This window comes from Pseudalkalibacillus sp. Hm43, assembly GCF_051842935.1.
GTDB lineage: Bacteria > Bacillota > Bacilli > Bacillales > Fictibacillaceae > Pseudalkalibacillus.
On record NZ_JBPXRR010000002.1, the window covers coordinates 112,362 to 227,704 of the forward strand.

The 115,343-nt window shown below is 45.0% G+C and carries 103 protein-coding genes and 1 riboswitch (2 of these 104 cut by a window edge); of the genes, 29 read left to right on the forward strand and 74 right to left on the reverse strand.

Annotation, left to right across the window (positions count from 1 at the left end; all coding sequences use genetic code 11):
• The 3 genes from ACSVDE_RS16955 to ACSVDE_RS16965 all read left to right on the forward strand — a co-directional run.
• A protein-coding gene (locus ACSVDE_RS16955; protein WP_439302153.1) for a cytochrome P450 crosses the window boundary here: on the forward strand, positions 1 to 556 show its 3' portion. Its footprint begins 686 nt before the window's first position; the window shows 556 of its 1,242 coding nt (coding positions 687-1,242); its start codon lies beyond the left edge, outside the window; it ends in the stop codon at positions 554 to 556.
• 53 nt (positions 557 to 609) lie between these two features.
• Positions 610 to 1,533, forward strand: coding sequence for a ketopantoate reductase family protein (locus ACSVDE_RS16960; RefSeq protein WP_439302154.1), 924 nt, complete (start codon positions 610 to 612; stop codon positions 1,531 to 1,533).
• A gap of 92 nt (positions 1,534 to 1,625) precedes the next feature.
• Positions 1,626 to 2,204 (forward strand): MEDS domain-containing protein, encoded by a 579-nt coding sequence (locus ACSVDE_RS16965; RefSeq protein WP_439302155.1) that lies wholly within the window; start codon positions 1,626 to 1,628, stop codon positions 2,202 to 2,204.
• Positions 2,205 to 2,320: 116 nt separating this feature from the next.
• Here ACSVDE_RS16965 and ACSVDE_RS16970 read toward each other — a convergent pair whose 3' ends face one another.
• Positions 2,321 to 2,452, reverse strand: a complete 132-nt coding sequence (locus tag ACSVDE_RS16970; protein WP_318290009.1) for a hypothetical protein — start codon at positions 2,450 to 2,452, stop codon at positions 2,321 to 2,323.
• A 359-nt stretch (positions 2,453 to 2,811) separates the two neighbouring features.
• On the opposite strand from ACSVDE_RS16970, the gene ACSVDE_RS16975 reads away from it, so the two are divergent.
• Positions 2,812 to 4,215, forward strand: a complete 1,404-nt coding sequence (locus tag ACSVDE_RS16975) for an alanine/glycine:cation symporter family protein (protein ID WP_439302262.1) — start codon at positions 2,812 to 2,814, stop codon at positions 4,213 to 4,215.
• A gap of 32 nt (positions 4,216 to 4,247) precedes the next feature.
• Here the strand turns inward: ACSVDE_RS16975 and ACSVDE_RS16980 are convergent, their stop codons facing one another.
• The 8 genes from ACSVDE_RS16980 to ACSVDE_RS17015 all read right to left on the reverse strand — a co-directional run bounded on the left by ACSVDE_RS16980 (position 4,248) and on the right by ACSVDE_RS17015 (position 11,358).
• Positions 4,248 to 4,415, reverse strand: coding sequence for a hypothetical protein (locus ACSVDE_RS16980; RefSeq protein ID WP_439302156.1), 168 nt, complete (start codon positions 4,413 to 4,415; stop codon positions 4,248 to 4,250).
• 65 nt (positions 4,416 to 4,480) lie between these two features.
• On the reverse strand, positions 4,481 to 6,772 hold the full coding sequence (locus ACSVDE_RS16985) for an ATP-dependent DNA helicase (RefSeq protein WP_439302157.1): 2,292 nt from the start codon (positions 6,770 to 6,772) through the stop codon (positions 4,481 to 4,483).
• 292 nt (positions 6,773 to 7,064) lie between these two features.
• Positions 7,065 to 7,262: a hypothetical protein gene (locus ACSVDE_RS16990; protein ID WP_439302158.1), complete on the reverse strand. Its 198-nt coding sequence runs from the start codon at positions 7,260 to 7,262 to the stop codon at positions 7,065 to 7,067.
• 183 nt (positions 7,263 to 7,445) lie between these two features.
• Positions 7,446 to 8,144 carry a Na-translocating system protein MpsC family protein gene (locus tag ACSVDE_RS16995; protein ID WP_439302159.1) on the reverse strand — a complete coding sequence of 233 codons (699 nt, stop codon included), beginning with the start codon at positions 8,142 to 8,144 and terminating at the stop codon, positions 7,446 to 7,448.
• Positions 8,145 to 8,259: 115 nt separating this feature from the next.
• Positions 8,260 to 9,537, reverse strand: coding sequence for an ATP-binding protein (locus tag ACSVDE_RS17000; RefSeq protein WP_439302160.1), 1,278 nt, complete (start codon positions 9,535 to 9,537; stop codon positions 8,260 to 8,262).
• 93 nt (positions 9,538 to 9,630) lie between these two features.
• Positions 9,631 to 10,587, reverse strand: a complete 957-nt coding sequence (locus ACSVDE_RS17005) for a lipase family alpha/beta hydrolase (protein ID WP_439302161.1) — start codon at positions 10,585 to 10,587, stop codon at positions 9,631 to 9,633.
• Positions 10,588 to 10,707: 120 nt separating this feature from the next.
• Positions 10,708 to 11,013, reverse strand: coding sequence for a hypothetical protein (locus tag ACSVDE_RS17010; protein WP_439302162.1), 306 nt, complete (start codon positions 11,011 to 11,013; stop codon positions 10,708 to 10,710).
• Positions 11,014 to 11,106: 93 nt separating this feature from the next.
• A complete protein-coding gene (locus ACSVDE_RS17015; RefSeq protein ID WP_439302163.1) occupies positions 11,107 to 11,358 on the reverse strand; it encodes a hypothetical protein in 252 nt (83 codons plus the stop codon).
• 488 nt (positions 11,359 to 11,846) lie between these two features.
• Here ACSVDE_RS17015 and ACSVDE_RS17020 point away from each other — a divergent pair, with 488 nt between their 5' ends.
• The 5 genes from ACSVDE_RS17020 (at position 11,847) to ACSVDE_RS17040 (ending at position 16,640) form a co-directional block, all read left to right on the forward strand.
• Positions 11,847 to 12,545, forward strand: a complete 699-nt coding sequence (locus ACSVDE_RS17020) for a DUF1287 domain-containing protein (RefSeq protein WP_439302164.1) — start codon at positions 11,847 to 11,849, stop codon at positions 12,543 to 12,545.
• Between the two features lie 187 nt (positions 12,546 to 12,732).
• Positions 12,733 to 13,578 carry an ABC transporter ATP-binding protein gene (locus ACSVDE_RS17025; protein ID WP_439302165.1) on the forward strand — a complete coding sequence of 282 codons (846 nt, stop codon included), beginning with the start codon at positions 12,733 to 12,735 and terminating at the stop codon, positions 13,576 to 13,578.
• On the forward strand, positions 13,529 to 14,455 hold the full coding sequence (locus ACSVDE_RS17030; RefSeq protein WP_439302166.1) for an iron-hydroxamate ABC transporter substrate-binding protein: 927 nt from the start codon (positions 13,529 to 13,531) through the stop codon (positions 14,453 to 14,455). Before ACSVDE_RS17025 ends, ACSVDE_RS17030 begins: the two co-directional genes overlap by 50 nt.
• Before the next feature lie 173 nt (positions 14,456 to 14,628).
• Positions 14,629 to 15,636 (forward strand): FecCD family ABC transporter permease, encoded by a 1,008-nt coding sequence (locus tag ACSVDE_RS17035; RefSeq protein ID WP_439302167.1) that lies wholly within the window; start codon positions 14,629 to 14,631, stop codon positions 15,634 to 15,636.
• The gene (locus ACSVDE_RS17040; protein WP_439302168.1) at positions 15,633 to 16,640 is read left to right on the forward strand and encodes a FecCD family ABC transporter permease; all 1,008 of its coding nucleotides are present in this window, start codon (positions 15,633 to 15,635) and stop codon (positions 16,638 to 16,640) included. The genes ACSVDE_RS17035 and ACSVDE_RS17040 overlap by 4 nt, the downstream gene beginning before the upstream one ends.
• A gap of 177 nt (positions 16,641 to 16,817) precedes the next feature.
• Here the strand turns inward: ACSVDE_RS17040 and ACSVDE_RS17045 are convergent, their stop codons facing one another.
• Complete coding sequence (locus tag ACSVDE_RS17045; RefSeq protein ID WP_439302169.1) at positions 16,818 to 19,874, reverse strand: efflux RND transporter permease subunit; 3,057 nt, start codon at positions 19,872 to 19,874, stop codon at positions 16,818 to 16,820.
• Between the two features lie 190 nt (positions 19,875 to 20,064).
• Positions 20,065 to 21,273, reverse strand: a complete 1,209-nt coding sequence (locus ACSVDE_RS17050) for a S8 family peptidase (protein ID WP_439302170.1) — start codon at positions 21,271 to 21,273, stop codon at positions 20,065 to 20,067.
• A 463-nt stretch (positions 21,274 to 21,736) separates the two neighbouring features.
• Here ACSVDE_RS17050 and ACSVDE_RS17055 point away from each other — a divergent pair, with 463 nt between their 5' ends.
• Together ACSVDE_RS17055 and ACSVDE_RS17060 are read left to right on the forward strand one after the other, a co-directional pair.
• Positions 21,737 to 23,269 (forward strand): flavin monoamine oxidase family protein, encoded by a 1,533-nt coding sequence (locus tag ACSVDE_RS17055; protein ID WP_439302171.1) that lies wholly within the window; start codon positions 21,737 to 21,739, stop codon positions 23,267 to 23,269.
• A gap of 135 nt (positions 23,270 to 23,404) precedes the next feature.
• Positions 23,405 to 24,328 carry a zinc-dependent metalloprotease gene (locus tag ACSVDE_RS17060; protein ID WP_439302172.1) on the forward strand — a complete coding sequence of 308 codons (924 nt, stop codon included), beginning with the start codon at positions 23,405 to 23,407 and terminating at the stop codon, positions 24,326 to 24,328.
• Between the two features lie 229 nt (positions 24,329 to 24,557).
• On the opposite strand, the gene ACSVDE_RS17065 is transcribed toward ACSVDE_RS17060, so the two are convergent.
• Together ACSVDE_RS17065 and ACSVDE_RS17070 are read right to left on the reverse strand one after the other, a co-directional pair.
• Positions 24,558 to 25,112: a hypothetical protein gene (locus ACSVDE_RS17065; RefSeq protein ID WP_439302173.1), complete on the reverse strand. Its 555-nt coding sequence runs from the start codon at positions 25,110 to 25,112 to the stop codon at positions 24,558 to 24,560.
• 94 nt (positions 25,113 to 25,206) lie between these two features.
• Positions 25,207 to 26,010, reverse strand: coding sequence for a peptidoglycan-binding protein (locus tag ACSVDE_RS17070; RefSeq protein ID WP_439302174.1), 804 nt, complete (start codon positions 26,008 to 26,010; stop codon positions 25,207 to 25,209).
• 223 nt (positions 26,011 to 26,233) lie between these two features.
• Between ACSVDE_RS17070 and ACSVDE_RS17075 the strand changes: the two genes are divergently transcribed.
• The 3 genes from ACSVDE_RS17075 (at position 26,234) to ACSVDE_RS17085 (ending at position 29,845) form a co-directional block, all read left to right on the forward strand.
• Positions 26,234 to 27,505, forward strand: a complete 1,272-nt coding sequence (locus ACSVDE_RS17075) for an ATP-grasp domain-containing protein (RefSeq protein ID WP_439302175.1) — start codon at positions 26,234 to 26,236, stop codon at positions 27,503 to 27,505.
• 37 nt (positions 27,506 to 27,542) lie between these two features.
• Entirely contained in the window at positions 27,543 to 29,522 is a 1,980-nt protein-coding gene (locus ACSVDE_RS17080; protein ID WP_439302176.1) for a hypothetical protein, read from the forward strand.
• A gap of 134 nt (positions 29,523 to 29,656) precedes the next feature.
• Positions 29,657 to 29,845, forward strand: coding sequence for a hypothetical protein (locus ACSVDE_RS17085; protein WP_439302177.1), 189 nt, complete (start codon positions 29,657 to 29,659; stop codon positions 29,843 to 29,845).
• 275 nt (positions 29,846 to 30,120) lie between these two features.
• Here ACSVDE_RS17085 and ACSVDE_RS17090 read toward each other — a convergent pair whose 3' ends face one another.
• The 6 genes from ACSVDE_RS17090 to ACSVDE_RS17115 form a co-directional block, all read right to left on the reverse strand.
• Positions 30,121 to 30,756, reverse strand: a complete 636-nt coding sequence (locus tag ACSVDE_RS17090) for a YczE/YyaS/YitT family protein (protein WP_439302178.1) — start codon at positions 30,754 to 30,756, stop codon at positions 30,121 to 30,123.
• A gap of 365 nt (positions 30,757 to 31,121) precedes the next feature.
• Complete coding sequence (locus tag ACSVDE_RS17095) at positions 31,122 to 31,892, reverse strand: DUF1385 domain-containing protein (protein ID WP_439302179.1); 771 nt, start codon at positions 31,890 to 31,892, stop codon at positions 31,122 to 31,124.
• 98 nt (positions 31,893 to 31,990) lie between these two features.
• Positions 31,991 to 32,512: a dihydrofolate reductase family protein gene (locus tag ACSVDE_RS17100; RefSeq protein ID WP_439302180.1), complete on the reverse strand. Its 522-nt coding sequence runs from the start codon at positions 32,510 to 32,512 to the stop codon at positions 31,991 to 31,993.
• Between the two features lie 74 nt (positions 32,513 to 32,586).
• Positions 32,587 to 33,687 (reverse strand): threonine aldolase family protein, encoded by a 1,101-nt coding sequence (locus tag ACSVDE_RS17105; RefSeq protein WP_439302181.1) that lies wholly within the window; start codon positions 33,685 to 33,687, stop codon positions 32,587 to 32,589.
• Positions 33,688 to 33,702: 15 nt separating this feature from the next.
• Entirely contained in the window at positions 33,703 to 34,620 is a 918-nt protein-coding gene (locus ACSVDE_RS17110) for an aldo/keto reductase (RefSeq protein ID WP_439302182.1), read from the reverse strand.
• Positions 34,621 to 34,963: 343 nt separating this feature from the next.
• Entirely contained in the window at positions 34,964 to 35,431 is a 468-nt protein-coding gene (locus ACSVDE_RS17115; RefSeq protein WP_439302183.1) for a hypothetical protein, read from the reverse strand.
• Positions 35,432 to 35,591: 160 nt separating this feature from the next.
• Between ACSVDE_RS17115 and ACSVDE_RS17120 the strand changes: the two genes are divergently transcribed.
• Positions 35,592 to 36,026, forward strand: coding sequence for a CHRD domain-containing protein (locus tag ACSVDE_RS17120; RefSeq protein ID WP_439302184.1), 435 nt, complete (start codon positions 35,592 to 35,594; stop codon positions 36,024 to 36,026).
• Positions 36,027 to 36,209: 183 nt separating this feature from the next.
• On the opposite strand, the gene ACSVDE_RS17125 is transcribed toward ACSVDE_RS17120, so the two are convergent.
• The 8 genes from ACSVDE_RS17125 to ACSVDE_RS17160 all read right to left on the reverse strand — a co-directional run bounded on the left by ACSVDE_RS17125 (position 36,210) and on the right by ACSVDE_RS17160 (position 44,190).
• Positions 36,210 to 36,719, reverse strand: a complete 510-nt coding sequence (locus tag ACSVDE_RS17125; RefSeq protein ID WP_439302185.1) for a hypothetical protein — start codon at positions 36,717 to 36,719, stop codon at positions 36,210 to 36,212.
• Positions 36,720 to 36,810: 91 nt separating this feature from the next.
• On the reverse strand, positions 36,811 to 37,971 hold the full coding sequence (locus ACSVDE_RS17130) for an MFS transporter (RefSeq protein ID WP_439302186.1): 1,161 nt from the start codon (positions 37,969 to 37,971) through the stop codon (positions 36,811 to 36,813).
• Between the two features lie 80 nt (positions 37,972 to 38,051).
• Complete coding sequence (locus ACSVDE_RS17135) at positions 38,052 to 38,687, reverse strand: hypothetical protein (protein ID WP_439302187.1); 636 nt, start codon at positions 38,685 to 38,687, stop codon at positions 38,052 to 38,054.
• Between the two features lie 15 nt (positions 38,688 to 38,702).
• Positions 38,703 to 39,926 (reverse strand): YHYH domain-containing protein, encoded by a 1,224-nt coding sequence (locus tag ACSVDE_RS17140; RefSeq protein ID WP_439302188.1) that lies wholly within the window; start codon positions 39,924 to 39,926, stop codon positions 38,703 to 38,705.
• 160 nt (positions 39,927 to 40,086) lie between these two features.
• On the reverse strand, positions 40,087 to 41,559 hold the full coding sequence (locus ACSVDE_RS17145; protein ID WP_439302189.1) for a protein adenylyltransferase SelO: 1,473 nt from the start codon (positions 41,557 to 41,559) through the stop codon (positions 40,087 to 40,089).
• Positions 41,560 to 41,678: 119 nt separating this feature from the next.
• On the reverse strand, positions 41,679 to 42,770 hold the full coding sequence (locus ACSVDE_RS17150; RefSeq protein WP_439302190.1) for an ABC transporter permease: 1,092 nt from the start codon (positions 42,768 to 42,770) through the stop codon (positions 41,679 to 41,681).
• Positions 42,767 to 43,693, reverse strand: coding sequence for an ABC transporter ATP-binding protein (locus ACSVDE_RS17155; RefSeq protein WP_439302191.1), 927 nt, complete (start codon positions 43,691 to 43,693; stop codon positions 42,767 to 42,769). Before ACSVDE_RS17155 ends, ACSVDE_RS17150 begins: the two co-directional genes overlap by 4 nt.
• A 68-nt stretch (positions 43,694 to 43,761) precedes the next feature.
• A complete protein-coding gene (locus ACSVDE_RS17160; protein WP_439302192.1) occupies positions 43,762 to 44,190 on the reverse strand; it encodes a DUF6526 family protein in 429 nt (142 codons plus the stop codon).
• Positions 44,191 to 44,382: 192 nt separating this feature from the next.
• Between ACSVDE_RS17160 and ACSVDE_RS17165 the strand changes: the two genes are divergently transcribed.
• A complete protein-coding gene (locus ACSVDE_RS17165) occupies positions 44,383 to 45,744 on the forward strand; it encodes a sodium-dependent transporter (protein ID WP_439302193.1) in 1,362 nt (453 codons plus the stop codon).
• Positions 45,745 to 45,789: 45 nt separating this feature from the next.
• Here the strand turns inward: ACSVDE_RS17165 and ACSVDE_RS17170 are convergent, their stop codons facing one another.
• The 3 genes from ACSVDE_RS17170 to ACSVDE_RS17180 form a co-directional block, all read right to left on the reverse strand.
• A complete protein-coding gene (locus ACSVDE_RS17170; protein ID WP_439302194.1) occupies positions 45,790 to 46,497 on the reverse strand; it encodes a YwaF family protein in 708 nt (235 codons plus the stop codon).
• Positions 46,498 to 46,617: 120 nt separating this feature from the next.
• A complete protein-coding gene (locus ACSVDE_RS17175; RefSeq protein WP_439302195.1) occupies positions 46,618 to 47,379 on the reverse strand; it encodes an ABC transporter permease in 762 nt (253 codons plus the stop codon).
• Positions 47,376 to 48,296: an ABC transporter ATP-binding protein gene (locus ACSVDE_RS17180; RefSeq protein WP_439302196.1), complete on the reverse strand. Its 921-nt coding sequence runs from the start codon at positions 48,294 to 48,296 to the stop codon at positions 47,376 to 47,378. Before ACSVDE_RS17180 ends, ACSVDE_RS17175 begins: the two co-directional genes overlap by 4 nt.
• Positions 48,297 to 48,414: 118 nt before the next feature.
• Here ACSVDE_RS17180 and ACSVDE_RS17185 point away from each other — a divergent pair, with 118 nt between their 5' ends.
• The gene (locus tag ACSVDE_RS17185) at positions 48,415 to 49,092 is read left to right on the forward strand and encodes a DUF4386 domain-containing protein (protein ID WP_439302197.1); all 678 of its coding nucleotides are present in this window, start codon (positions 48,415 to 48,417) and stop codon (positions 49,090 to 49,092) included.
• Here the strand turns inward: ACSVDE_RS17185 and ACSVDE_RS17190 are convergent.
• A complete protein-coding gene (locus ACSVDE_RS17190) occupies positions 49,089 to 49,670 on the reverse strand; it encodes a Crp/Fnr family transcriptional regulator (protein ID WP_439302198.1) in 582 nt (193 codons plus the stop codon). The two genes, ACSVDE_RS17185 and ACSVDE_RS17190, sit on opposite strands and share 4 nt — an antisense overlap.
• A gap of 123 nt (positions 49,671 to 49,793) precedes the next feature.
• On the opposite strand from ACSVDE_RS17190, the gene ACSVDE_RS17195 reads away from it, so the two are divergent.
• The 3 genes from ACSVDE_RS17195 to katG all read left to right on the forward strand — a co-directional run bounded on the left by ACSVDE_RS17195 (position 49,794) and on the right by katG (position 54,751).
• Entirely contained in the window at positions 49,794 to 50,957 is a 1,164-nt protein-coding gene (locus tag ACSVDE_RS17195) for a DUF4317 domain-containing protein (RefSeq protein WP_439302199.1), read from the forward strand.
• A gap of 36 nt (positions 50,958 to 50,993) precedes the next feature.
• Entirely contained in the window at positions 50,994 to 52,271 is a 1,278-nt protein-coding gene (locus ACSVDE_RS17200; RefSeq protein WP_439302200.1) for a hypothetical protein, read from the forward strand.
• Between the two features lie 242 nt (positions 52,272 to 52,513).
• The gene (gene katG, locus ACSVDE_RS17205) at positions 52,514 to 54,751 is read left to right on the forward strand and encodes a catalase/peroxidase HPI (RefSeq protein ID WP_439302201.1); all 2,238 of its coding nucleotides are present in this window, start codon (positions 52,514 to 52,516) and stop codon (positions 54,749 to 54,751) included.
• Positions 54,752 to 54,869: 118 nt separating this feature from the next.
• Here the strand turns inward: katG and ACSVDE_RS17210 are convergent, their stop codons facing one another.
• The 3 genes from ACSVDE_RS17210 to rlmD all read right to left on the reverse strand — a co-directional run bounded on the left by ACSVDE_RS17210 (position 54,870) and on the right by rlmD (position 59,977).
• Positions 54,870 to 55,625: a DUF2290 domain-containing protein gene (locus ACSVDE_RS17210; RefSeq protein WP_439302202.1), complete on the reverse strand. Its 756-nt coding sequence runs from the start codon at positions 55,623 to 55,625 to the stop codon at positions 54,870 to 54,872.
• The gene (locus tag ACSVDE_RS17215; protein WP_439302203.1) at positions 55,618 to 57,789 is read right to left on the reverse strand and encodes a DEAD/DEAH box helicase; all 2,172 of its coding nucleotides are present in this window, start codon (positions 57,787 to 57,789) and stop codon (positions 55,618 to 55,620) included. The genes ACSVDE_RS17210 and ACSVDE_RS17215 overlap by 8 nt, the downstream gene beginning before the upstream one ends.
• Before the next feature lie 817 nt (positions 57,790 to 58,606).
• Entirely contained in the window at positions 58,607 to 59,977 is a 1,371-nt protein-coding gene (gene rlmD / locus ACSVDE_RS17220) for a 23S rRNA (uracil(1939)-C(5))-methyltransferase RlmD (RefSeq protein ID WP_439302204.1), read from the reverse strand.
• A 118-nt stretch (positions 59,978 to 60,095) separates the two neighbouring features.
• On the opposite strand from rlmD, the gene ACSVDE_RS17225 reads away from it, so the two are divergent.
• The gene (locus tag ACSVDE_RS17225) at positions 60,096 to 60,275 is read left to right on the forward strand and encodes a hypothetical protein (protein WP_226551467.1); all 180 of its coding nucleotides are present in this window, start codon (positions 60,096 to 60,098) and stop codon (positions 60,273 to 60,275) included.
• A gap of 68 nt (positions 60,276 to 60,343) precedes the next feature.
• Here the strand turns inward: ACSVDE_RS17225 and ACSVDE_RS17230 are convergent, their stop codons facing one another.
• The 9 genes from ACSVDE_RS17230 to ACSVDE_RS17270 form a co-directional block, all read right to left on the reverse strand.
• Positions 60,344 to 60,610, reverse strand: coding sequence for a hypothetical protein (locus ACSVDE_RS17230; protein WP_439302205.1), 267 nt, complete (start codon positions 60,608 to 60,610; stop codon positions 60,344 to 60,346).
• 122 nt (positions 60,611 to 60,732) lie between these two features.
• The gene (locus ACSVDE_RS17235; protein WP_439302206.1) at positions 60,733 to 61,143 is read right to left on the reverse strand and encodes a hypothetical protein; all 411 of its coding nucleotides are present in this window, start codon (positions 61,141 to 61,143) and stop codon (positions 60,733 to 60,735) included.
• Positions 61,144 to 61,249: 106 nt separating this feature from the next.
• The gene (locus tag ACSVDE_RS17240; protein WP_439302207.1) at positions 61,250 to 61,834 is read right to left on the reverse strand and encodes a hypothetical protein; all 585 of its coding nucleotides are present in this window, start codon (positions 61,832 to 61,834) and stop codon (positions 61,250 to 61,252) included.
• Between the two features lie 55 nt (positions 61,835 to 61,889).
• Positions 61,890 to 62,720 carry an imm11 family protein gene (locus ACSVDE_RS17245; protein WP_439302208.1) on the reverse strand — a complete coding sequence of 277 codons (831 nt, stop codon included), beginning with the start codon at positions 62,718 to 62,720 and terminating at the stop codon, positions 61,890 to 61,892.
• Between the two features lie 78 nt (positions 62,721 to 62,798).
• On the reverse strand, positions 62,799 to 67,076 hold the full coding sequence (locus ACSVDE_RS17250) for a polymorphic toxin-type HINT domain-containing protein (protein ID WP_439302209.1): 4,278 nt from the start codon (positions 67,074 to 67,076) through the stop codon (positions 62,799 to 62,801).
• Positions 67,077 to 67,078: 2 nt separating this feature from the next.
• Positions 67,079 to 71,758 carry a VWA domain-containing protein gene (locus ACSVDE_RS17255; RefSeq protein ID WP_439302210.1) on the reverse strand — a complete coding sequence of 1,560 codons (4,680 nt, stop codon included), beginning with the start codon at positions 71,756 to 71,758 and terminating at the stop codon, positions 67,079 to 67,081.
• A 352-nt stretch (positions 71,759 to 72,110) separates the two neighbouring features.
• Complete coding sequence (locus ACSVDE_RS17260) at positions 72,111 to 72,605, reverse strand: S4 domain-containing protein (protein WP_439302211.1); 495 nt, start codon at positions 72,603 to 72,605, stop codon at positions 72,111 to 72,113.
• Between the two features lie 136 nt (positions 72,606 to 72,741).
• On the reverse strand, positions 72,742 to 72,888 hold the full coding sequence (locus tag ACSVDE_RS17265) for a hypothetical protein (RefSeq protein ID WP_439302212.1): 147 nt from the start codon (positions 72,886 to 72,888) through the stop codon (positions 72,742 to 72,744).
• Between the two features lie 48 nt (positions 72,889 to 72,936).
• Positions 72,937 to 73,557, reverse strand: a complete 621-nt coding sequence (locus ACSVDE_RS17270) for a flavodoxin family protein (protein ID WP_439302213.1) — start codon at positions 73,555 to 73,557, stop codon at positions 72,937 to 72,939.
• 114 nt (positions 73,558 to 73,671) lie between these two features.
• Between ACSVDE_RS17270 and ACSVDE_RS17275 the strand changes: the two genes are divergently transcribed.
• Positions 73,672 to 74,172 (forward strand): hypothetical protein, encoded by a 501-nt coding sequence (locus ACSVDE_RS17275; RefSeq protein WP_439302214.1) that lies wholly within the window; start codon positions 73,672 to 73,674, stop codon positions 74,170 to 74,172.
• 12 nt (positions 74,173 to 74,184) lie between these two features.
• On the opposite strand, the gene ACSVDE_RS17280 is transcribed toward ACSVDE_RS17275, so the two are convergent.
• A complete protein-coding gene (locus tag ACSVDE_RS17280) occupies positions 74,185 to 74,721 on the reverse strand; it encodes a GrpB family protein (RefSeq protein WP_439302215.1) in 537 nt (178 codons plus the stop codon).
• Positions 74,722 to 74,853: 132 nt separating this feature from the next.
• A riboswitch (purine riboswitch) is annotated at positions 74,854 to 74,955 on the forward strand.
• An 83-nt stretch (positions 74,956 to 75,038) separates the two neighbouring features.
• On the opposite strand from ACSVDE_RS17280, the gene ade reads away from it, so the two are divergent.
• The gene (gene ade / locus ACSVDE_RS17285; protein ID WP_439302216.1) at positions 75,039 to 76,772 is read left to right on the forward strand and encodes an adenine deaminase; all 1,734 of its coding nucleotides are present in this window, start codon (positions 75,039 to 75,041) and stop codon (positions 76,770 to 76,772) included.
• Between the two features lie 118 nt (positions 76,773 to 76,890).
• Here the strand turns inward: ade and ACSVDE_RS17290 are convergent, their stop codons facing one another.
• The 5 genes from ACSVDE_RS17290 to ACSVDE_RS17310 all read right to left on the reverse strand — a co-directional run bounded on the left by ACSVDE_RS17290 (position 76,891) and on the right by ACSVDE_RS17310 (position 81,216).
• Positions 76,891 to 77,232 (reverse strand): PH domain-containing protein, encoded by a 342-nt coding sequence (locus tag ACSVDE_RS17290; protein ID WP_439302217.1) that lies wholly within the window; start codon positions 77,230 to 77,232, stop codon positions 76,891 to 76,893.
• Positions 77,233 to 77,298: 66 nt separating this feature from the next.
• The gene (locus tag ACSVDE_RS17295; RefSeq protein WP_439302218.1) at positions 77,299 to 78,576 is read right to left on the reverse strand and encodes a DUF4179 domain-containing protein; all 1,278 of its coding nucleotides are present in this window, start codon (positions 78,574 to 78,576) and stop codon (positions 77,299 to 77,301) included.
• Positions 78,573 to 79,091 (reverse strand): RNA polymerase sigma factor, encoded by a 519-nt coding sequence (locus ACSVDE_RS17300; protein ID WP_439302219.1) that lies wholly within the window; start codon positions 79,089 to 79,091, stop codon positions 78,573 to 78,575. Before ACSVDE_RS17300 ends, ACSVDE_RS17295 begins: the two co-directional genes overlap by 4 nt.
• 261 nt (positions 79,092 to 79,352) lie before the next feature.
• Positions 79,353 to 80,366, reverse strand: a complete 1,014-nt coding sequence (locus ACSVDE_RS17305) for a C45 family autoproteolytic acyltransferase/hydolase (RefSeq protein ID WP_439302220.1) — start codon at positions 80,364 to 80,366, stop codon at positions 79,353 to 79,355.
• Between the two features lie 163 nt (positions 80,367 to 80,529).
• Positions 80,530 to 81,216 (reverse strand): YetF domain-containing protein, encoded by a 687-nt coding sequence (locus ACSVDE_RS17310; protein ID WP_439302221.1) that lies wholly within the window; start codon positions 81,214 to 81,216, stop codon positions 80,530 to 80,532.
• Positions 81,217 to 81,571: 355 nt separating this feature from the next.
• On the opposite strand from ACSVDE_RS17310, the gene ACSVDE_RS17315 reads away from it, so the two are divergent.
• Complete coding sequence (locus tag ACSVDE_RS17315; RefSeq protein WP_439302222.1) at positions 81,572 to 81,862, forward strand: hypothetical protein; 291 nt, start codon at positions 81,572 to 81,574, stop codon at positions 81,860 to 81,862.
• A 67-nt stretch (positions 81,863 to 81,929) separates the two neighbouring features.
• Here ACSVDE_RS17315 and ACSVDE_RS17320 read toward each other — a convergent pair whose 3' ends face one another.
• The 6 genes from ACSVDE_RS17320 to ACSVDE_RS17345 form a co-directional block, all read right to left on the reverse strand.
• Positions 81,930 to 82,841 carry a diacylglycerol kinase gene (locus ACSVDE_RS17320; RefSeq protein WP_439302223.1) on the reverse strand — a complete coding sequence of 304 codons (912 nt, stop codon included), beginning with the start codon at positions 82,839 to 82,841 and terminating at the stop codon, positions 81,930 to 81,932.
• A 201-nt stretch (positions 82,842 to 83,042) separates the two neighbouring features.
• The gene (gene gatB, locus ACSVDE_RS17325; protein WP_439302224.1) at positions 83,043 to 84,476 is read right to left on the reverse strand and encodes an Asp-tRNA(Asn)/Glu-tRNA(Gln) amidotransferase subunit GatB; all 1,434 of its coding nucleotides are present in this window, start codon (positions 84,474 to 84,476) and stop codon (positions 83,043 to 83,045) included.
• Positions 84,477 to 84,490: 14 nt separating this feature from the next.
• Positions 84,491 to 85,948: an Asp-tRNA(Asn)/Glu-tRNA(Gln) amidotransferase subunit GatA gene (gene gatA, locus ACSVDE_RS17330; protein WP_439302225.1), complete on the reverse strand. Its 1,458-nt coding sequence runs from the start codon at positions 85,946 to 85,948 to the stop codon at positions 84,491 to 84,493.
• 18 nt (positions 85,949 to 85,966) lie between these two features.
• Positions 85,967 to 86,257, reverse strand: coding sequence for an Asp-tRNA(Asn)/Glu-tRNA(Gln) amidotransferase subunit GatC (gatC, locus tag ACSVDE_RS17335; protein ID WP_439302226.1), 291 nt, complete (start codon positions 86,255 to 86,257; stop codon positions 85,967 to 85,969).
• Between the two features lie 140 nt (positions 86,258 to 86,397).
• Complete coding sequence (locus tag ACSVDE_RS17340) at positions 86,398 to 86,616, reverse strand: hypothetical protein (RefSeq protein ID WP_439302227.1); 219 nt, start codon at positions 86,614 to 86,616, stop codon at positions 86,398 to 86,400.
• Positions 86,617 to 86,672: 56 nt separating this feature from the next.
• Positions 86,673 to 88,115: a PLP-dependent aminotransferase family protein gene (locus tag ACSVDE_RS17345; RefSeq protein WP_439302228.1), complete on the reverse strand. Its 1,443-nt coding sequence runs from the start codon at positions 88,113 to 88,115 to the stop codon at positions 86,673 to 86,675.
• Between the two features lie 146 nt (positions 88,116 to 88,261).
• Between ACSVDE_RS17345 and ACSVDE_RS17350 the strand changes: the two genes are divergently transcribed.
• Entirely contained in the window at positions 88,262 to 89,182 is a 921-nt protein-coding gene (locus tag ACSVDE_RS17350; RefSeq protein ID WP_439302229.1) for a DMT family transporter, read from the forward strand.
• 52 nt (positions 89,183 to 89,234) lie between these two features.
• Here ACSVDE_RS17350 and ACSVDE_RS17355 read toward each other — a convergent pair whose 3' ends face one another.
• The 4 genes from ACSVDE_RS17355 to pruA all read right to left on the reverse strand — a co-directional run bounded on the left by ACSVDE_RS17355 (position 89,235) and on the right by pruA (position 94,514).
• Positions 89,235 to 89,864: a YIP1 family protein gene (locus ACSVDE_RS17355; protein ID WP_439302230.1), complete on the reverse strand. Its 630-nt coding sequence runs from the start codon at positions 89,862 to 89,864 to the stop codon at positions 89,235 to 89,237.
• A gap of 207 nt (positions 89,865 to 90,071) precedes the next feature.
• Positions 90,072 to 91,580, reverse strand: coding sequence for a sodium/proline symporter PutP (gene putP, locus ACSVDE_RS17360; protein WP_439302231.1), 1,509 nt, complete (start codon positions 91,578 to 91,580; stop codon positions 90,072 to 90,074).
• 729 nt (positions 91,581 to 92,309) lie between these two features.
• The gene (locus tag ACSVDE_RS17365; protein WP_439302263.1) at positions 92,310 to 92,786 is read right to left on the reverse strand and encodes a DUF2306 domain-containing protein; all 477 of its coding nucleotides are present in this window, start codon (positions 92,784 to 92,786) and stop codon (positions 92,310 to 92,312) included.
• 177 nt (positions 92,787 to 92,963) lie between these two features.
• The gene (pruA, locus tag ACSVDE_RS17370) at positions 92,964 to 94,514 is read right to left on the reverse strand and encodes an L-glutamate gamma-semialdehyde dehydrogenase (RefSeq protein WP_439302232.1); all 1,551 of its coding nucleotides are present in this window, start codon (positions 94,512 to 94,514) and stop codon (positions 92,964 to 92,966) included.
• A 257-nt stretch (positions 94,515 to 94,771) separates the two neighbouring features.
• On the opposite strand from pruA, the gene ACSVDE_RS17375 reads away from it, so the two are divergent.
• Complete coding sequence (locus ACSVDE_RS17375; protein WP_439302233.1) at positions 94,772 to 95,056, forward strand: hypothetical protein; 285 nt, start codon at positions 94,772 to 94,774, stop codon at positions 95,054 to 95,056.
• A 33-nt stretch (positions 95,057 to 95,089) separates the two neighbouring features.
• On the opposite strand, the gene ACSVDE_RS17380 is transcribed toward ACSVDE_RS17375, so the two are convergent.
• The 4 genes from ACSVDE_RS17380 to ACSVDE_RS17395 form a co-directional block, all read right to left on the reverse strand.
• Positions 95,090 to 96,289, reverse strand: a complete 1,200-nt coding sequence (locus ACSVDE_RS17380) for a CamS family sex pheromone protein (RefSeq protein WP_439302234.1) — start codon at positions 96,287 to 96,289, stop codon at positions 95,090 to 95,092.
• A gap of 19 nt (positions 96,290 to 96,308) precedes the next feature.
• Complete coding sequence (gene ligA, locus ACSVDE_RS17385) at positions 96,309 to 98,315, reverse strand: NAD-dependent DNA ligase LigA (protein ID WP_439302235.1); 2,007 nt, start codon at positions 98,313 to 98,315, stop codon at positions 96,309 to 96,311.
• Between the two features lie 267 nt (positions 98,316 to 98,582).
• Complete coding sequence (gene pcrA, locus ACSVDE_RS17390) at positions 98,583 to 100,814, reverse strand: DNA helicase PcrA (protein WP_439302236.1); 2,232 nt, start codon at positions 100,812 to 100,814, stop codon at positions 98,583 to 98,585.
• 69 nt (positions 100,815 to 100,883) lie between these two features.
• Positions 100,884 to 101,570: a heptaprenylglyceryl phosphate synthase gene (locus tag ACSVDE_RS17395; protein ID WP_439302238.1), complete on the reverse strand. Its 687-nt coding sequence runs from the start codon at positions 101,568 to 101,570 to the stop codon at positions 100,884 to 100,886.
• A gap of 196 nt (positions 101,571 to 101,766) precedes the next feature.
• On the opposite strand from ACSVDE_RS17395, the gene ACSVDE_RS17400 reads away from it, so the two are divergent.
• Positions 101,767 to 101,952: a hypothetical protein gene (locus ACSVDE_RS17400; protein ID WP_439302239.1), complete on the forward strand. Its 186-nt coding sequence runs from the start codon at positions 101,767 to 101,769 to the stop codon at positions 101,950 to 101,952.
• Between the two features lie 50 nt (positions 101,953 to 102,002).
• Here the strand turns inward: ACSVDE_RS17400 and ACSVDE_RS17405 are convergent, their stop codons facing one another.
• The 3 genes from ACSVDE_RS17405 to ACSVDE_RS17415 form a co-directional block, all read right to left on the reverse strand.
• On the reverse strand, positions 102,003 to 102,296 hold the full coding sequence (locus tag ACSVDE_RS17405) for a YerC/YecD family TrpR-related protein (protein WP_439302240.1): 294 nt from the start codon (positions 102,294 to 102,296) through the stop codon (positions 102,003 to 102,005).
• A gap of 20 nt (positions 102,297 to 102,316) precedes the next feature.
• Positions 102,317 to 103,375, reverse strand: a complete 1,059-nt coding sequence (locus tag ACSVDE_RS17410; RefSeq protein WP_439302241.1) for a DUF3048 domain-containing protein — start codon at positions 103,373 to 103,375, stop codon at positions 102,317 to 102,319.
• Positions 103,376 to 103,436: 61 nt separating this feature from the next.
• Positions 103,437 to 105,149, reverse strand: coding sequence for an adenine deaminase C-terminal domain-containing protein (locus ACSVDE_RS17415; RefSeq protein WP_439302242.1), 1,713 nt, complete (start codon positions 105,147 to 105,149; stop codon positions 103,437 to 103,439).
• Between the two features lie 131 nt (positions 105,150 to 105,280).
• Between ACSVDE_RS17415 and ACSVDE_RS17420 the strand changes: the two genes are divergently transcribed.
• Complete coding sequence (locus ACSVDE_RS17420) at positions 105,281 to 105,538, forward strand: YgaP family membrane protein (RefSeq protein WP_439302243.1); 258 nt, start codon at positions 105,281 to 105,283, stop codon at positions 105,536 to 105,538.
• 440 nt (positions 105,539 to 105,978) lie between these two features.
• The gene (locus ACSVDE_RS17425; protein ID WP_439302264.1) at positions 105,979 to 106,056 is read left to right on the forward strand and encodes an EYxxD motif small membrane protein; all 78 of its coding nucleotides are present in this window, start codon (positions 105,979 to 105,981) and stop codon (positions 106,054 to 106,056) included.
• On the opposite strand, the gene purD is transcribed toward ACSVDE_RS17425, so the two are convergent.
• The 8 genes from purD to purS form a co-directional block, all read right to left on the reverse strand.
• Entirely contained in the window at positions 106,022 to 107,308 is a 1,287-nt protein-coding gene (gene purD, locus ACSVDE_RS17430; RefSeq protein WP_439302244.1) for a phosphoribosylamine--glycine ligase, read from the reverse strand. The genes ACSVDE_RS17425 and purD overlap by 35 nt on opposite strands.
• Positions 107,309 to 107,323: 15 nt before the next feature.
• Complete coding sequence (gene purH / locus ACSVDE_RS17435; protein WP_439302245.1) at positions 107,324 to 108,850, reverse strand: bifunctional phosphoribosylaminoimidazolecarboxamide formyltransferase/IMP cyclohydrolase; 1,527 nt, start codon at positions 108,848 to 108,850, stop codon at positions 107,324 to 107,326.
• 15 nt (positions 108,851 to 108,865) lie between these two features.
• Complete coding sequence (gene purN / locus ACSVDE_RS17440; RefSeq protein ID WP_439302246.1) at positions 108,866 to 109,450, reverse strand: phosphoribosylglycinamide formyltransferase; 585 nt, start codon at positions 109,448 to 109,450, stop codon at positions 108,866 to 108,868.
• On the reverse strand, positions 109,447 to 110,487 hold the full coding sequence (gene purM, locus ACSVDE_RS17445) for a phosphoribosylformylglycinamidine cyclo-ligase (protein ID WP_439302248.1): 1,041 nt from the start codon (positions 110,485 to 110,487) through the stop codon (positions 109,447 to 109,449). Before purM ends, purN begins: the two co-directional genes overlap by 4 nt.
• A 331-nt stretch (positions 110,488 to 110,818) precedes the next feature.
• Complete coding sequence (purF, locus tag ACSVDE_RS17450) at positions 110,819 to 112,243, reverse strand: amidophosphoribosyltransferase (RefSeq protein ID WP_439302249.1); 1,425 nt, start codon at positions 112,241 to 112,243, stop codon at positions 110,819 to 110,821.
• Positions 112,219 to 114,444, reverse strand: a complete 2,226-nt coding sequence (gene purL, locus ACSVDE_RS17455; protein WP_439302250.1) for a phosphoribosylformylglycinamidine synthase subunit PurL — start codon at positions 114,442 to 114,444, stop codon at positions 112,219 to 112,221. The genes purF and purL overlap by 25 nt, the downstream gene beginning before the upstream one ends.
• Positions 114,428 to 115,111 (reverse strand): phosphoribosylformylglycinamidine synthase subunit PurQ, encoded by a 684-nt coding sequence (gene purQ / locus ACSVDE_RS17460; RefSeq protein WP_439302251.1) that lies wholly within the window; start codon positions 115,109 to 115,111, stop codon positions 114,428 to 114,430. Before purQ ends, purL begins: the two co-directional genes overlap by 17 nt.
• Positions 115,108 to 115,343, reverse strand: the 3' portion of a protein-coding gene (gene purS / locus ACSVDE_RS17465; protein ID WP_349409291.1) for a phosphoribosylformylglycinamidine synthase subunit PurS. Its footprint extends 19 nt past the window's final position; only the last 236 of its 255 coding nucleotides appear in the window; its start codon lies beyond the right edge, outside the window; the stop codon is at positions 115,108 to 115,110. Before purS ends, purQ begins: the two co-directional genes overlap by 4 nt.

Sequence of the window (115,343 nt, forward strand, 5' to 3'; positions counted from 1 at the left end):
GGCGGAAGAAGCTGGCGATTCGTTGAACGAAGACGAAATGGTCGCGACGTGCCTCCTGCTCATGATTGCCGGACATGAAACGACCGTGAACTTGATTTCGAACGGATTTTACCTATTGATGAAGCACCCTGAGCAGCTCGCTTTGTTAAAAGCAGACCCTTCCCTAGTCCCGAATGCTGTTGAAGAAACGCTCAGGTATGAGCCACCGGTCCTCTTCACTTCGCGCATCGCCTCGGATGACATGGAGATGTTCGGCAAAGAGCTGAAGAAATCACAGGAAGTCATGGTTTTGCTTGGCGCAGCCAACCGCGACCCTCGGGTGTTCGAAGAGCCAAACACCTTCGATATCACGCGTAAAAACATCAAGCATCTCTCCTTCGCATCAGGCCCGCACTTCTGCCTGGGCGCACCGCTCGCGCGACTTGAAGGGCAGATAGCATTGGTGAAGCTGGTCACCCGCCTGCAGAACCCGACGCTTTTACAAGAACCGGAGTGGCGGGACAACATTATCTTCCGTGGGTTCAAGACCTTGCACATCAACGCAGGTGTGATCTAAGTTTTCAATGTAAACAAGAGTGGGTACACAGTTAGTAAAAGGAGGGAAAGGATATGAATATCGTCGTACTAGGCGCTGGTGCCATCGGTGCTTATTTCGGAGGAAGATGTCAGGAAGCCGGTCATTCTGTGCAGTATTTGGTCCGCTCCAACCGCGCTGATCAGTTAAGGAAGAACGGCTTAAAGCTATACAGTAAATGTGGAGATTACGAGGTTGAAGACTTACAGATTGCTGAAGACCCGGAGGATATCCACCATGTCGATGTGGTCATCCTCGCTGTGAAAGGTTATCACCTGAATGAAGAATTGATGTCGAACCTGAAGGTATTGGTACGTAAAGGTGCGGCCATCCTCCCGCTATTGAACGGTATTGAACATATCTCTTACCTACAAGATGAACTAGGCGAAGAAAACGTCATTGGCGGTTTATGCTATATCATTTCAACTCTGGATGACAACGGACACGTCGTCCATTCAAGTAATCAGCACGACTTGATCTTCGGTCCTCTTCATCCGTCACAAACGGAACTGTGCAAGGAGCTTGAGGACCTGTTCGACCACGCCAACATGGCTGGTGTATTGAGCAGCAACATCCTGCTCGGTCTATGGAACAAATACATGATCATCACAGCCTTTTCCGGCGTGACGACCGCAGGTGATGTGAATCTCGGTACGCTCCGGGATACGTCGAAAACGATGAAGCTTACTGAAGAAGTGCTGCATGAAGTCAAGCTGCTCGCCATTGCGAACGGCATCAACCTGACGGAAGATCATATTGAAAAAGCGAAAGTGTTACTGAGCGGTTTTCCAGATGAAGCGACATCCTCCATGCACCAAGACAAAAGGAAAGGCATGCAGATCGAGGCGGATCACTTGCTTGGTGGTGCATTGCGTATGGCTGAAAAAGAAGGCTTGAAACTGCCTCACATCGAAACGCTCTACGCACTTCTGAAACCGTACGAATTGGAAATGAAATAACAATTACTTGATGTTTGAAAGTATTTTTAGTGAATTAAAGGATTTTCAAGGTTTCCCCCGAAGTAACTTAGTAAAGGGATTAGGTTAAAGGGGTGATTCACTTGAAAATTATTATGAACGAACTTTTCCGTGAGGAGAAAAGTATCCATGTACTTTATGCGTATCATGGCATGGAAAATTACATCAACATGGTTGTGAAGTTTACCCAGGACGGCATTCGAGATGGAGATTATGTCATACTGATTGAAAATGATCCTCTCTTCCGGAGGATTAAAAAAGTGTTAGAATCAAAACTGACGCAAGAGGAAATGAAATATGTTCACTGGGAGAATAGTTTTGACTTCTATTTCTCGAGCGGCAGCTATCATCCTCCGGCAATCTTGGAATACTTCAATAATATGATTCAACCCTATTTACAGACTCAATCAACATTCCGGACGTGGGCACATGTCGAATGGGCTTCCATGGAAGAACCTCTTCATATCATTGAAGATTTGGAAAGACCAGTAGATGAAGCAGTAAGGCAAATTTCGTTTCCGTTGATTTGTGCTTATCAGGGAGAGCGTATGCCTGATTACCTTAAGAAGATTTTGATGGAAACACACCCATATATTTTGATGGAAGATGACTTCGTCACTTCCGAACAATATAAGAGAACCGTTGAAAAGTAGGAACCTTCTCATGCATGAGAAGGTTTTTCCTTTATTGATTTCACACAAAAAAGCTGTCCCGGAAGAACGATCGCTCTACATCGTTCAGTCCATGGGACAGCTTCTTTATTTCTGTATTATGTTTGCGGCTTTTCCTTTTTCCGTTTCTCTGTGTACTCTTTGGCGAGTTTGACCGTCTTCGAAATGACCTTCTGAACATCAATACCTTTTTTGCGCAGGTTCTCGATATGAATGTCTGTACTTGTCATGCCTCTCAAACACTCCAATCAAAATTTTTAGAAAATTTTCGGCCGTTCAGTTCAAGTCTCCACTTCATGTATACCCTAATTCTGTGTGCTTAACCCTGCTTTTTGATGTTTCATCCAATCTTTACGTTTTTAACTTAAAAAGGTTTCAACATTTTTTATCCATTTCAATTTTATCACAATTGCCTAGCATCTGTGTTTGTCCTTTTCATGGCACTTCTTGCGTGTTGTACACATTTTTCGTACCAATGGACTATTTTGTGGGTCCGTATTTATTCGACTTTTCAACTAGGAGGTTTTTGGGTATGGAATAAAAAGACATTATAGAGATAAAGTTTGAAGGGAGTAAAGTCGTGGATATTATATCTTGGATTGAAACATGGGTAGCCAACGCATCGAACTTTTTATGGACTTATCTTCTTGCATTTTTACTGATTGGAACAGGGATTTTCCTGACCATCAGATTGCGGTTTTTCCAGTTCCGTTTTTTCGGACATGTCCTGAAAAACACAATCGGACAAATCTTCAGAAAGGACAAGCACGAAGGGACGATCACTCCGTTCCAGGCATTCACTTCAGCACTCGCCTCGACCGCTGGTGCGACGAATATCGTCGGGGTTCCTATCGCGATTGCACTCGGTGGACCTGGTGCGCTCTTCTGGATGTGGCTCGTCGCCCTGATCGGGATGGCCACAAAGTATTCCGAAATCATGCTTGGGGTCAAATACCGTGAAAAGAACAAAAAGGGGACTTGGGTCGGAGGACCACAGTATTATATTAAGAAAGCTCTAGGCTGGGATAAAGTCGCCATCGGTTTTGCCTTTTTCCTCATGATTGAAGCGATTCCGAGCTTGATGGTCCAATCCAACTCCATCACCACCCAGGTGGAAGGCGCATTCGGTTGGAGAACCGAAATCACAGGCGCAATCATGTGTGTGCTCGTCGCACTCGTCGTGTTCGGAGGTATCCAACGGATTGCAAAAGTGACCGACAAAATGGTGCCATTCATGGTACTTACATACTTAGCTGTCGCATTGACGGTCATCTTTGCAAATGTTGGTGAGCTTCCAAGCGTGTTCGGCCTCATTTTCACGCACGCGTTCACACCGATTTCAGCAGCAGGCGGTTTTGCCGGAGCAGGTTTTGCCCAAGCACTCCGTTGGGGGATTGCACGTGGCCTATACTCCAACGAAGCCGGGCTTGGTACCGCACCAATCACCCACGCTGCCGCACAAACCGACCACCCTGCGCGCCAAGGACTTTGGGGCATTTTCAGCGTATTCGTCGATACGATCGTCATCTGTACAATCTCTGGTTTCGCCGTGCTCGTCACCGGAACGTGGACCGAAGTGAAACCCGAGAATGCCTCGAACATGATTGGAACAGCATTCGGGACATTGATGGGAGACTCTCTCGGTGGAAGCTTCATCGCTATCTTCCTCTTGTTCTTCGTCATCACGACCGTTGGCGTGCTCATCTACTTTGGTGAAAAACAAGCCGAGTACCTCTTCGGCTACAAGTTTTCCAAAATCATGAGGATCGTCTACATCGGTGCGATCTATGTCGGCGCAATCGGCGGATTGCAGTTCGTCTGGCAGTTCCTTGACCTGTTGCTTGCCTTCGTCCTCGTCTTCAATGTCATTCCGCTCCTCTTCCTGCATAAGGAAATCCGAGCAATGACCGATGACTACATCAATCGTTATTATTACAAGAAAAAAGGCAAACCTTCCGTCCAGTTGTTCTCCGATCAAGATGTAAGTCAATAAGTAAGAGCCTGCTCCGTGCAGGCTCTTTTTCATTACCACTGTTCCTTATTCGAATTCTGCTCCTCTAACAACTCGAGGATCTGTTCGTTCTGTTCCGTCTGTTCAGCGAGCAGTTCTTTAATCTCCTTCATCATCACGAGCATCGAGTAGGCGAAGTACACAGCACCACCCACAATCAGGATTTGAAAGATGTTCAGCATCCATCGCTCCCCCTTCACGCAACCCTTTTACCTATATAGTTTGCCATGGATCGCGAAAACCCTGCCTAACGGATGACTTTATAATCCATCCACTCACTCGGTAAAAGTTTCTGATACTTCGGCGTGAGGAAGCGATCGTCGACGAGCACGATCGTGCCGAAGTCTTCTTCTGTTCGGATGAGCCGGCCACCCGCCTGCAGGACCTTGTTCATCCCTGGAAAAACGTACGCATAATCATAGCCGTTCTTCCCACTTTTCGTGAAGTAGTCTTTGATGATGTTCCGCTCTTCGTTCAATTGAGGCAATCCGACACCGACTACGACGACGCCATTCAACCGGTCCCCTTTCAAGTCAATGCCCTCCGAAAAGATCCCGCCCATGACGGCAAATCCTACGAGCGTTTCCGTCTGCCCTTCGTCAAACTTTGCGAGGAACGCTTCCCGCTCTTCTTCTGTCATTCCCGTGTTTTGAATGAGCAACTCAGACGGTAAATCCGCCTCTTCTGCGGACTCCACCACGAGGTTCATATACGCATACGACGGGAAAAAGATCAGGTAATTCCCGGGTCGCGTTTTGATCAAGTTCTTCAGCATCGACAAAATCGGCTCGACGGATTTGTCCCGATCCCGATACCGGGTCGACAACGGCTGAATGAACACCTCCGCATTCTCTTTTGCAAAAGGAGATGGAATCGAAACAGCATAGTCGTCCTCTTTCGCCCCGAGCATGTCCTTGAAATAACCGAGCGGAGAAAGAGTCGCAGAAAAATACACCTTCGAGCGATAGCCTTTTCCGAACTGTTGCAGCAAATGCGAAGGATCGAGACAGAACAACTTCACCTTCACTTCGCTTTTTTCGTATTCGACATACGTCACATAACGTTCATCATACAGCTCTGTGATACGGACGAAATTTTTTGCGGTAAAATAAGCGTCTAGAAGCTGCTCCTGTTCCTCGCCCGTTTTTTGCTCAAGCAATTCCTTTTCCGCTTCTGTCACAAACGAATCGAGCATGACGACGAAGTCTTCAGGCAGTTCCTCCGCCACGCTGAACCGTGCGTCTCCACACTGCTTTTTCATGGCGAGCAGCTCATCATTGATCGCTTTCGCAGTTTGATAGATTCCCGGATTGGCAGACTTGAACGACCGCTTCAATTGTAAAAAGTCCGACTTGAAGAGCTCTGCTGAAAACATGCCCCGCGCCCGATCGACGAGATTATGCGCTTCGTCGACAAGCAATGCGGTCTGCTTTTTCTGTTCCTCCGCCAACCGTTTCAACGACACCCGAGGATCGAAGATATAATTGTAATCGCCAATCATTGCATCGGCCGTATAGGCGAGATCGAGCGAAAACTCGAATGGACAAAGCTTGTGTTTGTGCGCGTACACCTCGATTGTCTGTCTGTCCATGAGTGTCTCGTTCTCAAGGATATCTAGGATCCCATCATTGAGTCGATCATAATAACCGTGCGCAAATTCACAATAATCCTTCTGACAGATCGTCTTCTCTTTGAAGCACACTTTGTCTTTTGCGGTAATCGTAACAGAGCTCAGCTCGAGGCCTTTTTCCTTCATCAGACGGAGTGTGTCTTCCGCTGCTGTACGGGTGATCGTTTTCGCCGTCAGGTAAAACATCCGCTCCAGGTGCCCTTCCCCAATCGCTTTAATCGCTGGGAATAGCGTCGAAATCGTCTTCCCCGTCCCGGTCGGTGCATTCGCAAACAGGTCAGTTTGATCCGAGATCGCTTTATAGACCGTACCCGCGAATTTTCGCTGCCCGGCGCGGTATGTGGCGAAAGGAAATTCAAGCTGTTTAATGCTCGCATTCCGCTTCTCTTTTTTCTCGAGTAGGAGTGATGCATACGGTGCAAACTGCTCGATGACATCCATGAGGAATGCCTGAAGTTCTTCGAACGTACACTCCTGGACGAACTGTTTCTTCTCTTCTGTTTCCACATGGACGTAGGTAAGCTGCACGCTAATCGATTCGAGGTCATGATCGAGGGCATACATGTACGCATAGCATTTCGCCTGTGCCCAGTGGACAGGATTGGTGTCCTCCTCAATCCCCGACAGATCCCCTCGTGTCGATTTGATTTCATCAATCGTCACTTTTCCATCAGCGTGTAACAAACCGTCACAACGACCTTCGATAATGAATTGAATATCGCGATATTCAATTTCCGTTTTGAGAAAGACTTCTTTTTCGTCCGTCTCCTGGTAGGTTTTTTGTATTTTCTGGTGGGCGATCGTTCCATCTGTCATCGTACTCGCAGATCGGAATCGATTATCAATGCTCCCACTCCGAAACACATACTCTACCAGTGGCCTGACTGACATGCGGATTTGTTTGATCATGCTTTAGCTCCTTACCGAACGACTTCCAATTATCTCTAGTTTACCTGAAAACAAACGTTCGTCCAAATGTTCATTTTTCATAGTAGAAAGGTACCGAATTCCACAAGTTGAGCTAAAAGTTCCACAAGACAAGGCAGAACTTCCACAAGTCGACTCGAAAGTTCCCCAAGTCGACACAAAAGTTCCCCAAGTAACCTAAATGTGATCGACTCAACTTGCTGATTTTGGAGAAAAACTTGCGAAAACATAAAAAAACCAAGTGCATGGCCCCTTTACACGCACTTGGTTTCCGTTATTTCAATGGAAGAGATGGACCGTCATAACAATATTGACAGCGTTTATACCCTTCGTGTATCAAAAACTCGATGTTTTTATCCAATTTCTCACCGGTCCGTTTGTTCAACGGGATCTGAGGGAGATCGCATTTGTCTCCAACAAACGCACTGCGGTGAATCCTTTTATGTTTATGGTCAATTAAATACTTTGCCATAATATCCCCCTTTTCAATTGTGTTGTATTTACCAATGCCTGACCTCATTCATCCGTAGGTTTCTTTTCACAAAACCACTCCTTTCAAGGTCTGATTTCTAAAAAAAACCAAATAAAAAAAGCCGAGAAGTATCAAACCTTCTCCGGCTTATGTCTAGCTCTATTGTCCAGCTCATTTCCACCGCTAATTATTCGGTTTCATTATGAAAATTGTAAAACTTTGATCTTTCTTGAAGTCCCAATCTATGAAGTAATCTTCAATATCGCATTCAATTTTTGAAGAAATTCGTTCAACATTAAGCATCCGCTTCTCGATTTTACCTTTCGACAAGCGTAAAACTTCTTGATGACCATCGTGGATCAGCTGCTTTTCAATTTCAACGAGGAGTCCTTCCCTTACAACAATCAACGTCCTGTCGTTTACTCTTAATGAAAAGATCTTCTCCGGTCTTTTCTCCACTTTTTCACTCATCAGGATTATTTCATCATGAACCGTATCCTGCCCAGAATAAGGCGCATACGTTGCATCCCTTGAAAATGGTCCGACGCCTAAAAATACGCCTGACTGATTTTCGAGTGACCAGTCGTAGTACAGTCGTTGCACATCAATATCGGTGACCGTTTTGATATAGGACTTGATCTCATCACTGATCTTATCCATTACGAATTCGCGGGTCTTTTTCAACGTTTTCTCATGATTCCCGCTGTACAGGACCCTTTCCGTTGCGGACATCAAATCTTTCACATAAATCGTCACGAACGGATCCGAAATTGATACATAAACAGACCCCGGTCCTTTACCGAAGTGATCGCGCAACACCTTTCCGACAAAGCTTGAAATATCCGATTGTTTCGTTTTCAAATCTGAAGACGGAAGCGTCATTTCCTCCATCCTTTCTCTAGTGTAAAGGCTATGTACGATTTTGAAAAGTGGTTCAGCCTTTTTCGAATACTTTTTACTATAAATAACATACCCATATTCCATCCATTGAAAACAATTATTTTACAGATAATGGAACGTTTTCTGAAGGCTTGATCGTCGGTAGAAAGACCGTAACCACTGTACCGACATTCGGTGAGCTCTCATAATTGACCTTACCGTCCATCGACTGGATGATCCGCAGCGAAACGGTCGTACCGAGACCCGTCCCTTTATCTTTCGTCGTGTAAAACAATGTGCCAATCCGATCAAGCTGCTCCTTATTCATCCCTTTTCCAGTGTCTTTGACAGTCAGTTTCGCATAAGTCGAATGCTCGGTCAACTTGATGGATACTGACCCACCATCACCCGTTGCTTCTATGGCATTTTTGACGAAATTGACGATCGCCTGCTTCAGCTGGTTGCGATCCGTCTTAATGACACACCGCGTATCCAGATCGACCTCAAGCTGAACCCCTTGCTTCAAGGCCAGTGGTTCCATTAGAAAGAGCACCTCATAAACGACATCCGACAACTGACATTCTTCAATCTTCTTGAATTCAGGCTTCGCGAAGTTCAGATAGTCGTTGATGATGGCCTCAGCTCGTCCCAATTCACTTAAAACGAGGGGAATATATTGCATGCTTTCCCCTTTATTCTCCTTTTTCATCAGCTGCAGGAATCCTTTTACCACCGTCAAAGGATTACGGACCTCGTGTGCGATGGATGCAGCCAATTCTCCCAACGTATTCAATTTTTCAGAGCGTTGGATTTCTGCCTTCATCAATTTACGCTCGATGACCATCTCATACAATAATGCTGCAAATCCGATCCCAATGATCTGGATCGCGCCGAACAAGAAAATATTGACCCAGATTTCCTGATTCGTACTGAAACCGACGGTGAAGAGATAGGAAACGAGAATACAGAACATGACAACCGCGGGCCAGGCTCCTACAATGAGTGCCATCTGGACCCTCTTTTTCGGTTTGTATTGCATGAATTTCCTTGAAAAAAGAAACGGAACGAAAGCAGCCGCCGTACCGCTGATATAACCGAATACGAGCGCATCTCCACCTAAAATCGTCCGGGTAACAAGGATGGTGATGAAAACGATCGTCCCCGCTACCGGACCACCATACAAACAAGCGAGCACGAGTGGGACATACCTGAAATCCCAAAAAAGACCATAGCTATAATAAGCGAACACCATACATAGACATGCTGCAATACCATGCAAAATTCCATAAATATAGGGCAATTGCCGATCGTTGTGACGTTTTTCGAACAAGACACCATAAATCAAAACAGGAGCGAGGAAAATCAACACATGAAGCAGAAGCTTCTCAGCAAGCATGGGTAAACCTCCAAAACATAATTAGTACATTCAGTATTAAATACGACAATTGTAATGATTTTCCTTTCTGAAAAACCAGGAAAATTATCCTCTTTATTGACGAAGTTTGCTACGTAGAATCGATTCACTTTTATAGAGGGTTTCAATGTGTGTCCCGTTCAAGGTGTGTTGATCTCCATCTAGGAGAAATACGCTATCCATCGCGGCATCACCGTCTCCGAGATTCGTATAAGCCGCACCGGTCACTTTTCCGTCGGACCATTGGATGATTGATTGGGATGGGACCACTTCTAGGTAACGGATCGTCTCCTCGTCCGTCCCTGCAATCAGCGTGACATTGATGTTCCGTTCCTGAATGATGTCCCGCTCAGCATTCAATTGATCGAGCCATGGATTTTGCGCTTTCATGTCTGGATAATCGACAAACATCCTCGAACATCCTTTTTCGTTCATGATCAAATAGTTTCCATAATCCCCACACGGCATGATGTCCTGAAGCCCTTTGAAATGATTATGGATCACTTCGATCTTGTTCGACTTATACCGCTTACTGAGATAGGCGAGGTACATCTTCATATAAAAATGGACGAAATTGAATTGGGTCGGTGCATTGAGAGGCAGCTCCCCTCCCGTCCAATAGCTGTAATTCGGCGGGGATCCCGCATTCGGTGTACATAGGATGATCAGCTGATCGACGTCGTCCTTGTATTCCTTCCCCTGTACGTACGCTCTCGTCACAAGTCCGCCCATGCTATGTGAGATGAGGTTCACCTTGTCTGAACCCGTCACCTGTTTTGCCTGTTCAATCGTCTTTTTCAAATAATGGCTCGCCGAATGCTCGATTCGCTGACTCCAATCGTAAAAACAAACGAATAAATTGTGGTTCCTCCGATATCCCATCGTTTCGAGCATCAAGACGAACGGCTCATAAACCATTCCCGCCAAACCGAAGCCCCAACTCCCTGTTCCGGGGATGATCACATCACTCATAGAACCGAACAATCCTGGCACAAACACGACAGGTGTCTTTTTGAGAGAAAGGTGATTCACATTCAACCTCCTATGAAAAAGTCTTATGTAAAAAGGTATGCCGAATATGTCGGGGAAACGACGTTTAATCTAAAAAAGACTGGCTGAAATCATGCCAGTCCTCGTCCTTTAGAAATGATCCTAAAAATCGTCTTCTGCAAAATAGAAGTCTTCTCTCGTCATCATTTCACCTGCAACATCGTTCCCGTTGCCGTTTCCATTTCCGTTGCCGTTTCCGTTGCCATTTCGTCTTCTACCTGCTGCTGCCGCTGCCGCCGCTGCTGCTGCTGCTGAACCTCTACCAGCTGCTGCCGCTGCTGAAGCTGCTGCTGCTGCGCCACCACCTGCTGCTGCCGCCGCTGCCGCTGCTGCTGCCGCACCTCTTCGTCTATTGTTATTGTTGTTCATCATTTCTCCAGCAACCATACCGTTATTTCGATAACACATACAATCACCTCCTTGCTCTATTATTATATTGAGGTGATGATTAATAGAAACGGCGCTTGTCCAAATCTATTAAAAATGGATGATTTACTAGATTTACGCACGCGGTGCGGCAGTAAGGGTTCTCACGTTCAAGGCGTATTCAGGTCTCATTTCTTGTCTGCCGATTTCGGCCGAAGCTCTTGCTTCTGCATCCGGTCCGATTCCTATGGAAACGGCTGCTGTAATGTCTTCCTCACTCGCGGATCCAGCTGCTACATCCGATCCTTGTTCGATCGAATCCATCGCTGATTCAACAGCCCTATCAATCACTGCTCTCACTTGTTCTCTACGACTCCCAAGACTCATGTTCTTAAGCCTCCTTCATCTATACCAATTACTACTAGTATATTGAGGAGAAGAGGCGAAGGAACGGCAAAAATACTAGTTTAATAGAATTTTTGCTAGACTCTAGTGGAATTTTGGTAGGGAGAGATGTTATCCTGCTCGAAATCTTTTTTTCCTCTCATTTGGAGGAGGATAAGTCCTCTATCCTGCCCGAAATCTCTCCCTCCTCTCATTTGGGGAAGGATAAGCCCTCTATCCTGCCCGAAATCTCTCCCTCCTCTCATTTGGGGAAGGATAAGCCCTTTATCCTGCCCGAAATCTCTCCCTCCTCTCATTTGGGGAAGGATAAGTCCTCTATCCTGCCCGAAATCTCTCCCTCCTCTCATTTGGGGAAGGATAAGCCCTCTATCCTGCTTAAAAATACGATCCATCCCTCATTTTGGGTACGCTATTCCGACCACCATCTAGTATAATAGTAAAAAATGGATATCGGAGTGTGACGTAATCCAATGAAATGGCTGAGGAAATTCACTATAACAATAGTAGTCCTGATTGGCTGCCTTGCCGCTATCACATTGCTTTTCCGTGATGGCATCATTCTGGATTCATTAGGGATCCACCTGGAAAACCCGTTTGCCCAAACGGTCGAAGTGCCACCCCTCTACTCAACGGTCGATAAAAACGAAAACGGCACACCAGATCCAATTGATGTCGTGAATGCGGCACGAATAGAAGTGGATCAGCGGACAACTTACGAGAGTAACTACTATGCGGGCGGTTATCCCCCAGACGATGAAGGGGTTTGTACGGATGTCGTTTGGAGAGGACTGTTCGGTGCAGATATTTCGTTGAAAGATCTGATGGACCAAGACATCGCAGCCAACACCCAACTTTATCCACGTGTGAACGGAAAACCAGACCCGAACATCGACTTCCGCCGTGTCCCCAATCAAAACGTGTACTTCAAGCGGCACGCGCAATCGTTGACGACCGAAGTCATCCCTGGGGACGTAGAGAACCTGAAGCAATGGCAACCTGGTGATATCGTCGTTTTCCTAGACGGATTCCATCATGTCGCGCTCATCTCCGATAAACGAGCGAAAGATGGGACGCCTTATGTCATCCACAACAACCAGCCATTTGCGGCGGAAGTAAAGCTCACTTCCTTCAGGACACCCATTGCGGCGCATTACAGATGGAACTTCTAAACTTGTAAAAGCGAACAAAAGGCAGCTCAACAATCCTGTTGAGTCTGCCTTTTTTATCTGAATTAACTGATTATCATTCTCAATATATGGTTGACACTCGTAATCTATCGGTTTATAGTTAACAAGGTAACGATAGTGATAATCATTATCAACGGTATTTCATTTTTATTAAAACGGAGGTTTCGGCATGGTTCGCTTACATACAAAGGATCTGAACATCGGATACGGTGAGCATCATATCGTCAAAGATCTCAGTGTTGAAATTCCGGATCAGAAGATCACAACCATCATCGGGCCCAACGGTTGTGGAAAATCAACGCTTTTGAAAGCGATCACCCGGATCATTCCCCACCAATCCGGTACGGTTCTACTAGATGGAGAACAGATTTCCAAGCAGAATACGAAGCACCTCGCCAAAAAGATGGCGATTTTGCCTCAAACACCTGAAAGTGCCAGCGGCTTAACGGTCGCCGAGCTCGTCTCTTATGGTCGTTTTCCTTATCAAAAAGGCTTTGGTCGCCTGACGAAAAAGGATTACGAAATGATTGACTGGGCGCTGGAAGCCACCGGGACGATGGAGTATAAATACCGTTCAGTCGACGCCCTTTCCGGCGGACAACGTCAGCGTGTCTGGATTGCGATGGCTCTTGCTCAGGAAACGGAAATCATCTTCCTAGATGAACCGACTACCTATCTCGATATGGCGCATCAGCTTGAAGTACTTGAACTACTCCAAGAGTTGAATGCCAGTGAAAACCGGACCATCATCATGGTCTTGCATGACTTGAACCAAGCCGCACGGTTCGCGGATTACATCATCGCTTTGAAAAATGGTGAAATCGTGAAAGCTGGTGGTTACGAAGAGGTCATCACGCATGATGTCCTGAAGGAAGTTTTTCATATCGATGCGGAAATCGGCCGTGATCCTCGCACCCAAAAACCGATGTGCATCACCTACAATTTACTAAAAGGAGAAAACATACATGAAAAAGCTATTCATCCCGTTCGCACTCTTGCTGCTTCTCATCATTAGTGCCTGCAGCTCTGCATCCTCTGAAAATGGAGAAAACACATCCAAAGAAAACGATGAAAAGAAATCCGGAACGATTACATACGAATCAGAAAACGGTCCTGTAGAGGTGCCGGCAGACCCACAACGCGTCATCGTCCTCTCATCTTTCGCTGGTAATGTCATGGCATTGGATGTCAATCTTGTCGGTGTAGATTCTTGGTCTAAAATGAATCCACGATATGAGGAACTGAAAGATGTAGAAGAAGTTTCCGATGAGAACTTGGAAAAGATCATCGAATTGGATCCTGATCTCATTATTGGTCTCTCTACAATCAAAAACGTCGACAAACTTCAGGAAATTGCGCCAACTGTCACTTACACTTACGGTAAAGTGGATTACCTTGAGCAACATATTGAAATCGGTAAACTATTGAACAAAGAAGAAGAAGCAAAAGCATGGGTTGAAGATTTCGAAAAACGCGCAGCAGCAGCTGGTGAAGAAATCAGAGCAGAAATCGGTGAGGATGCGACCGTTTCTGTCGTCGAAAACTTCGACAAGCAGCTTTACGTATTCGGGGACAACTGGGGACGAGGTACGGAAATCCTTTATCAAGAAATGAACTTGAAAATGCCTGAAAAGGTAAAAGAAAAAGCGCTTGAGCCTGGATACTTTGCATTATCAACTGAAGTCCTTCCTGAATATGCAGGAGACTACATGATCATCAGCAAAAACCCGGATACAGACAACTCTTTCCAAGAGACGGAAACGTATAAGAACATCCCAGCGGTCAAAAACGATCAAGTTTTCGAAGTGAATGCGAAAGAATTCTACTTCAACGACCCGATTACATTGGACTTCCAATTGAACTTCTTTAAAAAAGCGTTTCTTGGCAACTAATACATGATGAATAATGAAGGGTGACCTGAAGGCGATACTGCCCTTTCAAGGTCACCTCTTTCATTTAAGTTTGATGGAATTAGTTGATTCCCGCAGGAGTCTCGTGAATTTGACTTCATCAACTCTTCTAAAAAATTGAATTTAAAAAACTATTGAAGAAAGATGCGATACATATGAATGATCAACCGAAGCGTTTTTCACTTGTTCTCAAGTTCATAATCGGCTTATTCGTCTTGATTGGTTCCTTTTTGATCGCGATGATTCTCGGTGCTGCTGACACGACCGTGAAAGAGGTATGGCTCTCCCTCACCTCTCGCGTCACAACTGACACCATCGTCATGCTCCAGGAGATCCGTCTTCCGCGAGAAATTGCAGCGATTTTCGTAGGCGCAGCGCTTTCTGTTTCCGGCGCAATCATGCAAGGACTCACAAGAAACCCACTCGCAGACCCAGGATTGCTTGGACTTACAGCTGGTGCGAATGCTGCGTTGGCGGTAACACTCGCCTTCATCCCGGCAGCCAATTACTTCGGCATCATGATTGCTTGTTTTGTCGGTGCTGGAGTCGGGGCACTCATGGTCTTCGGAATCGGTATGATGAAAAAAGGCGGCTTCTCTCCACTCCGGATTGTTCTTGCCGGCGCTGCTGTATCCGCTTTTCTGTACGCGTTTTCAGAAGGCATCGGCATCTATTTTAAGATCTCCAAAGATGTTTCCATGTGGACAGCTGGCGGCATCATCGGTACGACTTGGAGTCAGCTTCAGATAATCGTTCCATTCATCGTGGGTGGTATCGTAATTGCTCTGGCGCTTTCTCGGCAATTGACGATCCTAAGCTTGAACGAAGAGGTCGCTGTCGGCCTCGGACAGAAAATCACCCAGATCAAAGCGATCCTATTTGTCGTCATTATATTACTCGCAGGCGCTTCAGTTGCATTGGTCGGAAACCTGGCCTTCATCGGTTTGATGGTGCCTCACATCGTGAGAGCGATCGTCGGTACCGATTACCGAGCGATTTTACCAATGTCGGCTGTCCTAGGGGCCTCGTTCATGCTTATTGCTGATACATTAGGAAGGACAATCAATGCGCCGTATGAAACGCCGGTTGCAGCTATCATCGCGATCATGGGTCTTCCTTTCTTCCTGATTATCGTACGTAAAGGAGGTAAGGCATTCTCATGATTCATCCTTCCATCATTCGAAAACAACGGGTGACCATCACGTTATTGTTCGTGCTGATTGCTGTCACATTCGTCTTCGGAACCGGAATGGGCTATGCCTCCCTTTCTTATGATCGTCTCCTTCCAACGCTTCTCGGTCAAGGAACATTCAAGGAGGAATTCGTGCTCTTTTCCATCCGTCTGCCCCGTATTCTTATTACGATTTTAGCCGGAATGGCACTAGCTGTATCCGGAGCTATCCTGCAGGGCATAACGAGAAACGACCTCGCTGACCCAGGAATTATCGGAATCAACTCAGGCGCTGGTGTCGCCATCGCCTTATTCTTCTTGTACTTTCCGATTGACGAAGGCTCGTTTATCTACTTGCTTCCGGTCGTAGCCTTTATCGGAGCGTTAGTGACAGCGATCTTGATCTATCTGTTTTCTTATCAAAAAAATACTGGGCTACAGCCGGTGAGACTCGTTCTGATCGGTGTCGGTTTTTCGATGGCCTTCTCAGGTGTGATGATCGTACTCATCTCCTCTGCAGAACGGTCGAAGGTCGATTTTATCGCAAAATGGATCGCCGGAAACGTATGGGGGACGGATTGGCCATTCATCCTTGCGCTACTTCCGTGGCTTCTTGTGCTCATTCCATTCACCTTATATAAAGCAAACCGACTGAATCTGTTAGGGATGAATGAGCCCGTCGCGATCGGAGTCGGCGTTTCCATTGAAAAAGAACGCATCACCTTGTTGTTGACCGCGGTCGCACTTGCAGCTGCTGCCGTCTCTGTCACTGGCGGCATCGCGTTCATCGGTCTGATGGCACCGCACATCGCCAAAGCGATCGTCGGTCCACGGAATCAGATGTTCATCCCCGTCGCTATCCTCATCGGGGGCTGGCTCTTGCTTCTAGCTGACACGATCGGACGCAATGTGTTTGAACCGACAGGTATTCCAGCAGGGATCATGGTCGCTCTGATCGGAGCGCCATACTTCATGTACTTGTTATTGAAAAAGTAAAGAAAACTCGACTCAGCCAAGCCTTTTGGCGATGGCTGAGCGTTAGTTGTACTTATACTTTATCCGTAAACTTCTTAACAACGTCGCTTATCGTCTTGCTAAAAAGTTCTTCTCTTTAAATGTGTAAGAAAAGAAAAGCTGGTCGAAACCAAATTCGACCAGCTTTCCTTATGTCTATTAACTCGCTTGTTCAGTCAATTCATCTTGCTTTTTCGCCTTTTTCTTTCTTCTGAAGATTTTCTTGAATCCTCTACCGAAGTCTGCGAACAGCATGTAAACCGCTGGAATCAACACGAGCGTGATCATCGTCGCAAACAATAAGCCCGAGATAACGACGATCGCTAACGGTGCCTGGTAGTTTCCAGATGCTCCGGATGCAAGTGCTAACGGTAGCATCGCTCCTGCTGTCGTCAGCGTCGTCATGAAGATCGGACGCATACGGTTTTTACCGGCTTCAACAAGGGCTCCAGCTGAATCCAATCCTTCGTTTCGAAGCTGTTTCGTACGGTCGATCAACAAGATCGCGTTATTCAGTACAATACCAATCAGCATGATGATCCCCATACCGGACATCGTGCTCAATTCACTTTGCGTGATGAACAACCCTATGATGACACCGACAACCGTCATCGGAATGACCGACATGACGACGAGTGGATGCACAAGGCTGTTGAACTGGATCGCCATTACGACATAAACGAGGAAGATTGCGATGAACAGGATCATCAGCATTTCCTGGATCAGTTCTTGTTGTTGCTCCAGATCACCCGCAGTCGATACGGTATAACCTGCCGGCGCATTATATGAATCGATCACTTTTTGCACGTCACGGTTGATGGAACCGAGGTCACGTCCCTCGATGTCCGCAGAAATCGTGATGTACCGCTCCCCATCTTCATGTGAGATCTGGTTCGGAACTTCGGATTGCTCAAGTTCTACGTATTTGGATAGCTCCACCATGCCATTCGGAGTTGGAATTTCGAGATCCAGCAAATCGTTCTTCGTTGTCAGCTTCTCATTGACACCAATCACGATCGGCATTTTCTCTCCATCTGTCGTCATTTCTCCGACTGGCATCGTCATCGAAAGCTGTTCGATCGATTGCTTGATTTGTTGTGGTGTCAGACCATCTTTTTCAATCGCATCTTCTTTCAATACGATTTGTTGTTCAATCGACTGACGTTCATTCGTACTTGCAACGCCTACGATTCCGTCGATTTCGTTCAATTCATTGGTCAAGTCATTGGAAATTGCTTTAAGCTCCCCGAAGTCTTCCCCTTTTACATTGATTTGTACAGGCGACCCACCGCCCGCTGACATCATGCCGCTGACACTTTTTACAGGGAGGTCTTCCGTCAATGTACGGAGTTCACTCATGATATCTTCGTTCACGACATCTTGCTCTCTCGTGATGTCGTCTCCTTTAGTCATGTTGATCAGGATGAAGAAGAAGTTTCCATTATCAATGACATAATGACTTTCAACATCTTTTACGTTTTCCAACCGTTCGCTTGTCGCATTCACGATTTTCTCACGATCATCCAGCGAGATACCTGGCTCCATGTTCACCATCACTTCGGAATATCGGTTGTACATGTCCGGCATGATCGTCATTGGAATCTTCGTCACTAAGAACAACGAACTGACGAGTATAACGAAGAACAAGCCGAGCATCGCGAAACGGTTCCGTTTCTTTCTTCCCATCCATGCAACGGTTTTCCCATATCCACGCACAAGGAAGTTCTCTTTCTTGCCGATTTTGGATTTCTTTAATCGTAAAAAGTTCTCAGAAAGCGTCGGGATGAGCGTGAACGCAATCAACACGGAGCTGATCAGCGTCACCGCAATGACGACCGACAGGATAATCATGAACTTGCCGACTTCTCCACCCATTAATCCGACTGGCAGGAACACGACAATTGTTGTCAGCATCGATGCGAAGACAGCTGTCGCCACCTCGCGCGTTCCCTCAAGTACGGCCTGCACATTCGCGTATCCTTGTTCTTTTTTACGATAAATGGACTCCAGTATGACGATGGACGAGTCGACCATCATCCCGATTCCAAGTCCAAGAGCGATCAAGCTCAGCATGTTGAAGCTGTAATCCAACAACCACATCGATAAAAACGTAAGCAAGACCGATGTCGGAATGGATAGTCCGATGATGATGGTCGCTCTCAAGTTGCGTAAGAAAATAAGCAAAATCGCAAGTGCAACAATCGCCCCGATGAGGATGTTGTCTGTCACCCCGCTGATTGCATCTTCCACATAGTCAGCTTGAGCAACGACTTCATTCAGCTCAAAGCCTTTAACAAGATTTTCGCTGCGGATCTCTTGCACTTCCGCACGGATCGCTTCCGCCATCTCGATTTGAGTCGCATCGGAAACACGGCCAATCTGTACAAATAGGAATTCATTCGTTCCTTCTTTCCAGACCGAAGTTGTGGTTTCAGCAGCCTGCATCTTGATGTCTGCGAACGTATCAAGCGTTTCCACCCCTTGAGCGGTCGGAACACGCAAGTCTTTCAGATCGTCGATATTGGAAAAAGACGTATCCCAACGAAGCGTCGGTTCATTCTCTTCTTCTGAAAGCGTACCGAGCGTCGCTTCTGCATTTTCATTTTGAATCAACCCGATGATTTGTGCCGGGTCCAACTGGTATTCTAGTAATTTTTCACGGTCGAGTTCAATGAGTACTTCGTTTTTCTCAAGACCCATGAAGTCCACTTCGCGCACTTCAGGCAATGCTTCAAGACGTGGCTTCAGCACGTCTTCCGCAAATGCCGTCATATCTGCCATCGAACCATCCGACAGGTCCATGTAAAATTCAAACGACTGGTTCGTCGACATTTGATATGTAAAAACATCTTCGACTCCAGGTAATTCCGATTTCATTCCTTTGACAGCCGCTTCGACTTCCTTGTAGACGTCATCCCCACTGCCACTTTCAAAAGTTAGATTCATACTCACGCGGCCGATATTCGTTTCGGAGTTGACATCCTCCACCCCATCGATACCGGATAACCTTTGCTCAATTGGATTGGTGATGACTCGCTCGACTTCAGCAGCATTCATTTCACCTGCCATCACGTCGATGAATGCCCCATCAAAATCGATCGGCGGCATCAATTCCTTATCTAGTTTCATCGTTGCGAAGGTTCCTGTAATCAAGACGAATACGAATAACAATCCGACAATGATCTTTCGTTTCAAAAACAACTGCAACAACCTCATCTGATTTCCCCCAAACCTTTTTCAAATTTTTCCATAACCCATTTTCATTGTAATACTTTGGTATTATCCCAACAACCTTAAGTAGTATATTTAAGGGAAAATTAAGATATTCTTTACAAACAAAAAAGTGGCTGAAAGTACAGGAAGTTCCTGCACCCAGCCACTTTTACAAATTGAAAAGGTTGTTAGATTAGTAGTTTACTGCATCGTAAGAGTTGATGCGTCCGTGCTTGAAGTACGTACCAGTGCCGCTTGTCGCGTCTGCAGTGTTTTCGATTGCAGCACGGATCTGTGAAGCACTACGGCCTTGTGCAGCTAGCAATCCTGCTAGTCCTGCAACGTGAGGAGATGCCATTGACGTACCAGACATGTACACATAACGGTTGCTTGGATATGTAGAAGCGATATCCACACCCGGTGCTGCAACGTCTACCCATGAAGCTCCCCAGTTAGAGAAAGATGCAAGTTGATCGTTGCTATCGACAGCAGCAACAGCAATTGCATTCGTGTAAGATGCTGGTTCGAACGTCGTGCTTACGCCATCGTTACCAGCAGCCGCTACGACTACAACGCCTTTGTTCCATGCATAATCAACTGCATTCTTCAAGGTTGTCGTGTTACAGTCACAGCCGAGTGATAGGTTGATGACTTCTGCTCCTGCATCAGCCGCATACTCAATACCATCAGCAATGTCCGCTAGCGAACCACTACCTTGAGCATTCAATACACGAACCGCAAGAATATATGTGTTCGGAGCCATACCTGCGATACCACGAGCGTTGTTCGTTTCAGCAGCAGCTGTACCAGCTACGTGCGTTCCATGACCATTCAAGTCCATCGGATACCAGTCATTATCAACAAAGTCATATCCTCGGATTGTTTTACCATCCAAGTCAGGGTGGTTATAATCGACTCCTGAATCCAGGATCGCGATCTCTTGGTTACTGCTTCCCTTTGTAATATCCCAAGCTAAGTTCGTATCAGTCGTCTTCAACCCGTATTGATATCCACTATAGTAGGTATCATTTGGTGTCCAAGTGGATTGGAACGTATAGTTCGGCTCCGCATACTCGACATTCGGGTTCTTGGAGAGCGCTTTGACAGCAGCTTCCACATTTCCGACTTTCAATACTTTGAACTTCGATTTGACAGCATCATCATCTGCCATTTCTTTTGCTCCTAATGATTTCAGAGCGTTGGATTTGAGTGAGTTGCCAACTCCATCTTTGAATTTGACGATGACTTCACCTTTTACATAGTTCTCTTTGACATCAGAGACATCGAGTGTTGAGACTTTTTTTGGTGCTTCCAGCTGATCGGTGGTTGCAGCCTCACCTACCATTGGAAAAAGTGCCATAGACGCAGCGAGTGACAGTGTAGCTAGTTTTTTGAACTTCATACTATACCTATTCCTCCCTCAAAAAGATTACTTAACCAATTCAGCCATTTTGAGGGAATTCCTGCGTATTGGGTATTGGGAAACTAAAAGTAAAACACGGGGTCAAAAGTCTGATTCGACAAGCCTGTTTTCCCAACCTTGAAAACGTATCTTTCACGTGCTGGATAACTTATACTGGAGGGTTAGGGTTTTGTCTGAATATTCAATTTTTTATTGTGTTATTTCTATAAAATTCTACATGAGGATTGATCTTGTAAGAGTTCGTGACACGAGGTTGTGACAGAAACCGTCAGGAGAGCGACTATAGTCCTCTTTCCAATTTCGACACGGTACCAGGTACAGACAAAGGTTTTTTAGTGTAAAAAATCTCTACAACCTACTATTGGAAACCTCCCCCATCTGGCATATCCTCCTATTCTTTCTAATACTTTGGTTATAGTGAACAAATATGAGGAGGGGTGACATGAGAAGGTATCCTTATGCTCGTAACCCTAAAGGTCCTTACAGACGGCGTGGGGTTCCAATCCGCCCGTTGAAGTATCCGGAAGATATGCTTGCCATCATCCAGGATGGACTTCCTAAAACCGACAACCCACAGGAAGTGATCATCATTGGGGCTGGAATGGCAGGTTTGGTTTCAGGATACTTGCTGAAAATGGCCGGACATGACGTGACCATTTTAGAAGGGAACGATCGGGTCGGTGGACGAGTTTATACATTGCGAGAACCTTTCACTCCAGAAAATTACTTGGACATGGGTGCGATGCGGATCCCTGTCAACCACTACCTCGTCAATGAGTACGTCAACAAATTCAACATCCCTTACAATGAGTTCATCAACGCGACCGAGAATGATGTGATCTATGCCAATGGGGTCAGAACGACACGCAAAGAATATAACCGAAATCCGGATGTGTTGAAGTTTCCGGTCGAACCCGAAGAAAAAGGAAAAACAGCTTCTGAATTGTTGATGAGTGCTGTCCAACCTTTTCTTACCCTCTATAACAACAGCAGCCCTGAACAGAAGAAAATTCTCATGAAGAACTTTGATCGGTATTCGATTGAGAATTATTTGAGGTTCAATCCGATTGGCCCTTCTCTTTCTCCTGAAGCCATCCGTATGGTCAAAGTTTTACTCGGAATAGAAGGCTTTGCCGAACTTTCCTTTACGAACATCCTCTTCGATGTCGTCAATACCGTTTTTAACGAAGAGCTACAGTTTTATGAAATGACCGGCGGAAATGATCAACTCCCCTTGGCTTTCTTTGAAGAATTAAAGCCAAACATCAAATTCAATGAAAAAGTCAATAAAATCACCTCGAAACCTGATGAGGTCATCGTTCAGGCTAAAAATACAATCACCGGACAAAAGACGGATTACACGGGTGATGCGCTAATCGTTGCCATCCCGTTCTCGGTCTTTCAATTTATTGAAGTGGAACCATTTGAAACCTTCTCTTTTGAAAAATGGAAAGCGATCCGCGAGTTGCCTTATGTGGCTGCTGTCAAAATCGGTATTGAATTCAAACGTAAATTCTGGGAAGAGGAAGGATTGGGCGGTGCGAATGTGCTCACGGACTTTCCGAACCGTTTTACGTATACACCGAGTCCAGGAGTCGAAAAACAAACCGGCGTCGTCCTTGCCAGTTACAGCTGGGGGGATAATGCGAAGCTTTGGAACGCCCTGTCCGAGGAGGAGCGAATCCAGCAAGCACTCGAAGATTTGGCGAAGATCCATGGCGATCAGATCTATGAAGATTTCCTGAACGGTGCTTCCTTCAGCTGGAGTCAGAACCCGTTCTCGGCTGGATGCTTCACGCTTTTCAAACCGAATCAGGCTGCGACATTTCCTGAATACATCCGACGTCCGGAAGGCCGGATTCATTTTGCGGGAGAACACGCATCCGACTTCCAAGGCTGGATCGAGGGCGCTGTCCAATCCGGTGTGAGAGCGGCACATGAGGTGAATGCACGTTCCAGATTTTCTCCTATATAAAGCATTCTTTAAGAAAAAGAGGTCTTTCCTCATAGACATAATTCGGGATAAATCGACCCTTAGACCCCCGAGAACTAGGTGACAAGTGTGCTAGATTAGTAGACGCACGAATCAAAAACCTAGGGGGTAAAAGGAATGAAAGGTAAAAAATTTGCAGCATTGACTCTCGCACTATCTCTCACTCTAGCACCAGGATTCACCAGTGCAGAAGGTCATCACGACCATCAAGATCACCATGAACCAACAATGGTAGACTCTCAAGGAAATGAAGTGAGCATCGGTACTCTACCGAAGGCGAAAACAAAAGGGAAAGAAAACTTCGACCAACCAGCTGAAGTTGAAGAAACGACAGTTGCAGAAGTTTTAGATGAAAATAAGAACAAAATCGGTGAAAAGAAATTCGAAAAGAACAGCGATAAAGTGAACAAAAAAGAAAAGAAAAATAAGAAAGAGAAACACAACTCTGAAGGCGAACTCTGCATCCTCTTCTGCGGTGGCGGCGGTGACCCTGGAGACGGTGACGGAGATACTGACCCAGGCGCAGCTCGTGTCGTAACGGTATTCGTTGCAGTTGATGAAGAATATCGCGCAGCGCACAGCGACTGGCAAACACGCACACAAAACATCGTTGAAAATGCAGACAACGGCTTCCAACGGGACCACAACATCGATTTCCAAGTGAAAGCATTCGGTCAATGGTCTTCTCAAGGACGCAACGCTTCTGAGATTTTACAAGACTTAGACCGTGATTGGAACGGTACAGGACATGATTTCCTAGTCGGATTCACTCGTGACTCCAACTTCAACGCAGGTGGAATCGCGTACGTATACAATTCTTCCCCTTACGGAAGCGCAGTATCGGTCAACCTTGATCAAGGTACAACGAACACTTGGCACGCAGCACAACACGAATTCTCTCACAACTACGGTCTTGGACACGATCCTCAAGGTAGCGGCATCAAGTGCATCATGAACTATGACTACTCTTACAGCGTCGACTACTGGGATCAAGACCACGACAATGAAATCCAAGCCCACAAAGCCTGGTACGGAAACTAAGTTCTATATTTGGAAAAAAGAGCGACCTTTTGCGGGTCGCTCTTCCTTATTGTGTTTTGTTTGAGGGATCTAGGTAGATCTTACTGTTTTCAAAGACTGGTGCTGATTTTTCTAAAATGCACCGGTTTTTTTCTAAGACTGAGTGCTATTTTTCTAAAACACGTTACTGTTTTTCTAAGATAAAGTGGTTTTTTTCTAAAACAAGGAGCGCATCCACTATTGAATCGCTCTAAAATAGATCTTCCAGCTCCAATTCTTCGTCATTCTGATCAAACAGTTTCATTTCGTACACATCGTTCCCTGTTTTCGCCGCTTTTTCTTCCATACTAGGCTCTTTTTCATACCAAACGAAGAAATTTTCCCCGGCTACATCAATCTCGAAGACTTCATCATAAAAGGTGAACTCGATATGATCGAGTTTTCCACTCAAATTTTCACCAAATAAGACCGTGTACATCCCTTTATTGGTTTCAACCGATTGATGGGCAACTGTCGTGTTTTCCACGAATGTTCCATAGTACTCGTACCTGTTCAACAGCGGAGTTTTTTGGAACATGGAGAGCTGGATGCGGGACTTCCCTTCAATCGTCCGGATGAACACAAGGTAACGATCGGTTCCTTCTATATGTACAGTTTCAATATGCTCCCCTTGCTCAGCTACCCCACCTGGTCCATTCAATTCTTCTGCAAATGTCTCTATGTCCGTAATCGGATATAAACCATTATAAATGTATACAATCGTCGAAACGACAATCGCAATAAAGATTACCTTTTTATTTTTCATGAACCCTCCCCCTCTATTTCCATTATATAGAAGGAGGATTAAATAAGTAATAGAAACTCCCACAACCTCATAACAGCTGTGGGAGTCCCATCTATTATTCTACGATTGTCACTTTGACGCTTTTGCGTCCCCATTGCATCGCTTTGTCATGGTTCGCAATGAATACATCGATTTCTTTTCCATTCACACCGCCACCGATGTCAGCAGCGATTGCACGTCCATAGCCTTCAACATCAACGATTGATCCCAATGGAATGACGCTCGGATCCACCGCAATCACTTTTGCGTCCGAATATTTTTTCAGATTGATGCCCATTTTCGTCGTACCTGAACAGCCTTCACAATTCGCTGTATATGCTGTACTTTCTACTGTAAAAGATTGACCTGCTTCGACGGAACGTTTAGAAGCTTTGCTGTCCAACGCGCTTCTCGTGTTAGGACCAGCGATTCCATCCGCCTTCAATCCTTGAGAACGCTGGAAGCTTTTAATCGCGTCCACTGTTCCATTTCCATAGATTCCATCTACACTTGAGCCGTAGTGCCCTACTCGTTTCAATTGGCTCTGAATATGTATGACTTGCTTTCCGATGTCACCATAACGCAATACTTGAATCGCATGGTTCGTGTTCGGACCTGCAACTCCGTCTTGCTTCAAGTTACGGGAAGCTTGGAAATCCTTCACCGCTTCTTCTGTTATCGGACCATAATATCCTGTTGACGTATGGTAAGGGAATACACCCTTTGTCATCAAGTAATCTTGTAATTCCACAACATCTTGACCACGATCGCCTTCACTCAATGTACGATCGCCCAGTGCTGCTGATGCGAAGGATGGTGTAGCGATCAGCACAACAGTTGCGACAAATACCATCATCAACGCTTTCATTTTATGATTCATCTTTATTCCTCCCCTAAGTATGACTCTTTGGAAAGGTTTCGGGAGGAAGTGACGTTATTCGTGGATAACGTTTGAAATCACAACGTTTTAACCACTATTCGACCATATAATGGTTTTTGTACTAGGACTCGCACTAGTTCTCATTTGAATTTTCTGAAAAATGCTGTGATAATAGAAACGATGAGTAGTTTTTTCCTTAAACTACTAAAATTGTAAAGGAGAGATGACAGTGGAATTGGAACAAATGGATCTTCCAGGTACAATGCGAGAAGATGGACAAGACGAAACAAAACCTTATTTGACGGCCTTGATCGGTTGGAGTTTACCGGCAATCGAAGCATGCACCAAATTGGAGAAGCCTTTTGTTGTCGTTGGACCGCCTGATTTCGAGCATTTTGCCGAAAAGAATGACATCCGTTTCATCGGGTGGGATTTCGACCGACTGAACGAGGGATCGGACAAGCTTTTCAAACAGTTGAAAGCACTTGGGGCTGAAGTAGCTGTTCCTCTCTATGAAGAATGTGTCGAATGGGCAGGAGCGCTTAACTCCCGCTTCCGAAACGAGCCCCGCGTATTCAACCGCTCTCTTTTACTACGTGACAAAGGGATGATGAAGCGAAAGGCACAGATCGCAGGCATCAAAGTCGGTGTGTTTGAAGAAGCGCATACGAAGGACGACGTCAGACGCTTCCTGAAGCGCGTGAACGAAGCGCTCTTGAAAGTCGAAGGCGACAAGAACGACCCGATTCATGTAAAACCGCTTGATAAAGCTGGATCCGTCGGTCACCGTGCGATCGATGACCCTGAAGAAATCGATGCTTTGAGCGAAAATGATTTCCCGCTATTAATGGAAAGCCATCTAGATGGACAGGAATTTTCATGTGAAGTGTTCGTCCATAAAGGTGAAATCCAATTCTTGAATATTACGGAATACGTCAAACTTGGCTATTCCAATTTTGTACCCGCCTCTCCATCCTTAGAGGAGAAACGACCACAAATCCGTCAAGCGATTGAACAATTGATCAATGCGTTCGAAATCGAATACGGTGTCATCCACCCAGAATATTTCATCACCTCAGACGGTACACTCCACTTCGGTGAAGTCGCAGCCCGCGTTCCAGGCGGACATATCTTCGACTTGATCGAACGTGCACACGGCTTCAACGCTTACCAGGCCCAAATCCTTTGCAGTGATCCAAACACGACCCAAGAAGAATTACGCGACTTTTTCCCAGGAGAAAATGAAGCAGAAGGCTTTGCAGGCTGCTTGATGGTGCACCCTCACCGCCCATACATCCAAGGACTCGACGTACCGGACGAACTTGAAGACCACCCGTACTTTGAAAAACACGACATGTTCACACCTGACCAAGGGAAGGTATCCGAGCGCATCGGCTTCGGAAACCATTATGGAACGATCTTCTTCTATGGAGAGGATAGCGAAAATATGCGCGAACTACTCCAGAAATATGAAAAGTACGATTTCTACGTCTAATCTTAAGCGGATTTTTAAATGATAAAGGAGTTGGATTATGACTTCAGAATTGACGGAGAAAAAAGTAGAACGTTTCACAGAAGCCCTGAATGAATTAGAGAAAGCTGCTACATTCGCAAAATCGATGTATCAAACCGACGTCTATCAGGAAGCCGGACGGATGATGGAAAGTTTGGATGGGATGAAGTCCCTCTTCAATTACGCGAACCGGTTTGATGAAGCCGGCGTGTTCAGCGGCGGTCCATGGGAGGATGCGTCGAAACTACAGCCACCTCTCGTCAGTGGTTCGTTAAAAACGAAAGGGCTCGCTTCCATCATTGAAGTGATGAGCGACATGCGGATGCTAGCGATCGCAAAAGGCAACGCCGATCACCCGTCCGTCACGAAGGAATCTGCGGAGGAATTTTTGAATGAAGTGATGGCGTTGAACCTGGACTTGCTGTTCCCGAACGGATCGGAAGAAGCACGGATTGAACAGAAGGAAAACGCAGAGCAGTATGACCGCGCTCAACGATTTTTCGAATTCCTGTTCACCCAGCTTTCGTCGGCATCGTTGTCGAAAACGCTGCTCGTTGAGATCAACCAGCTGACCGCACAACGACCGATTATGGTAAAACGAATCAAATCGATGATCCGCACGGCGAAAAAATTGCTTGAGTCGGAAGGTCCGGAAAACCAACCGGAAGATCTGCAAGACTATATCGAGGCTGTCGAAGGACCAACCCAATATAGTAAAAAGTTCCCGAATGTAAATACCTATCGTAGTGAGCTGAAAAACGTCATGATTGATGAGCTCGTCGAGGAAGCGCGCGCGTTTGCCAAGTCGATGCAGAATACGGGAATCGTGGCACCTCAGCACGCGATTTTATTGCGCCGATTGAATAAAAACAAGCCTGAATTGCTCTCTGAAGCTTTGATGCTGACAGACAAAGGAAAAGCGAATTTAGAGGAGCATATTGAACTTGTAAGTCAGTTGATTAAGGTCGCAATTTATCCGGCGACCGCTCAAACAATTTACGGGTTATCGAAGATGCTTGACCGAGGGGTCTTGTCGTCTACGCCTGTCGCACCAGGCTTGCGTCGCTTGGTGGAAATCGATATCCGGCCTGAAGTGCGCAAGGAGCTTTTCAACGCGTATGAATACCGAAGTGGATTGACGGCGAACTCGATTCTCGTCGCTGGTGTCATCAGTGTACTCGGTCAACCGCTCGGTGTCGGGCAAGGTTTGAATCCGACGTGTCAGTCGGCACGCGGTATCAGTCTTTGGGCACAGCACGCACCGGGATACTTGCTTGAGTTGATCCCTCGTGCGGCCCGTGACGGTGACATTGATTTGACGTTCGAGGGTACTGCCATTCACTCGAAGGATCTAAAAGGCGGACTTGCGCCGGAACTCCATAAAGAGCTCGATCCTGTATCGCTCGTGTTGGTTCCTCATCTCGATCGCATCTACAACGAGATGATGACGCGTGTCGCTCTACGAGGTGAAGATGGACACAAATGGGTGAACCCTGAGTTCTATGGCAACTGGGTTCAACGAGGATTCAGTACGGTCATTGAGCCGATTACTGGAACCATCACAGATTTCCAAGGATATGTACGGTTGTTCTATGCAACCCATCACCCGGATTACAACGATGATTATGAATTGATTTATCCGAATCCGGTCGGGATCTTCATTACGAATGTGCACGGAAAGCTGCTCGGTTTCCATGCGGTGTCGATCCTTCGGATTGCCCGAGTGGAGTCCGGCGATTACCGGATCTATTTTTACAATCCAAACAATGACGGATCGCAAAACTGGGGACAAGGCATCGAGCCTACTGTGAACGGAAACGGTGAGCTGGAAGGTGAATCCTCTCTCCCATTCCATGAATTCGTATCCCGCTTATATGCGTTCCATTACAACCCTTACGAGCAAGGGGATGCATTCGCGGTTGAGGATGACATCGTCGACCGTATCGAATCTCTGGCAAAAGGAAGCTGGGGAGAAGAGTATACATGGGTCACACTGTAAAATAATGAAGGACTGTCCATCTGAGTGGACAGTCCTGTTTTTCTTATTACGCGCCGCCAATGCCGTTATTGAATTCTACAAACCCTACATCACGGCAGTCGAAGGTTAAGATGTTATTTGTTGGAACGGTGTAATTGCTTCCTGTCACACAACACGTCTTCGGATTGAAGCATAAGAAGATGATTGTTCGCGCCGTACCATTAATGGTAACCGTAACCCTTGTCCCAGGTGTCAGCCTTTTGAACGTATCACAAGCGCAACCTGTACACTTTCTGCAACTGTTGGTACTAGAAGGGAGAAGAGAATTAGTAGAGTTATTTTGAGAACATGAGCACGAATAAGACTGAGAACATGAAGAGCAACCCATATTCGTATTCCCTCCTTTCTATAAGGGAATATTATATTCTATTAAACTCTCTTACAAAATGCTTAGACCCTCTACTAGATTTCCAAAATAAATTACTAGATTTGGTAAGAAAGAGCTACGGTGCCAGGTACGACAACTCTCCCCTTGTGTCCCACCGGTTGGACGGAGGTGCCAGGCACCATCTTATATCGGAACTGCCGCAAGGGAAGTGAGATGGTGCCTGGCACTTCATTAACTCGCCTTCTCCGTCGTTCGTGCTGGACCTGATAAGATGTGCACCCATTTCGTTGTCAGGTGATAAGCAAATTGGAAGATTGGACTTTGGATAAACGTGTAGATGAACGTAAAAATGAAGACGGGTCCTCCAAGCAACCAACCAATCACGAGTACGATACTTTCCGTTCCGATGCGCACTCTGCTGATGGATGTACCGAGTTTATCCGAGATCGACAGCATGAAACCGTCTCGAGGTCCTGCTCCAATTCGAGCTGCCGAGTACATGCCACCACCGATTCCCATCAAAACGACACCTAGCATCAACACCGCGATATCAGAGAATAGACCTGAAGATGCCGGTGTCCACTCGAGAAAAAGGAACAGATCCACTAGCGAACCGACCGCCAATGCGTTCAGAAACGTTCCAATATTGATGTAGCTTTTATCTAAAAAGAAGGAAACGACCACGAGGAGTAGCCCGACTAGCACGGCCCAAGTCCCGATCGTTAACCCGAACTTTTCATAGAGCGCGATGTTGAGAACGTCCCATGGATGTATGCCTAAGTGTTGTACTTTAATCGCCACCGCAATCCCGTAACTGAACACGATCAAGCCGATCACGAAGAATGGAATTTGCACGCGAAGCTTCATACGCTGCCCTTCTTTCGGTGTGAAATCATTTCATTCTATCTTATAAGAAGCTGGCGGAAAGTTCCATGAAAAAGTCAGTCGAAATCGGTCTATCCTGCTCCAAAATGGAATGGTAGCTGATTTCAGAAGGATAGACGCTCTATCCTGCTCCAAATCCGGGATGACTGCCGATTTCGGGAAGGATATAGAGCCTATCCTGCCCCAAAATGACTTGATCACTGATTTCGGGAAGGATAACATCCAAAGCTGTACGAAAAAGACGATACTTCGCAAAGTATCGTCTTCTGTCTTACTTACTTTTTCACCTTATCTAAATTAGCGCTAAAAAACCCCTTCAACACTGTGTCTATATAGTTGATTTTATCTCAGTTCAAAACAACCCGCTCATACGATGCGAGCGCCACTTCAACGTGTTCTTCTTCAGGCTGAGACGTGAACAGCACATATTGCGCAGCGAAACCGATTTTGTAGATGGGCTTCAGGAGTTTGTTTACTTTTTTATTACGTAAAATGAACACTTCATACCCAAGCATGAAGGCGAGGACCGTTGCTGCCAAGCTGTTCATCATCAAAGCGAGCACCGAGTAGAACATGAAGATGAACACGACCAGGTTCGTCCCGCACTTCGCGTGAATCCTGGAATACTTCATCACATTTTCCACTGAAAGGTCCTTCGATTGGGCATACGCATTGTCCACCATATGCTCCGCCCCATGGTACTTACCTAAGGCAGTCGTTTTGACGAGCAAAGCAAATAACAGCATGAAGCCACCGAACGTGACGATATGGTGCGTCTTCTCAGGAAAAATCGCCAACACATCGCCAAAAACGGCGTCCATGTTCATACTACTGGCACCTTCCAGTTTGCCCCCCGTCATCTTCGCTAAAAGCAACACCAACATAGCAGTCACGTACATTTTCCAGTTCATGATTGCAGCCTTCACGATCATCCAAGCGCCACGGATGAACGGAATCTTTTCCAGCTTTTCTTTGAACTTCAGCAAGCGATTCGGTACGATCTTTTCTTCTTTCACAACGATTTCACCGTTCCGATTCCGTTTCGCTCGGACTTTCTTGTCGTTTCCGAAGTACAACACCGAATTCATGCCAGCCATTCCACCGTGTATGCGACCCATTCAACCCCTCCTTTGCATCAACGTTTCCATAAGCATAACTCTAGTTTAACACAATTTTCTGACTTCTTTTACTAAAAAAGACTCCAAATCGGAGTCTTTTATTTGAGCTCGTAATGCATTTCCGCAAACTGCTTGTATTGACGCACGTCCTTCAAGTGCAGGCGGGTATCATAATCCCCTGCTTTGAACAAAGGAAGACCATGACCAATAAGCGCTGGTGCAATCTGTACGGTGAATTCGTCGATCAATTTCGCTTCAAGAAGCGGTTGCATCACCTCACCGCCACCAACGACCCAAATGTTTTTACCCTCTTTCTCTTTCAATGCTTTCGTGAATTCCACAATGTCCTCGTTGATGAAAGTGACGTTTTCGTTCGACCCGCTCAGCGTTCGTGAAAAAACGTAACAATCTTCCTCCTTGTACGGGAACTCATCTGGTACATATTCACTGATCTGCTCATACGTTTTCCGACCCATGATGACCGTCCCGATCGTCTTAAAGAAATCCTCGTAACCGACTTCCTCTTCACCTTCCGTTCCAAACAACCAGTCCAGCGAATGATTTTCCCGTGCCAGGTACCCATCCAACGTAATCGCACCGTAAAATACTAGCTTCCTCATGTGGAACCCTCCCGTTTTTTCAGACTCTTCTACTAGTTTATACTAATCTACTATTTTGAAAAAGAGCGGACCCTTTAGGATCCACTCTTGGTTGAAAGCCGTTCATTCAGTAGGTTGAAAGTGTACTCAAGCTTGTCTTTTGGGACTTCGTGATAACTGTCTCCTACGCTGATTTCGAAATAACAAGACGTCTCGCTCGTCGGCCTTGTGTAGCTCGTCAGCCCGACACCGGTTGTTTCATAGATTTCTGAAAGGAGTTCCTCAAGCTTGTCCTGCGGCATGTCGATATGCACGTGGAACATGTTGGAGACCGGCTGTTCAGGTCTCGTCGAAACTGCGTCACACTGGTTGAACAGCGCCGCGAGCTCTTTCGCCTCTCCATAGTACTGCCCCATTTTACCAACGCGCTCATCAAAGTAATGGTCCGCCGACAGAATGTAAGGATACAAGCTGATCAGATCACCGCCGTGGCGTCTTTTCCAAACCTTTGACCCGCTGATAAAATCTCGACCGCCTGCGAGGATCGCTCCCGCTACACCACCGATCCCTTTGTAAAAGGAAACATATACGCTATCGAACAGCGCGCATACTTCCTCCGCTGTTTTTCCATAGTAAGGGAGAATTTCTAGCAATCTAGCCCCGTCAAGGTGAAGCTTGATGCCTTTTTCACGACAGTATTCCGAAATGGCCACCAGCGTTTCGTACTCTGGCAATTGCCCGCCGATTTCGCGTTGCGGCAGCTCTAATAGCAAGCAGGCGATTTCCTCGTCCAGTGCGATGACATCTTCCAGTGTAATGACCCTTGTTTTATCCGCCAACAAGATCGGTTCAATATGGTGGAGCTCTTTCAAGCCATCCTCTTCATGAATCTCGAGGTGACATAATGGATGGTACGCGACTTTCTTCACGTCTTTCTGATCGCACCAGATACGGAGCGCAATTTGCTGCGCCATCGTCCCGCTCGGAAAAAACACCGCATCTTCCTTGCCAAGATAAGTCGCCATCTTTTCCTGAAAGTCCTCAATGATTTTCCCTTTTCCATACATGTCGCTCGCTTGCTCGCCATCCACTTCTGCCAGTGCATCCTTCAACACTTGAATGTTCCGCTCACCATGACCACTGATTCGATCGTTCGTCTGCTTGAATGCATGTACCATTCGATTTTTCTCAGCCATTCGACATACTCCTTTTTACGGTAGATTGTTGCCAGCTGCGAGGTACAGGTCGTACCATTCTTGTCGTGTCAGTTTAATGTGTGATGCCTTCGCGATGTCAGAGAGACGCTTTGGATTCATCGACCCGACGACCGGTTGGATGTTCGCTGGGTGACGCAGAATCCACGCAATCGCAATCGCTGAATCTGTCACATCGTATTTTTCAGCGAGCTCTTGAAGCTTCGCATTCACTTCAGGGAAATCAGGGTTCCCGACAAATACGCCTTCGATCATGCCGTATTGGAACGGAGACCACGCTTGGATTGTCATGTTGTTCAGGCGGCTGTACTCGAGCATGCCACCGTCACGCATCACGGAAAAATCGTTCTGCATGTTCACGTTGATACCCGCGTCGAGCATCGGCGTATGCATGAGGCTGAACTGCATCTGATTGAGGATCAGGTCTTGTCCGAGGCACTTCTTCAACAGCTCGATCTGCATCGGATTATGGTTGCTCACACCGAAATGACGGACTTTACCGCTCTCTTTTAACGTTGTAAAAGCTTCCGCTACCTCTTCTGGCTCCATGAGCGCATCCGGCCGATGAAGCGCCAGGATGTCTACGTAATCCGTGTTGAGACGTTTCAAGCTCTCTTCCACCGAACCGATGATGTGCTCTTTCGAGAAATCATAAAATCCGTTGCGGATGCCGCACTTCGTCTGGATGACCATCTTCTCACGAAGAGAAGAATTCATGTCGATCGCCGCCGCGAAAGCCTCTTCGGACTTCCCTTGTCCGTAAATATCAGCGTGGTCGAACAGGTTGACCCCTTCTTCCAACGCGTTTTCAATCACATATGTAGCGTCCTTCGTTTCAAGAGCGTGCATGCGCATGCAACCGAGCGCAATCTCTCCAACCTCCAAACCACTATTCCCAAGCTGAATCTTCTTCAAGGTAACACCTCATTTACATTTTGTTCTATTATCGTATCACGAAGTTGTAATCCGCACCTGATTCGAGGTCCTGAATATAGAAAAACCTGACCGCAGAAGAATAATCCTGCGGTCAGGTTTTTTGATTATAAGCCGAATTCGCGAATTATAATCCAAAAATGAGATTTATAATCCAAAATCGAGATTTACAATCCAAATTTCAAAATTATAATCCAGATTTGAGATTTATAATCCTAACCTGAGGATTATAAACTCATTTATAAAGAACCCACTAAATAAACAGTGCCAGGTACCGATCAGCAACCGTTGATACGACTGCATTCTGAATCGGTACCTGGCACCGCTACTCTTTCAACAGTTGGTCAACGCGGTTTTGCATCGACAGAATCACAGTCCGTTTATACCGTGCCCCGAGGTACAACACCCGGATTTGCTGAAAACGCGACAACTCTTTGAACCTTGGCTCTTGCTTTAAAAATTTCCGCACTATCGACCAGCTCTTTGGCACGAGAGGATAGTCATCCTGATGAGGCTCCTTCCAAAAACGCATCAGCCAGCCGCGCAAACCCCCAGCATCCTCCTGATCCACTAAACAGGGCGCATACACATGCTTCGTGAACTTGCTCAAATAATCAAACCGCTCCAACCCGCTCACTAAAATGTAGTTGTCGTCCTTCCGGTTCTCCTTCACCACCAACAGGTACATGCAATCCCACACGATTCCCTGTAACTTCTTCAGCCGCTCTGACATCTTCACCGTTACCCCGGGTTTGATCTTGCTCAACGGAATATACTGGACCGTGAATTTCATCCGTACCCTCTCCTCCGCCCTTCATTCCCCTAACAGCAGTATATGAACTGTCTGGGCGTTTGTGCACAAAGGACAAATCAGCCAAGACCTGTACTTCTATCTATACCAAAAGACGAGCCCTTGAATACACTACTATAGTCTCTCTTAAGGAGGTGATTGAATGTACAAGTTCTTTGCTGCCAATTTGAGCGGGAGAGAGGAAGTCCCTCCGGTCGTGACCGACGCCAACGGTATTGCCAAATTTGCTGCCTCTAAATGCAGAACCCGCATTAAGTTCGAATTGCAAGTCAACGATATCCGTAACTTCGTCCAAGCCCACATCCACTTCGGGGCACGTGGTGAAAACGGACCTGTCCTTGCTTTCTTGTTCGGAGCTGACCTTGCGACACTTGCCGAACAAAACGGCATTACAACGCGAAAAGGTACTGTAAGAGGCACCATTACGAACGATGACATCGAACCGAATACTGTCGGTGTAAAAACGGTGGAAGACCTGCTTCGTCTCATGGAGCGGAAATTGACATACGTAAACGTTCACACCGAGCAAAACCTAGGCGGAGAAATCCGCGGGCAGATTAAACCCGTTCTACTATAGTTCCATTTTTTAAAGAAAACTTGGTAAAGCCAAGGCTTTTGTCGAAGGCTGCGCCATAGTTGCACTTATACTGAAGAAAGTATTTATACTTTCTTTAAGTGAAAAAGTGGACGAGTTATGATTGAATACAAAACAGCAAACCACCCAAAAACACCTCCCAGCAAACGGCCAGGAGGTGTCTTTTTAGATTTCATCCAATCGATCAAGCGAATCTATCACATGGTCGACGAGATTCGGAATGTCCTCAATTTGATCTTCGTTGATTTTTCGATTGAATTTAATTTCAATCTTATTCATCATCTCATTCTGCCCGTATACATAAGACAGTGTTTGGACCGGTGGCTGACCCTGGTCCCATATTTCGTCCAAAGCTTCTTGGATCTGCGCGCATTGTTCTTCCACAGAATCAATCTCCTTGTAAAAACGAACCGTGAGCTGACACCCTGGGTCTTCTCCTTTTACCTCTAAAATCTCAGTTGCCAAATCCTTGAGTGATGCGTCCAGAACAATCTCCGCCTTCACCTCAGGAGAATCTGCGAGCACGAACTGAAGCACGAACGACCTAGACATCGTCGCCATCTCCATAAGGTCCTCCCGGTTGGTCACCGTCACTTCCTCTGCGAGGTTATCGAGATCATACACGTAATTCTCAATGGATACTTTTAAGTTATCAAAAATGGTTGGATCAAACATATGAGGTTCCTCGCGATCTATGTAGTTACTAACTCTTATTATACAGTGTTACATCTTACTATTCTGCAGTTGCTCCCCTTATCCCTTCTGTTCACTTATGTAAAACCGGTTTAGGACTAACCTTAAGCATCTGCATGCCGATCACCGTGATGGAAAGACCGATGACGACGAAGGTGAGAAAGTATGGAGAAATCATGTCTCTGAACGTTCCGGCGACAAGCGAACTCGTAATCATGCCGAGTGAAAAAACAGCGGACAGAATGCCGAATGCGGTTCCGTGCTTGCTCTTATCGGTGTTCTCTGTGAGTAAGGTTGTGACTGCTGGAAACAGCACGCCGAGCCCCGCCCCAATAAGGAACAACGTCTGATTGAAAGAAATCGGCACGAGTGGCATGACCATTTGATAAAAGGAAAAACCTAACACGAGCATGCCGAACATCGTCCGGATTGAAGCCGATATGCGATTGATCCACGTCATGCATACGACCACCAGCGTCCCTAATCCGATGATGCTGAACAGCCTCCCTCCATGACTCATCGAGATCCCCTCTTCTACCATTAAAAAAGGCAGCTCATACATGAGCGTTCCGTGCACATACATTAACGTGAAGCTGACAAAATAGACCGCCACCAACTGTTGGCTTAGCTTAAACCTGCCGCCACTCGCCACCTTTTCCCGGTGGACTACTATCGGATTAAACTCCTTTATGAAAAAGAGCGCATAAACTGCCGTCAACAAGAGGGCGGATCCGATGACGAAGTACGAACCACGAAAGTCCACGTGCTCCACCAGATGTCCCCCAATTAATGGCGCTAAAATGTTCGCAATTGTAATGAGCAGACCGTTGAACGCCATGTTCTTCCCCTGTTCATGGCTGTTCCTCGCATAACCAGATAAAAGCGCAAAACACGCAGGTGTCATAAATGCAAGCACAAAACCGTTGAACAACCTCAGCACCAACAAGCCGTCAGGACCGGTTACGAACCCATGCCCCGCCATTAAAAGTCCTGATATAAAAAGAGGTACCACAATGAAGTGTTTCTTGCCGATTGCATCAATGAGCGGTCCAGCAATCAAGTTGCCGCACAAGTTCGCGAACGAAGACACACTCATTAAAATGCTCACAAAAAAGGTCGTCGCCCCAAGCGCCACCGCATAAGGAGTAAAGATCGGAAACTGTATATGTAAACTCAACGACATGAAGAACAAAACCAAGTAGATCGCAAAAATGCCCCTCCGCCTCTCACCCATACAAACACCCCCACCTAAAGTGTATGAGGTGGGGGTGGGAAAGAGACATGCATTCCATAATATATATAAATATCTATGCTTTAACTATATTGATTTGAAAGATTCAATACTAAGTCACCAAATCGTTTTAGTTGCTTTTGATCAAATATTTCATCGAACTCTAATTTCTTCACACCATACTGGATTTTAAAACCTCGTTCAAGAACTCCATCTTTAAACCATTTCACATCTTTAATTGTTTGATATCTGAACTTTTGCTGATAATCACTATGGTCCGCAACAAACCAAACCCTTTTATTCGTTGCGATCAAGTAACCTTTCATTTCCTTCTTACTGGATTTATCGAACTCACAGTGGATAAACGATAGTCCTTTTTCATCCTTTTCGAATATTGTGTTTAAAATATTTAAGAAACGGGCTTTATTACGTTTAACTTCATTGAACTCATAGTCCGTATATTCTAATTGATGGACGTCGACTAACTTATAAAGAATGGAAAGGACTTCCTTTTCTTCTCTAGCTTTGCGCTCCTCTTGTTCTTTTAGAGTTTGTTCTCGCTTGGCCTGAGCTTCGGCTTTTTTCTTTGCTTTTTCCTCTTCTTTTTCCGCACGATATGTTTCTACTTTTTCTTTAATCACATTTTGGTCGCTTTTTTTGGTTAACATCTTAACAAATGTGTCTTCAACTTTATAACAAACCTTTTGATAAATCCCCATAATCGTCACCTCTCATCAGGCAATCATTTTTTTTGCTACATAAAATCTACGTCCAAGCCATCCTGTAATCAGTGCAACAAAACCGAGAGCCGTTTGAGTGTTCTCTTTTTGTTGTTGATCTTGATACTCTTCTGCTCCAATTTCATAATAATGATTAAAAATTTTCTTAGAAGCGATATATTTTTCAGGAATTTCAAGTACTTTACCAGATTGGCCCATGTTGTATGCTAGACTCTGGATTTCCTTCACTTCAGTATTTGAATTAAATCCTTCCTTGTACCATTCAACGTATTTATCTTTTTTGAGATTAGGCTTTTTGAAATTGACATATTTAAAAGCGTCTTGATAACCCTTGTCAAAATATCTTTGCTTTAGTTTCTTTTGACCCTCTTCAAACCCTTTACTGTATGATTTTAAGAAATTTTCTTCAAGACCGTTCAATTCTTCTTGAATATCATCTTTTCCATTCTTGAAACCCATCGCATAGTATTCTTTCTCTTTTTCTTTGATTCTTTCATTTAATGCTTTGTTAAATCCAGATTCATATGATGATTTTAAACTTACATTCTTATTGTATTTTCCTGGTAATTCGAGCTTGTCGGTTTTCTGCCCTAATGCGTAACCCTCTTTCTCTGCTTGTTCCTTTTCGGCATTAATTTTACTCTTTCCCTCTTCATAACCTTTTTTATATGCAGATCTATAGCCTTCTATATATGCATCAGAACCTTTAACAGGTGTTGAATTACTCTCTTTTTCTGAGTACCCATCACTCAGACCTCTTTTATATCCTTCAGTTTCACCATTTGCTTTATCTTTTGCTGCATTTTGTTTTGCGATTTGTTCGGGACTCCCATTAATTTTAGATGTGTCATATCCACTTGGTGCTTCACACGGTATCCCATCATCTACAGTATTACCCCATCCATCTAAGTTCTCCGGATCATATGTTTTGGAATAGCCTTTAGCATTCCAGTACTTTACCACTTCTTCATAACTTGAGAAGTCAGAACAATCTTTGTCTGCTGATTGGTTACTAGATGAACCCGTTGACGAACCTCCCGAAGAACTACCTCCACCTCCATTATGGTAATGATAACCGCTACACAGTCCTTTAGCCTTAGATTTCTCAGAACAGTTATGACCACCACTACTGTCAGTTCTACCAGAATGAGCAGATACCAAATCAACGTTTGAAACAGATAGTAAAAGAATGATAAATAATAACGATAATTTCTTCATGTTGCATCCCTTTCCATAATTTTCTTTTATTTTAATATAATATATATTGTATTGGTAGACTTTTTTCCATAAAAAAACAGCCCCAATAATTTTTAAGAGACTGTTCTAAATATGAATGAATTTATATACTTAACTTACATAAAATACCGTTACTCTCATATTATGTTCCACAATAAGTAACGAAAGGTTGATCCGTTTCTGGAAGTTTACAATACTCCTGCTGATCATTTTCGTGGGAATACGGATTAGAAAGAGCATCGAGAAGTTCCATCATTACTCCAAAATCACTCTGTTCTGTTGCTGCTTTTAAAGCTTCTTCCACTCTGTGATTTCTCGGAATAACTGCTGGGTTGTTGTCTTTCATCAATTGTTGAGAGTCCTCATTCGATTGCTCTTGGCGTTCAAGTCTCTCCTGCCAGCGTTTTTTCCACTCTTCGTACTCTGAGCTCTTCAACAAATCTTCGGTTCCTTCATATTCCTTATCAAAAGTCAGGGCTAGGAATGTGTTGGTGTAGTCGGCTTTGTTTTCTTGCATGAGTTTAAGCAAGTCTTCAAATAGTTTTTCGTCTTCTTTTTCTTCGTTAAAGAGCCCGAGTTTTTTGCGCATGCCGTTTAGCCAGTGAGCATAGTAGAAGTCGGCGAAATATCCAAGTTCTTTTTCAGCTAGTTTGATCGCTTCCTTCTGGTCTTCGTGAATGAGTGGCAGTAGCGTTTCTGCAAATCGAGCAAGATTCCACGCTCCGATGGCTGGTTGGTTACGATATGCATAGCGTCCTTGCGTGTCGATCGAACTGAAGACTGTTGCTGGGTCGAATGTATCCATGAACGCGCATGGCCCGTAGTCGATCGTTTCACCGCTGAGTGCCATATTATCTGTATTCATGACACCATGAATGAAACCGACGAGCTGCCATTTGGCGATCAACTCCGCTTGTCGCTTCATTACTTCCTTCAACAAGGTTAGATAACGCTCTGGACCTTCCTCTTTTATATACGAGTAATGGCGATCAATCGTATACTCTGCGAGTTCTTTCAATTCATCTAAATCATCGCCTTTTCCGGCTACATATTGGAACGTTCCGACACGAATGTGGCTAGATGCGACACGAGTCAATATCGCTCCTGGCAATGCGGTTTCTCGATAGATTGGTTCACCAGTAGTCACCACTGCTAAGCTGCGTGTTGTCGGGATTCCGAGACCATGCATCGCTTCACTGATAATGTACTCACGTAGCATCGGTCCGAGGGCTGCTCGTCCATCTCCTCCACGAGAGTAAGGTGTGCGACCAGATCCTTTGAGTTGGATATCGAATCGTTTTCCGTCCGGTGTAATATGCTCACCAATCATCATCGCTCGTCCATCGCCTAACATGGTGAAGTTTCCGAATTGGTGTCCAGCATACGCTTGCGCCAGAGGCAGTGCAGCTTCTGGGACACTGTTTCCTGCGAACACCTCAATTCCTTCTTCACCTTGGAGTGCTTTTTTATCTAATCCGAGTTGTTCTGCTAATTTTCCATTAAAGATAATCAGTTTCGGGTCTTGTACTGGGTTCGGTTCAATCTTGGAGTAGAAGGATTCGGGCAGTTGTGCGTAACTGTTGTCAAAGTTCCATCCTGCGTTTGTCACTTCCATCTCTCCTTTCCATTAATCAATCATATTTATGAGAACGTCTTTAGTGTTACTTTTTACCGTTTTCATATACTCTAACACATTTAAAAAACTGAGTTGAATCGCTCAACTCAGTTTTCGTCTTATTCCCATTTAAAAACATAACTTGCGAGTGCGAATCCGCCTATGAGCCATGCACCTAGGATCAGCGTTTCGGTTCCTAACTGCATGATGGATGTTCCGATGTTCATCGTTTCGCGTAACGCTGAGCTTAAATGCGCAATCGGTAAAACCTTTACGATCGGCTGGATCCAGTCAGGCATGTTGCTGATCGGGAAGAACACGCCACCGAGGAACAGCATCGGGAAGGATGCGAATCCTGCAATCGGTCCTGCACTTTCCGGGTTTTTCGCAATACCAGCTATAATGAAGCCGATCGCCATAAAGGCGAGTGTCCCCAACGCAATGAAAAAGATCAACGCGAGCCAGGAACCGACGACATTGATGTTAAAAATGAGGTCGGCAATCAACACGACGAGCAATGCCTGTGTTCCGTTCAATGCTAAACGCGCTGTAATTTGTGCGGCGATGAACGTCGATGCTTTCAAGCGTGTCCCTTGCATACGTCGCAAAATCCCGCGTTCACGCCATGCGGAAATTTGCCCTGCTACCCCGTTCATGTTGTTGCTCATGATCATCATCGCGACAATCCCTGGTACCAGGAAGTCGATGTAACGGATGTTGAGCGCTTCGATTCCGACTTTCTCTACCGTTACGACTGGCTGATAGTCGACCAGCTGTTTGCTGTATTGATCGATGATGCCGTTCACGACCGTCAGTCCAAGCTCAGCAGTCGTTAAATTTTTCTCATTATAATAGACCGGAAGTGAGAAGGCGTCATTCCCGTCCTCCAAACTCGTTTCATATCCTTCAGGAATCTCAATCAGTAGCTGGATGTCACCATTTTCAACGGCATCCTTTCCTGCTTCTACTTTTTCATAAGAATCGGTTTGAATCCCTTCGTTCTTGTAAAATAAATCTCTCAACTCTTTGGATGCTTCGGTATCATCCAGATCGACCATCCCGACGTTCAAAGATAGCGAATTGCCACCACCGACAAAGGAGCCGAGGGCGAGCATCAGTATGACAGGGAAGAGTAAGGTGAAGAACAACACTTGCTTGTTCCGCGCAAAGATCCGGAGTTGTGCTACGGTTAACTGCCAATATGCTCTCATGATTCTCGTAAACTCCTCCCTGTCATATGGATGAACACATCCTCAAGTGTGGCGGTGCGCGTTTGGAGATCTTCAATGTGCAAATCGTGTTCAGCCGATACTTGAATGAGCGAAGTGAGCGCAAGCTGTAGATTATCCGTAAACAGTTGCACGAAAGTGTCTTTAATCGACACTTCCTCTACCCCGTCCATCTCCATGAACCATTCCTTCTCAGGCGGATTGGACAGACGGAATTCGACTGTGCTTGTCGCCTCCAACTTTTTCACGAGATTCGTTGGCGTGTCGAGCGCAATCAACTCGCCTTGATCCATGATCCCGATCCGGTCACAGAGCACATGGGCTTCATCCATATAATGTGTTGATAAAAGAACCGTTTTTCCACGTTCCTTCAATCGGAGCACAATATCCCATAACGTTCTCCTCGCCTGTGGATCGAGTCCCGTCGTCGGCTCATCCAGGAACACGATCTCAGGATCATGGATGAGCGCGAGCGCAATCGCGAGCCGCTGCTTCTGTCCTCCAGAAAGCCCCTTGATGCGGTCCTTCCTTTTTTCCGTTAAAAGCATATCATCCACCAACTGATCGAGGTCCACATTCTTCGGGTAGAAGCTCGCATACAGATGCAAGATTTCTTCCACTTTTAAAAGTTCAAATAAAGAAGTCGATTGGAGCTGGACGCCGATGACCTCTTTCACTTGATTCACTTGTTTTCGGACGTCAAAGCCTGCAAGTGCTGCCGTCCCTTCATCCGGTTTACGGAGACCGACGAGCATTTCAATCGTCGTCGTCTTACCTGCACCATTCGGTCCAAGCAGACCGAAAATCTCACCTTTCTTTACCTGGAACTCCACACCGTTCACGGCGGTAAAGGTGCCGTAGCGTTTCACCAACCCTTTTACATCCACCATCGTTTCCGTACTCATAACCTGCCCCCTTATGTATGAAAAAAGAAACAGCCCGATTATGAGCTGTTCTTGAGGTTCTTCTTCAATTATACGCGATGATGGTCTGCCCGCCAATTTTGTATCGCCTTTTTAATATCATCTGGCTTAAGATTTTCAGCCTTCGCGCGTTCCGCCAAATCCAGGTATTCTTCATCTGATGCGAACCGGAGTGCAATCACCTGGGCAGTCGTGAGCTCAGGATCTAATAGATTGCCAGTCAGGCGGTAATGTCGGAAGTTTTCCTCGGCCCGGATGACCCGGTCCTGAACTTTTAACGCATATAACCGGACAATGGACCCAACTAAAAGAAGTGTGAGCAGCATGAATAGGACAACCAGGCTAAGAAGCCACTGATCGACGATGTTCTGGATGATGAAGGTGACCGATAAAATAAGCGTGATAAGTGCAAGAACCGTAAGTGCCTTATGGAACTTCGGATCGATTTTGCGGTGGTTTTGATAGTTTTGTTCTGACAAGAATATGACCTCCTCTATTATGTAAGCCATCTAAAGTATATCGTTTCTACCGCAGGAATAGAACGATAAATGCCTTTCCTACGGTACAGCCAAAAATATTTTTTGTAAAAATGAGAAAATTATGTCATTTTTTTAGCTCGTTCATGTATTATAAATAGTAGAAATCTACTAATTTACAAGGGGGTTGTTTAAATGAGTCAAGGGTTGGAGCAACAAGCCCGTGAACAGTGGAAGACGCGTACTGGCTTTATGCTAGCTTCGATGGGTTCCGCAATCGGGTTGGGGAACATTTGGAAGTTTCCGTACATTACGGGTGAAAATGGGGGAGCCGCATTTATTATCGTTTATTTGATCTGTATCGCCCTCATCGGTATTCCGATCATGCTTGCGGAATTTGCAGTCGGTCGAAATACACAAAAGGATGCCGTCGGTTCATTCAGAGAATTGACACCAGGTAAGCCATGGTTTATCACCGGTATTTTTGGAGTAGCAGCTGCATTTCTCATTCTTTCATTCTATGGAGTTGTAGCAGGTTGGGCATTATCGTATACGACTAAAGCAATGAGTGGGGATCTCCTCGCTATCCCTGCTGATCAAATGGGTGACGCTTTCGGTGGGTTCATCGGAAACGCTCTCAGTCCGATTCTTTGGCAGACCTTATTCATGGCCATCGTCATTATCGTTGTTGTAAGAGGTATTAAGGAAGGTATTGAGAAATGGAATAAAATCTTGATGCCGACACTAGCAGTCCTTTTGGTTATATTGGTTATCCGAGCTGTAACGTTACCAGGTGCAGGTGAAGGAGTTTCCTTCCTACTATCACCTGATTTCTCAGCACTGAATGCAAATGCAATTCTGGTTGCTTTAGGTCACGCGTTCTTCTCCCTCAGCTTAGGGATGGGTACGATGATTACGTACGGTAGTTATGTACCGAAGAACGTGAACCTTCCTACTGCAGCAACTGGTGTCAGCTTAGCAGATACAGGTTTTGCATTGTTGGCAGGTTTGGCAATCTTCCCAGCGGTCTTCGCGTTCGGCATGGATCCAGGTGCAGGACCGGGATTGATTTTCGTCACACTTCCGGCTGTTTTTGAAATGATGCCATTCGGTCAATTCTTCTCAGTCCTATTCTTCTTATTGATTTCAATGGCAGCGTTAACCTCTGCTATTTCAATCCTTGAAGTACCGGTTGCGTACTTCATGCGTAAGTTCGAATGGACTCGTAAAAAGGCAACTTGGATTATCGGTACAATCATCTTCTTGTTCGGAATTCCATCTTCCCTTTCTCTTGGAGCTTGGGGTGGATTCACAATCTTCGGTCTAGGCTTCTTCGATGCCGTTGACTATCTTGCATCCAACATCCTTCTCCCACTCGGTGGATTGTTGACTGCACTATTCGTAGGATGGGCACTTGGCAAGCAGAAGTCCCTTGAAATCGGTGGGCTCAGCGAAGCAAGTGTGTGGGGCAAACTTTGGATCCTTTCCTTACGATTTGTCGCACCAGTATTGATTCTACTTGTTATGGCTTCCGTTTTAGGATTCCTAACGTTTTAATTGGGGACGGTTCTCTTGCTTCAACAGCAGGAGAACCGTTTTTTATTATGCCTTTCTCTTCTCCCTCCTCATCAGCATCTCCATCGGAAGGTACGTGATAAAGAAGACAATGACCGCTGCGAATTCAAGATTGATGTAGTATAGAACTCCGGATCCGAAAAAGGACAATATCGTTTCAGATTCGGTCGGGTTGGCTAAGTAAAAGAAGTTGGTGTCCAACAGAAGATTAAGGAAGAAGATCGGAACAGCGATGGCATTGATAAGAACGAATCCGGTCCAGATCGCTTTCCTCGGAACTCGATAACCCTCGTATACGATGAAGTATAAGACCGTCCACGTAATCGCTGCATGATGGAGAAAGTATTTAAGAAAGCGGAAATGAGGAAATTGATAAAACACTTCAGGAGTCAGGATGCTTAAGAACGGCGGAATCAGCCCTGTGAAAAACAAGAAATAGAACGCTTTTTTACTTGGTCTCAAGAAGATATATAGGGCGATGAAAGTACTGATGGAACAGAGGTGTAATGGAAGACTCGCATAATCCCATTGACCAGTTGCGACAACCCAGATTTGGCCGGACACTTCGCTCAACACCAATACCGTGAATAACGTCCATTTGATTTTGGACTTGTGGGGCTTGAGGTGCTTCCTGAATACGATCATGAAAAAGGATACAGCCAAGAACATCAATAGTACGGTGATATGCGGAACGGAGAACAGCTCGAACGTACGCATTTCGGTAACCGAAAACATGATGCCACCCCTATCCTTTTTATGAAGTTGTTACGATTAGTTTATTCGGCCCGGATAGGGTTTAAGAACAGACGCAAAAAAGACGGCCCTTCTGCAAAATGAGCAAAAGAACCGTCCCCTTCACACATCCCTTTTTGTAAAAACAAGTGCGGATAGAACATAGAAGAAAATCATATGAATGAGGATGTTCAAGATTGAAAAGTTCATCGTCATCCCGTAAAACATCGGTTCACCGTAAAAGTATTGTGAAAGATTCGTGTTTGCAAATAGGACGTATTTGAACTGTACAACCTGAAAGTGATTCATGACCGCTAGCAATATTTTGATCGACATGAGAAAGAAAATGGAAAAAGCGACCGAAAACAAACTGCTTCTGGACACAACAGAAAGCATCAATGTAAAGGTAGCAATGATGATCATTTCAAGCGTGCCGAAGAGCGTTTTCAATATGATCTTCATCAATAGCCCATCATCAATGTCCATTAATGTTGGGAAAAAGAATAGGAGCCCAAAGGACAAAGCGAACAGCAGGTGGATCGTCACAACATAGAAGACCGAACTCACGACCGTGATGTATTTCGCGTGCAGGATCTTCAATCGGCTAACAGGCCTTGTCAGCAGCATTTTTACCGTACCTTGTGAGAATTCACTCGAAACGATATCTCCCGCAATGATTACGATTAGAAAGTTAAGCATAAAAATTAAATAGGTGCTCACATGCAGGTACTGCCAAAACGTAAAATCTGTATTGGAATAGATGAACTTCATCCCGACCGCTACGAAAAAGTTCAGGAAAAACAACAGTCCTAATAGCACGGAAGTTCTTCGGCGTTTATATTGTTTGATATGTTCGTTCAGAACCAGCGGGTTAAAGTATGTCATCGTTTTCTCCTTAATCGGGATAAAAAAGCATCCTCGAGCGTCGCTTGAACTCTCTCAATTCCAATGATGTCGATCTCGTACTCTACTAACAACCGATTCATACGAGCCACCTCATGTTCCGTACCCTGTATGTAAAAGCCATCTACCACAACTTCAACCACCTTTTGAAAGAGTGGATCCGTTCTGGGAAACTGATCAAACTTGTCCATGTCCAATAATCTGAAAAAATACCTTTGTTCTTCCGATGGCGTAGAACGTACATCATCTAGAATGCCTTCTGAAACAATCTGCCCCTGGTCAACGATGATGACCCGATCACAGATCATCTCGATTTCCGCTAATAAATGACTGGAAATGAGAATGGAAACCCCTTCGCTTTTCAGTCTTTTTAAATAATTTCGGAGGTCTTGAATGCCTTCCGGATCGAGTCCGTTTGTCGGTTCATCCAACAATAAAATAGAAGGTCTGCTGAGAAACGCCTGGGCTAACCCAAGTCTCTGTCTCATACCCAGTGAGTAAGATTCGACCTTGTCGTGTATGTATTCTTCCATTTCAAGCAGGTCAATCGCTTCTTCCAATCTATTCTTTGAGGCATCAGGTACAAGCCGTACATATTGCATCAAATTATCGTATCCGGATAGATAGTCATAAAAATCAGGATTTTCAATGAGTGCTCCCATGTGGGAAATTGCCTTTTCAAAGTCCTTTTGGATTGAGTGTCCCTCGACGGTGATACTACCAGCCGTCGGTTTTAACAAGCCGACCAGTAATTTTAACAGCGTTGTTTTCCCTGATCCATTCGGTCCGAGCAGCCCTTTGATTTCTCCCTGATTCAAACGGAACGACATATCATCAATGATCGTCGCGTCCCCGATTTTCTTCGTCAAGTTCGTGACCTCTAAAACTGTATCCTGCATCCACATCTTCCTTCCTCAAACACATCACTATAAACTGTTTTATGAAATCTTGATTTAAGTCAATGAACACTTTCAAGAACCGTATTAAGATGAAATTAACTTAAAGGGGGTTTTGAAAATGAAAGAAAACAAACCTGTTAAAGCACCGTTGATTGCTGGATTGTCCTTAATTTTGATGGCAATTGCAGCAATTTTCTCATATGGGTATGTCCATTCATCATTGGTGATTAACGGCGACCCAGCCACAACATTGACGAACATCCAGAAATCCATCTCGTTATTTACCTTCGGAATACTTGGATGGGTTGTAATCATCATTCTAGACATCATCGTATCCTGGGCTTTTTATGTACTCTTGAAGCCTGTCCACCGAGCTTACTCACTCTTAGCCGCTTGGCTTCGCTTGATTTATACAGCCATTCTAGCGACTGCTGTTTCGCATTTAGTCATCGCTCGAAACATCATCCATGAATCATCAGACTCACTGCAAACTCAAGTCATGACTCACATCCAAGCTTTTGAGTCCATCTGGTCTATGGGATTGATCGTGTTTGGACTTCATCTATTCGTTGTCGGTTACGTTGCCCTTAAATCCAGTCAGATACCGAAAATACTCAGCTACCTTTTAGTAGCAGCTGGCATCAGCTATACAGCCGTCCATCTGTTACACAGCTTCTACCCTCAATTGGAAAGCACCACAAATCTGCTGGAAGCCATATTAAGCTTTCCGATGTTTGTCGGTGAGCTAGGTTTTGGCATATGGCTCCTCGTCAAAGGCAAAAAACTAATAGATTAATCTACTTTCTCTGCTCTCTTTTTTATCCGGCTTAATGATTCAGGGGTGATTCCCAAATAACTCGCTAACTGATGCTGCGGCACTCTCTTAATGAGATCAGGTTTCTTTTCCTTTAGCGCTTTATACCGTTCTTCCGGTTTAGAGGCGACGAATGTAGTGAATTCATCGTGCATCTCCCCCATATTTGCTTCCACCATTTTACGGATCATGCTTTCGAGGACGGGATGTGTGTCAAACATATCCTGTTCAATCGATAAGTCTCCAACGACCAACACACAGTCTTCCAGACAGCTTAAGGAATATTTCGAGGCTTTCTCCAAACTGTACTCGTTGAAAATCGTTACACTTTCCTGCTCCGTAAAAAAATTGAACGTATGCTCTTTCCCATTTTCATCAACAGCGTACTGCCGCACACAACCTTTTAATACGAAAAAACATTTTGTAGGGACGTCACCTTGATGGACTAAGATGGTGCCCTTCTTAAACGTTTCAACAGGTACATCCGCTGCAATTTTTTCTAATTCAGCCTTATCAAGATCGACGAACTTTTTCATATAGTCAATAAGGATCTCCTTCACGACCTTCCCCCTCTCGCAAACTCTTAACTTTAGTATATCAAGGAATCTCTTCATCTTATTACCCCTATGTTAAAATAGAAGAATCGTTTTATAGAAAATCAGCAGCATAGGAGTGTACGCTCGATGAACAAGAAAGACATCGCCGGGTTGCGCAGGCAACTGAAAGTGGACAATGACTTACTCAAAATTTCAGACATTTTTAACGTATATATCATGAAAGAAACGACTGACATTTATCACTATCAAAGTCAGCCGTTCGAAATGCTCGATCGTGACCAACAGGAGCTGTTCATCAAGAACTTCAAGAAACTCCTCACTGGTCAGTTGAACGAAAAGTTGTTTGAACTGAAATTCAAACGCGAATCGGAAAGCCAGCTCATTTTACATAAAGGGTTGTTGAGCAACGGTGTTGAGGATTGGATGAACCAAATGCTTCTCATGACGGAAAAAATGCTCAAAGACAATCCGTATGAAAAAGATGTGGTCATCACGTTCATTAAGGCAGAATATCTGAAGCCGATGAAAAAGCGGAATGACGAGGCGGAAGAAAGTGAACGGGACTCGGTGTACTCCCACCCCTTCATCCTTTGCAGCATCAACAACACACAAGAGTCCAAAAAAGAGTTAGTGTTCGACTATGTGGAAAAAGAATTCAAGTACAACATTGATGTCGACTCGGTCATCGACCTCGACACCCCGATGACCGGATTCCTGTTCCCTTGCTTCTCAGGTGGAGCATCTGACGTAAACCACGTTCTTTACTCGTCGAAAAAAGCGAATGAACCGGATCATAGATTCATAGATGAAGTGTTGAACAGTGAACATACGATTACAGCGAAAGAAGACAAAGAAGTCTTTGAGGAAGTGATGCGGGATGTCATGGGCGACCAGCTTAACCCCTCTACCCTCGCGAATGTCTACCGTGAGATCAACACGATGGTTGAGGAAAACGAAGAAGACGAAGAACCTAAGCTCGATTACAAGAACGTCGAGCGCGTCTTTAAACAAAGCGGTGGCGAACAAGTCGACTCGGAAAAAGTGAAAGCCGCTTTTGAGAGAATAACCGATAACGAATCCTACGAGCTGAAAGCAAGCAGCGTCGTACCGAAATACAAATCAAAGTCGATCAAGATCCAAACGAAAGTAGCCAACATCTCGATCAGCCCACAAGACCTAGAGTTTGTGAGACAGGTCAATTACAAAGGAAAACGATGCATCATGATTGAAATAGAAGAAGATGCGGAGATTGAAGGGTTTAAGATGTTACCTGAAGCGTTTGGGGAGTAAGTTACCATTATAACCTACAAAAAGGAACGATTATTTATGGATACTAATGAATATTTACAAAACGTACTTTTTTACCTTTCAAAAGCTAAAACACCTTTAGAAATTTTAACTGCATGGAAACTATTCGGTGACCAATCCGATGAGTACTGCGCCGTTATGGCATTAAATGAATTTGAAACAGATGTCTTCCCGCCTAATTTGGTTAAACAAGTTACCGAAGACAATGATCTCTTAAATTATTTTGAATCCCAAAATTTATATTTTACTGATGACGAAATATTTAAAAGTATGTTTAGCAATAATACAGGAATTGTAAATATTGAAATTGATTATTCAATAATGTTTGATACAAATTATGCTAGTTATATTGACAAATTTGTTCAAAATAAAATTGATAGCCTCACCAAAAATAATATATATTCAACAATTGATATGTTAATTAGGGAAGACTTTCAATATGATTATTGGCTATATATATTTGAAAACATAAATCCATGGGAGAATATTGATATACACAATATTAAATCCCAACAAAGAGATCTGTACAATAATCTAGTAAGTCTTGAATTGTTTAAAAGCATATCGACTGATGAGTATATAGAAAACAATAAAATTGAGTATAAAATAACATGTGCTCAAGCTTATATGAGAGTAGATGATTTATTAACAAACACCTATCTAAGTAAAGAGGGCCTACAGTTATTAAAACAAATACATTTTTACTATAAACAACTTGTTCTATTTTTAATTGGTGTTTACAAAATCAAATTTAGTAGTAATAAAAATGCCAATAATAAAATAAAAGAATTATTTACCTACTCTAATGATGTAGTCGGTGCTTACCTCGGGAGAGAAATGATTGTTGCTCACAAGTTTTATCAAGATATAAATAAAGTAAAAATATTGAATAAAATTAATAAAGGAAAAGGGGTAAATAGTTCAAAGATATTAAACAAAATTAAAAACATTGCTAGAGATTTTACAATACCTAGAATTATGGAGCTTTTTATTTCCAATAATATTGGAGAAGGAAAATATTTTATTCCCTTTTGTTTGTCACATGATACCGACTTTAAGGAATTATTTAATTTATATCCTATAAAAGGAATTGTTTATAATAATAAAAGTAATTTTTTCATGCCCCTTACAGAAGAAACTAATATTGAGTATTTTGATAAGCATAAATTAGAATTTAATAAATTTTTTACTGTAGAAAATACATTAAAGAGAAAAGCTGTAATTGAGTATAACAGAAAGAATATAGATAAAGTTATACAGATTGAGTTTAATAACTTAATTAATTTATTGGATTAACTCCAATGTTTGTATATGCATTTTTACAGATGCATAAGGAAAGGAAGGTCTATTAATGACCTACCTTTCCTATTTTAATTTCTTGTAAAATTTAACTCTATCATTTTATTTTTCTGAAAATTTTTACTATAATAAGAGATAAATAAAAAGCATTTTTCTTTTCAAATGATTCCTTCTTTAGTATTATTATAATGTAAGATTGATAATAATTATCATTTTAATAAATGAGAGGAGCATGCTAAATGGATAAGAATGAAATGCATGACAGTAAAGCTGGGGCTGGTCAGTGCCCATTCACAGGTAAGTCGAAGGAAGAAAGTGCCGTCACCACTACTAAGGTTGGTACAAAGAACAAAGATTGGTGGCCAAACCAACTGAACTTGAACATTCTTCGTCAACATGACACGAAGACGAACCCATTAGGTGAAGACTTCGATTATGCAGAAGAGTTCCAGAAGCTCGATTATGACGCGCTCAAGCAAGATCTTCATAACTTGATGACAGATAGCCAGGACTGGTGGCCTGCGGACTATGGACACTATGGTCCCCTCTTCATCCGTATGTCTTGGCACGCAGCTGGTACATATCGTACAGGCGATGGGCGTGGCGGTGGCTCCACGGGACAGCAACGATTTGCACCACTTAATAGCTGGCCAGATAACGCGAACCTGGATAAGGCGCGCAGATTACTATGGCCGATCAAACAAAAATACGGAAACAAGATTTCTTGGGCGGACTTGCTTGTGCTAGCAGGTAATGTCGCGCTTGATGACATGGGATTAAAAACGTTTGGTTTCGGTGGTGGACGCGAAGACGTATGGCATCCGGAAGAAGACGTGTATTGGGGTAATGAAACGGAATGGCTCGGTGACAACCGTTACTCAGGTGACCGCGAGCTAGAAAGTCCGCTTGCTGCCGTTCAGATGGGTCTCATCTATGTGAACCCAGAAGGACCAAACGGAAATCCGGACCCAGTTGCAAGTGGACGCGATATCCGCGAAACGTTTGCTCGTATGGGTATGAATGACGAAGAAACCGTAGCACTCATTGCCGGTGGTCACACATTCGGTAAAGCGCATGGTGCTGGTGATGCGGAAGCGCATGTTGGAGCAGATCCAGAAGCTGCGGATATCGAAGATCAAGGCTTCGGCTGGAAGAGCACGTACGGCAGTGGTAAAGGCCGCGACACGATTACAAGTGGTGTTGAAGGTGCATGGACAGCGAAACCGACAGAATGGGATAACGGATACTACGACTTGCTATTCGGTTACGAATGGGAGTTGACGAAGAGTCCTGCAGGTGCACACCAATGGAAACCTGTTAACCCGAAAGAGGAAGATCTCGCACCAGATGCGGAAGATTCATCTGTAAAAGTTGAGACGTTCATGACGACAGCCGATATGGCGTTGCGCATGTTCCCTGATTATGAAAAAATCTCTCGTCGATTCCATGAAAATCCGGATGAATTCGCTGATGCCTTCGCTCGCGCATGGTTCAAGCTCCTTCACCGTGACATGGGACCTAAGTCAAGATATCTCGGACCAGAAGTACCGAAAGAAGATTTGATCTGGCAAGATCCGATTCCAGAAGTGGATTATGAATTGTCCGATGCTGAAGTTGAAGAACTGAAAGCGAAGATTCTAGATTCTGGACTATCCGTCAGTGAGCTCGTGAAAACTGCCTGGGCTTCTGCAAGCACGTATCGTGGTTCAGATATGCGTGGTGGTGCCAACGGGGCACGTATCCGTCTAGCTCCTCAGAAGGATTGGGAAGTGAACGAACCTGAGCATCTTTCTAAAGTGCTTTCTGTTTACGAAGAAATCCAAGGGCAGCTTGATAAAAAAGTAAGCCTTGCTGATTTGATCGTTCTCGGTGGTAGCGCAGCAATTGAAAAAGCTGCAGCAGATGCAGGCGTTAACGTAACCGTTCCATTTGCAGCTGGACGTGGCGATGCGACTGAAGAGCAAACTGATGTAGAAAGTTTTGAAGTTTTAGAGCCGATGGCAGACGGATTCCGTAACTATGAGAAGAAGGAATACACGTTGAGTCCAGAGGAACTGTTAGTGGACAAGTCTCAGTTGCTCGGTCTGACGCCACCAGAAATGACCGTCTTAATTGGTGGTATGCGTGTGCTCGGTACTAACTACAAAGGTACAGAACAAGGCGTATTCACAGACCGTGTCGGTACACTTTCAAACGACTTCTTCGTGAACCTGTTGGATATGAACATTGAGTGGAAGCCAGCAGGGTTCAACCATTACGAAGGACGCGATCGCAAAACAGGCGAAGTTAAACGTACAGCAACACGCGTTGACCTCGTATTCGGATCAAACTCCGAACTACGCGCCCTCGCCGAAGTCTACGCACAAGATGACAACAAAGAAAAGTTCGTACGTGATTTCGTAAAAGCATGGACCAAGGTTATGAACGCAGATCGGTTTGATTTGAAGGCTAAGAAGTCTTCTGAGATGTATGCGTAAAGGATAATAAAAGATGAAAAGCACCTTACCTCATGCCTTTTAGGTATCTTGGTAAGGTGCTGCTTTGTTACTGAATTGCTAGAAGAACGTGACATCATTTTCACATTAAGCAAACCAGTTATATAATTTGTATTTTATAACCAGACTTTTCAACCTCTGTCAAAACTTCATCAAACTCTGTTAGTTGGATATATTCTTGAGATTTATCCATCCTCTTTCTTAAGTAAACAGGTAAATCCCTTAAGTCATCTTTATGCAGCTTTTTCCAATCTTCAATATAAGAACTAAATAAAACCAAATCAATAAAATCAGATAATAAAGGCAATTTATCAGTAGCTAGCCTAAAATTGTTATTTAATCCAATGTGAATGTGACATCTTGGATGAGTTAATGCAGTATAATCTTTTGGATTGTTAGAGTAATCTATTCTTATATAATTTGAATGGTAGGTAAAATCTTTTTCTATATCCACCTTTAACTCATTCCAAAATTGTACCTGTTCTTCTTCAGGTATATCTAATTTCATCATATCCAGAATTTCTACTTCATATAAACCTGGGTTAGGATAGTAATTTAAATTTGCTTTACTTACTATTTGTCGTTTGCTGGAAGGATGTTGTTCAAATTCATAATTAATCTGAATAAAGCTATGATCCTGAAATAGGAACAAATACTCATTGTTATTGTAAAATTTCAAAAAATTTTCAACATAAGATTTTGTTTTATCAATCTTAGGACCATCTAGACGACTGGATATTTTATTTACAGTACAGGATTTATCAGAGAAATAAGGGTTTATAATAAGTTTGTGAGAGATTAAATTACTTATAGTACTCTTTATATCATCTCTTATAACTTCATAAACATCAGTCATCTTTTTTCCCTTTAAACAATTCTGATTTAAGTTTTGCCAATACGTCTTCATCCAAAAACATTTTTAAGGAAGATATATCCCCATTTTCTAAGAGCTCATTAATTAGTTCTGCTTGACCCTGCAATTTTTCTGCTTTCTTTGAATCCATTGTTAACAGGTTTAAATCATTTATCGATTCATACTGTTCTTTACTAGGAAACTTAAAATTAAATTCTCCTCGATATATATCATCTTTCATTTTTTCAAACTCTCGGTTAAATTCCTTAGCTTGCTCTCCATTTCCAGATATAAATAACCATCCCTTTGAACGAGTCATAGATATAAATAGCATATTTCTTAATATACGCTTTCTATAAAATGTATTAACTTCATAGGCTTGTTCACATCCAATAATCACCACTACAGGGACCTCATTACCTTTTGCTCGTCTAACAGTTGTTAACGTAACACTGTCTTCTCTGAAGAAGTCTTTAGCACCATCTATAATACCCGGAATAATACTTTCAATTTCACTTAAATATAAACTACCCTGTAGATCTAATAATCTTGTTTTAGCTCTATTGTACATATCAACTACCATAATATCTTCAGGTCTTACTTTTTCTTCATATATCAATATTTTTATTTGTTCAGCAACGTTTGTTATTTCATCTTTATAATTTTCAAAGACATTTACATTTAAAATAGGATACTTTTGGTATTCTGCATCTGGACGGTTTGGACTATTATCCTTTGGTCTAACAACCTTTACATCTGAGTCATAATCGAGTGATCCTTCAACCTTAAATCCTAAAGCTTTCCATGTGTTTGGATCGTTAATCATTTGTATAATTCCGTCATTTGAATATAAACCAAAACCAAAAGCTACCGCAGACATTAGTACGTCTTTATGATTTCTATAAGATTTGTTTAATATATAATCATTCTCTTCAATTAAAGGAACTTTCTCATCACCATTTTTATCAAGACCAAAGAGTTCAGCTGAATCTGGAATTTTAACTTCATTAGTTGTTTGTAAGTCATCATATGCCCAAATTATATTTTTTGGTTTTTTTGTCACTTTTTCTACTAATTTAAAAAAGCTAAGAGGCATATCCTGAGCTTCATCAATTAAAACTTGATCATATTCTTCTTTTAGGTCAAACTCTAATAACCTTTTACAGGCTTCATCAAACTTTTCTTTATACATTAATAAATCTCGAACCGTCAGTGCCTTAATACCATTTGATTGACAAATATTATAATAAAATCCAGCGCCTGTAGTTTTTCCACCCCATGCATGAACAATCTGTAAATTTTCTGGGTTAAGTCTTTCACCTGTAAGTTTGCCATAATATTTATTAATTAGGTCCGTTACTTGCTTATATAAACTATGGGTAGAAAAAACATAAGCGATTTTAGCATCTGGATCTTTTCGATGGAGTCTAGCAGCTTTGATTGAAAGAATTACGGTTTTTCCACTTCCAGCTAACCCTCTAATTCTTTGTGCTCCATCTGTTATTGTCATACTCGCATCTAACTGTTCTTCATCAAATAGATTTATCTGTTGATTATTATAAGCTATGGCGTCCCTCAAATTTTTAATTGGTGTATCAACAAAATAGTTTGTTTCTTTATTTAATATATTTGACTTTTGAAAGACTCCTTTTACTTTTTTCCAGCTTTCATCATCAATTTCAATAACTTTTAACTCTTCCTGCAACTTAAATGATCGATACTCAGAAAACAAAATTTTCGTTCTACTACGTTTTATGTCCATTTTAACTTTTTCTTCCGAAACAAATGGAAAAATTGCAAAGCTGTGTATAGGGATATCATCAAAAATTTCGTTTGATGGCATCTCTATATCATTTTTTAGCTTATAACAATAGTCTTCAAAATCTAATAGTTCATTTTTCTTTTTATAGTCATTAACTATCCAGTATTTATCATTAATTTCTGTTAAAGTTTCATGGCTATACGGATAAGCCTTTACAATTAAAATGCCATAATTTTTTGTGATAATGGTAAATGTAGGTAAAGTGTTTGATGGTGTCCAATAGTCAGGTTCTTGGTAATACGCAGTTGCTTCTAATTCCCTAAGTTCCTCTTTTAAATAATGTTCAAGTTGTTGTCCTAAATGATCATTACTAAAAGCTTTTCGATCATAAATTTTAATTTCCAATTCAGCACTCTCCTCTTGCAACGTTAATTAATATTGCAAAAAATCTCTTACCACTTAAAGCTCTTGTTATGGATTGTTTAGAAAAGTTATGGAATTTTCCCAATTTGTTTTTTCCATTTCTTGTAACAGAAAGATGCTTAGTAAATATCTATGACTGTTTCATAGGTTTTCTCTCATGATATTAATTCCTTAAGCCTCCATATATTAAAACCAGATTATTCATTTGGTCTTTCGGTCAATTTTTTTATTTTATAGAAAATAGTAACGATATATTATCAATATATCTTCCATTTATCCATAAGTAATCAAATATATCTTTACCAAAATTCAAATATTCCACTTAGGATAAACGGTTTAGTTATGAAAGACTGATATATGAATAACTTTGAGATATGGATGTTTTGCTTTGAGAGGGAGACCATGCACTTCGTAGAGTAATAATAAGGGGTTTGAAAGAAGATTCCTTTAGGGCTGCGGGTAGCATAACCATATGCCCAATGTCAGGAGAATTGCCTTAACAACAAAATTATCAAGTACTACTTTGACTTTTTTAATAATGAGTTTAGACATATTATACATTCCCCCTTTAAGGATTTGAACCTTGGAAAAGTTAGTTATAAACAATGTTACTACAAAATCGATAAGCGTAAATACTAATACTAACAATTCCCCCGCATTCCTAAAGGAACCTTTATTAAATAAATAATATACTTCTCTAAACAAAATTACAATGACTATCGTTCTATAAATCATCCTTTTAAAAATGATTACATCTATAATCACCCTTTAATTTGAGTACTTTCTCCTCTACCCCCATCTATACTGTAATCAATGCAACACACTCCACATGCGTAGTATGTGGAAACATATCAACAGGTTGAACTTTTTCTGTTTTATATCCGCCTTCTTCTAGGATGGCGAGGTCACGGGCGAGTGTAGCTGGGTTGCAGGAAACGTAGACGACGCGATTTGGTTTCATGTCAAGAATCGTGTTGAGCAGGGATTCGTCGCAGCCTTTTCTTGGTGGATCGACGACGATCATGTCGGCTTTAATCCCTTTTTCATACCAGGCTGGAATGACGGCTTCCGCTTCTCCTACTTCAAACTCTACGTTTTGCATTCCGTTCAGTTCTGCGTTCCGTTTTGCATCTTCAATCGCTTCTGGAACGATTTCAACGCCGTATACTTTGTTCGCTTTTTGCGCGAGGAACAGTGAGATCGTACCTATTCCACAATAAGCGTCGATGACCGTTTCGTTCCCTTCCAACTGTGCGTACTCGAGTGCTTTGTCATAGAGTACTTTCGTTTGCGTTGGGTTCACTTGGTAGAAGGAACGGGCTGAAATCGCGAATTGGATGTCTCCGATCGTGTCGTAGATGTACTCGTCTCCCCAAAGGACTTCGGTTTTGTCTCCGAAGATGACGTTCGTTTTCTTAGGGTTGATGTTTTGTACGATCGACTTCACATTAGGGATCTGATCAATGATGTCTGCCACAATGTTCTTCTTGTTCGGCAGTTCTTTTCCTTTCGTTACGAGTACGACCATGATTTGTCCGGTGTTTTGACCGTACTTTGCGACGACGTGACGGAGCGTTCCTTTATGGGAACGTTCGTCATATGCCCGGATGCCATAGTGGTTGGCGATCTCTTTTACCGTCTGGACGACAAGGTCGTTCGCTTCCTGCTGGATGAGGCATTCCTTCATGTCGATGATGCGGTGGCTTCCTTTTTGATAGAAACCAGTGATCAGTCCGCCTTCTTCCTCGCCGACCGGGACTTGCGCTTTGTTACGGTAGCGCCAAGGGTCGTCCATGCCTAAGACCGGCAGTACATTCACGTCCTTCAGCTTCCCGATCCGTTCCATGACGTCCTGGACTTGTTTGCGCTTGTATTCAAGCTGCCCTTCATACGTAAGATGCTGGAGCTGGCAGCCACCACATTGCTTGTAAATCGGACATGGCGGTGTCGTGCGGTGCTCGCTTTCCTTCGTCACTTCCAGCAGCTTTCCGAATCCGAAGCCTTTCTTCGTCTTGATGACCTTCACTTTCGCTTCTTCCCCTGGTAAGCCTCTTGGTACGAAAAGGGTATAGCCGTCGACCTTCGCTACACCTGCGCCATCATGGGACAGGTCCTGGAACGTGACGTTCACGATATCGTTTTTTTGGACGGGTAAATCTTTTTTGGACATTTCTTTTCCTTCTTCCGCTCGTAAAATTCTTATCTGATTGTAGCACAAGAAGTACATCGTAAACAAAAGGAGATATTCGGGCATACTGGAGTGTAACCAAACATGTGAGGTGAAGTATATGCAATTCATTACGGTTCCGTTGTTGATGGCGCTCGGGGGCTTTCTGTATGGACTGGCTCAAGGTGGTCTTCCAACAGCGATCAGCTATGCGCTAGGATTTTTCATCGGCGGATTCATGTATCGGGTGTTACGCCATTTGCTCGTAAATAATCTCAAAAACATCAGCCCTAAGCGATAATCGCTCAGGGCTGTTTTTACCTTTACAATGTTTCACACTTTAGAAGAGAACTGATTTTCTCTACCCATTCACCTTGTTTTATAAACAGAGTGATAGTAACTGTGGATTTTTTCTACGCTTGAAACAATATCATTAGGTAAATCATATTCTCCAACATACCTGACAATCCCTAATGTTGTAACCTTCTTATTAAGGGTTTCCTCCTGGACAGCAATTCTGAGCTTTTCTAATAACTCCAACATCGTGGTTAAGATGGGATCCCCCGAAGGATTGTGCTTTAGTATTGTTTTTTCACAGTCATCGATGAGTTTAATAAACGATGGATCACCTTTCATACATGCCTCCATTTCTATTTAACCTTCCCGGCATAATAATTCTTACCTTCTTCCGTAATCAAACAGCACTTGTTATTCTTCAAATCGAGGCATTAGCAACATACTATTTCCTGAAATAAGACTTACTTAAATCCCCATAAAGGTGTCTTCTTTTCATATATGTTCTCTACATCATGAATGGGGACAACTTTTTCAAACCACCCTGGTTCAATCTTTATAAATCCCAGTTTCTCTGCAGCTAAGCCATTCTCAACATGATGAATCTTATATTGATCACCAAATTGTTCTAATATGGTTATTGGTAATCTTTTATAAGTTCCTTTTGTGTTGATTGAGTAGGCTGTTTCAATTTCACTAAAAGATACTCTTTTTACATATCTATTGGGTGACACTTCTATAAAATCATTCTTCTGGTCAACAGCTTCATAAGAAATTAATATCATTATCTTTGCGTCATTATAGTCAGAATTCGCCTTATCGGCCTCATACTCCTTGCTATTGTATATAGCGTACCTTCCATTTTTAACATCCATTAAACCACCTCATTTCTAACAACCTCAGGAGTTTAAAAGAAGGAAGCACAATATAATGCTCCCTTAGCTGAATAACCTATGAATTCTTTAATCGCGCTCTTCGGAATCAAACATAAGCTCTCCATCTATCGAACAATTGATAAAGAGATGCTTTATCTGAATTTCCTTTCATAGCTTTAAGTAACATATTATAGATCAGGTTCCGTGCATTAAGGGTTTTCTTTGCTTTGAACCCCAATAAAACAGGTGAATTCACATGCGCAAGCGACTTCGGTTCTGAAACAAACCCCCAATGGATGCTGTTAAAATTGTGTGTAAATACCTCAGAAAAATAAATTGAAATATCCATAGCTAAAATAAGAGTACCGGTAGTTGGCTTATAAATATTTTCTTTAACATCATTTTTTAACCATTCAGGTACTTTTTCCATTTCCCTTTCTAATTCTTCTGAAGTCTTTTGGTTGGGTTCTATTTGCGATAGATACCACTCCCATAAAGGGATTAAGGACTGCGGAGAATAATCTAAGATGTCTTTATTATTGCTATTAGTGAGTGAGTATGCATCTTTCAAAAGATCCATTCTTTCCTGTATATTTCCCACATACCAATCGAAATGCCTTTGAGCTTCCTGTTTTGTCATTTCCTTAAACGGTATCACTTTAAAAGGTGGATCCATTAAAGGGTACTTCAAATTTAGTCCTCCTAAAGGAAACACTGTAAAAAGTGGTTTCCTTAGATGCAATCATCTATAGTTTATTAGAAGTATTCACTGTTCTCCACTTCATCTCTAAAAAGATAGGTGGGTAATAGATGGGGTTCATCCATTTATAGTCACCATCTTCTTGAAGATGACCGATCTGTGTTTGTTTTTCATCTCCTAGACGCATAGCCCATTCCAAACTCTCACTTACAACAACTTTACTTTGTTGTTCTACTAAATTTGTTGCTTCTTCAAAACTATAAATCTCTTGAGAGGTATCCATTGTTGGAACTGGCTTGGCAACCACATCTTCTTTCTCACTCTTCTCGGAATCCCAGACTTCTATAAAATCAAAACCCTTTAGACCAGATTCTAGAACTCGCTCTCTGAAAAGGTCAGATACAAAAACCTTTGTACTGAAGATTATTTTTTTCTCGTGATCAACAATTTTGAAGATATTTTCTTCTTTTATTACATCTTTTTGAAAGGCATATTTGGTGTACTCCATAATTTTCCCATTTCTAAATCTCTCTACTTCTGAATGCCTTTCATCAATACAATCTAGGACATTAATAACATTGATGGCATAATACTCTCTCTCCCCACTCTCTGTGAGTAAAGGCAGTAATTCCACATTTTCGTTTAATAATTCATTCAACACTCGGACAGCTTTTTCACTGAAAACAGGGTGTATAGAGAGTCCATCAGGAAAGTCACTTTCTACTCCATCTTTATACCTTTCAACTTGAATTGGAGTCCAATTTTGTTTCATCGGTTCCCCACGAAAATTATCACGAAAAATATCGCTAGCTTCCTCGTTTGAAAACGAAAGTACTTCATAATCACCAAATTCAACTGTTAACATCCATACTTTCACAGAACCCCTCACCTTCGAAATGATGCATCCTCTTTTGTTTGAAATAAATAAACAAAAGAGGATGTCAATTAATTATAATTAATAGCTGTGTAGTAGAATCTTAGAGGTTAAAAGTTCTTTTCTGATGACTTGTAATGTATCCTCAATTGCATCAGCAATTTCCTGTTCATTTCCTCCTAAGTTCCTATTTACTGTTTCTATTATTCTTTCATTTACATACTTGTAATAGCTTCTTAAATGATTTCCATTATGAGTAGCTATAAACATTCCGCCATCCCAATCCGGGTCGAAGTATTTCGAATAACCTGGAATGTTTGGAAGCCAAACGCCATTAGTAGCAGAATTTATCTTAATATTATATTTCGCTAAAAGATCTCTGGCTTCCTTTGTATATTTTGATCCAACTGGCACAATATGATGTGCTTGCCAGCTTTTGTCTCCGATTTTTTCTGGTTGTTTAATTCCCGCCTCCAGCAAGTTTTTACCAAGTCTTTGAGATGGTGTTCCAGAGGTAGTGTCGTCAACCGTTTTTCCAATAACATTATCTTTGTAGAAATATGGATCGATACAGTTTTCGTTATGGACAAGTATACCTAGGTCCGACACATAATACGTGTGGAATCCATCTACAGTAAAGTTATAGACAGTTGCTGGTTCTTCAATTTGATGGATTTGGTTGATCGGTAGGTATTTTCCGGTATGGGTCTCAATCCGATCTCCTACTTGTAGGTCACTGGTTTCCACCCACCCTTTACCGTCAATCCAGAATGGATGATCGGATGTCGTGGTAATGGTTTCATCAGCAATTTTCAGCTTATACGTTTCATCAACCTGATTTTCAAACAACCGGGTAACAGGTTTATGTGCAACTTCTCCTGTATCCGTATTCTTTGCTAGAACCAAATCACCAATTTCAATGTCTTCAATCGACTTCGTACCATCGTCTGTCATAATCTTGGTTCCTGCTGTGAAACAGTTACAAGCTACTTTCCACATCTGAAGGTAGTTATCCAGATCTTCAGAAGTCTTAATTCCAATAGCTTCAATGTGTGACGGTTTGAATCCTAAATCTGACAGCTTCGCCAGTTCATCCAACGTAAACCCTTGGTTTAACGCTTTCACAAAAGCGTTTGATTCAATACCGTTGTTGATCCAATGAGTCGCATAATTCTCCGGCATGATGTTATGGTCGGCTAGTCGGACCGCATCATCTAATGGGATGCCTTCATCGAGGATCTTTGTAATCTGGCTTCCTGTCAGCCCTCTGTCTGTCAGCTTTTGAAGATCGGAAAGTCCGTCTGTTCCGTATTCTTTCCCAGCACGCTCAATCAGTTCTTTGCTGACATTCGAATTCTGCAGCTTTTTAATTAGAGTATCTGCAGTGGAAAGGCTGTCTGTACCAGATTTTTCTACAACTTCTAGAACGAAGTCCTCTGAAAACTCGTTTGCAAGACGGTCGGCGATCTGTTTATTGGCAATCCTCTGAGACACCTTCTGATAAAGCTCTGTGACTGCTTTGTTCAGACCAGGGAATATTTTAGCTAGTACACTGCCCCCGATGGCCCCGGCAATACTCAGAATCGCTTCAGTGATGATCGCATCACCGGCCGACGAATCCCCATTGATGTAATACGCATACATATTGTTAAGCAGTTCGACCATGAAATAGATGGTCAGCGCTGCGAGTGCCACACCGAGTATACCGCCTAGAATTGTGCCTGAAGCGATGAGTGAGGCTGCTGATATGATCATGATGAAGTTATCGATCAAAGCGACTAACGCAGCGATGTCGACAGCAAGGCTTGTTGATCCACCTGCGGTTCCGCCACTGATCATATAACCGGCAGCTCCTGAATCTGGATCCATGACGATGAATCCTGTTCCACTCCAGTCATAGTACTGGATGTTCTCTTCAGGAATCGTGACAATCCGTCCCTGATTAACGGCATTGGAAATATCATTTTTGATTGTATTGCTTACTTTTAATTTCGGTAAGACTTCCGAAATGTTTTGCTTTGTCACCGTATGAATCGGTATCCCTCTGTTGTTCGCTTCCTCCAACACCTTAATGGTGGATACAGAAGGAATACCGAGGAATTGCTCATAAATGCCGTGTTCCATTGCCGATTCAATTGAGCCCTGGGCAAGCATAAAGGATAATTCATCCTGCTTTTCCCCTTTTTCACTCACGACCGAAACGACATTCCGGTCTACATCGATATACATGCCACCAGGAGCCACTCGAGCAGGACTCATGAACAGATAGCCGACATTCAAGTCATACCCTGTCATCGCTTCTGTCAGAAGTCGATTGGAGGATACTTCATATTGCTCAGCGATCAATTGTCTTGTTGTATCCAGCTGTCCGAAATACGTTTTCACGACTCCGTTCAGGATCTCTCCGATGGCTTCGTCTGTGTACATCGTCTCAGCTGTCACATTTTCTTTCAGTTGCTCAAGATTCGCTTCTACCTGTTCAAGTTCTGAAGCAGCGATTTTACCGTAGTTCAATCCTACTGCGTAAAATGCCCCTGCTTTTACCGGGTTCTTCACTTTTTCTGAAACCATTCCCGGTGCCTTGAATTCCATGACGAACTCTTGCGTATACGCCATCCCGACAGGCTTACCTGTAGCGACGTCTTTCCCATCCATTTTAAGGACAGGTGTTACCTTAATCATATAGACTGGGGTGTTAAAAATCCCGCCATATTCAGCGATGATTTGTTCATCTTCCTCTGTAGCAGGTACCCATGATAAGGTGATTCTCTTTCCGTACAAGTCAGCTGCACGTGCTTCATAGGAGAAGTCATATTCTCCAGGGAAATTGAATCCGAACGGATTTGCTCCACCGATGCTGAACTTCACGGATTCACTCATATCAGAGGAGACGGCGCTGTATTCATCCTGGATTGCAATTGTTTTGTACGGGAGCGTCAGAGGAAGGATGCCGAGCTTCTCTTCCTTGATTTCCCATCCACCGATCACTTCTTCCATGCTGGCTTCTTCCAGACCGTTCTCTTTGATGTAATCTTCAAGTTTTTCTGTTGCACCATTGATTTGTGTTTGGATGGCATTCATATCCACATTTGTAACGGTATTCAAGTCACCTGACTCTTCACCGCTGTTCTGTGTGATATCAAGCAATGCGTCTTTATCCAGTCCGGTAATCTCTTCAACATTGATTCCTTCTTGATACATGTTTTGCTTGAAACTTGGATCAAGTGGAACCCAGACCTTCTCACCTGTTCGATCACCTGCACCTCGGTAATCCTCATAAGGTACATATGCTTCGACCCAAGTATGTTCCATTCTTACGGCAGTGATTTTCCCTTGATCAATGACGGTTGCCATTGGAATACCGAGCGATGCGAGTGTTTCAACTGCATGCTTCGGATTTTCTACCCCCACCCAGCTCGTCACTTTTTCCATTGGGACTTCGACCGTACCGCTAACATAACGTGCCGGGATTTCTTTATAACGTAATAAAGAAATCAGCATCGACGCCTGGTCTACATCGTTCCCGCTCAATTGCTGCAACGTACCTGTGGCACCTTTTCGGGAACCGTAATAAGGCTCGAATTTCACATTGTTTCTGACAAATTCATAGATTTCCAATGCTGAATCCAGTGAATCTGCTGTTTCACGGATGTCTTCCGTGAAGGTTGTTTCCGTCGTTTCAGCTAGGTCTTCCTTGGCTGGCGCTTCGCCTTCAATGGAAGCAGCAGTTAGACTCGCTCCTTCAAGAGACGGCTCTTTTGCCTCAAGATTTACATCCCTGTTCGGAAGTGTATTCCCGATTGGAAATTCTGGGGCTTCTGGCGCCATCAGCTCTTTGATATCTGCTAGCTGAGCCCTGATTGCTTCTACATCCGTTTCCTGCAAATTCTTAAAGTCAGAGCCCTTCTTGTCAATTAACGTTTCCAAACCTGTCATAAGCTGATCCAGCTCGGCCATCTTCTCATTTAGCTCTGCTTCATATTCGGATAAACGTTCAATCGCTTTTTTGTGGTTTTTGACTTTGTCTTTGTGCTTGTTAAATTCTTGATCGATATCATTGCTGGACGTTTTAATCAACTTTTTCGCGTCTCTGATAAGGGATTTTAAAGTTTTAAGATCCTTTTTATCGAGTTGCTCGTCCATGTCTTCATAGTACTTGGAAAGCTCTTCTGCAAATTCCTCCAGCTCCGTCTTCGGAAGCTCTTTTCCCTTATCGAATCCTGCACCTAGTTGCAGAACCTTATCCTTCGACTTAAGGGTTTCTGCTACATAATGGGTAGGAAACCCGAACGAAAAGGAGACAGTGAACAATAACAGGATTGTGATATGTTTCATCCATCTTTTATATGATTTCTTCATGGTTACTCTCTACCTCCCATATACCATTGGGCTTGGAAAAGGCTCATCACATTCTCCAGGCTCCAACGCATTTGATCCTGGTCTGCCTTTTGCAATCCTTTGATGATTTCAGCAATGGCATTTTCCAGCTCAGTTACGGAGGTAGGTGGGTTGGATTCATACTGTTTTAACTGCTCCGCTAATGTTTTCAGAACACCCTTTGATTTAGAGCTTTCAATGTTTTGGATAGCAGTTTGAAGTAGTGTCTGTGCACTATCTTCCACTTGAATGAAAATCTCCTCATTTTGAAGGGCATGATAGTCACCTTGCTCCCAATAACCGTTTTCTGTGATGAATGAATACGTTCCAGCTTCAGAAGGCGTCGAAATCATATATCGCAGAACGGCTTCTTCATCCTGTTCCAATGTCTTTCTCCAAATCAAAGTGTCATTTTGTAACGTAAAATCAATCGGATCGATTACAGTAACCCCAGCTGGAATTTGCTCCGTAATCTTGGCGTCGATTGGTCCCGTCAGCGCCTTTACGCTCACTTCTATCAATTGCCCGTCACCTGGTGCAGGAGTGGATCTTTTCGGAGTTACTTTTTCGACGATCTTACCGACTAATGTTTCAGGTGCGATGCCTTCAAGCTGACGTACATCCAAACCAATATGGACAGCAGTACCCTTTCCATATTCATTGGCGATGACGACAGGTTTTGAGTTTCCATCGTTCAGTTCAGCCCACACTTCAGCAGTCGTCAAATCGTACCGTTGCCCTTTGCCTGTATACGTTCCTTTCATGTCTGCATATAGATTGGAAGTAACTGCTTTTCCGTTCGCATTAAAGCTTCCGTTCAGCTTTGCTCCAAATACATCTGAGACCTTCAAATCAGCCAGGTTGGCATTATTTGTGACGATCAACTGATGACCGTTATGGACCTTTGCTAACAGCTCTTGATCGGATAGACCAGTCAATGGCTGTTGAATATCTGTAATCAAGTACACGTTGTATTTGCTTGAACGAAGCTCTTTGATGAAATCATCTTTATTGGATACGACCTTCGAATAATCCGCTTTTTCTTTCAAGAGTGGCTGGATCCAACTGTTTTCATCTGCATTCTCTGTCCAAACAAGGATACGTGAGCCTTCTTTGATTTGTTTTTCAACATGAATCGGACTTCGTACTGTAAAGGAATTGCTTCCGATCGGTATGAGCTGTCCGTTTTCAAGCTGTGTACGCAGAACGACAAGATAGCTCCCTAACGGTAATCCGGCAGTCTCGTACGAATAGGCTCCTGAGTGCTTGCCACTCACATCTAGGCTGACTTTTTCATCGAATGTATGAATGACTTCTTCTGTGATTGGATCAACGATCAATACTTCTGCATTTATATTTTCAATCTTGCTGTTGCCGTCATTTTCAAGCGAATACGTGATCTCAGCTTGCTGACCGATGATAAGGTTTGATTTTTCAATCTCTATCTGTCCGATCAATCCTCGTCCGGTTGATGCCGAAGAGAGAATTTCAAACGTTATCTCATTAGATGTCTGGAATTCCGATCCATCCCAAACCTCTGTCTTGACTGTATAGACGCCTGGCACTGCCTGTCCGTTATCCCAAGAAAATGATCGGTCTAACGTTTGTTGTGCATTGATGAACGGGATCTGCTGTTCCTTTTCAAACAGGATTTCTTGATCAGCGTTCACAATGGTAGTCCGGACGATGAAATCATCGAAATTTTTGTTGATCGATTCATTATGGAGGCGATTGGTTATGATTACATCTTCTCCAGATGGATATTCAGCTTTATCCGTTGTAGTTGTTACCTTTAATCCTCCGAAAGGAACAATAGAAAATTGTGTCGTCGTTTCACTGACAATGATTCCTTCATCTTTCAACGTCACCTTGACCCCGTAATTTCCTGTATAAGTCGTTCCTGTATTCCAGGTCATTTCATAGGTAGAGGTTCCTTTTGCTTCAAGAGCATCGATGGCATACATACCAGCATGTTCAACAAAAGACCCGTCCTCATCGACAATGTCGACTGTTGCAGTCAATTGTCTTTCTTCTTCGGTATTGTTTTGGACTTCTATACCGATTTGAATATCTTCATTCGCGGTGTAGGTCGTTTGATCAAGTTGTATGGTCGTCTCTAAAGAATCCGTCACGCTGACTTGAAGATTCTCTAACGGTATATTCTTCTGCTCACCGCTTGAGTCCGTATAATCCAGATGTGTATTCTTCGTCACATCAACGGTTTCACCCGGTACAAATGATTGGCCATTCATAGCTAGTGAAATCTGTTCGATTTGGTTCATGACAATGAGGCTGTAATCCCATTCAACCGTCGTCGTTCCATTTTCGTTGTCCAAGACTCTGGTCGGTACTGGACTGGATTCTGCTGAATCAATCGAAATAGAACTTGGCAGAGTGGTGGACAGGGTCACATTTTTCCCTGCCAGGTTGAAGATTTCTCCCCCTATTTCATCCATCATTTGTTCCAGTTCTTCTGGAGTCGGGCTATAACGATAGGTTCCTCCTGTCGCAGTTGCGATCGTCTCCATGAGATATTGATCGACTCCTGAACCCAGGCCGATTGTATGGATGGTAATCCCTGCTTCTGCGGCTCTTTCTGCTTCTCTTATTGCGTAATAACGCGACGATTCTCCGTCTGAAAGCAGAACGATGACTTTTTCACGATCAGGGTTGCTTTCATCATTGTAAAGACTTCTTGCCTTGCTTATACCGGAATGGATCGATGTTCCGCCGGAAGCATAGGCACGATTGATTGCTGTCTTTAACAATTCCTTATCTGACGTGAAATTCTGAATTAAGGACGCCCAATAATTAAAGAAGATGACAGCGCCACGATCTTCAGATTGAATCAATTCCACCATCTTTTTTGCAGCTTTCTTTGTTTGTGTAACAGATCCAGACATACTTCCAGATACGTCCATTACAAATGTCATATCTATAGGTGTACGTTCTGGCTGATCAGGTGAGCCAAGTCCTTTAAGTATGTAAGATGCGGTGATGTTGTCAGAACCAGGTGTCACAAATTTTTTATCCAAGAATTGTTCCGCTTCCACTCTTGTTGGCGGTGGTGGTGGCTGGACTTCGAATTCCTTTGTCGTTTCTACGATAAGCTGGTCTTTTTCATAGATGAATGTCTTGATGGTATATTTGGCAGCTTCCTCTACGTTTGGCTGGAACACCAGCATGTTCGTATTTACGATTGGCTTATCCACTTTGCAGATGATGTTCTTCTCTTCTGAAGCAATCAGCTCACCTGCTGGATCATAAACTTCTACCCTTTGGCGAACTTCTCCATCAATATTGCTGGATTGAAGGAGTGAGACTTGGACATTCACGTCTTCAGGCTTACCGACTGTCGTATTTTCAGGAGACAACTGAATCGTTGCGTTTTCGATTTTGAATGTCGGTAGGACTGTAATTGGCTTTTTACTCGTTGCGGCAATCTTCCCAGTTTGTTTATCCTTGATTTGTACGATTACCTTATACTCCCCAGGTGCGTGATCTCTGACTTCCCAACGCAATTCCTCTTCCACATTGACCGCTTCAATGTCTCCACCAGGTGTTTCAATAAATGCAAGAACTTGTACATTCCCGGAGGCGGAATCGTAATTTGGTTTGATCAGCATGGTTTCATAAGCAGAGAATTCGGTGGCTGGAATCTTATCTGTTTCTGAAATCTTATATAGTTCGATATCTGAAATGGATACACTTGTAGCTTCAAGGTAAGATTTCAAAGATTGCAGTGCTAACAAGGTCAGATACGGATCGTCTTCCCAACTCCCGTTTTCTTTTTGAACGGAAAGGACCTTTTCATGCACCCGATTCACTGGCTGAAGGCCATCGGTTTGTAAAATAGCCTGATAGGCTGTCAGGGTCCGTTGGAAAGCGACACCTTCCATTCCCATAGTCTGATCTTCTTGTTGCAAAGAAAGAAGATAATCACCAGCATGCTTGAGAGAGGCTAAGATTTCTTTCGAGGTTGAACCGCTGGTTACGAGATAATCATTAAGAAGTAGAATGGTTCGTGAGGTGACGATGGCATTGCCTGGTCCTTTTTGATTGAAAGCCCAGCTGCCATCTTCAAGTTGTTCATTCAAGAGGTAGGTAATTGCTTTCTGAATTGAAGCATCATTACCTTCTATGTTGTTGATGAGTTCATTAAGTACTAAAACTGTGTCAAAAACATCACTTTCATATCCTTCCGCAGCTCCCCAACCCCCATCAGGATTTTGTGAGTTTAGGAGTTTGCGAATTGAGTTCTGGCGAGATTCACTATCTTTAATAAACGGGAGAGTTCTCACCATGAAATCGTTGTTAGGATATTCCTGACTTTCTAGCCAGGCTGATGCTTTTGTTAGTGCTCCTTCGTCGATTGAATAGGATTGAAGGTATTTTGCAATTTCAGAGGTGTTCCTTATTTTTTCGGCAGGAGCAGTACCCCAATTACCTTCTTCGTTTTGGTTCTCGATCAACCAGCTTTCTGCCTGTGTAATCACCTGTTCAACTGCTTCACTATCTGAAGCTGATACAGATGCTGTCATCCCTTCAGTCATGTTTTGCTGTTGAGCTTGTCCCATAGATGGAAACACAGTAAAGAAAATCAAATTACAAATTACTGCATAAAGTAATACTCTTTTACTGTACAACTGTTTAAAATTGAACACATTATATCCCTCCTTGTCATTTTTTCAATTTTAATATCGACCCTAAGAACCACTATCGAATGAGAACAAAGAACCATTTAATGGATTTATTTGTAATTTATAAGATTTTTTTCAAGTAATCTGGGTGTAAAGGCTATTCTAGTTAATAGAAACAAAGGGTCATAGTGCCTAGAACTAGAACTGCGTGGAATACGTTTTCTCATTTACAATTATATTGGGTATATAACCTTACCCCTGTAATGATTTTTTTGAAAAGATTTGAGGTGGAATTGTGAAGTGGTTAATGGGGTGGGCTCGTAAAAACGATAAAAAAAGCAAGCCCGAAGCGTTGACCGCTCAGGGCTTGTTTACGTTATAGCATAATCAAGATTTGGTCTGTGGTTTTTAACTTAGTCGAGGGTTTGATTGGTCGGTTGTTGATCTGGATCGTTCCTTCCTGGATGCGTTTGTTGATTTCCGTACGGCTCCATTCATCGATTTGTTTGGCAATCGTTTTATCGATTCGGAAGTTTCCTTCGACTTCAGATAACTCTATCTGGACTTGTTCAATCCCTTTATCCGCATATTCTTCAATAGGGATCTTACATACTTCGTTGGTTGCTTCTTTCTCCTCTTCCACCACTCTTGCGTGGCCGGTATAGGCCTGGTAGATCTCCAGCTTCTTGTTCCATGTATGGTTCTTTTCACATTTATAGATGGCGAACCGGTAGATGTTCTTTCCATTCGCGTTATGGCGGCGGATCATCGTGTCCGTGAACTGGACTGTCTTTCCACAGTTGCTGCAATGTTTTTCAATCGTCATATCTTGTGCCTCTTGAAGAGACCATGTCATTTGTACGTTCTGCATTTCCTTCACCTCGTTTTAGATGTAAGGAAACGTAACGCTTCTATTTGGACACCTTGCAGTATGAAGTTTTTTGAGCAATATAAAAAGGTTCCCCGAATAAGGGAACCTCAGAATCTGTACATGCTGCAGATTTCGGTTACGTTCCTTTGTAATGGGTTTGAGACAGACCGCTCCCGTTCAGCACGCCTTCAAAAAAGCTGCTTCGGTAAGCGTCTATATCCAAAATGTGTTCCATTACAAAGTAGTTGTTGGCATACAGGTAACCTGAAATCCTTTCTTCCAAATAGATTAACCTCAGTTTACTAGATTGTTCCAGTTTTGGCAATATGGTTTACGCCATCACATTCCCTTCAGCTGGGATCGGGTTTTCTTTCAGGATGCGTGCCATGTGCATAAGATTATGGGTCATCGTTTTGACATTGTTTTGTGTAAAGTCGTTATCGCGTCCTGCTTCCATATAAGACGGACCAGGACCCGCTTCTCCAACCCAATAGGTATCCACGTTCGGTGGTATCGTGAAACCGATGTGAGATAACGCATATAAAATCGAGCGGGCGGCGTTCTTCGCACCGTCTTCGTTTCCGGTGATGACGACGCCTCCGACTTTGTTGTAGTAAACCGCTTGTCCTTTTTCATTCGTATGATTGCTTGCGCCGTAAAGGCGTTCGATTGCGTGTGCCGCGATACTGCTCTTTTCACCTAACCAGAGCGGCGTTCCGATGATCAGGATGTCGGCTGCTTTCACTTTTTCATAGATTTCAGGCCAGTCATCCCCTTCGCCCGTGTTGTCGGTGATGCCGTAGCCGATGTTGTAATCCGCCAGCCGGACAATATCGTAGGTCACATCGTGATCCTTGAAGATCTTCAGGGATTCATCGATCAAGGCTTGAGTGTGGGACGTTTCATCGCTTTTCTTCAAAGAACAATTGAGTACGACAGTATGTAGTTGCAAGAATGATCTCCTCCTTTAACTTCGTATAGGGTTCATTCCCTTAATCCGAATACATTAATCCTCGGCTCAGTATGGTAAAATGTGGGCAACACATGGCATGGAGGTGTTGGGTTGATGCGCATGAGTTGGCAGATAGTTGTTTCGGCGTTGGTTCTTTTGATGGTCGGCTGTACGGCGGAGGAAACGATGGAGAAGAAGGTCGTTTTACCAGAAGATGCTCCTGACTTTGTAAAAGTGGAAGATATTGAAGCAATCGACTGGGACCGAACAGCAAGTGAATTCGGAGACCGGGGCATGATTGGAAATGAGGGTAAGACTGGGATCATTGGTGCTGATATGCCCGTTTTGGAAGGTCAGAAATGGATGTGGCACTTGTGGGATGTATCACCAGGTGAAGAAATGACAGTGGTCGGTGTACATAAAGATACAAAATCCGTTGAGAAAGTACTGACGAATCCTTCGAAAGAGACCTACTGGTCGTTGGAACTAGCTGGGCCGAATAACGGTGCTGATGTTCATCGACCTTCGAATGTACGTGTATCGAAAGAAGGGAAATGGGCTTTCCTCGTCTATGTGAATGGAGAATTGCACGACGTTGTGGTGAAGGAAGTATAAAACGCCCTGGATTCAATCCAGAGCGTTTTTCCTATTTAAGATCTGATCCACGAACACTTTCTTTCCATCAGTATAAGCTTTTTCGTTTGTCGGGTACTGTTGTGCAAGCTGTTGTTTATGTATCTCGTATTCTTTGGCTGTCTCTGGGTTCTCGTTCAAGTAATCTCGGAAAAAGGTATGCTCCTGCCACCAGCTCCCATTGTGTTCAACAACGTGGAGGATGTGGGTTTTGGTGAGATTCTCGAGACTTGAGAACTTCGCGAAAACCACCTTCCCCTCTAGAATGACCTTTTTCAAACGGTAGTAGCCGTTTTCTTTCAGCTTGTCCTCATCAAACTTTTCTACATCACTCATAGATTCTACACCAACAAGAATATCGATGATCGGCTTTGCTTCTATGCCATTGATGGCAGTGCTCCCCATATGCTGAATGTCAGTGGTATGTTCTCCTATGATGGAATCGAGCAGTTCTTTTTCTTTTAAAAATAACGCTTTCCAATCTGAATCGTGCGATGCTAAAACGACCTCTCCTTTATTCACTCCGAGCACAAAATCCCTCCCGTACTTTTTCGCATCACTCTAATCTACAGGGTTCTAGAAAAAACTTCACAGTCCTTCTTTTTAACTTTCCGTTGACACGGTCTTCATCGGCGTATAAAATGTGTCTTAATATTTTTTAATGCAAAATAATATAAACCCGCTCGTATAATATTGGAAATATGGTCCAAAAGTTTCTACCAAACTACCGTAAATGGTTTGACTACGAGAATGAAGGTCGGAGTCCTGTGCGTAAATAGTCTGCGATCCTCCTTCTCTATGTCAAACCCTAGGTATCTAGGGTTTTTATTTTTCTGGGAGGGGTCATTATGAAACAGAATAGAGATCAATTGAAAAAACGGATTGCCGTTGCAAGTGGGCAAATGCCTGCAGATACAGTTATTAAAAATGGAAGGATCATAGATGTCTTCAACCTTGAAGTCATTAAAGGGGATATTGCAATCGCTGACGGTATGTTCGTCGGCATCGGGTCGTACGAGGGCAAACAGATCATTGATGCGGAAAACCGTTATGTTTGTCCTTCGTTTATTGATGGTCATGTACATATCGAGTCGTCCATGGTGACACCGGCTGAATTCAGCAAAGTCGTCCTTCCCCATGGTGTTACGACTGTCATCACAGATCCGCATGAGATCGCCAATGTCTCAGGTGAAGAGGGTATCCGCTTTATGCTGGAGAACTCCGAGGGTCTTCCCCTGGACGTCTATTTCATGCTTCCTTCCTGTGTCCCTGCAACGTCTGTTGAGAATTCAGGAGCAAAATTGTCGGCGAATGATCTGGAGCCTTTTTACAATCATAAAAGGGTGCTCGGTTTGGCCGAGGTGATGGACTATCCAGCGTTACGCTCTGGCGCTGATACGATGGTCGATAAGCTTGTAATGACCTCTCAGCACACGGGCCAAATGGATGGTCACTTAGCCGGTCTGGATACGGACGCCATCAATGTCTATAAGGCTGCCGGGATTGGAACGGATCATGAATGCAATACAGTCGAGGATGCAATAGAAAGGTTACGGCGCGGGATGTATCTGTTGATCCGTGAAGGATCGGTTGCAAAAGACCTGAAGTCACTAATTCCTGTCGTGACTCCGAACAATGCCCGCCGTTGTCTCTTTTGTACGGATGATAAGCACCTGGACGATCTCATGGTGGAAGGTAGCATCGACCATAACGTTCGTTTAGCAATTGAGTGTGGGTTGGATCCGCTGATGGCGATCCAGATGGCCTCACTGAACGCCGCCGAATGTTACGGATTGAAGCAGAAAGGTGCGATAGCGCCAGGATATGAAGCAGACTTTTTACTATTGGATGATCTGGATTCTATCACGATAAAAGAAGTCTATAAGTCAGGGCAGCTGGTAGCACGTGATGGAGAGTATGTTGGAGATCTACAGGAAAAAGCAGAGCCAAGTTCTGAGCTGCAAAACACAGTGAGGATTCCAAGTTTAGATGAAGCCGACCTGCAGATCCCTATTCGGGATGATGGTACTGCGAATATCATTGGAATCATTCCGAATCAATTGAACACCACCCACCTTCAGGAGTCGGTTGAAATTGAGGATGGACAGTTTACATCTTCTCTGGAAAAAGATCAGCAAAAGTTGGTGGTCGTAGAACGACATAAGAACACAGGGAATGTGGGATTAGGAATCGTAAAAGGATTTGGATTGAAGAGTGGCGCAATCGCGACCACCATTGCACATGACTCCCATAACATTGTTGCAACGGGAACGAACGACGGAGATATCCTTAGAGCGATTCAAGCTCTACAGGAGATAAGAGGCGGGCTTGTCGTGGTTAAAGATGGTGATGTGGTGGCATCGCTCTCTTTGCCAATTTCAGGCTTGATGTCGGGTGAAGGATATCGTTCGATGGCTACCGGTCTCCAACAATTGAAGCAATCACTCGTGGATGTTGGATTTGAAGGTGGATTCAATCCATTCCTGACCCTATCCTTCCTGACACTGCCCGTCATTCCAGCCTTGAAACTGACAGACCTCGGACTCTTCGATGTGAACCAGTTTAAGCACATAAAAGTGTGAGTGCCAGGTACGACAATTTACCCCTTGCGCCACAAGGAATTGAAAAAAGTGCCTGGCACCGATTTCGACTCGTTGATACAACTGAGTTTGTGATCGGTGCCAGGCACTTCATTTTGTTTTAGAGTCGGTTGTTGACGGTTGTGGCGAACTTGTCGGGTTCTTCATCCATGATTTGTGTAAAGGTGAATTGATCCCCTTCCACCTTCAGATAATACCGCTTAGTAAATAGGCGTCTTTCTAGTTTGAATGTGTGTACATCCTGATAGGGGAAGAGTTCTGTGTACTCGCCGCCTTCCACATTTGCATCACTGATAAAGATAAGGCGTAAAGTAGTTGCTGCGAGCAATCCCGGACGTGGTACCTTGCTGTAATGGTAGACGTTGATGGAACAACGAATCGTCAATAAGATCTGTTCGTCTTCAACTAGTAGCTTTTCGATTGAATTTACAGTAGCATGCATGAAATCGCTCCTGACATTCTGTTTGTACTTATTACGAATCAATCCAAGAAAAGTTCCCTTTCATACTCACTTAAGCGGCACTGTGATTGAGTCTTCCAACGGTTCAATAGCTTCATACTCTGTAATGTGCAGGGACGAGTCCCCTTGCAGAACACCATCAAAACGAAGTTTTAAAACTTTGAGCAAACCATCTTCTGTCTCTTGATAGGATGGCGCATCGACTGATTCTAATGAAATCGAGCGTTCATCCCCGACTAGTTCTGCTTCCAGTACACTGAAACTCTCATCTGCGGTTAGAGTAATTTCGGTTTTTCCGTCCACTTCTTTACTCTGATTAACAGACACTTTTTGATTTCCTATCTGATATGAGCCTGGTTTTACCGGAATCTTCGTATCGGAAGAATAGGTAGTCAAAGCACCATCGAGATAAATCAACAACTCTTCCACATCACTTAATGGGTCGAACTCAACGTTGAATGTATAACCGAGCAACCCTGAAGAAGTCCCTTGTCCTTGCTTCCGTATAGTGTTTCCATCGGCTTTAAGGCGGACTTCAAATCCATCGGAGATCATCCCACTGTTCCATGCCTCTTCGTCTTTTACGTGAATTTTTCCAGTCAAGACAGTTTGGGTAGGTGTTGCCACCAAATCCTTAAAAACGAAGTCTGCACTGTCTGTCTCGATGGTCTCGTTGATCTTCTGCTTATACTTCGTCATCATCGCTTTCGAACGATCAATTTCAAAAGGAATCTCCACAGTAGTCCCAGGTTGATTATCCATGTGTAAATGAAAAGTCAATTCTTTCGCAAACGGATTCGGAGGCTTATACGATTGGGTAATTGTCACGGTTGTATTGTCCTCGCTTGTCATGGCTGTGCCCGAAGTTTCTCTGGTCTCAACAAGGAAACCGTCTATCGTAGCCCTTGTGCTGGAGTAGAGCTCATCAGCATTTTTATTAAGGTCATAAAGCGTGTAGAAGAGAATCAGTTGATTATCATCCAGCATCAAGCCATCGAGCGTGACCTTTCCTCCGTTCAGAAGTTCCGCACTTTTTCCGATGACCTGCCCTTTCCCTTGTTCGTTTAGCTCGCTCAGTGAGTCAGTGAGGATCTCATCATACCCAAGAATTTTCTTTCCGTAATAAGCAATCGTATCGAATTGGTAGGTGAAAAAGAATACAAAGATGAATGAAGCAGCAAGAAGGAAACCTTTTTTCCATTGATTGTTCCGTTTTGGTGGTGTCTCGTTCAACTTCTGACGAAGACGTGTTTCAAAAGAATCTGGCGCTTTCAAGGAGCGCATTTCTTCTCCATCTTCTTTCAGTTTCTTTTCAATTTCCTTCATAGGTATTCACCTCCCAATAATTCTTTCAGCTTCTTGAGACCGGTTGAAATCCTGGATTTGACCGTGCCAAGAGGGACTTTCGTGATCTGCGCAATGGTTTCATAATCATAATCCAGCCAGTATCTTAACTGAATCGCTTCCTTCTGGTCGTGATTCAAACGTTCTAAGTGGGTTTTCACGTCCAACTTGTAGATGGCAGTGTCTCCTTCTTTATTTAGGAATGATTCGGGCGTATTTTCCATGACCGTTACCTTTTTCCGTTTCCTTAATGTATCGTGACACTGGTTGACGAGAATCGTTTTGCTCCAGCTATAAAAGGATGCTCGTTTTTTCAGTTTGTTGATTTTTTCATAAAGGATGACGATCATGTCCTCTAACGCATCCATGGCGTCTTCTTCATGTCTTAAGTAGCTATAGGCAAGCCGATAATACTCATCTTTTCTGGCAAACACCAACTGTAACAGTGCTTCTTTATCCCCTCTTTGTGCTCGACGCACCAACTTATCGATCTCCAATGGCTCTCCCCCACTTTCTTACCTGTTAGAGTCGTGAACCCCACAAAAAGTTCATTCTTATTTATGATTTTTTTAAGCATCACTTAGAAGTGCCAGGCACCTTTTTAGAAGCCCTGATATTCAAGGAATCCTAAATGGTACCTGGCACCGATGAATTTTAATTAAACGTTTGTTTGATTTTACAAATGTTGATAGGACAGTGGTTTAGGTCATTTAATCAAATGTTTGTTTGAAATGTTGAGAAAGATGTCGATGGCCTTATTAAGCTTTTTTATATGTACTCATCATACCTTTTAACACATTTGTGGGTATCGGTTTCCCTTTTACCCAATCCTGGAATTTGAGCTCCAATGTCTCACCTTTCGCAACTTTGGTCAAGAGACGGTCTTCGTCAAACAGGTAAGCGAAGGTATGTAGTGTTCCGAAGAACTGCTCATAGTCTTCAAAGAACATCGGTGATTCTGGATCACTGAACCACTTGAAGACCTCTTCCCCATCTGCATGCTTCGTATCAATTGCTTCTTGTCTCGCTTTTGAATGGCCGAGCCGCTCTCGGTTGAAATGGCTCATTCCGGCATCCTGAAAGTGGTTCGTACATGCTAACGCCTCTTCTCCTGAGCGAACCACTACTTTTTCCGGTGCCGTTTCCACAACCGCATGATTTCCGTTTTGGTCCCCGATGGAATAATTGTAGGAGCAAGCGTGTGGGAGCTCTTTCAACAACTGGATACAGTCATCCGTCGATTTACACAGGTCCGCCATCATCCGGACGATTGTACTGCTCATAAACCCCGTCACCTGGTTCGCGTTGTTCACAAAGTGAAGAGCAGTCGCCACGCCATGCTCGTTGACGCTCTCATGACGTCCCATCTGGTGAAGGGTATATCCAGCACTTGCAGCAGCCTCCGTCGGCTGGCTGAAAACGAGCTGATGATCATAAATCGCAGGAGAAAAATCATAGTTCCGTACCAGATAATCCTGAGTGACTTTGGAAGAACAGCCGATGGCTTCCAGCTTCGGTAAGTCGTATCCGCTGAACAAGCGCAAAGCTCTCTCGAAGGACATCTCAAGTGCATCTCCTAAGCCTTGAATCTCATCTAGTAAATGTGGAGCGAAGCTTTTGAAAACCGCTGTTGTCTCGTTCACATCAAACGGCACGTGCATAAAGTCTTTCATCCAATATAGACTCTTTGGATCCAACTGCTTCCCCTGATTATAGCCAATCTGATACGCACTGCCTCTAAACTCCAACACCTTTACCTCGAAATTCCCCAAAACTGACGCCCCCTTATGGTATACTTTTCCATCAGTTTACCATAAAAGTACCTGGCACCGATTAGAAATGCTTGATTATCAAGGCTTCTAAATCGGTGCCAGGTACGGAATCTACGTTCAATCAAACGTTTGTTTGAAGTGCGTTTAAATTTGTCGAATGGCTCTACTCATCTTTCCGGTCTACGTAAAGGGAGCCATCTTTTTGCACCTCAGCGTAAAACACTTCCCCTGGTGAGGTGATGTCCACTTTCCGTAATTGCTGCTCCAACCATAGAACATTCAGGTTCAGTTTGGCTAAGTTCTCCTCGGACACTTCTCCATCAGAAATGACTTCTGTGCCGATTGGAATGACTTTCTTTGAACTCATCAAATTCAGGTCTGCCTTGGTCACCGTCTGCTTTTGCTCTTTTTTCATAACCGATAACGTTCCGTCCGTTTCGAAGATCGCATAATCTACATCGGCCAGGCTGAACACGTTTTTCGATCGTAGCATCATATTCAATGAATCCATGTCCAACCGGGCACTCGACATGGCTCCTTCTACAATCTTTCCTCCTTTAATGACGATGAGCGAATCTCCGTTCAGTAGCTTCCGGGATGATTGGAATTTGAGATTGAGATATCCAATGGCTACTGTGAACAGTGACCATCCTACAAGCCCATATAGCCCATTCCTTATACTGAGTGCATTGTCGGCTGCCAAAGACCCAGCGATGTTTCCGATCGCCACCGCAGACACAAAGTTATGGAAAGTGATCTGGCTCAGTTCTTTCCGTCCCATCAACCGCGTTAGTATCAGTAAAGCGACGAAAGACAGCACTAACCGAATCGATAATTCATAGAGGCTCATTTCTATCCGACCTTTCATAGTCATTATCGTTAATGTAACCTACTTTCCTACGAATAATGTTCGATACGAGGTTTAAGAAGGTATATAATGTCAATAAGAGGAGGTTTTGAGTATGGACTTTTTTGGTGCAGGGTTTCTTTTCTGGGGTTGTATCATCGCATCGCTAGTTATCTTGATCTACTCCATCACGAAGCGAGACTATTCTTATACCATGATTAGCGGGTTTATCCTGTTTCCCGCGACCCTTTACTTCCTTGGCTCACCCACTCTTTGGTGGATTGCACTCTTTCCATTCCTAATATTCAGCTTAGCCACATACATAAAAAGAAAAAGCAGCGTCTAGGAGGCTTTCATTATGACCGATATTGTTCTGTTGGTTGCCATCAGTTTCAGTTGGATCATTTTCAGTTGGCTGGTCATTTATTTTCACAAAAAAATGCAATGGTATATCCTCCCCTATTCCGTTTTCCAATTAGGTGCAACCCTTCTTGTATATAGCATCACTTTCGTCAAAGGATGGGCAGGCATAGCCTATGGCAGTATCGGACTGCTGATCATCAGCATTTCATTGTTTTTATTATTGATTGTAAAACTCTATTACCGCATGAAATATAAAGGCCTAATGGAAGAAACGGAATATATGTAGGCATGCTTTCAAGGTAAAAGTTCAATAAAAAAGAGTTGAATCCATAGTGGATCAACTCTTTTTTGCTTTAGTCGATATTCGTTTCGAAGCGATTTTTCGGGACGATCATCTGCAGGTGGTGTCTCAGGTTTACGAACTCCCCTGGTAAAAGCCCACCGTATTCCCCGTCGAGGTTCAGCTGCATCTTTTCATCCGTATGGATTTTCACGCGTCTCGCTTTTTCATAGATGACATGCTCATCTCGGATGTGGTCACCTTTGATAGCAAGGGTCGCCACGCGGATGAATTCAGCCAGGTTCGCTTTTTTCAAGATGACAAGGTCGAAGTACCCGTCGTTGAACTCAGACAGTGGTGCGAGTTTTTCAAAACCGCCGACCGAATTCGTATTCGCCACAAGGAATAACATAATATCGCCTTCGAACACTTTGTCATCGTACTCGATCTTGACGTTCGTCGGACGGATCGACGGCAGCATTTCCATCCCTTTCAGGTAATAGGCAAGCTGGCCAATCATCGTCTTCATCTGGCTCGGCACCGCATACGTCAACTCAGTCAGCTTACCGCCACCGGCGATGTTGACGAAGTATTTGCCATTTACGCGTCCGATATCAACCGGAATGTCGACGCCTTCACACAGCACGTTCACAGCCCCTTCAATCGTACGAGGGACGCCTAGGGCGCGTGCAAAGTCATTGGTCGTTCCTGCCGGGATGATGCCCATCTTCGGTCGGTTCGGAAGCTCGGCAATACCGTTGATGACTTCGTAGATCGTTCCGTCTCCCCCAGCTGCGATGACGAGATCGTACTCCCTCTCCACTGCTTTCGTTGCTGCTCTTGTTGCGTCACCTTCGTCGGCACAAGTGGCGTGAGTGGACGTTTCATAGCCTGCCTTCTCGAGTTTTTCGAGTATGTAAGGCAATTGACGTTTCACTTGTTCCCGCCCTGATGTCGGATTATAAATCAATCGTGCTCGTTTCATAAGGATCACCTTTTTTAACTTTCTATCTATCTGTTTACGTCATAGGCTCCAGTTTCGTGTCAGGTTTGTGCTAATTTTTTCTAACTCATCTTATTATAGTGACCTGTCATGCAAAATGCAAAGTCCTAATTTCACAGGACAAGCAGATTATTTTTCCAATCAGAAAGGAAGCCCGTTAATGGGGCTTCCCTGCACATTTCGTTATCGTTTGTCCATTTCTTCAACTAACAATTTGTTGACCATCGGCGGGTTCGCTTTCCCTTTCGTCGCCTTCATTACCTGGCCGACGAGGAAACCGAGTGCACGGTCTTTTCCGTTCTTGTAGTCTTCGATTGATTGTTCGTTTTCATCTAAAATGCCTGTCACGATCTTGCGAAGCTCACCTTCATCAGAGATTTGGACAAGTCCTTTCTCCTTAACGATGACTTCTGGGTCGCCACCGTTTTCAATGAGTTCCTTGAAGACTTTCTTCGCGATCTTAGAAGAGATCGTTCCTTTTTCAATCAGGTCGATCATTTTCGCGAGGCCATCTGGCGTTAACGCGACTTCGTCGATCTCCTTGTACTCTGCGTTCAAGTATGCGGACACTTCACCCATCATCCAGTTGGATGCGGCTTTCGCTTCTGCACCTTGTGCGAGCACTTCCTCAAAGAAATCGGACATTTTCTTCGACTGTGTTAAAACCATCGCGTCATAAGCAGGCAGCTTCATGTCTTCGATGTAGCGCTGCTTACGTACGTCCGGAAGCTCAGGGATTTCTGAGCGGACGCGTTCGATCCAATCTTCGTCGATGGAAAGACCAACGAGATCCGGCTCTGGGAAGTAACGATAGTCGTCAGATCCTTCTTTAACACGCATGAGGATCGTTTTCTTCGTTTGCTCATCAAAACGACGGGTCTCTTGCAGGATTTCTCCACCGCTAAGCAGTTCTTTTTCCTGACGGACTTGCTCGTGCGCAAGTCCTTTTTGAACGTTCGCAAAGGAGTTCAGGTTCTTCAGCTCTGCCTTCGTACCGAACTTCTCTTGTCCGACTGGACGGAGGGAGATGTTTGCGTCGCAACGCAATGAACCTTCTTCCATTTTACAATCGGAAACTTCCGTATATTGCAGGATCGCTTTCAATTTTTCCAAATAAGCGTATGCTTCTTCCGGCGTACGGATGTCCGGCTCGGATACGATCTCGACGAGCGGTGTTCCTTGACGATTCAAGTCCACAAGGGAGTGTGTGCCGTCGTCCGCGTGCATCGATTTACCAGCATCCTCTTCCATATGAAGACGCGTGATCCCGATTCTCTTTTTAACGCCATCAACTTCAATTTCAATCCATCCGTTTTGTCCGATCGGCTTATCAAATTGCGAGATCTGATACGCTTTCGGGTTGTCAGGATAGAAGTAGTTTTTACGGTCGAATTTCGTTTCGCGTGTGATTTCACAGTTCAGTGCCATCGCAGCGCGCATTGCGAAATCTACTGCTTGTTTGTTCACGACAGGTAGAACCCCTGGGTGTCCGAGACAGATCGGGCACACGTTCGTGTTCGGCGGTGCACCGAATTCTGTGGAACAGCTACAGAAGATCTTCGAGTTCGTTTTCAGTTCTGCGTGGACCTCAAGTCCAATGATCGTTTCAAAATGCATCTCTTCGTCCCCCCTTACAATTCCGGCTTGTTTTGATGATGGTCAGTCGCTTGCTCATAAGCGTGCGCTACGCGATAAACCGTGCTTTCATCAAATGCTTTTCCGATGATTTGTAGTCCGACTGGCAATCCGTTTGAAAGTCCGCATGGAACGGAGATCGCTGGTACGCCTGCAAGGTTCACAGGGATCGTCAGGATGTCGTTCGCATACATCGTCAATGGATCGTCGATTTTGGAACCGATTTTGAAGGCGGTCGTCGGCGTCGTCGGTCCAAGGATGACATCATATTTTTCAAAGACTTGGTCGAAGTCGTTCTTGATCAATGTACGTACTTTCTGAGCTTTCTTATAATATGCATCGTAAAAACCAGAGCTTAGCGCGAATGTTCCAAGCATGATTCGGCGTTTCACTTCGTCCCCGAACCCTTCGCTTCGCGTTTTGTTGTAAAGCTCAAGCAGGTTCTTCGCGTCTTCCGCTCTTACGCCGTAACGGACACCGTCAAAGCGTGCGAGGTTGGAGGATGCTTCGGATGAAGCGAGCAGGTAGTAAGTCGCTACACCATATTTGGAGTGAGGAAGGGATACTTCTTCCCACTCAGCACCCATGCCTTCTAAGACTTTGAGGGCTTCCATGATGCGGTTTCTGACTTCTTCATCTACACCTTCACCAATGTATTCCTTCGGTACAGCAATTTTGAGACCTTTTACATCGCCTGTGAGCGCTGATGTGTAGTCTTGCTTGTCCACGTTTGCAGATGTGGAGTCCATTGGGTCGTGACCTGCAATCGCTTGTAGCAAGAACGCATTGTCTTCAACCGTGTTCGTGATCGGTCCGATCTGGTCGAGTGAAGAAGCGAATGCCGTAAGTCCGAAACGGGATACGCGTCCGTATGTCGGTTTCAGTCCGACAACACCACAGAATGCAGCTGGTTGACGGATGGAACCACCTGTATCGGATCCTAATGAGAAAAAGACTTCTCCAGCAGCAACGGATGCTGCTGAACCACCAGATGATCCACCTGGTACATAGTCCGTGTTCCATGGGTTACGCGTTTTGAAAAATCCTGAGTTTTCGTTCGAGGATCCCATCGCGAATTCATCCATGTTCAATTTTCCGATTGTGACGGTTTCCGCTTCGTTCAGCTTCTGTACGACTGTCGCGTCATAGACCGGTACGAAGTTGTCTTGAAGCTTACTTCCGTTCGTCGTGCGGAGGCCTTTCGTCGAGATGTTGTCTTTGACTCCGATCGGTAGACCGAATAAGAGTCCGCGCATCTCGTCGGTCCCCATTTTACTATCAAGGAAGTTCGCCTGTTCGCGCGCCGCTTCTTCATTCAACGTCAAAAATGCTTTCACTTTCTCATCCACTTGGTGGATCCGAGAGAAGGAAGCATCAACGAGTTCACTGACTTTCATTTCTTTCTTATGTAAAGACTCGTGTAGCTCTGAGATCTTCTTATCAAATAATGACATCGTCCGTTTTCTCCCTCCCTACTCTAGAACTGCTGGAACTTTGATAAGTCCGTTCTGCTTGTCTGGTGTATTTTTGAGTGCTTCTTCGTTGTTGAGCCAAGGCTTCGTTTCATCCTCACGAAGAACATTCTTCATATCTAAAACGTGTGTGGTCGGTTCCACATTTTCTGTATCGAGTTCATTCAGCTGTTCGGCATAACCGATGATGTCGTCCAACTGTTTCGTAAACATGTCCGCTTCTTCATCTGTCATGTCCAGACGAGCAAGCTTCGCAACGTGCTTCACTTCTTCTTTCGAAATTCGAGACAAATCGTCCACCTCCAAAAAATCGTACGTATTGCAATATACTGATGATACCAAAAAGAACTGCAGAGAATCAACACAAGACCCAAACACACTCATGGCGTTTAATTCCAGGGAACTAGGATTCCACTTTGATTTCGCATCCCTCAGTCCACATTTCCGCTCTTTCGGGTTGTTTCTCTGCTTTTTCGAATCACTTCGTCGCACTTTCGCACCACTTCTTTGCTTTTTCGAACCGCTTCTCCGCTTTTTCGAACCGCTTCTCCGCTTTTTCGAACCGCTTCTTCGCTCTTTCGAACCACTTCTCCCTCTATTCGAACCGCTTCTCCACTCTTTCGAACCGCTTCTCCACTCTTTCGAACCACTTCTCACGCAAATGAAGTTTCATCAAGAACAAGGATCTGGATAACCGCCCGCCCCTTTAATTATTCGTCAGCTGTAAGGCGATCAACGTGGCAAGTTGAGTGATCCCTTCCGTATTTTCCCGGTCACTGAGTGTTGAGTAGCTGAGTCGGATCGATGGAGTTGGCGCATCGGTCACATAGCACGCGCTACCTGGTAAAAAAGAAATCGAGTGTCCTTTCGCTGCAACTTGCAAGGCTCCTACATCAACCGTCTCGGGTAGCTCCACCCACAGGTTCAATCCGCCTTTCGGAAGTTCATACTGCACTTTGCCTTCCAAATAGACTTCGAGAATTTCCGTCGTGATGTCCCTTCTGATCTGCAAGGCAATCCTGAGCTTCTCGAGATGGTCCTTCATCCGCTGCGTCCTCATGAACGGGAGGATCGCTTTCTGGTTCAACAAAGGGCTCCCGACGTCCATCGAAGCTTTCGAAATATACAAAGCTTCATATAGTGACTCGTCCGCAATTAACGCTCCGATCCGGATTCCCGGTGCCATCGTCTTACTGAACCCTTTCAGGAAAATACAATGCCCCGACGTATCAAAGTACTTGATTGGCTTCGGCGGCAGCATACCATCAAAGTACACTTCACTGAACGAATCATCCTCGACGATCAAGAAACCGTATGTTTCAGCAAGCTCGAGCAGTTCTTTCCGACGCTTCTCACTCATCGTCCGACCTGTCGGGTTCTGGAACGTCGGATTGACGTAAACGAGCTTCGGAGGAGCTACCTCGCATTGTTCCTCCAACACATCCATTCGCATTCCTTCTTCATCCATCGGGATCGGCAATATCGCATTCCCGCGGTTCATGAACGTATCAATTGCCGCCCCGTAACATGGACTTTCCACCGCCACCGTGTCTGTCGCGGTCAAAAACGTATTGGCCACAATGTTGATCCCCTGCTGGACACCGCTCGTAATCAGGATGTTCTCCGCTTCCGCCCTGTATCCGAGCTGATGTTCCAAATACTTTGTAACCTCACTTCTCAGCTCCTCATCCCCTTCCACCGGTCCATAAGTCGTTAAAATCATCGGGTTGTCATCGAGGATCTTCTTTGTCTGTTGCGCGAGAAAATGACTCGGCAACAGTCCAGGTGACACGACCGCTTTGGAAAAATCGTAATGGCTTTTCGTCCGGTTCACCAAATACTGAGACCGCTGAAGAAGCGTCGAGAAAACCTCCTGCTCATCACTTCCTTCTATAAACGGCTTCGTTTTGTGTTTACTTTTTACGAATGCCCCTTTTCCTTGAAGGATTTCGATATGTCCCTCTTCTTCCAACCGCTGATACACTTTGTTCACTGTGAGGTAATTGACCTTCAGTTCCGTTGACAGCTTCCGTAACGATGGCATTTTTTCACCGTCAGGCATAGATCCGGTCTGAATCCGGTTCAAAATCTGGTGGTAGATCTGCTGATGGATTGGCGTGGCGGATTCCTTTTGCACCACGAGCTTCATGATGACACCTCCTTTGCAATCTTTTTCTCTTACTCTTAGTAAACCTCACCGGCGAACCATTTTCAAGACTAAGTGTTATACATGAACACCAACTGTTATACACCTCAAGTTTTATACTTCTCTTACCGTTAAAAGGAGGTTTTCATATGATCTTTCTCAACTATTTGCTCGTATGTGTTATATTCGGCACCACTTTTCTGTTTATCAAAATTGGCATTGAAGCAGGAGCGACGCCGATCTTATCAGGTGGTGTCCGGTTCACCATCGCCGGTTTGCTCGTTCTTGCTTACTTCGCGATAAAACGAGACCAGGTGAAGCAAGCGTTACTCTCAAAACCACTGATTGTCGTGGGATTCTGCATTACGTTCATGACGTTCTCAACGTTATACTGGGCAGAGCAATTCATTACGTCTGGTCTTGCTGCGGTCCTGTCGGCTACCGGACCGATGATGATTCTGCTCATCCTAAGACAACGAAAAGAAGCTACGCTGGATTCTGTACAGATTCTCGGGCTCGGCATCGCACTCGTCGGTGTTCTTTTCATCTCATTACCCGGCTTTTCGAGCGCGATCTCATACATGTGGGTGATTGGTTGCATCGCGGTCTTAATTGGAGAATTCGGCTATGGATATGGCTCTGTTTTTTCAAAACGGTACTTTGCGACCGAGCATCGCTTCTCGCCTTTTCTTATGAATGGTGTGCAAATGTTCTACGGGGGACTAATGCTGATGGCTTTTTCTTTCATTGTGGAAAAACCAAGTTTCCCATCACTCGTTGCGAACCCGAACGCTCAGCTATCCATGCTTTACTTGATCCTCATCGGATCGATCGGTGGGCACGGGCTATACTATTGGCTCATCTCCAAGACGAATCCCGTCTTTCCGTCGACATGGTTGTATGTATCACCACTCATCGCCATTTTCGTAGGTTATCTGTTTTTAAAAGAAATGGTCACACCGTTGATGATATTAGGTGCGTTCTTCATCATATTCGGCGTGTTGTTATCCAACCGGCATTCGATTGTGAAGCTCGTACGGAACGGCGAAGTGACACGTTCAAATTTTTAACGATGTAAAAAAGGACCGATTTTTGCAGTTCGGTCCTTCTTTCTTACAGTATTCAAGTAACGATAAAGAAGATGAGCAATCCAATTAGAAAGATTGGGACAAGAACAACCAGTGCACTAAGCAAGATATTCCCTACTGCTTTCCATGAGGAGAACTGCTGAGCTTCAGCAATACTCTTAATGAGTATGATGATTCCCCATACCATTATTACAATATCAATAGCTCCAATAATAAAGAAAAGGGTAGTCATACCAGGATTGCTCCCAATCACGCCTAATTCTGACGTAAACATCTCACGCCCGAATATGAAGAGTTCGATAATCCAGATGATTAAACTTAGGATTGTAGGAACATACGCCCAAGCATAAGCAATCCTTATCTCCCTCTTACTTCCTGCTCCTCCGATCCATTTCCCCGTCCAGTGGATCAGAATGGCTCCTAGATGAATAGAAATGATTCCACCGATGGGACCTAAAATAATCGCTAAAAAAAGGATAGGCAATAGTGGCGTATCATCCCCCATTCCTGTTCCCGCAGCACGATTAAGTGTGCTTGTGATCCCTGCTATAACCGCAAGCAAATATATGTACTTGGTGCTTCCAGTGTCTAAAATCCTGCGGATAGTCTTACGTGGACTCGTCCAAATCGTCAAAAAAGCTTTGTTTAATACTGACTGATCCATCTTTTCCTCCTTTATATCACTTTCAGTACCAGGCACCATTTTTGAACCCCTAAGGCTCTAAGGACGAAAAATGGTGCCTGGTACTGATCTAAGATTCTCAGTTTAAATACCCAATATTTGGGTACAGTCAAACCATAAGCTTATTAATGGTATGAAAACAAAAAAGGACCGGCCCTTACAGGCCAGTCCTCGTCACTCTATATCGAATTAAACTTCGTCGACAACTTCGTCAAATTCGTTTTCGATTGTTTCTTTTGGTCCTTTACCCATCATACTTACGACCAAGATTGCAATAGTCGCAAGGATGAATCCTGGTACGATTTCGTAAAGGCTGAATGGAATGACTGCTGCAGATTGCTCTGCTCCTTCAGGTGGAGTAGATAGCATTTTCCAAACAACAACTGTTACAGCACCAGTAATGATACCAGCAAGCGCACCGTTACGCGTCATGCGCTTCCAGAATAGTGACAAGATGACAACAGGTCCGAATGCGGCACCGAATCCTGCCCAAGCATAACTAACAAGTGTCAATACTTTACTGTTCGGGTCGGATGCGATGAAGATTGCAATCAATGCAATTCCAAGTACGGCGAAACGGCCAATCCAAACGAGTTCTTTCTCGCTTGCATCTTTACGTAGGATCGCTTTGTAAAAGTCTTCTGCAAGAGCACTTGATGAAACAAGTAGCTGAGAGTCGACTGTACTCATGATCGCCGCTAGGATCGCTGCAAGTAAGATTCCAGATACCCAAGGGTTGAACAATACTTGCGTGAACAAGATGAATACTGTTTCAGCGTCTGCACCTTCAAGTGGGCTATCAGCAAAGTATGCGATACCCGCTAGACCAGTGAAGATGGCACCGAATAGTGAAATAACCATCCAACCGATTCCGATTACACGAGCTTTCGGAATGTCTTCTGGTGATCTTACCGCCATAAAACGAGTAAGGATGTGCGGTTGTCCAAAGTAACCCAGACCCCAGGCAAGTGATGACACGATTGCGAAGAATCCTGCTGCACCACCCATACCTGCCATGATGTCTACATATGCAGGGTCCATGTTACCGACCTGGTTGATCGTTTCATTCCAACCACCAAGTTCGTTAATGGCAACAATCGGTACGATGATCAATGCTAAGAACATCAAGATTCCTTGAATGAAGTCTGTCCAACTTACTGCGAGGAATCCTCCCAAGAACGTGTAAGAGATGATGACGATTGCACCAATCCAAAGTGCTGACGTATATGTCATATCAAATGAAGATTGGAATAGTTTCGCTCCTCCTACAAGTCCTGAAGCCGTATATACGGTAAAGAAGAATAGGATTACGATTGCTGAGATAACACGTAAAATTTTCGAGTTGTCACGGAAACGGTTCTCAAAGTAGTCCGGAATCGTGATGGAATCCTTTGAAACTTCCGTGTACGTACGAAGACGTTTCGCAACAAACTGCCAGTTCAAGTAAGCACCGACAGATAGACCGATTCCGATCCATGCTGCGCTCATTCCGCTTGCGTACATTGCACCTGGCAAACCGAGTAAGAGCCAGCCACTCATATCCGAGGCACCGGCACTGAGTGCTGCAACTCCCGGAGTCAGGCTTCTTCCACCAAGGACATAATCAGATAAGTTACTTGTTAGACGATAGGAAATGATTCCGATCGTCAACATGACGACTAGATAGATTATAAACGTTGTTAACGTAGGTAAATCCATGAATTAATTCTCTCCCTTCGATTCTACGAAATATGAAATGACTGATAGTATGACGACTAATGGCATGGGTACGAGTAACCAAAACCAAGTTGCTGCTGATAGACTGAATTCTTCCACGAGAGCACCTCCTGTACGTTTATATACAATCATTATGCAAAATGAAAACTTCCTCGCGATCCGCGATATTCCGCACTTGTTGTCACCATTAAAAACCATAACATAATATAATGTTAAGAACATTGTGATAATTATTAAATTACAAGTCGGATGTATATTTATTCAATTTAAATGGAAATGAAAGCCTTTTCTCGGGAATAATATAATATCTATTCAAAAAAATTTATGAAGATTAATTTAAGGATTTATTTACCAATTATCGTGATTTACAACATGTCATCCCTCCTATATTTTGCCCTAAACGTGAAAATTATTATGCAATAACACCTGCCGAAAGGCCTATTTTTAGCCGCTATACTTTTATATACCCACAAAAGCAAAATGAAACCCATTCATTTGGAAACTCCGAGAAGCGAGCAGTGCCAGGTACCAAAATGAACCCGTTGGCCCCCAACGGTTCTTTATTGGTACCTGGCACAGTTTTGCATCCTTACTCCTGCAAGGCTTCCCTGAGCGTACCTGGTACGCCCAAAGGGATGTCCAATCAAAAAACACCGCTGATCAGCGGTGTTTCTCATTTTAGTAGATGCATGTTTTATTCATTTCCCACATTTAAGAAGCTGTAGGAAGCTTCCGTTTCTTTGTACGTACATACTTTTTGGTCACTCGTGCAATCATCGGTGTTCCGATGATTGTAGGTAGGAACCAGAATAGGAGTACTGGTAGTTCATTCAGCACGGGAACCTTTTCAATGTTGACGACGATGGTCGCCGTTATGATACCTATGTAGGAGCCGAGCATGCCACCGATATGCAATCGCATCCAATTTTTCCACATCCGTTTTCGAGCAAGATAACCGATGAGTGCTAGCCCATAGGAAAACAGTGCGATGTAAAACAGATACGCGCTTTCATTCCAATTCCAGATTGACATGACGACTGCGGTGATAAATACCAACACATACGAACCGTGATAGACTTCCCCCAATAACGTATGCTTTCCCTTTCGTTTACGGGCTCGTGCTGCCAGCGCTCCGACAATGATACAGATCATCCCCGTAATGATATGTACAATCAAAAAATACTCCATCAACCTCACAACCCCTACTCTTTGTAAATATGGAACGTTTTTACATTACCATACATTAGGAGCTGTGAGACCCTCAAAACAGAATTTCACATAAAAAAGCCGAGGACGACCAAAACCTACCTAATATAAAAAACCCCCTCAACAAGTGAGGGGGTTCCGCATGTAAATCTATTCTTCTTACAATCCTTCAGACGTTGTCTTCGGTTGCATGTGTTGTACCAGGTAGTCTGGTCCTCCAGCTTTGGAGTCTGTACCGGACATGTTGAATCCACCGAATGGTTGGTATCCAACGATTGCACCTGTACAACCGCGGTTGAAGTAAAGGTTCCCAACATGGAAGTCTTCCTTCGCACGCTTGATCTTCTCACGGTCGTTCGTAAGAAGGGCACCTGTCAAACCGTACTCCGTGTTGTTTGCAATCTCAAGCAGGTGATCGAAGTCACGTGCTTTACTGAATGCTACAACTGGTCCGAAGATTTCTTCTTGCATGATGCGAGCTTTTGGATCTAGATCAGCAAAGATTGTTGGTTGGATGAAGTAACCTTTAGAGTCATCACCTTCACCACCAGCCATCAAGCGGCCTTCTTCTTTACCAACTTCGATATAGTCCATGATCTTGTCATATGCGCCTTTATCAATAACTGGTCCCATGTACGTGTTGTGGTCCATCGGGTTACCAGTAACGAGTTCTTTCGTCAATTTTACTGCGCGTTCCAATACTTCATCATAGATGTCTTGGTGGACGACTGCACGGGAACCAGCAGAACACTTCTGTCCAGCGAATCCGAATGCAGAGTATACGATTGATTGAGCAGCTAGATCAAGGTCAGCGTCAGCATCGACACATACTGTATCTTTTCCGCCCATCTCAACGATGACACGCTTCAACCATTTCTGGCCGTCTTGGATTTTCGCAGCGCGTTCCCAAATACGTGTACCGATGTCACGTGAACCTGTAAAGCTGACAAAACGTGTACGAGGGTGATCGACTAGATAGTCTCCCACTTCAGAACCGCTACCAGGCAAGTAGTTCAATACGCCTGCTGGCGTTCCAGCTTTCAACATCACGTCAGCAAACCAAGCTGCAACGACTGGTGTCGCACTTGCTGGCTTCAGGATGACAGTGTTACCCGTTACGATCGGTGCAACAGTTGTTCCAGCCATGATCGCAAATGGGAAGTTCCAAGGAGAAATCGTGATCCCTACTCCAAGTGGAATGTACTTGTATTGGTTGTGCTCAATTGGACGACTTTGGATCTGTTTACCGTCTTTAATTTCGAGCATTTGACGTCCATAATACTCTAGGAAGTCGATTGCTTCGGCTGTATCAGCGTCTGCTTCCTTCCACGGCTTACCTGCTTCTTTTACCAACAAAGCAGAGAATTCATGCTTACGGCGGCGAATTTCTGCAGCAGCACGGAATAGTACGTTTGCGCGCTCCTCAGGATCTACCTTGCGCCAAGTTTCAAAAGCTTTGTCCGCAGATTGCATTGCTTTTTCAGCAAGCTCCTGGTTCGCTTTGGAAACACGACCGATGACCTCTTCTTTATTTGCTGGATTGTAAGACACAATCTTCTCATCCGTAGAGACATATTCTCCGTTGATGATTAGGTCATAGTCTTTACCTAATAGTTCTTTCTCGACTTTTTTCAAAGCTTCTTCAAAAGCTTCACGATTTTCCTTAACGGAAAAATCGGTAAATGGCTCGTGTTTGTAAGGTACTACCATAAGATGAACCCCTCCAATTTCCCAATAGAGTAGTATTGAAAACGCATACATAGTTTTCAATTACAACCTCATTCTACCCTATTAAATCTCCGCTTTCAAACATTGAGGAATAGTCAGAATATTTTATTTAGCCTAGCCTAATATTTCTTCATTTTTCTCGTAAAATCTCCCGTTTTCACACTTTCACAAATGATGTTCCAAACAAAGGAAATTCGGGAATACAAAAACGTACAAGAATTCTTGCAAGGAGGGTCACCATGTCTGATGTCGACATCCTCATACCTGGCTATATCATTACATTTCTACTCATTTTCGCTCTTACACTCTTCTATGTGATCAAAAAACCCTATGTGTCGGTTCTCTTGATTCTGACCCTATTCGTTGTAGAAGAAGGCATCGTCACTGCGGTTTTCTTCAAGCTCGCCTTCCCGATCGGCAGCGGTATATTCGCGATCGCCTGGACTTACATCGGCTTGATCGGTATCGTAGTCGGCGTCATCATCCTATTGATTACGCTTTTGGTCAAAAGAAAAAATCCCTGAACCGCTATCGAACGGTTCAAGGATTCAATGAAATCAATAAATATGGACGACGGAGTCATCTTTCGATGGATCCGACACGATGAGGCTTTCCTGCTCATCGAGTGACGACTTGATGTTCACTTCGACAATCTCATCAGGGAAGTATTGCTTCACAAGATAATTTACATACTGCGTGAAGGATATAACCTCAGATTTCCCTTTGAACTGCATCGGAATTTCGATCGTCAGTTTCGAGATCTGGTCGTTTCGGTACAACGCTTCGCCGATTACACCGATATAGTTCGGGAAGTACTCTTTAATTTTACCTTCAAACTGGACGAACCGGTTGAAGTCCTCTCGATGATCTTCTTCCGCTTTGCCAGATGGGAAGAAGTAATACTTCTCATCGACGTCTTCCCAGTCCACTTTCGTCGAGCCGCCTTTCACGACAGCTTTTCCAAAGTAGTTCCCCGGTACGACTGAACCGTGCTCTTCCTCATAAAACAGGGAGATGACAATCGGTACATCCTGAAGTTCCGGATGCTGACGAAGCCTATTTACGACTTCCTGACCGGTTTTCGCCGCATACTTCTTCACGTCGTCCGCATCGAGTTTCTTGTCTCCCTTATGGATAAGGCCTTTCTCATCACGGACGGTGTAATAGTAAGTCGAGTTGAATGCCAACGCTAGCGATATGCCGCCCAGCTTGACGCTGTCTTTTCCACTGTCCTTAAGGTAGTTCTGCTCAAGGATATAAGAAAGGATCTTCGGATTGTTGCTGTGCATTTCTTTCTTTTGATCGACGCCGGCTTTTTCATACACCTCTTGGTCAAAGCCTGGGTTCAAGCCTTTTTGGATCAGGCCGGATCTTGCTTTCCCTTCTTTTTCACTCGAGCGCTTCAACCAGTTCCGGATCGTCGTCTTATCGAGGTACTGTCCTTCCTGGAAGTAGTAATCGTCGATTGCAAACGTACCCTTCGATAGTCGCATCAATCCGGTTTCCATTTCATCGATATCGATTCGGTTGTCGACACCATAACCGATTTCTCCACGTGCTGCACCGGGCTCATAGTTTTTCAACGACTTATAATATTTATCATCAGTCGTATTGATATTTTGAAGCGGAATCGCTTTTTCATTTTCGTTATCGCTTTCTTCTTCCACGACGGGATCTTTCTTCAAGTTGTCGAACGGAAGACAGCCAGACAAAAGGATTAAAGAGGCACTCAGAATTACGAATAGCTTTTTAAACATCCCCTAAACTGCACACTCCTTAGTTATTCAGCTTATTGATAAAAGTTTGTTCATCCCAGACGTCGATTCCGAGCTTCTCTGCCTTCGTAAGCTTCGAACCTGCGTCCTCTCCGACAATCAACAGGTCCGTGCTCTTGCTCACGCTGCCAGTCACTTTTCCACCAAGCCGTTCAATTTCTGCTTTCGCTTCGTTACGCGAGAGTTGATGCAGTTTTCCAGTCAGAACGATCGTCTTCCCGCTGAACGGGGAATCGATGTTTTCCGTTTCGCTGCGCTTCAACCCTTTATATTCCATATTGACGCCTACACGTCGCAAGTGATCCAATAAATCATCCACTTCAGGTTTTTCAAAATAGAGAACAACCGAATCCGCCATGATGTCACCGAATTCATGGATCGACGTGATGTCTTCACGAGTGGCTTTTTGCAAGTTTTCCATCGTTTCGAAGTGTTCTGCGAGCGTACGAGCCGCTTTCGCACCGACATTTCGAATCCCGAGTCCGAACAATAGCTTCTCGAGCGAGTTGTCTTTAGATGCATCAATTGCTGACAGCAAGTTATCAACGGATTTCTCACCCATCCGCTCAAGCTGGAGGAGTTCCTCCCGTTTCAACTCGTACAAGTCTGCAACATCCTCAATCAATTTTTCATTAAAAAGCTGGGTGATGACCTTCTCACCGAGGCCGTCAATGTTCATCGCATTCCTCGATACGAAGTGAATCAACCCTTCACGAATCTGAGCCGGACATTGCGGATTGATACAACGCAATGCAACTTCGTCTTCAATGCGGACTAGCTCGCTTTCACACTCCGGACAGTGCGTCGGCATGTGGAAGTCCTTTTCGTCACCTGTACGCTTCTCTTCAATGACGTTGACGACTTCCGGTATGATGTCGCCTGCTTTTTTGACAATGACATAGTCACCGATCTTGATGTCCTTCTCGCGGATCAAGTCTTCATTATGAAGCGACGCACGCTTGACAGTCGTTCCAGCCACTTGGACTGGCTCGAGAATTGCCGTCGGTGTCACGACTCCTGTACGTCCAACTGTCAGCTCGATGTCCTCAAGTCTCGTTACCACTTCTTCAGCAGGGAACTTGTACGCGACAGCCCAGCGCGGACTCTTCACGGTAGTTCCAAGCTCATCCTGTTGATCGAGTGAATCTACTTTAATGACGATGCCATCGATCTCATAGTTCAAGTCAGGTCGCTTTTCTACCCAGCCGTTCACATATTCGATCACGTCTTCAATCGTGTCACACCGTTTCCATTCCGGGTTCGTCTTGAAGCCGAGCTTGCTCAAGTAATCCAGGCTCTCGCTGTGGGATTCGATGTTCACGCCTTCATATTGACCGGCACCATAGACAAAAATGTCGAGGTTACGGCTCGCGGCGATTTTCGGATCCAGCTGACGCAATGAACCAGCGGCTGCGTTCCGAGGGTTTGCGAACAGCTCGACACCTTCTTCTTCACGGGCTTCATTCAGCTTTGTGAAAGACCTTTTCGGCATGAACGCCTCGCCACGGACTTCCAGCGTCGCTTCTTCTTTCAAACGGAGCGGAATAGAACGGATCGTCTTTAAATTATTCGTGATGTCTTCCCCTATTGTACCGTCGCCTCGGGTCGCCCCACGCGCAAAACGCCCGTTATCATAGAGAAGCGAAACAGCTAGACCGTCGATCTTCAATTCACACACGTATCGGACTTGGCCCCCGACCCCTTCACGCACACGACGATCGAAGTCACGAAGGTCCTGCTCGTTGAAGGCATTTCCGAGACTGAGCATCGGTGTACGGTGCTCGACCTTCTGAAACCCTTCGAGCGGCTCTCCACCGACACGTTGTGTGGGAGAATCCTCCTGACGCAGGTGCGGGTATTCTTGCTCGAGCTTCATGAGCTCATGGAGCTTCGCATCGTATTCCGCGTCGGGAACGGATGGTTTATCCAGTACGTGATACTCATAATTATATTGATTGAGGACCGTGCTTAATTCCTCGATTTTGGTCTTCGCTTGTTCCTCCGTCATCACTTTACCTCTTTCCTATATCAGATAAAATTTCTTCGAAATACACTCCCTTTCCGCGGCCGAACCGCGAGCCTCACTTGCACAGGATGTGCTGGCTTCGACGTTCACCACAGGATGTGGTGGGTGTTAGTCGAAGAACCTTAGTGATGGTTGACCCGTATGTTCGCTGTGGGGTCTCGCCTGGCTCGCTATTCCCGCAGGAGTGTCGTGTATTATCTTCGAAATTTCAAAATCATGAACAAAGCCAACAGTTCTCTTACTGTTAGATCATGCTTTCTCAATCGGCGCAAACTTCGCCAGCAAGCGCTTGATGCCTGTCGGTTGCGGAAACGCGATATCAAGCTCGAGTGAATCGCCTTCACCCTTCGTGCTCACAACCGTTCCGACACCCCACTTACCATGCTTCGCCTTATCGCCTACATTCCAATCCAGCCCTTCACCACTTGGACGGGCAGGCATTTTACGATGCGCACGTTGAGGAGCTCCTGGTCTAGAGGCAGCTCCGCCAGGTCCACCCGACGTTTTCATCCAAGGTAGGGTTTCCTTCTCTTCGTTCATCGATTCCACGAGCTCTTCCGGGATTTCGTTGATGAAGCGAGACGGTGCGTTCATCGTCGTTTTACCGTACAAAGTACGCATTTTCGCGTTCGTCAAGTACAGTTCTTCCTCTGCACGAGTGATTCCGACGTACGCAAGTCGGCGCTCTTCTTCCATCTCATCCTCTTCAAACAGAGAACGACTATGCGGGAAGATGCCTTCCTCAAGGCCCATCAAGAAGACGACCGGGAACTCAAGCCCCTTCGCTGAGTGCAACGTCATCAAAACGACGCCGTCTTTCTTCTTGTCTTCTTCGTCATCATCCATCTTATCGATGTCGGCGACGAGGGCGAGATCTGTCAAGAATGACACGAGGCTTTTGTCTTCGTTCTGCTTTTCAAATTCCTGTGTAACGGATAGGAATTCATCCAAGTTCTCGAGACGACTTTGCGATTCGATCGATTTTTCCTTTTTCAACTCTTCTTTATAACCGGTCTTGTCCAACACTTCTTCTGTCAGTTCAGTCACAGAGAGGTACTCCTGCATTTTCGACCAGTTCATCACTTGATCGCGGAACTCCGTTAGACGGTTCACGAAACGAGCACTCAAGCCCATCTGCTCGACTTCACCTAACGCTTCCATGACAGAAAGGTCATGCATCGCCGCATATTGGACGATTTTATCAAGCGTAGAAGATCCGATTCCACGTCTCGGTACGTTGATGATCCGGCTCAAGCTGATATCGTCATCTGGGTTGGAAATGAGACGCAAGTACGCCAGGACGTCCTTGATTTCTTTTCTGTCGTAGAACTTCGTACCTCCGACGATCTGGTATGTGATATTTGATTTGAGGAGCGCTTCCTCTATAACACGGGATTGGGCGTTCGTCCGGTATAAGATCGCCATTTCAGAAGGCTTTCGCCCCTCTTGTAGCATCTCCTTGATCTTCCCGACGACGAAAAAGCTCTCTGTCTGTTCACTATCCCCTTGATAGTAATGGATATTCTTACCTTCTGTATTTTCCGTCCACAGATTCTTCGGTTTTCGACCTGTGTTGTTCTGGATGACCTCGTTCGCCGCTTGAAGAATGCGTTTCGTCGAGCGGTAATTTTGCTCAAGCAAAATGACTTCTGCATCAGCATAGTCTTCTTCAAACGATAGGATGTTCGCGATGTCTGCTCCACGCCAGCGATAAATCGACTGATCCGAGTCACCGACGACACAAAGGTTACGGAATCGATCTGCTAACAGGTTGACGAGCACGTACTGCGCACGGTTCGTATCCTGATACTCATCGACATGGATGTATTGGAACTTCCGCTGATAATGCTCAAGCACTTCCGGTACACGCTGGAACAGCTTGATCGTCGACATGATCAAGTCGTCGAAGTCGAGCGCATGGTTTTTTCGAAGTTGCTTTTCGTACACTTCGTACACATCGGCTGCGACCTCTTCAAACAGTCCGGATGCGACTTTCTGGAAGTCATCCGCCGTTTTCAGTTCATTTTTCGCTGAACTGATCGTTCCGAGAATGCTACGCGCATCGAACTTTTTCGAATCGAGGTTCAAGTCCTTCAACGCCTGTTTGATCACTGACAGCTGATCCGTCGCATCGAGAATCGTGAAGTTGCGGTTGATGCCGATCCGGTCCGCATCTCTTCGTAAAATCCGTACGCACATCGAGTGGAACGTGGAAATCCAAATGTTGTCCGCTGCCGGTCCCGTGATGGCTGAGACCCTGTTCTGCATTTCGCGAGCCGCTTTGTTCGTAAACGTGATCGCGAGAATGTTCCACGGGGCGACTCCTTTTTCCACGAGCAGGTATGCAATCCGATGCGTCAGCACACGGGTCTTTCCACTTCCCGCTCCCGCCATGATCAATAATGGTCCTTCTGTATGTTTGACCGCTCTTTTCTGCTCAGGATTCAGTCCTGAGAGCAGTCTTTCAACGATTTGTTGCAATTTCAACACCACCTAAGCAAACGTATGTTCTTACTATTTATTTTACCCTAACGGTTCTGGTTTTACAATTTAACCTTTGACGACTTTTACCGTACTGAGTGCTGCGTCCAAGTCTTCATAAATGATATTGCCGACGACGATCGTGTCTGCGAATTGTGCCATCTCTCGTGCCTGTTCCTTGTCCTTGATTCCACCGCCATAAAAGAATCTCGTCTTATCGAGGACGGTGCTCACATCTTTTACAAGGTCGACTTCCCCATATGTACCGCTATACTCCAGGTAAAAGATCGGCAGACGGAACATGTGCTCAGCCATTTCGGCATAAGCTAGAACATCTTCCGTATCGAGATCTGAATTCGCTTCTGATCGTTGAGCAGCCTTCGACTCACCGTTGACGATGCAATACCCTTCCGTCACAAGCTCGTTCCAGTTGATGAGATGTCCGTACTCCTTGATCGCCTGATGGTGCAAGCCGACGATCCAATCTGGATTCTGGCTGTTCAGCACACTCGGCACAAAATAAAAATCGAACCCTGGTGTGATCGATTCGATGTTGGATACCTCCAACACACAGGGAACGGTGTATTTCCGTATACGAGAAAGAAGGTCGATCGTATTCTCAAGCGTAACCCCGTCACTTCCGCCGACGATGACCGCATCAGTACCGGATTCACAGATCTGATCGAGCGCTTCTGGCGTGATTTCCTTGTTCGGGTCCAGCTTGAACACATGCTTCCACTCTTTATATTCGAACATCGTGTGACCTCCTCAATTTACACTTCCTCTAAGGATTATAACAGAAATGATGGGGCGGAAAAACAAACGGCACAAAGGTGACTGGTGACAAAATCATGAAGTACTGCATCCTACCTATCTACGGACTTTTTTGGTATAATTTGGTTGTGTAGTACCGGATCGTCTGATAACTCGAATCAAGGAGGTCTTCTTACATATGAAAAAACATCAAATGTGGGCAGCGATTCTATCGTTCAGTGCAGGAATCTTAATCTACCTAGGGTATGCACTTGCTGAAAGGATCCAATATGCTCCCACGATCGGTTGGATCAGTGCCTTGATCTGCTTGATCATCGCTTACAAACACGCATTGAAAGCGCACCGGTATAAACAACTCTTATAACATGAAAAAACGTCTGCTTCCCACCCCGGATGCAGACGTTTCGTTGTTTATTATTTTTCCTTCAATCGGTCGAGCGCCATTTCGTACGTGTCGTTGCCGTAGTTCAGGCAACGTTTTACACGAGAAATCGTTGCTGTGCTCGCGCCTGTTTCATTTTCGATCTTATGATACGTAAACCCTTCACGTAGCATGCGCGCTACTTCCAGACGCTGTGCCAACGATTGAATCTCGTTGATCGTCGCAAGATCATCGAAGAAACGATAGCACTCCTCGCGGTCTTTCAATGTGAGGATCGCATCAAAGAGCTGATCGAGCGTTTTTCCTCTCAATTTATCAATTTGCATCCCTTGTCACTCCTTCCAATCTATTCCCATGTTACTTTCGAGCTGAAATCCGAGCCAGGAACGAAGTTGACCCACGTTTTACCTGGTACGAATGGAACTTCCACGCCATCCTTCACCGGTATGATGCGGCCATTGTCGTTCTTCCACTGGACTTGTTGCGCCTTCCCGTTCTGGATCAGAACCGCATTGCCACCGCTCGTCAGATTCACATCCCGGCGGCCGACGTTGTCCACGATCTTATGATTTGTAGATACGATCAAAACGTTTTCCAGTTCGACTGGTGTCTCCGTTTCCCGATCGACGGTCTGCTCATTATTCGTTGTATAACGGTGATAAAGTCCTTTATCGGTATCAAAGCGATATTCGACCTGGTATTTGCCGTAGACGACCTTCACATCTTCAGCAGGTTCGCCTTCCGTTGCTACTCCTTCCACATCTTCCTTGAAAGTGAAAGACGGAATTTCCTGTTCCAGCTCGTAGCCTTGCTTTTTCGACTCTTTCATGATGTTCTCATACGAGATGTATGAATTGTGCGGTGCTTTTCGGAAGCTGACACGCTTGAACAGTGTCCCATCGTAATACAACCCGTTGATGGAGTCAATATTGCCCGATGTGAGCATCGTCTTCGCATCAGGACTCCAACCGTGGTGCACATAAATGGAATCGAATCCATTCGCTAACCGGACATAGTAATCCCGTGCACTTCGGACAGGGCCGATGACGTCAGGCTCTTCACTTTGAAAAAGTGCGACCAATCGAGTGATGCGACCTTCTGCCAACACTTCATACACGAGATCGGCTTTATGTAAGCCGGACTGCTGACGGGCTTCCGGCGCATTGTTCACCATTACAGCCACAACGCGTGGATGTAACGCCTCATCTGTTCCTTTACCCGTTAATGGAAACGTGTATGCAAACTCAGGCTCTTCTGGTTCCTCTTCTGTCGGTTCTTCCGTTTTCGGTTCTGGATCCTTTTGATCCTTGGAATCTTGATCCGAAGACGCTTTCTCTGACTTACAAGCGGCAAGCAACAGGAACACGGCAACGAGACACGCAACCAGTAACCACTTTTTATTCATTTCAGTACAACACCCCTAGTTTTCCCTTTTTTCCCTTCTCTATCTCTCTCTACTTTATAGTTTAACGCATTACAACAGGAAAGAGTACCTCATTTTTTAAAACATCGACGATTCCGCTTGGTGTGATGCGGATGTACGGTAGATGTGTCGATGAGAAGAACAATAGGCTGTAGATCGGATCGACGAACGTGTAGCCTCGATCTTTCAACGCGTGAACGAGTCGATCTTGCTGTTCCATGACCACTTCCATAGGCTCAGTCGAAAATCCTCCATTCAGCGTGAGCGGAATTTCACAGACGACTTCTCCGTTTTCGACGAGCACGATGCCTCCACCAATTTCCTTCATCCGTTCAAAAGCAGCAAGCATATCCCTTTTGCTTTTACCGATCAGAAGGATGTCTCCGCTGTTGGAGTATGAGCTGACAAAACCGGACACGTGCGTCGCGAAGCCTTTCAGCATCGTACTGATGCGCCACTTTCCTTTGTGATCGACCAGACTGAAAAAGCATTCATCATGTTCCTTCGAGAGCTCCTCGACCCCAAAGTCCACCTCGGATTTATACGGTTTCGTAATGACCGCATTAACCATATCGATTCCGGCACGAGCCGTTTGATGAAGATCTTCTTCAGTAAGTGTCCAATCGAGCGTATACGGCTTGATGTCGTAACGGCTCCAGTCGAATTCGGTGGCCGGCTCATCCTGCACCCACACCCCTTTTGATAAAACCTTTTCAGGCGTCGGCTGACGTGGATCCTCAAGGATATTCAAATTCGCGAGGCGACCTGGTGCCACCATGCCATGCAGGTGGTCCATTCCGTAGTGGCGTGCGATGTTGTAGGACACCATCGCGTACGCGTCTTCCAGCGGCACCCCTTTATCAAGCGCAATCCTGAGCACCTCATCCGTCACCCCATTTTTATAAAAAGTAGGTGTCGAGCCGTCCGTCGTCATCATCACCCGGTCAAAGCTCGAAACGCCGATGCGGAGCATCTCCTCGAGGATTTCCGGAAGATCCGGGCGGATGGAAGAGTAGCGGAGGGACGTCGTATATCCGAGAGACATCCGGAGGACCGCTTCTTCACCCGTCATCGCCTCATGATCACAATCTACGCCGAGCACGGCCATCTTTGTGAGCGTGCGTTCAGAAGCACCCGGCAAATGTCCCTCGACTTTTTTGCCGCGACGTTTCGTCTCCTGCATCCAATGAAGGGTCTTGTCGTCCCCTTTCAATACTTGAGGCCAATTGGTCAGCTCGCCGCCCTGCAAGACATACGGATGATCGAGGAATTGACGGAACAGCTTATCCGAGAACACTTCCTCCTCATTTTGCAGTTTCGTCTGAGAGTCGTAACGGCACCACCAGTAAAAGGAATATGGTAATTCTTTGTTGATGTCATCCATGAAAGAAAGCGCTTTCTCGTGAGGCAAAGGAAGGAGCATCAAATTGTCGCTGATGAACGTTGTCGTCCCTCGTTTTGCTGCATAAGAAGCGAACGTCTGGGGATTATAAAGTTGAAATGGATGGACATGAGGTTCGATGTATCCAGGCACGATGTATTTGCCTTCGCAATCGACGATTTCACATCCCTCATGGTTGTGCGGCATTCGATCGCCGACATAGACAATCCGATCTTCATAAATCCAAATGTTTGCGTTCAACCACTGACGCAATACGTTGTTCAAATAGGTCGCATTCTGCAACACGATCGTAGGTGGCGTTTCACCCTGGATCACTTGTACATGGGTACGGAGCTGCTGCTTCGTCCAATTCATGAAATATCACCCCGGTTGTATGTATGTTTTTTACGATGAGATAAATGTCAGTATTTTTAAAATATACGCACGTTTAATCTTACCACAATCCTTTACATTCCTACAGTACCTAAACGAAGGAGGAACAAGGTATGAAGCCAAATATCGGTACCGGAAACGCTCTACTTCGGATCACGATCGGTCTGACGATGGTCGGTGTTGCTACCGCTCGCATGGGGCGTAAGTCCGGAGAAAACCACTTGATGATGATGCTGATCGGCTCGATGAAAGTCGCTGAAGGCATCACGAAATACTGCCCGATGACTGATCTATATAAGCGTGGCCAGGAATTCAACCACATGGACCTCGCCTCCATGACAAAAGAAGGCTCACCGATCAACCCGTCTTGATGAGGGTATGATGCGATGTGAGAGGTGCTCTTGCGGGGTGCGATATCCGCATTTTTCCGTTTTCGGGGTGCGCAAGACCTTCTTGCGGGGTGCGAAATCCGCATTTTTCCGTTTTCGGGGTGCGCAAGTGCCTCTTGCGGGGTGCGATATCCGCATTTTCCCGAGTTCGGGGTGCGCAAGTGCCTCTTGCGGGGTGCGAAATCCGCATTTTCCCGAGTTCGGGGTGCGCAAGTGCTTCTTGCGGGGTGCGAAATCCGCATTTTCCCGAGTTCGGGGTGCGCAAGAGCCCCACAGAATTAACTCCAACACTTTTTCTAATGAGAAAATCGCTGCTCTAGCGATTTTTCCGATTACAAATCAAAAAAGCTCCCGAATTGGGAGCTTTTACACTAAAGTTGAGGTGAATCTCAATGCAAGTTCTCATGGAATACTTGACCGACATGCTGTTCGTCTACATCATGATCATTGGAGCAATCGTCGCGTTTATTTACTTCCTCGTAAAGAAGAGACAGACTTGATGGCTTTATCTGCGATATCCGCCCGGTAAAAGCTGCCTACGCAATGGAGCTTGCCCATCTCTGCGTAGACGAGTTTCTGAGCAGCTTCCAGATCTGCCGCCTTGTGGGCCAACAGAAGGATCCGTCCGCCATCGGTGACCAGTCCGCCTGACTCACCGTTCTTCACACCTGCGTAAAATGTGAGCGCATCCGCCGAAACGACCTCCAGCCCTTTAACCCGAACGCCTTTGTGGTACGCTTCCGGATAGCCGCCGGATGCGAGTACAACACCGACATACGCATCATCAGACCACTTGAGCTCGATCTTTTTACCGTCCAATAATGATTCCATCACATCGAAAAGGTCGGTTTCCAGACGCGGCAGCACGACTTGCGTTTCCGGATCCCCGAAACGAGCGTTGAACTCGATCACTTTCGGACCATCTGCTGTGAGCATCAATCCTGCATACAAAATCCCTGTGAACGGTGATCCTTCCTTAACCAGCGCATCCGCCATCGGCTGCAAAATTCGCTCAACAGACTCCGCAACCACTTCCTCACCGATAAGCGGTACTGGCGAATAAGCGCCCATGCCACCGGTGTTCGGTCCGAGGTCGCCATCGAAGGCACGCTTGTGATCTTGCGAGATGACCATCGGCAGAACTGTGGAACCGTTCACGAACGCCATCAACGAGAATTCTTCCCCTTGTAAAAATTCCTCAATGACGACGCGCGCACTCGCGTCACCGAACTTCGTCTCGACCATCATCGAATGGAGCGCTTCTTCCGCTTCTTCCATCGTCATCGCGACGACGACACCTTTTCCTGCTGCGAGTCCGTCCGCTTTAATAACGATCGGTGCACCCTTTTTCAACAAGTAATCGCGTGCCTCCCCGTAATCGGTGAACGACGAGGAGAAGGCAGTCGGGATGCCATACTTGTCCATCAATTCGTTCGCATACGTTTTGCTGCCTTCAATGAGTGCTGCTGCCTTGGTCGGACCGAATACACGCAACCCGACCGCTTGGAAACGATCGACGATACCGTCCAACAACGGTTGCTCTGGACCGATTACCGTCAAGTCGACGCCGTTCTCTTTCGCGAATTGAACAAGGGCTTCATGGTCGGATTCCGGAATCGCGACGCAATCCGCGACATCTTCCATCCCGACATTCCCTGGTGCGACATACACTTTTGATACCCGCTCAGACTGTGCCATTTTCCATGCCATCGCATGTTCACGGCCACCTTTTCCAACGATTAGAACTTTCATCTAGACCCCTCCTCTTTAGTGTTTGAAGTGACGTACGCCTGTCATGACCATCGTGATCCCGTACTCGTCCGCTTTATCAATCGATTCCTGATCACGGATCGAACCGCCTGGTTGGATGATCGCGGTTACGCCAGCTTTTGCAGCTGCTTCCACCGTATCACTCATCGGGAAGAATGCATCAGACGCCATCGATGACCCTTCCACATTCGCACCTGCCTGCTCAAGCGCAATTTTCGCAGCACCGACACGATTCATTTGACCGGCACCTACGCCGATCGTACGGTTGTCCTTCGCAAGGACGATCGCGTTCGATTTCACGTGCTTGACGATCTGCCATCCAAGCTTCAAGTCCGCCCATTCCGCTTCCGTCGGCTCACGTTTGGTCGCCACCTTCAACTCCGCGTTGTCAAAACCATAGTGGTCTTCCTGCTGGATGAGCGCGCCACCTGAAACCGACTGAATGCGTCGGTTCACTTCCGTCGCCACCGTCTTCGGTTCAATCTGTAACAACCGTAAGTTTTTCTTTTCCGTTAAAATGGAGCGGGCTTCTTCAGAGAACGAAGGGGCGATGATGATTTCTAAGAAAATCTCGCGCATCATCTGAGCCGTTTCCGCATCGACCTCTTCATTCGTCGCAACGATTCCACCGAAGATTGAGATCGGATCTGCTTCGTACGCAAGCTGGTACGCTTCCGCTAACGTTTTACCAACACCGACGCCACACGGATTCGTATGCTTGACCGCTACGACTGCCGGCTCATCGAACTCCTGGATGATTTGAAGCGCTGCATCCGCATCGTTGAGGTTGTTGAACGAAAGCTCCTTCCCGTGAAGTTGCTTCGCTTTTGCAATCGTAGAAGGATCTCCGATCGGCACCTCGTAAAAAGCGGCCTGTTGATGCGGGTTTTCCCCATATCGTAACGACTGTTTTTTCTCATATGTAATTGTGTAAGTCTCCGGGAACTCTTCTTCCGTCAAATATTGAGCAATCAGCGCATCGTAAGCCGCTGTGTGACGGAACACTTTTGCCGCGAGACGTCGTTTCGTCTCAGCCGACACCGCACTGTTCGTCTTCAATTCTTCCAAAATCGGAGCATAATCCGCCGGATCGACCGCCACCGTCACGGACGCGTGGTTTTTCGCAGCCGAACGAAGCATGCTCGGACCGCCAATATCAATGTTCTCAATTGCATCTTCAAACGTCACATCTGGCTTGGAAATCGTCTCTTTGAACGGATAAAGGTTCACGACCACGAAATCAATCGGTGTGATATTGTGCTCCCCGATCTGTGCCATGTGATCTTCGTTCTCTCTCACCGCAAGCAAGCCACCGTGGATGTTCGGGTGGAGCGTCTTCACACGTCCGTCTAAAATTTCCGGAAACCCGGTCACATCAGATATGCCGGTAACCTTCAGTCCTGCTTCTTCTATCGCTTTCTTCGTGCCTCCTGTCGAGACGATCTCGATCCCTTGTTCAATCAAGCCTTCTACGAATGGAATCAGCCCTTCTTTGTTGGAAACACTCACTAATGCGCGCTTCATGCTCCTGCCCCTTTCTCAGTTTGAATTGACTTCAGCTGGATGTAATAGTTTTTGTAAAACCTTCGGGTAAAGCTCATGCTCCACCTCATGGATTCGTTTCCGCACATGGTTCTGCGTATCATCTTCATAGACCGGCACAGCGACCTGCTCGATGATCGGCCCTGTGTCCATCCCGTTATCGACGTAGTGGACGGTAACGCCGGTTTCGTTCACGCCTGCCTCCAGTGCCTGTCCAATCGCGTCCTTTCCAGGAAACTCAGGCAATAAAGAAGGGTGGATGTTGACCATCTTCCCCTCGAATTCGTTCAGCAACGTCGGACCGATCAAGCGCATGTAACCTGCCAGCGCGATGAAATCCACCTCTGCATCATTCAATTTTTCTAAGATCTCTGTTTCGAATGCTTCTTTATCGACGTACGTTTTCGGTGAAAAAACGAATGACGGGATGCCATGCTTTTCCGCTCGTTCAATGGCCTTCACCCCCGGCTTGTCACAAACGAGCAATGTGATTTCCGCTTCTAGCTCTCCCGTTTCAACCGCGTCAATGATCGCCTGGAAGTTCGATCCCGAGCCGGATGCGAATACCGCGATGTTCTTCAATCGAGATCTCCTCCTTTGTACGTAATGCCTTCCCCTTCTGTCACCTGTCCAATCTGGTACGCTCTTTCCCCTTGTTCAATCAGCTTCCGCATCACACCGTCTGCCTCTTCTGGTTTTACAGCGAGTACCATTCCGATTCCCATGTTGAATGTTCCGAGCATATCCTTAAGCGAAAGATCCCCTTCTTTTTGCAATAAGGTAAAAATCGGATGTACCGGCCATGAACCGAAGTCCACTTCTGCATGCAATCCTTCCGGAAGCATGCGCGGGATGTTTTCTGTGAAACCGCCGCCTGTGATGTGCGCGATTCCACTAATGTTAAAATGACGGACCACTTCGAGGACAGGCTTCACATAGATCTTTGTCGGTGTTAAAAGCACTTCTCCAAGCGGTTTATCGAGTTGATCAAACGTTTGATTGAACTCGTAACCCGCCTGTTCAAGCAATACTTTTCGCACGAGAGAGTAGCCGTTGCTGTGGATCCCGCTGGACGCGAGACCGATCAGCACGTCGCCGTTCTCTACTTTTTCAGGCGTGATCAGTTTCGATTTCTCCGCAACTCCTACTGTAAAACCAGCAAGGTCGTATTCCTCCGGATCATACATGCCAGGCATTTCAGCCGTCTCACCGCCAATGAGGGCTGCGCCTGCCTGCTTGCATCCATCCGCAATTCCTTTGACGATCTGTTCAACTTTCTCCGGGTCTAATTTTCCGGTTGCGATGTAATCGAGAAAATAGAGCGGCTCCGCCCCTTGTGCGACGATGTCGTTCACGCACATGGCGACCGCATCGATCCCGATCGTGTCATGCTTGTCCATCTGGAAGGCGAGCATGAGCTTCGTTCCGACTCCGTCTGTTCCGGAGATAAGCACAGGTTCTTTTACGTCGAGCTTCGAGAGGTCAAACATGCCGCCGAACGCGCCGATACCCCCCAGTACCTCAGGCCGCATGGTTTCCTTCACATGCTTTTTCATGCGATTGACCGCTTCATACCCCGCCTCCACGTCGACTCCTGCCTGTTTGTATGCTTGTGCCATAAAAACTCCGCCTCCCTATGATCTATTTGATAACTGCTCAGATCCATCAGTAAAAACTTATTTATTCGGAAGCTTTTTTCTTAAAAAAGCTCACGTTATTTGATTTTTCCTGCGTATCGTTCTCGAAATTCGGGGATTCCTCATTTTCGGTAACGGTAGAGCTCCTATCCTTCCCCAAATTTGGGATTCGCTCACTTTCGGTAACGATAAACTCCTTATCCTTCCCCAAATCAGAGTTTCGCTCACTTTCGGTAACGATAAACTCCTTATCCTTCCCCAAATCCAGGTTGAAGATCATTTGGGGAAAGTTAGCACCTGCTATAGAGTCCGTTTACTTAAATACCAGCTCTTTTTCGTGTGGTAGTACGGTGTCTGGGTAGATTTCCGTCGGGTACTTGCCTGTGAAACAGCCTAGGCATTGCCCACAGTTCGGTTCGCTCTGATTCCGCCCAATGCCTTCCAGCATGCCGTCCACACTCAAGTACTCGAGTGAATCCGCCCCAATGATCTCACGGATCTCCTCCACAGAGTAGTTCGACGCAATCAACTCTTCCTTCGAAGAAATGTCGATGCCGTAGTAGCACGGGTGAGCAATCGGCGGTGAACTGATGCGCACGTGGACTTCAGTAGCCCCTGCATCACGCAACATTTGCACGATACGTCGGCTCGTCGTCCCACGGACGATCGAATCATCAACCATTACGACACGTTTCCCTTCCACGATTCCACGAACCGGCGACAGCTTCATTTTCACGCCTTGCTCACGCAATGCTTGAGAAGGCTGGATGAACGTCCGTCCGACATAGCGGTTTTTGATCAACCCAAGCTCATACGGAATCCCTGCCGCTTCGGCATAACCGATTGCCGCTGAAATACTGGAATCCGGTACACCTGTGACAACATCCGCTTCCACGAAGGCTTCAGCCGCCAAGCGTTTACCCAAGTTTTTACGAGCGGTATGGACGTTGATATCATCAATATGGCTATCTGGCCGGGAAAAATAAATATACTCCATGCTGCAGATCGCCCGGTTCGTCGAGGACGTGAACGAATCCGTCTCGAGCCCCTCGTCATTGATGATCAACAGCTCCCCAGGACGCACGTCCCGGATATATTCCGCGCCGATGACATCGAACGCACACGTTTCAGAGGCGACGACATACGCGTCGCCGATTTTACCAAGAGACAAAGGACGCAATCCGTTCGGATCCTGAGCGGCCATGATGCCATTCTCGGTCATGATGACGAACGCGTAAGCCCCCTTGATCATCGACAGTGCGTTCTTCACCTGGTCACGCAGATTATAAAGACCGCTGCGCTTAATCAGATGCGCGAGCACTTCCGTATCGGATGTCGTCTGAAAGATACTGCCTTGCGCTTCGAGCTGCTGCTTCAGCATGTTGGCGTTTACAAGATTGCCGTTATGCGCAAGCGCCAGGCCGCCACGCTGAGATTGGAATACGAGCGGCTGGACGTTGGCATATTCCGTGCCACCAGCCGTCGAGTAACGCACATGCCCAATTGCCGCTTTCCCTGTCAACGTGTTGAGCTCGCCTTTGTTGAACACTTCCGTCACGAGCCCGCTGTTTTTATGAAATTTCACCTGTTCGCCGTCTGTCACCGCAATACCAGCACCCTCTTGCCCGCGGTGCTGGAGGCTGTGGAGACCGTAATATGTGAGCTGCGACGCGTCCTGGTGACCCCAGATCGCGAACACGCCACATTCTTCGTTTAAACCTTTGATGTCAGCAAACATGGAATAGCTCCCTTCCAAGCTGTCTCGAGCTCATCTTTCGTCGCCGAAACGAGCTCTTTCCCTTCTGGTGTATCGATACGTAGCATTGCGCGATCCAGTACGAAACCGATCTTCGTCGCGTCTACGAGACTTTCAAACTGCTCCGCGTTTTCCGGTTTGACGGATACGAGGAAACGAGACTGAGATTCACTGAATAGTGCCGCTGCTTCCTCTCCTGATAGTGTGACAGATGCGCCGAGTTCCGCGTCCATCATGGATTCCGCTAGTGCCACCGCTACTCCACCTTCTGCTACATCATGAGCAGATTGGACGAGACCCCCTTGAATCGCTTGTAAAAGTTGAGATTGATAGCGGGATTCTTTTTCCAGGTCAAGCTCTGGTGCTTTACCCGAAATTGATCCTTCTAATAGTTTCTGAAGCTCACTTCCGGAGAATTCCGGCTTCGTTTCACCGATCATGTAGATGACGTCTCCTGCTTCTTTAAACGCTTGCGTCGTGACGTGGTCGATGTCATGGACAAGTCCGACCATGCCAACAACCGGCGTTGGATAAACCGCGACGCCATTCGTTTCGTTGTACAATGAAACATTTCCGCTGATGACTGGTGTTGATAAGGTGCGACATGCATCGCTCATCCCTTCAACCGCTTTCTCAAGCTGCCAGAAGATTTCCGGCTTTTCAGGGTTTCCGAAGTTCAAGCAGTCTGTAATAGCCAATGGTTCTGCTCCAGAACACACGATGTTCCGCGCCGCTTCAGCAACTGCGATTTTACCGCCGACTTCAGGATCCAAGTATAGATAGCGAGAGTTACAGTCTGTCGTCATCGCCAACGCTTTACGCGTTCCGCGGATCCGGACGACCGCTGCGTCTGAACCAGGTGAAACAACCGTGCTCGTGCGAACCATATGATCGTACTGATTGAACACCCATGACTTGCTTGCAATCGTCGGCTGAGCCAACAGTTTCAACAATGTATCTTTGTAATCTGTGATTTGTGGTTGGTAAGCTTCTTGCGTTTGGAACGCTTCATAGTATGCAGGGACTGCACTCGGCTTGTGGTAAACCGGTGCTTCTTCCGCCAATGCATCGACCGGAACGTTCGCAACGACTTCACCGTTATGAAGCAAGCGAAGTTCTTTTTCCTCGATCACTTGACCGATCGTGACTGCTTCAAGTTCCCATTTATCGAAAATCTGCTTGATTTCGTCTTCGCGTCCTTTTTTCACAACGATCAACATACGCTCTTGAGACTCAGAAAGCATCATTTCGTAAGGCGTCATGTTCGTTTCACGTTGCGGGACAAGGTCGAGATTCATCTCAATCCCAACGCCTGACTTACTCGCCATTTCGCTCGAGGACGAAGTCAGACCTGCTGCGCCCATGTCCTGGATGCCAACAAGTGCATCTGATTGGACAAGCTCCAAACACGCTTCTAGTAAAAGCTTTTCCATGAACGGGTCGCCGACCTGAACTGCCGGACGCTTTTCCTCTGACGCATCGTTCAATTCTTCCGAAGCGAACGTCGCACCATGGATACCATCGCGTCCAGTCTTTGCACCAACGTACATGACCGAGTTGCCGATTCCGTTTGCCTGACCCTTTTGGATGTCCTTATGATCAATCACGCCGACACACATCGCGTTCACGAGCGGATTGCCTTCGTAAGAAGCATCAAACTGCACTTCTCCACCGACTGTCGGGATACCGATACAGTTTCCGTAACCTGCGATTCCAGCGACAACCTCTTCGAACAAATACTTCACTCGATCAGAAGTTAGCTCGCCGAAACGAAGAGAGTTCAACAAGGCGACCGGACGCGCACCCATCGAGAACACGTCACGGATGATGCCGCCCACTCCTGTTGCTGCCCCTTGATACGGCTCGATGGCAGACGGGTGGTTGTGGCTTTCAATTTTAAAAACGACTGCTTGATCGTCACCGATATCGACGATTCCAGCCCCTTCTCCTGGACCTTGGAGGACGCGCTTGCCTTCTGTCGGGAACTTCCGTAGAACAGGCTTCGAGTTCTTGTAGCTGCAATGCTCGGACCACATGACCGAGAAAAGCCCTGTTTCCGTATAATTCGGAAGACGGCCTAAGATCGATTCGACCATACCGAACTCGCTATCGTTCAAGCCCATTTCCTGATAAAGCTTCTGTTCCTTGATCATTTCTGCATTTGGTTCATGAAGTAGTGACATGTGCTTCCCTCCAAGATTTCACGATTGATTGAAACAGCTTCAGTCCGTCCGCGCTACCGAGCAAAGCATCTACCGCTCGCTCTGGATGAGGCATCATGCCAAGGACGTTTCCTCTTTCATTCGTTATGCCTGCGATTCCGTGTCTGGAACCGTTGATGTTTTCTGCATAGGTGAACGCGATCTGGTTGTTTGCAGCGAGCTTCGTGTATGTCGCTTCATCGCAGTAGTAGTTGCCTTCACCGTGTGCGACCGGAATCGTGATCTTCTCCCCTTTTTCATAAAGAGAAGTAAACATCGTTTCGTTGCTCGCCACTTCAAGCTCGACCTGCTTACAGATGAATTTCAGTTTTTCGTTCCGTTGCATAGCGCCTGGCAACAATCCTGCTTCTAGTAAAATTTGAAAACCGTTGCAGACACCGAGGATTGGCTTGCCTGCCTGGTTCGCTTCGTAAATCGACTCCATCACGTTGGAAAAGCGAGCGATGGAACCACTTCGCAAGTAGTCTCCGTACGAGAATCCACCCGGTATGAGAATGCCGTCAAAGTGCTTCAAGTCTTGGTCGTCATGCCAGACGTACTCGACTTCCTCTCCCAGCTCGTCCTTGATGGCGTGGTACATGTCTATGTCACAGTTGGATCCTGGAAAAACGACGACGGCGAACTTCATTGAGGAATGACCTCCTCGATTTCATACGTATAGTCTTCAATGACCGTGTTCGCAAGAAGCTTCTCGCACATTTCTCGTACTTGCTGATCGATGTCGCCATCTTCTTTCTTTAGCGTCAATTCAATGTATTTTCCTACGCGTACATCTTCAACTGTGTTGTAAGTGAGACGATGGAGCGAATCTTTCACAGCAGCTCCTTGTGGATCTAGAACACTTTCCTTTAAAGTGATGA

Bases quoted from the DNA above. Each gene is read 5' to 3' on its own strand.
- ACSVDE_RS16960 (WP_439302154.1), top strand. From the start codon at position 610: ATGAATATCGTCGTACTAGGCGCTGGTGCCATCGGTGCTTATTTCGGA.
- ACSVDE_RS16970 (WP_318290009.1), bottom strand. From the start codon at position 2,452: ATGACAAGTACAGACATTCATATCGAGAACCTGCGCAAAAAAGGTATT.
- ACSVDE_RS16980 (WP_439302156.1), bottom strand. From the start codon at position 4,415: ATGCTGAACATCTTTCAAATCCTGATTGTGGGTGGTGCTGTGTACTTC.
- ACSVDE_RS16985 (WP_439302157.1), bottom strand. From the start codon at position 6,772: ATGATCAAACAAATCCGCATGTCAGTCAGGCCACTGGTAGAGTATGTG.
- ACSVDE_RS16990 (WP_439302158.1), bottom strand. From the start codon at position 7,262: ATGGCAAAGTATTTAATTGACCATAAACATAAAAGGATTCACCGCAGT.
- ACSVDE_RS16995 (WP_439302159.1), bottom strand. From the start codon at position 8,144: ATGACGCTTCCGTCTTCAGATTTGAAAACGAAACAATCGGATATTTCA.
- ACSVDE_RS17000 (WP_439302160.1), bottom strand. From the start codon at position 9,537: ATGCTTGCTGAGAAGCTTCTGCTTCATGTGTTGATTTTCCTCGCTCCT.
- ACSVDE_RS17010 (WP_439302162.1), bottom strand. From the start codon at position 11,013: ATGTGTTATCGAAATAACGGTATGGTTGCTGGAGAAATGATGAACAAC.
- ACSVDE_RS17015 (WP_439302163.1), bottom strand. From the start codon at position 11,358: ATGAGTCTTGGGAGTCGTAGAGAACAAGTGAGAGCAGTGATTGATAGG.
- ACSVDE_RS17020 (WP_439302164.1), top strand. From the start codon at position 11,847: ATGAAATGGCTGAGGAAATTCACTATAACAATAGTAGTCCTGATTGGC.
- ACSVDE_RS17025 (WP_439302165.1), top strand. From the start codon at position 12,733: ATGGTTCGCTTACATACAAAGGATCTGAACATCGGATACGGTGAGCAT.
- ACSVDE_RS17030 (WP_439302166.1), top strand. From the start codon at position 13,529: ATGAAAAAGCTATTCATCCCGTTCGCACTCTTGCTGCTTCTCATCATT.
- ACSVDE_RS17035 (WP_439302167.1), top strand. From the start codon at position 14,629: ATGAATGATCAACCGAAGCGTTTTTCACTTGTTCTCAAGTTCATAATC.
- ACSVDE_RS17040 (WP_439302168.1), top strand. From the start codon at position 15,633: ATGATTCATCCTTCCATCATTCGAAAACAACGGGTGACCATCACGTTA.
- ACSVDE_RS17045 (WP_439302169.1), bottom strand. From the start codon at position 19,874: ATGAGGTTGTTGCAGTTGTTTTTGAAACGAAAGATCATTGTCGGATTG.
- ACSVDE_RS17050 (WP_439302170.1), bottom strand. From the start codon at position 21,273: ATGAAGTTCAAAAAACTAGCTACACTGTCACTCGCTGCGTCTATGGCA.
- ACSVDE_RS17055 (WP_439302171.1), top strand. From the start codon at position 21,737: ATGAGAAGGTATCCTTATGCTCGTAACCCTAAAGGTCCTTACAGACGG.
- ACSVDE_RS17060 (WP_439302172.1), top strand. From the start codon at position 23,405: ATGAAAGGTAAAAAATTTGCAGCATTGACTCTCGCACTATCTCTCACT.
- ACSVDE_RS17065 (WP_439302173.1), bottom strand. From the start codon at position 25,112: ATGAAAAATAAAAAGGTAATCTTTATTGCGATTGTCGTTTCGACGATT.
- ACSVDE_RS17070 (WP_439302174.1), bottom strand. From the start codon at position 26,010: ATGAATCATAAAATGAAAGCGTTGATGATGGTATTTGTCGCAACTGTT.
- ACSVDE_RS17075 (WP_439302175.1), top strand. From the start codon at position 26,234: ATGACAGTGGAATTGGAACAAATGGATCTTCCAGGTACAATGCGAGAA.
- ACSVDE_RS17080 (WP_439302176.1), top strand. From the start codon at position 27,543: ATGACTTCAGAATTGACGGAGAAAAAAGTAGAACGTTTCACAGAAGCC.
- ACSVDE_RS17090 (WP_439302178.1), bottom strand. From the start codon at position 30,756: ATGAAGCTTCGCGTGCAAATTCCATTCTTCGTGATCGGCTTGATCGTG.
- ACSVDE_RS17095 (WP_439302179.1), bottom strand. From the start codon at position 31,892: ATGGGTCGCATACACGGTGGAATGGCTGGCATGAATTCGGTGTTGTAC.
- ACSVDE_RS17100 (WP_439302180.1), bottom strand. From the start codon at position 32,512: ATGAGGAAGCTAGTATTTTACGGTGCGATTACGTTGGATGGGTACCTG.
- ACSVDE_RS17105 (WP_439302181.1), bottom strand. From the start codon at position 33,687: ATGGCTGAGAAAAATCGAATGGTACATGCATTCAAGCAGACGAACGAT.
- ACSVDE_RS17115 (WP_439302183.1), bottom strand. From the start codon at position 35,431: ATGAAATTCACGGTCCAGTATATTCCGTTGAGCAAGATCAAACCCGGG.
- ACSVDE_RS17120 (WP_439302184.1), top strand. From the start codon at position 35,592: ATGTACAAGTTCTTTGCTGCCAATTTGAGCGGGAGAGAGGAAGTCCCT.
- ACSVDE_RS17125 (WP_439302185.1), bottom strand. From the start codon at position 36,719: ATGTTTGATCCAACCATTTTTGATAACTTAAAAGTATCCATTGAGAAT.
- ACSVDE_RS17130 (WP_439302186.1), bottom strand. From the start codon at position 37,971: ATGGGTGAGAGGCGGAGGGGCATTTTTGCGATCTACTTGGTTTTGTTC.
- ACSVDE_RS17135 (WP_439302187.1), bottom strand. From the start codon at position 38,687: ATGGGGATTTATCAAAAGGTTTGTTATAAAGTTGAAGACACATTTGTT.
- ACSVDE_RS17140 (WP_439302188.1), bottom strand. From the start codon at position 39,926: ATGAAGAAATTATCGTTATTATTTATCATTCTTTTACTATCTGTTTCA.
- ACSVDE_RS17145 (WP_439302189.1), bottom strand. From the start codon at position 41,559: ATGGAAGTGACAAACGCAGGATGGAACTTTGACAACAGTTACGCACAA.
- ACSVDE_RS17150 (WP_439302190.1), bottom strand. From the start codon at position 42,770: ATGAGAGCATATTGGCAGTTAACCGTAGCACAACTCCGGATCTTTGCG.
- ACSVDE_RS17155 (WP_439302191.1), bottom strand. From the start codon at position 43,693: ATGAGTACGGAAACGATGGTGGATGTAAAAGGGTTGGTGAAACGCTAC.
- ACSVDE_RS17165 (WP_439302193.1), top strand. From the start codon at position 44,383: ATGAGTCAAGGGTTGGAGCAACAAGCCCGTGAACAGTGGAAGACGCGT.
- ACSVDE_RS17170 (WP_439302194.1), bottom strand. From the start codon at position 46,497: ATGTTTTCGGTTACCGAAATGCGTACGTTCGAGCTGTTCTCCGTTCCG.
- ACSVDE_RS17175 (WP_439302195.1), bottom strand. From the start codon at position 47,379: ATGACATACTTTAACCCGCTGGTTCTGAACGAACATATCAAACAATAT.
- ACSVDE_RS17180 (WP_439302196.1), bottom strand. From the start codon at position 48,296: ATGCAGGATACAGTTTTAGAGGTCACGAACTTGACGAAGAAAATCGGG.
- ACSVDE_RS17185 (WP_439302197.1), top strand. From the start codon at position 48,415: ATGAAAGAAAACAAACCTGTTAAAGCACCGTTGATTGCTGGATTGTCC.
- ACSVDE_RS17195 (WP_439302199.1), top strand. From the start codon at position 49,794: ATGAACAAGAAAGACATCGCCGGGTTGCGCAGGCAACTGAAAGTGGAC.
- ACSVDE_RS17200 (WP_439302200.1), top strand. From the start codon at position 50,994: ATGGATACTAATGAATATTTACAAAACGTACTTTTTTACCTTTCAAAA.
- katG (WP_439302201.1), top strand. From the start codon at position 52,514: ATGGATAAGAATGAAATGCATGACAGTAAAGCTGGGGCTGGTCAGTGC.
- ACSVDE_RS17210 (WP_439302202.1), bottom strand. From the start codon at position 55,625: ATGACTGATGTTTATGAAGTTATAAGAGATGATATAAAGAGTACTATA.
- rlmD (WP_439302204.1), bottom strand. From the start codon at position 59,977: ATGTCCAAAAAAGATTTACCCGTCCAAAAAAACGATATCGTGAACGTC.
- ACSVDE_RS17225 (WP_226551467.1), top strand. From the start codon at position 60,096: ATGCAATTCATTACGGTTCCGTTGTTGATGGCGCTCGGGGGCTTTCTG.
- ACSVDE_RS17230 (WP_439302205.1), bottom strand. From the start codon at position 60,610: ATGAAAGGTGATCCATCGTTTATTAAACTCATCGATGACTGTGAAAAA.
- ACSVDE_RS17235 (WP_439302206.1), bottom strand. From the start codon at position 61,143: ATGGATGTTAAAAATGGAAGGTACGCTATATACAATAGCAAGGAGTAT.
- ACSVDE_RS17250 (WP_439302209.1), bottom strand. From the start codon at position 67,076: ATGAAGAAATCATATAAAAGATGGATGAAACATATCACAATCCTGTTA.
- ACSVDE_RS17260 (WP_439302211.1), bottom strand. From the start codon at position 72,605: ATGCAGAACGTACAAATGACATGGTCTCTTCAAGAGGCACAAGATATG.
- ACSVDE_RS17275 (WP_439302214.1), top strand. From the start codon at position 73,672: ATGCGCATGAGTTGGCAGATAGTTGTTTCGGCGTTGGTTCTTTTGATG.
- ade (WP_439302216.1), top strand. From the start codon at position 75,039: ATGAAACAGAATAGAGATCAATTGAAAAAACGGATTGCCGTTGCAAGT.
- ACSVDE_RS17290 (WP_439302217.1), bottom strand. From the start codon at position 77,232: ATGCATGCTACTGTAAATTCAATCGAAAAGCTACTAGTTGAAGACGAA.
- ACSVDE_RS17295 (WP_439302218.1), bottom strand. From the start codon at position 78,576: ATGAAGGAAATTGAAAAGAAACTGAAAGAAGATGGAGAAGAAATGCGC.
- ACSVDE_RS17310 (WP_439302221.1), bottom strand. From the start codon at position 81,216: ATGAGCCTCTATGAATTATCGATTCGGTTAGTGCTGTCTTTCGTCGCT.
- ACSVDE_RS17315 (WP_439302222.1), top strand. From the start codon at position 81,572: ATGACCGATATTGTTCTGTTGGTTGCCATCAGTTTCAGTTGGATCATT.
- ACSVDE_RS17320 (WP_439302223.1), bottom strand. From the start codon at position 82,841: ATGAAACGAGCACGATTGATTTATAATCCGACATCAGGGCGGGAACAA.
- gatB (WP_439302224.1), bottom strand. From the start codon at position 84,476: ATGCATTTTGAAACGATCATTGGACTTGAGGTCCACGCAGAACTGAAA.
- gatA (WP_439302225.1), bottom strand. From the start codon at position 85,948: ATGTCATTATTTGATAAGAAGATCTCAGAGCTACACGAGTCTTTACAT.
- ACSVDE_RS17345 (WP_439302228.1), bottom strand. From the start codon at position 88,115: ATGAAGCTCGTGGTGCAAAAGGAATCCGCCACGCCAATCCATCAGCAG.
- ACSVDE_RS17350 (WP_439302229.1), top strand. From the start codon at position 88,262: ATGATCTTTCTCAACTATTTGCTCGTATGTGTTATATTCGGCACCACT.
- ACSVDE_RS17355 (WP_439302230.1), bottom strand. From the start codon at position 89,864: ATGGATCAGTCAGTATTAAACAAAGCTTTTTTGACGATTTGGACGAGT.
- putP (WP_439302231.1), bottom strand. From the start codon at position 91,580: ATGGATTTACCTACGTTAACAACGTTTATAATCTATCTAGTCGTCATG.
- ACSVDE_RS17365 (WP_439302263.1), bottom strand. From the start codon at position 92,786: ATGGAGTATTTTTTGATTGTACATATCATTACGGGGATGATCTGTATC.
- pruA (WP_439302232.1), bottom strand. From the start codon at position 94,514: ATGGTAGTACCTTACAAACACGAGCCATTTACCGATTTTTCCGTTAAG.
- ACSVDE_RS17375 (WP_439302233.1), top strand. From the start codon at position 94,772: ATGTCTGATGTCGACATCCTCATACCTGGCTATATCATTACATTTCTA.
- ACSVDE_RS17380 (WP_439302234.1), bottom strand. From the start codon at position 96,289: ATGTTTAAAAAGCTATTCGTAATTCTGAGTGCCTCTTTAATCCTTTTG.
- ligA (WP_439302235.1), bottom strand. From the start codon at position 98,315: ATGACGGAGGAACAAGCGAAGACCAAAATCGAGGAATTAAGCACGGTC.
- ACSVDE_RS17395 (WP_439302238.1), bottom strand. From the start codon at position 101,570: ATGTTCGAATATAAAGAGTGGAAGCATGTGTTCAAGCTGGACCCGAAC.
- ACSVDE_RS17400 (WP_439302239.1), top strand. From the start codon at position 101,767: ATGAAAAAACATCAAATGTGGGCAGCGATTCTATCGTTCAGTGCAGGA.
- ACSVDE_RS17405 (WP_439302240.1), bottom strand. From the start codon at position 102,296: ATGCAAATTGATAAATTGAGAGGAAAAACGCTCGATCAGCTCTTTGAT.
- ACSVDE_RS17410 (WP_439302241.1), bottom strand. From the start codon at position 103,375: ATGAATAAAAAGTGGTTACTGGTTGCGTGTCTCGTTGCCGTGTTCCTG.
- ACSVDE_RS17415 (WP_439302242.1), bottom strand. From the start codon at position 105,149: ATGAATTGGACGAAGCAGCAGCTCCGTACCCATGTACAAGTGATCCAG.
- ACSVDE_RS17420 (WP_439302243.1), top strand. From the start codon at position 105,281: ATGAAGCCAAATATCGGTACCGGAAACGCTCTACTTCGGATCACGATC.
- ACSVDE_RS17425 (WP_439302264.1), top strand. From the start codon at position 105,979: ATGCTGTTCGTCTACATCATGATCATTGGAGCAATCGTCGCGTTTATT.
- purD (WP_439302244.1), bottom strand. From the start codon at position 107,308: ATGAAAGTTCTAATCGTTGGAAAAGGTGGCCGTGAACATGCGATGGCA.
- purH (WP_439302245.1), bottom strand. From the start codon at position 108,850: ATGAAGCGCGCATTAGTGAGTGTTTCCAACAAAGAAGGGCTGATTCCA.
- purM (WP_439302248.1), bottom strand. From the start codon at position 110,487: ATGGCACAAGCATACAAACAGGCAGGAGTCGACGTGGAGGCGGGGTAT.
- purF (WP_439302249.1), bottom strand. From the start codon at position 112,243: ATGTTTGCTGACATCAAAGGTTTAAACGAAGAATGTGGCGTGTTCGCG.
- purL (WP_439302250.1), bottom strand. From the start codon at position 114,444: ATGTCACTACTTCATGAACCAAATGCAGAAATGATCAAGGAACAGAAG.
- purQ (WP_439302251.1), bottom strand. From the start codon at position 115,111: ATGAAGTTCGCCGTCGTCGTTTTTCCAGGATCCAACTGTGACATAGAC.